The organism is Halobacillus sp. Cin3 (assembly GCF_947311855.1).
In the GTDB taxonomy this organism is placed as follows: domain Bacteria; phylum Bacillota; class Bacilli; order Bacillales; family Halobacillaceae; genus Halobacillus; species Halobacillus kuroshimensis.
The window spans coordinates 346029-461371 of sequence record NZ_CAMZMV010000003.1; the positions used below are offsets into that span (position 1 = coordinate 346029).

Annotated in this window: 120 protein-coding genes and 1 riboswitch (2 of these 121 cut by a window edge); of the genes, 100 read left to right on the forward strand and 20 right to left on the reverse strand. The window is 48.0% G+C overall.

Annotation, left to right across the window (positions count from 1 at the left end):
* Positions 1 to 1029, reverse strand: the 5' portion of a protein-coding gene (locus QMA39_RS12375; RefSeq protein WP_281658922.1) for an alpha-glucosidase. Its footprint begins 633 nt before the window's first position; only the first 1029 of its 1662 coding nucleotides appear in the window; its start codon is at positions 1027 to 1029; the stop codon falls past the left edge of the window.
* A gap of 454 nt (positions 1030 to 1483) precedes the next feature.
* Positions 1484 to 1633, forward strand: a riboswitch (FMN riboswitch).
* Positions 1634 to 1764: 131 nt separating this feature from the next.
* Between QMA39_RS12375 and ribD the strand changes: the two genes are divergently transcribed.
* From ribD to QMA39_RS12415, 8 genes are all read left to right on the forward strand, one after another.
* Positions 1765 to 2859 (forward strand): bifunctional diaminohydroxyphosphoribosylaminopyrimidine deaminase/5-amino-6-(5-phosphoribosylamino)uracil reductase RibD, encoded by a 1095-nt coding sequence (gene ribD / locus QMA39_RS12380; RefSeq protein WP_281658987.1) that lies wholly within the window; start codon positions 1765 to 1767, stop codon positions 2857 to 2859.
* Positions 2859 to 3509, forward strand: a complete 651-nt coding sequence (gene ribE, locus QMA39_RS12385) for a riboflavin synthase (protein WP_281658923.1) — start codon at positions 2859 to 2861, stop codon at positions 3507 to 3509. Before ribD ends, ribE (QMA39_RS12385) begins: the two co-directional genes overlap by 1 nt.
* Positions 3510 to 3524: 15 nt before the next feature.
* A complete protein-coding gene (locus tag QMA39_RS12390; protein WP_281658924.1) occupies positions 3525 to 4718 on the forward strand; it encodes a bifunctional 3,4-dihydroxy-2-butanone-4-phosphate synthase/GTP cyclohydrolase II in 1194 nt (397 codons plus the stop codon).
* A gap of 14 nt (positions 4719 to 4732) precedes the next feature.
* Entirely contained in the window at positions 4733 to 5200 is a 468-nt protein-coding gene (gene ribE / locus QMA39_RS12395) for a 6,7-dimethyl-8-ribityllumazine synthase (RefSeq protein ID WP_027953321.1), read from the forward strand.
* 1055 nt (positions 5201 to 6255) lie between these two features.
* Positions 6256 to 7680 (forward strand): deoxyribodipyrimidine photo-lyase, encoded by a 1425-nt coding sequence (locus QMA39_RS12400; protein WP_281658925.1) that lies wholly within the window; start codon positions 6256 to 6258, stop codon positions 7678 to 7680.
* Between the two features lie 14 nt (positions 7681 to 7694).
* Entirely contained in the window at positions 7695 to 8954 is a 1260-nt protein-coding gene (locus tag QMA39_RS12405) for an aminopeptidase (RefSeq protein ID WP_281658926.1), read from the forward strand.
* Between the two features lie 567 nt (positions 8955 to 9521).
* Positions 9522 to 10538, forward strand: coding sequence for an acyltransferase family protein (locus QMA39_RS12410; protein WP_206933085.1), 1017 nt, complete (start codon positions 9522 to 9524; stop codon positions 10536 to 10538).
* Between the two features lie 78 nt (positions 10539 to 10616).
* Positions 10617 to 11279, forward strand: a complete 663-nt coding sequence (locus QMA39_RS12415; RefSeq protein WP_281658927.1) for a type 1 glutamine amidotransferase domain-containing protein — start codon at positions 10617 to 10619, stop codon at positions 11277 to 11279.
* 30 nt (positions 11280 to 11309) lie between these two features.
* Here the strand turns inward: QMA39_RS12415 and QMA39_RS12420 are convergent, their stop codons facing one another.
* Positions 11310 to 12659: a YjiH family protein gene (locus QMA39_RS12420; protein ID WP_027954664.1), complete on the reverse strand. Its 1350-nt coding sequence runs from the start codon at positions 12657 to 12659 to the stop codon at positions 11310 to 11312.
* A gap of 193 nt (positions 12660 to 12852) precedes the next feature.
* Here QMA39_RS12420 and QMA39_RS12425 point away from each other — a divergent pair, with 193 nt between their 5' ends.
* Positions 12853 to 13821, forward strand: coding sequence for a DUF523 and DUF1722 domain-containing protein (locus QMA39_RS12425; RefSeq protein ID WP_281658928.1), 969 nt, complete (start codon positions 12853 to 12855; stop codon positions 13819 to 13821).
* Between the two features lie 3 nt (positions 13822 to 13824).
* Here QMA39_RS12425 and QMA39_RS12430 read toward each other — a convergent pair whose 3' ends face one another.
* A complete protein-coding gene (locus QMA39_RS12430) occupies positions 13825 to 14688 on the reverse strand; it encodes a fructosamine kinase family protein (protein ID WP_281658929.1) in 864 nt (287 codons plus the stop codon).
* A 17-nt stretch (positions 14689 to 14705) separates the two neighbouring features.
* The gene (locus tag QMA39_RS12435; RefSeq protein WP_281658930.1) at positions 14706 to 15605 is read right to left on the reverse strand and encodes an N-acetyltransferase; all 900 of its coding nucleotides are present in this window, start codon (positions 15603 to 15605) and stop codon (positions 14706 to 14708) included.
* Between the two features lie 183 nt (positions 15606 to 15788).
* Between QMA39_RS12435 and QMA39_RS12440 the strand changes: the two genes are divergently transcribed.
* The 5 genes from QMA39_RS12440 (at position 15789) to QMA39_RS12465 (ending at position 20766) form a co-directional block, all read left to right on the forward strand.
* Positions 15789 to 17453: an AarF/UbiB family protein gene (locus QMA39_RS12440; RefSeq protein WP_281658931.1), complete on the forward strand. Its 1665-nt coding sequence runs from the start codon at positions 15789 to 15791 to the stop codon at positions 17451 to 17453.
* Positions 17450 to 17758, forward strand: coding sequence for a hypothetical protein (locus QMA39_RS12445; RefSeq protein WP_027954669.1), 309 nt, complete (start codon positions 17450 to 17452; stop codon positions 17756 to 17758). Before QMA39_RS12440 ends, QMA39_RS12445 begins: the two co-directional genes overlap by 4 nt.
* A gap of 430 nt (positions 17759 to 18188) precedes the next feature.
* The gene (locus QMA39_RS12455; protein ID WP_281658933.1) at positions 18189 to 19526 is read left to right on the forward strand and encodes a sodium-dependent transporter; all 1338 of its coding nucleotides are present in this window, start codon (positions 18189 to 18191) and stop codon (positions 19524 to 19526) included.
* A gap of 559 nt (positions 19527 to 20085) precedes the next feature.
* The gene (locus tag QMA39_RS12460; RefSeq protein ID WP_027954672.1) at positions 20086 to 20382 is read left to right on the forward strand and encodes a DUF5327 family protein; all 297 of its coding nucleotides are present in this window, start codon (positions 20086 to 20088) and stop codon (positions 20380 to 20382) included.
* A 15-nt stretch (positions 20383 to 20397) separates the two neighbouring features.
* A complete protein-coding gene (locus QMA39_RS12465) occupies positions 20398 to 20766 on the forward strand; it encodes a DUF423 domain-containing protein (RefSeq protein WP_281658934.1) in 369 nt (122 codons plus the stop codon).
* Positions 20767 to 20769: 3 nt separating this feature from the next.
* Here QMA39_RS12465 and QMA39_RS12470 read toward each other — a convergent pair whose 3' ends face one another.
* The 4 genes from QMA39_RS12470 to hemQ all read right to left on the reverse strand — a co-directional run bounded on the left by QMA39_RS12470 (position 20770) and on the right by hemQ (position 22972).
* On the reverse strand, positions 20770 to 21039 hold the full coding sequence (locus QMA39_RS12470; protein ID WP_242520288.1) for a hypothetical protein: 270 nt from the start codon (positions 21037 to 21039) through the stop codon (positions 20770 to 20772).
* 36 nt (positions 21040 to 21075) lie between these two features.
* The gene (gene gerQ / locus QMA39_RS12475; RefSeq protein ID WP_027954675.1) at positions 21076 to 21579 is read right to left on the reverse strand and encodes a spore coat protein GerQ; all 504 of its coding nucleotides are present in this window, start codon (positions 21577 to 21579) and stop codon (positions 21076 to 21078) included.
* A gap of 22 nt (positions 21580 to 21601) precedes the next feature.
* Positions 21602 to 22024 carry a cell wall hydrolase gene (locus tag QMA39_RS12480; protein WP_027954676.1) on the reverse strand — a complete coding sequence of 141 codons (423 nt, stop codon included), beginning with the start codon at positions 22022 to 22024 and terminating at the stop codon, positions 21602 to 21604.
* Positions 22025 to 22234: 210 nt separating this feature from the next.
* The gene (hemQ, locus tag QMA39_RS12485; RefSeq protein WP_027954677.1) at positions 22235 to 22972 is read right to left on the reverse strand and encodes a hydrogen peroxide-dependent heme synthase; all 738 of its coding nucleotides are present in this window, start codon (positions 22970 to 22972) and stop codon (positions 22235 to 22237) included.
* 257 nt (positions 22973 to 23229) lie between these two features.
* Here hemQ and pta point away from each other — a divergent pair, with 257 nt between their 5' ends.
* The 4 genes from pta to QMA39_RS12505 all read left to right on the forward strand — a co-directional run bounded on the left by pta (position 23230) and on the right by QMA39_RS12505 (position 28010).
* The gene (gene pta / locus QMA39_RS12490) at positions 23230 to 24201 is read left to right on the forward strand and encodes a phosphate acetyltransferase (RefSeq protein WP_281658935.1); all 972 of its coding nucleotides are present in this window, start codon (positions 23230 to 23232) and stop codon (positions 24199 to 24201) included.
* Between the two features lie 183 nt (positions 24202 to 24384).
* The gene (locus tag QMA39_RS12495; protein ID WP_084163071.1) at positions 24385 to 25497 is read left to right on the forward strand and encodes a Fe(3+) ABC transporter substrate-binding protein; all 1113 of its coding nucleotides are present in this window, start codon (positions 24385 to 24387) and stop codon (positions 25495 to 25497) included.
* Positions 25498 to 25651: 154 nt separating this feature from the next.
* Positions 25652 to 27292, forward strand: coding sequence for an iron ABC transporter permease (locus QMA39_RS12500; RefSeq protein WP_281658936.1), 1641 nt, complete (start codon positions 25652 to 25654; stop codon positions 27290 to 27292).
* Position 27293: 1 nt separating this feature from the next.
* Positions 27294 to 28010: an ABC transporter ATP-binding protein gene (locus QMA39_RS12505; RefSeq protein ID WP_027954681.1), complete on the forward strand. Its 717-nt coding sequence runs from the start codon at positions 27294 to 27296 to the stop codon at positions 28008 to 28010.
* A gap of 20 nt (positions 28011 to 28030) precedes the next feature.
* On the opposite strand, the gene QMA39_RS12510 is transcribed toward QMA39_RS12505, so the two are convergent.
* A complete protein-coding gene (locus QMA39_RS12510; protein ID WP_027954682.1) occupies positions 28031 to 28873 on the reverse strand; it encodes a lipoate--protein ligase family protein in 843 nt (280 codons plus the stop codon).
* A 231-nt stretch (positions 28874 to 29104) separates the two neighbouring features.
* On the opposite strand from QMA39_RS12510, the gene QMA39_RS12515 reads away from it, so the two are divergent.
* From QMA39_RS12515 to QMA39_RS12535, 5 genes are all read left to right on the forward strand, one after another.
* Complete coding sequence (locus QMA39_RS12515) at positions 29105 to 30400, forward strand: HD domain-containing protein (RefSeq protein WP_027954683.1); 1296 nt, start codon at positions 29105 to 29107, stop codon at positions 30398 to 30400.
* A 13-nt stretch (positions 30401 to 30413) separates the two neighbouring features.
* Positions 30414 to 30914: a YwgA family protein gene (locus QMA39_RS12520; RefSeq protein WP_027954684.1), complete on the forward strand. Its 501-nt coding sequence runs from the start codon at positions 30414 to 30416 to the stop codon at positions 30912 to 30914.
* Between the two features lie 279 nt (positions 30915 to 31193).
* Positions 31194 to 31763, forward strand: a complete 570-nt coding sequence (locus QMA39_RS12525) for a GNAT family N-acetyltransferase (protein ID WP_281658937.1) — start codon at positions 31194 to 31196, stop codon at positions 31761 to 31763.
* 87 nt (positions 31764 to 31850) lie between these two features.
* Positions 31851 to 32393 (forward strand): YwhD family protein, encoded by a 543-nt coding sequence (locus QMA39_RS12530; RefSeq protein WP_027954686.1) that lies wholly within the window; start codon positions 31851 to 31853, stop codon positions 32391 to 32393.
* A gap of 162 nt (positions 32394 to 32555) precedes the next feature.
* Positions 32556 to 32897, forward strand: a complete 342-nt coding sequence (locus QMA39_RS12535) for a YolD-like family protein (RefSeq protein WP_027954687.1) — start codon at positions 32556 to 32558, stop codon at positions 32895 to 32897.
* A 574-nt stretch (positions 32898 to 33471) separates the two neighbouring features.
* Here QMA39_RS12535 and QMA39_RS12540 read toward each other — a convergent pair.
* Complete coding sequence (locus QMA39_RS12540) at positions 33472 to 35523, reverse strand: PBP1A family penicillin-binding protein (protein WP_281658938.1); 2052 nt, start codon at positions 35521 to 35523, stop codon at positions 33472 to 33474.
* 173 nt (positions 35524 to 35696) lie between these two features.
* On the opposite strand from QMA39_RS12540, the gene speE reads away from it, so the two are divergent.
* The 6 genes from speE to QMA39_RS12570 all read left to right on the forward strand — a co-directional run bounded on the left by speE (position 35697) and on the right by QMA39_RS12570 (position 40471).
* Entirely contained in the window at positions 35697 to 36527 is an 831-nt protein-coding gene (gene speE / locus QMA39_RS12545; protein ID WP_281658939.1) for a spermidine synthase, read from the forward strand.
* 5 nt (positions 36528 to 36532) lie between these two features.
* A complete protein-coding gene (gene speB, locus QMA39_RS12550; protein WP_281658940.1) occupies positions 36533 to 37405 on the forward strand; it encodes an agmatinase in 873 nt (290 codons plus the stop codon).
* Positions 37406 to 37498: 93 nt separating this feature from the next.
* Positions 37499 to 37948: a hypothetical protein gene (locus QMA39_RS12555; RefSeq protein ID WP_242520290.1), complete on the forward strand. Its 450-nt coding sequence runs from the start codon at positions 37499 to 37501 to the stop codon at positions 37946 to 37948.
* A gap of 88 nt (positions 37949 to 38036) precedes the next feature.
* On the forward strand, positions 38037 to 38477 hold the full coding sequence (locus QMA39_RS12560) for a DUF1934 domain-containing protein (RefSeq protein ID WP_027954692.1): 441 nt from the start codon (positions 38037 to 38039) through the stop codon (positions 38475 to 38477).
* Positions 38474 to 40141, forward strand: coding sequence for an arginine--tRNA ligase (gene argS, locus QMA39_RS12565; protein WP_281658941.1), 1668 nt, complete (start codon positions 38474 to 38476; stop codon positions 40139 to 40141). Before QMA39_RS12560 ends, argS begins: the two co-directional genes overlap by 4 nt.
* Positions 40142 to 40288: 147 nt before the next feature.
* Complete coding sequence (locus QMA39_RS12570) at positions 40289 to 40471, forward strand: XapX domain-containing protein (RefSeq protein WP_027954694.1); 183 nt, start codon at positions 40289 to 40291, stop codon at positions 40469 to 40471.
* A 3-nt stretch (positions 40472 to 40474) separates the two neighbouring features.
* Here QMA39_RS12570 and cls read toward each other — a convergent pair whose 3' ends face one another.
* Positions 40475 to 41665, reverse strand: coding sequence for a cardiolipin synthase (gene cls, locus QMA39_RS12575; protein ID WP_281658942.1), 1191 nt, complete (start codon positions 41663 to 41665; stop codon positions 40475 to 40477).
* 195 nt (positions 41666 to 41860) lie between these two features.
* On the opposite strand from cls, the gene QMA39_RS12580 reads away from it, so the two are divergent.
* The 8 genes from QMA39_RS12580 to icmF all read left to right on the forward strand — a co-directional run bounded on the left by QMA39_RS12580 (position 41861) and on the right by icmF (position 53409).
* Positions 41861 to 43993, forward strand: coding sequence for a (Fe-S)-binding protein (locus QMA39_RS12580; RefSeq protein ID WP_281658943.1), 2133 nt, complete (start codon positions 41861 to 41863; stop codon positions 43991 to 43993).
* A gap of 153 nt (positions 43994 to 44146) precedes the next feature.
* Complete coding sequence (locus QMA39_RS12585) at positions 44147 to 45334, forward strand: acetyl-CoA C-acetyltransferase (RefSeq protein WP_027954697.1); 1188 nt, start codon at positions 44147 to 44149, stop codon at positions 45332 to 45334.
* A gap of 13 nt (positions 45335 to 45347) precedes the next feature.
* On the forward strand, positions 45348 to 46199 hold the full coding sequence (locus QMA39_RS12590; RefSeq protein ID WP_281658944.1) for a 3-hydroxybutyryl-CoA dehydrogenase: 852 nt from the start codon (positions 45348 to 45350) through the stop codon (positions 46197 to 46199).
* A 22-nt stretch (positions 46200 to 46221) separates the two neighbouring features.
* Positions 46222 to 47367, forward strand: coding sequence for an acyl-CoA dehydrogenase (locus QMA39_RS12595; RefSeq protein WP_027954699.1), 1146 nt, complete (start codon positions 46222 to 46224; stop codon positions 47365 to 47367).
* A 12-nt stretch (positions 47368 to 47379) separates the two neighbouring features.
* On the forward strand, positions 47380 to 48519 hold the full coding sequence (locus tag QMA39_RS12600; protein ID WP_027954700.1) for an acyl-CoA dehydrogenase: 1140 nt from the start codon (positions 47380 to 47382) through the stop codon (positions 48517 to 48519).
* Between the two features lie 14 nt (positions 48520 to 48533).
* Positions 48534 to 49472, forward strand: coding sequence for a methylmalonyl Co-A mutase-associated GTPase MeaB (meaB, locus tag QMA39_RS12605; RefSeq protein WP_281658988.1), 939 nt, complete (start codon positions 48534 to 48536; stop codon positions 49470 to 49472).
* Between the two features lies 1 nt (position 49473).
* On the forward strand, positions 49474 to 50130 hold the full coding sequence (locus tag QMA39_RS12610; RefSeq protein WP_281658945.1) for a TetR/AcrR family transcriptional regulator: 657 nt from the start codon (positions 49474 to 49476) through the stop codon (positions 50128 to 50130).
* A 30-nt stretch (positions 50131 to 50160) separates the two neighbouring features.
* A complete protein-coding gene (gene icmF, locus QMA39_RS12615) occupies positions 50161 to 53409 on the forward strand; it encodes a fused isobutyryl-CoA mutase/GTPase IcmF (RefSeq protein WP_281658946.1) in 3249 nt (1082 codons plus the stop codon).
* 81 nt (positions 53410 to 53490) lie between these two features.
* Here icmF and QMA39_RS12620 read toward each other — a convergent pair whose 3' ends face one another.
* Positions 53491 to 53805, reverse strand: coding sequence for a hypothetical protein (locus QMA39_RS12620; RefSeq protein WP_027954703.1), 315 nt, complete (start codon positions 53803 to 53805; stop codon positions 53491 to 53493).
* Positions 53806 to 54062: 257 nt separating this feature from the next.
* On the opposite strand from QMA39_RS12620, the gene rpoE reads away from it, so the two are divergent.
* From rpoE to QMA39_RS12865, 49 genes are all read left to right on the forward strand, one after another.
* Positions 54063 to 54596, forward strand: coding sequence for a DNA-directed RNA polymerase subunit delta (rpoE, locus tag QMA39_RS12625; protein ID WP_027954704.1), 534 nt, complete (start codon positions 54063 to 54065; stop codon positions 54594 to 54596).
* A 179-nt stretch (positions 54597 to 54775) separates the two neighbouring features.
* Complete coding sequence (locus QMA39_RS12630; RefSeq protein WP_027954705.1) at positions 54776 to 56380, forward strand: CTP synthase; 1605 nt, start codon at positions 54776 to 54778, stop codon at positions 56378 to 56380.
* Positions 56381 to 56609: 229 nt separating this feature from the next.
* Positions 56610 to 56981 (forward strand): response regulator, encoded by a 372-nt coding sequence (locus QMA39_RS12635; RefSeq protein WP_027954706.1) that lies wholly within the window; start codon positions 56610 to 56612, stop codon positions 56979 to 56981.
* Between the two features lie 158 nt (positions 56982 to 57139).
* The gene (gene fba, locus QMA39_RS12640; protein WP_027954707.1) at positions 57140 to 58003 is read left to right on the forward strand and encodes a class II fructose-1,6-bisphosphate aldolase; all 864 of its coding nucleotides are present in this window, start codon (positions 57140 to 57142) and stop codon (positions 58001 to 58003) included.
* Between the two features lie 124 nt (positions 58004 to 58127).
* Entirely contained in the window at positions 58128 to 58769 is a 642-nt protein-coding gene (fsa, locus tag QMA39_RS12645; protein WP_027954708.1) for a fructose-6-phosphate aldolase, read from the forward strand.
* Between the two features lie 66 nt (positions 58770 to 58835).
* Complete coding sequence (locus QMA39_RS12650) at positions 58836 to 60122, forward strand: UDP-N-acetylglucosamine 1-carboxyvinyltransferase (protein ID WP_027954709.1); 1287 nt, start codon at positions 58836 to 58838, stop codon at positions 60120 to 60122.
* A 474-nt stretch (positions 60123 to 60596) separates the two neighbouring features.
* Entirely contained in the window at positions 60597 to 61883 is a 1287-nt protein-coding gene (gene rho, locus QMA39_RS12655; protein ID WP_027954710.1) for a transcription termination factor Rho, read from the forward strand.
* A gap of 203 nt (positions 61884 to 62086) precedes the next feature.
* Positions 62087 to 62332, forward strand: a complete 246-nt coding sequence (locus QMA39_RS12660) for a type B 50S ribosomal protein L31 (protein ID WP_027954711.1) — start codon at positions 62087 to 62089, stop codon at positions 62330 to 62332.
* Between the two features lie 165 nt (positions 62333 to 62497).
* On the forward strand, positions 62498 to 62650 hold the full coding sequence (locus QMA39_RS12665) for a hypothetical protein (RefSeq protein ID WP_156896464.1): 153 nt from the start codon (positions 62498 to 62500) through the stop codon (positions 62648 to 62650).
* Positions 62619 to 63233: a thymidine kinase gene (locus tag QMA39_RS12670; protein WP_035531831.1), complete on the forward strand. Its 615-nt coding sequence runs from the start codon at positions 62619 to 62621 to the stop codon at positions 63231 to 63233. Before QMA39_RS12665 ends, QMA39_RS12670 begins: the two co-directional genes overlap by 32 nt.
* Positions 63234 to 63400: 167 nt before the next feature.
* On the forward strand, positions 63401 to 63682 hold the full coding sequence (locus QMA39_RS12675; RefSeq protein ID WP_242520316.1) for a four-helix bundle copper-binding protein: 282 nt from the start codon (positions 63401 to 63403) through the stop codon (positions 63680 to 63682).
* Between the two features lie 122 nt (positions 63683 to 63804).
* Positions 63805 to 64209, forward strand: coding sequence for a hypothetical protein (locus QMA39_RS12680; RefSeq protein WP_206933118.1), 405 nt, complete (start codon positions 63805 to 63807; stop codon positions 64207 to 64209).
* A 117-nt stretch (positions 64210 to 64326) separates the two neighbouring features.
* Positions 64327 to 65397, forward strand: coding sequence for a peptide chain release factor 1 (prfA, locus tag QMA39_RS12685; RefSeq protein ID WP_027954715.1), 1071 nt, complete (start codon positions 64327 to 64329; stop codon positions 65395 to 65397).
* A 1-nt stretch (position 65398) separates the two neighbouring features.
* A complete protein-coding gene (gene prmC, locus QMA39_RS12690; RefSeq protein ID WP_206933119.1) occupies positions 65399 to 66268 on the forward strand; it encodes a peptide chain release factor N(5)-glutamine methyltransferase in 870 nt (289 codons plus the stop codon).
* 96 nt (positions 66269 to 66364) lie between these two features.
* A complete protein-coding gene (gene spoIIR / locus QMA39_RS12695; RefSeq protein WP_281658947.1) occupies positions 66365 to 66973 on the forward strand; it encodes a stage II sporulation protein R in 609 nt (202 codons plus the stop codon).
* Between the two features lie 52 nt (positions 66974 to 67025).
* On the forward strand, positions 67026 to 67340 hold the full coding sequence (locus QMA39_RS12700) for a hypothetical protein (RefSeq protein WP_027954718.1): 315 nt from the start codon (positions 67026 to 67028) through the stop codon (positions 67338 to 67340).
* Positions 67341 to 67563: 223 nt separating this feature from the next.
* Positions 67564 to 68598 carry an L-threonylcarbamoyladenylate synthase gene (locus QMA39_RS12705; protein WP_281658989.1) on the forward strand — a complete coding sequence of 345 codons (1035 nt, stop codon included), beginning with the start codon at positions 67564 to 67566 and terminating at the stop codon, positions 68596 to 68598.
* 59 nt (positions 68599 to 68657) lie between these two features.
* Positions 68658 to 69194, forward strand: coding sequence for a manganese efflux pump (locus tag QMA39_RS12710; protein ID WP_027954720.1), 537 nt, complete (start codon positions 68658 to 68660; stop codon positions 69192 to 69194).
* Positions 69195 to 69266: 72 nt separating this feature from the next.
* Positions 69267 to 69875: a low molecular weight protein arginine phosphatase gene (locus QMA39_RS12715; protein ID WP_281658948.1), complete on the forward strand. Its 609-nt coding sequence runs from the start codon at positions 69267 to 69269 to the stop codon at positions 69873 to 69875.
* 119 nt (positions 69876 to 69994) lie between these two features.
* Positions 69995 to 70435 carry a ribose 5-phosphate isomerase B gene (rpiB, locus tag QMA39_RS12720; RefSeq protein WP_206933122.1) on the forward strand — a complete coding sequence of 147 codons (441 nt, stop codon included), beginning with the start codon at positions 69995 to 69997 and terminating at the stop codon, positions 70433 to 70435.
* A gap of 168 nt (positions 70436 to 70603) precedes the next feature.
* A complete protein-coding gene (locus QMA39_RS12725; RefSeq protein ID WP_281658990.1) occupies positions 70604 to 71143 on the forward strand; it encodes a TIGR01440 family protein in 540 nt (179 codons plus the stop codon).
* 26 nt (positions 71144 to 71169) lie between these two features.
* A complete protein-coding gene (gene glyA, locus QMA39_RS12730; RefSeq protein ID WP_281658949.1) occupies positions 71170 to 72426 on the forward strand; it encodes a serine hydroxymethyltransferase in 1257 nt (418 codons plus the stop codon).
* Positions 72427 to 72626: 200 nt separating this feature from the next.
* Positions 72627 to 73259, forward strand: coding sequence for a uracil phosphoribosyltransferase (gene upp, locus QMA39_RS12735; RefSeq protein WP_027954725.1), 633 nt, complete (start codon positions 72627 to 72629; stop codon positions 73257 to 73259).
* 39 nt (positions 73260 to 73298) lie between these two features.
* Complete coding sequence (wecB, locus tag QMA39_RS12740) at positions 73299 to 74450, forward strand: UDP-N-acetylglucosamine 2-epimerase (non-hydrolyzing) (protein ID WP_281658950.1); 1152 nt, start codon at positions 73299 to 73301, stop codon at positions 74448 to 74450.
* A 495-nt stretch (positions 74451 to 74945) separates the two neighbouring features.
* Positions 74946 to 77102, forward strand: coding sequence for a S8 family serine peptidase (locus QMA39_RS12745; protein WP_281658951.1), 2157 nt, complete (start codon positions 74946 to 74948; stop codon positions 77100 to 77102).
* A 248-nt stretch (positions 77103 to 77350) separates the two neighbouring features.
* Positions 77351 to 77569 carry an AtpZ/AtpI family protein gene (locus tag QMA39_RS12750; protein WP_027954728.1) on the forward strand — a complete coding sequence of 73 codons (219 nt, stop codon included), beginning with the start codon at positions 77351 to 77353 and terminating at the stop codon, positions 77567 to 77569.
* A gap of 1 nt (position 77570) precedes the next feature.
* Positions 77571 to 77939, forward strand: a complete 369-nt coding sequence (locus tag QMA39_RS12755) for an ATP synthase subunit I (RefSeq protein ID WP_027954729.1) — start codon at positions 77571 to 77573, stop codon at positions 77937 to 77939.
* A gap of 24 nt (positions 77940 to 77963) precedes the next feature.
* Positions 77964 to 78686, forward strand: a complete 723-nt coding sequence (gene atpB, locus QMA39_RS12760; RefSeq protein WP_206933127.1) for a F0F1 ATP synthase subunit A — start codon at positions 77964 to 77966, stop codon at positions 78684 to 78686.
* 51 nt (positions 78687 to 78737) lie between these two features.
* On the forward strand, positions 78738 to 78950 hold the full coding sequence (gene atpE, locus QMA39_RS12765) for a F0F1 ATP synthase subunit C (protein ID WP_014644824.1): 213 nt from the start codon (positions 78738 to 78740) through the stop codon (positions 78948 to 78950).
* A 220-nt stretch (positions 78951 to 79170) separates the two neighbouring features.
* Entirely contained in the window at positions 79171 to 79695 is a 525-nt protein-coding gene (atpF, locus tag QMA39_RS12770) for a F0F1 ATP synthase subunit B (protein WP_027954731.1), read from the forward strand.
* Entirely contained in the window at positions 79692 to 80240 is a 549-nt protein-coding gene (locus QMA39_RS12775; RefSeq protein WP_027954732.1) for a F0F1 ATP synthase subunit delta, read from the forward strand. The genes atpF and QMA39_RS12775 overlap by 4 nt, the downstream gene beginning before the upstream one ends.
* A gap of 15 nt (positions 80241 to 80255) precedes the next feature.
* Complete coding sequence (gene atpA, locus QMA39_RS12780) at positions 80256 to 81764, forward strand: F0F1 ATP synthase subunit alpha (RefSeq protein ID WP_027954733.1); 1509 nt, start codon at positions 80256 to 80258, stop codon at positions 81762 to 81764.
* 33 nt (positions 81765 to 81797) lie between these two features.
* Positions 81798 to 82661: a F0F1 ATP synthase subunit gamma gene (locus QMA39_RS12785; RefSeq protein WP_027954734.1), complete on the forward strand. Its 864-nt coding sequence runs from the start codon at positions 81798 to 81800 to the stop codon at positions 82659 to 82661.
* 40 nt (positions 82662 to 82701) lie between these two features.
* Positions 82702 to 84114, forward strand: a complete 1413-nt coding sequence (gene atpD, locus QMA39_RS12790; RefSeq protein ID WP_027954735.1) for a F0F1 ATP synthase subunit beta — start codon at positions 82702 to 82704, stop codon at positions 84112 to 84114.
* Between the two features lie 74 nt (positions 84115 to 84188).
* Positions 84189 to 84593, forward strand: coding sequence for a F0F1 ATP synthase subunit epsilon (locus QMA39_RS12795; protein WP_027954736.1), 405 nt, complete (start codon positions 84189 to 84191; stop codon positions 84591 to 84593).
* Positions 84594 to 84782: 189 nt separating this feature from the next.
* Positions 84783 to 85016, forward strand: coding sequence for a DUF1146 family protein (locus tag QMA39_RS12800; RefSeq protein ID WP_027954737.1), 234 nt, complete (start codon positions 84783 to 84785; stop codon positions 85014 to 85016).
* A gap of 87 nt (positions 85017 to 85103) precedes the next feature.
* Entirely contained in the window at positions 85104 to 85814 is a 711-nt protein-coding gene (locus QMA39_RS12805) for a YwmB family TATA-box binding protein (RefSeq protein WP_027954738.1), read from the forward strand.
* A 34-nt stretch (positions 85815 to 85848) separates the two neighbouring features.
* Positions 85849 to 87159, forward strand: a complete 1311-nt coding sequence (murA, locus tag QMA39_RS12810; protein WP_027954739.1) for a UDP-N-acetylglucosamine 1-carboxyvinyltransferase — start codon at positions 85849 to 85851, stop codon at positions 87157 to 87159.
* A 129-nt stretch (positions 87160 to 87288) separates the two neighbouring features.
* Positions 87289 to 88299: a stage II sporulation protein D gene (spoIID, locus tag QMA39_RS12815; protein WP_281658952.1), complete on the forward strand. Its 1011-nt coding sequence runs from the start codon at positions 87289 to 87291 to the stop codon at positions 88297 to 88299.
* Between the two features lie 436 nt (positions 88300 to 88735).
* The gene (locus tag QMA39_RS12820; protein ID WP_281658953.1) at positions 88736 to 89623 is read left to right on the forward strand and encodes a M23 family metallopeptidase; all 888 of its coding nucleotides are present in this window, start codon (positions 88736 to 88738) and stop codon (positions 89621 to 89623) included.
* A gap of 261 nt (positions 89624 to 89884) precedes the next feature.
* The gene (gene spoIIID, locus QMA39_RS12825; RefSeq protein ID WP_027954742.1) at positions 89885 to 90166 is read left to right on the forward strand and encodes a sporulation transcriptional regulator SpoIIID; all 282 of its coding nucleotides are present in this window, start codon (positions 89885 to 89887) and stop codon (positions 90164 to 90166) included.
* A 258-nt stretch (positions 90167 to 90424) separates the two neighbouring features.
* Positions 90425 to 91423 (forward strand): rod shape-determining protein, encoded by a 999-nt coding sequence (locus tag QMA39_RS12830; protein ID WP_027954743.1) that lies wholly within the window; start codon positions 90425 to 90427, stop codon positions 91421 to 91423.
* Positions 91424 to 91456: 33 nt separating this feature from the next.
* Positions 91457 to 92281 carry a flagellar hook-basal body protein gene (locus QMA39_RS12835; protein ID WP_206933130.1) on the forward strand — a complete coding sequence of 275 codons (825 nt, stop codon included), beginning with the start codon at positions 91457 to 91459 and terminating at the stop codon, positions 92279 to 92281.
* 14 nt (positions 92282 to 92295) lie between these two features.
* Positions 92296 to 93123, forward strand: a complete 828-nt coding sequence (locus tag QMA39_RS12840; protein ID WP_206933131.1) for a flagellar hook-basal body protein — start codon at positions 92296 to 92298, stop codon at positions 93121 to 93123.
* Positions 93124 to 93143: 20 nt separating this feature from the next.
* A complete protein-coding gene (locus tag QMA39_RS12845; RefSeq protein ID WP_027954746.1) occupies positions 93144 to 93446 on the forward strand; it encodes a DNA-directed RNA polymerase subunit beta in 303 nt (100 codons plus the stop codon).
* Between the two features lie 248 nt (positions 93447 to 93694).
* Positions 93695 to 95020 (forward strand): NAD(P)/FAD-dependent oxidoreductase, encoded by a 1326-nt coding sequence (locus tag QMA39_RS12850; RefSeq protein WP_281658954.1) that lies wholly within the window; start codon positions 93695 to 93697, stop codon positions 95018 to 95020.
* 2 nt (positions 95021 to 95022) lie between these two features.
* Positions 95023 to 96111 carry a class I SAM-dependent methyltransferase gene (locus tag QMA39_RS12855; protein WP_035531734.1) on the forward strand — a complete coding sequence of 363 codons (1089 nt, stop codon included), beginning with the start codon at positions 95023 to 95025 and terminating at the stop codon, positions 96109 to 96111.
* 102 nt (positions 96112 to 96213) lie between these two features.
* Complete coding sequence (fabZ, locus tag QMA39_RS12860) at positions 96214 to 96636, forward strand: 3-hydroxyacyl-ACP dehydratase FabZ (RefSeq protein WP_027954748.1); 423 nt, start codon at positions 96214 to 96216, stop codon at positions 96634 to 96636.
* Positions 96637 to 96753: 117 nt separating this feature from the next.
* Complete coding sequence (locus QMA39_RS12865; protein ID WP_156896465.1) at positions 96754 to 96987, forward strand: hypothetical protein; 234 nt, start codon at positions 96754 to 96756, stop codon at positions 96985 to 96987.
* Positions 96988 to 97022: 35 nt separating this feature from the next.
* Here the strand turns inward: QMA39_RS12865 and QMA39_RS12870 are convergent, their stop codons facing one another.
* The gene (locus QMA39_RS12870; protein WP_027954750.1) at positions 97023 to 97202 is read right to left on the reverse strand and encodes a YjfB family protein; all 180 of its coding nucleotides are present in this window, start codon (positions 97200 to 97202) and stop codon (positions 97023 to 97025) included.
* 203 nt (positions 97203 to 97405) lie between these two features.
* Between QMA39_RS12870 and QMA39_RS12875 the strand changes: the two genes are divergently transcribed.
* The 3 genes from QMA39_RS12875 (at position 97406) to QMA39_RS12885 (ending at position 102870) form a co-directional block, all read left to right on the forward strand.
* On the forward strand, positions 97406 to 98026 hold the full coding sequence (locus QMA39_RS12875) for a hypothetical protein (RefSeq protein WP_281658955.1): 621 nt from the start codon (positions 97406 to 97408) through the stop codon (positions 98024 to 98026).
* A 433-nt stretch (positions 98027 to 98459) separates the two neighbouring features.
* The gene (locus QMA39_RS12880; protein WP_281658956.1) at positions 98460 to 99806 is read left to right on the forward strand and encodes an efflux RND transporter periplasmic adaptor subunit; all 1347 of its coding nucleotides are present in this window, start codon (positions 98460 to 98462) and stop codon (positions 99804 to 99806) included.
* On the forward strand, positions 99793 to 102870 hold the full coding sequence (locus QMA39_RS12885; RefSeq protein ID WP_281658957.1) for an efflux RND transporter permease subunit: 3078 nt from the start codon (positions 99793 to 99795) through the stop codon (positions 102868 to 102870). Before QMA39_RS12880 ends, QMA39_RS12885 begins: the two co-directional genes overlap by 14 nt.
* Before the next feature lie 299 nt (positions 102871 to 103169).
* Here the strand turns inward: QMA39_RS12885 and QMA39_RS12890 are convergent, their stop codons facing one another.
* Both QMA39_RS12890 and QMA39_RS12895 read right to left on the reverse strand, forming a co-directional pair.
* Positions 103170 to 103541 (reverse strand): PilZ domain-containing protein, encoded by a 372-nt coding sequence (locus tag QMA39_RS12890; protein ID WP_027954754.1) that lies wholly within the window; start codon positions 103539 to 103541, stop codon positions 103170 to 103172.
* A gap of 91 nt (positions 103542 to 103632) precedes the next feature.
* Positions 103633 to 104355, reverse strand: coding sequence for a CBS domain-containing protein (locus QMA39_RS12895; RefSeq protein WP_281658958.1), 723 nt, complete (start codon positions 104353 to 104355; stop codon positions 103633 to 103635).
* A 241-nt stretch (positions 104356 to 104596) separates the two neighbouring features.
* On the opposite strand from QMA39_RS12895, the gene sinI reads away from it, so the two are divergent.
* Complete coding sequence (gene sinI, locus QMA39_RS12900; protein ID WP_027954757.1) at positions 104597 to 104926, forward strand: DNA-binding anti-repressor SinI; 330 nt, start codon at positions 104597 to 104599, stop codon at positions 104924 to 104926.
* Positions 104927 to 104970: 44 nt separating this feature from the next.
* Here the strand turns inward: sinI and QMA39_RS12905 are convergent, their stop codons facing one another.
* Positions 104971 to 105735, reverse strand: a complete 765-nt coding sequence (locus QMA39_RS12905; protein ID WP_027954758.1) for a sugar phosphate isomerase/epimerase — start codon at positions 105733 to 105735, stop codon at positions 104971 to 104973.
* 585 nt (positions 105736 to 106320) lie between these two features.
* Between QMA39_RS12905 and QMA39_RS12910 the strand changes: the two genes are divergently transcribed.
* On the forward strand, positions 106321 to 106569 hold the full coding sequence (locus tag QMA39_RS12910) for a hypothetical protein (protein WP_281658959.1): 249 nt from the start codon (positions 106321 to 106323) through the stop codon (positions 106567 to 106569).
* A 54-nt stretch (positions 106570 to 106623) separates the two neighbouring features.
* Entirely contained in the window at positions 106624 to 106869 is a 246-nt protein-coding gene (locus QMA39_RS12915; protein ID WP_027954760.1) for a hypothetical protein, read from the forward strand.
* A 253-nt stretch (positions 106870 to 107122) separates the two neighbouring features.
* Here the strand turns inward: QMA39_RS12915 and QMA39_RS12920 are convergent, their stop codons facing one another.
* From QMA39_RS12920 to QMA39_RS12930, 3 genes are read right to left on the reverse strand one after another with little or no spacing between them, the layout of a single operon-like run.
* A complete protein-coding gene (locus QMA39_RS12920) occupies positions 107123 to 107416 on the reverse strand; it encodes a hypothetical protein (RefSeq protein ID WP_206933142.1) in 294 nt (97 codons plus the stop codon).
* Between the two features lies 1 nt (position 107417).
* Positions 107418 to 107741: a hypothetical protein gene (locus QMA39_RS12925; RefSeq protein WP_027954762.1), complete on the reverse strand. Its 324-nt coding sequence runs from the start codon at positions 107739 to 107741 to the stop codon at positions 107418 to 107420.
* A gap of 5 nt (positions 107742 to 107746) precedes the next feature.
* On the reverse strand, positions 107747 to 107947 hold the full coding sequence (locus QMA39_RS12930) for a hypothetical protein (RefSeq protein ID WP_281658960.1): 201 nt from the start codon (positions 107945 to 107947) through the stop codon (positions 107747 to 107749).
* A 43-nt stretch (positions 107948 to 107990) separates the two neighbouring features.
* Here QMA39_RS12930 and QMA39_RS12935 point away from each other — a divergent pair, with 43 nt between their 5' ends.
* Complete coding sequence (locus QMA39_RS12935; RefSeq protein ID WP_281658961.1) at positions 107991 to 108431, forward strand: hypothetical protein; 441 nt, start codon at positions 107991 to 107993, stop codon at positions 108429 to 108431.
* Here QMA39_RS12935 and QMA39_RS12940 read toward each other — a convergent pair.
* Complete coding sequence (locus QMA39_RS12940) at positions 108425 to 108859, reverse strand: Hsp20/alpha crystallin family protein (protein ID WP_206933148.1); 435 nt, start codon at positions 108857 to 108859, stop codon at positions 108425 to 108427. The two genes, QMA39_RS12935 and QMA39_RS12940, sit on opposite strands and share 7 nt — an antisense overlap.
* 358 nt (positions 108860 to 109217) lie before the next feature.
* On the opposite strand from QMA39_RS12940, the gene QMA39_RS12945 reads away from it, so the two are divergent.
* The 7 genes from QMA39_RS12945 to QMA39_RS12975 all read left to right on the forward strand — a co-directional run.
* Positions 109218 to 110531 (forward strand): extracellular solute-binding protein, encoded by a 1314-nt coding sequence (locus tag QMA39_RS12945; RefSeq protein ID WP_027954766.1) that lies wholly within the window; start codon positions 109218 to 109220, stop codon positions 110529 to 110531.
* A 176-nt stretch (positions 110532 to 110707) separates the two neighbouring features.
* Positions 110708 to 111568, forward strand: a complete 861-nt coding sequence (locus QMA39_RS12950) for a sugar ABC transporter permease (RefSeq protein WP_027954767.1) — start codon at positions 110708 to 110710, stop codon at positions 111566 to 111568.
* On the forward strand, positions 111568 to 112392 hold the full coding sequence (locus tag QMA39_RS12955) for a carbohydrate ABC transporter permease (protein ID WP_027954768.1): 825 nt from the start codon (positions 111568 to 111570) through the stop codon (positions 112390 to 112392). The genes QMA39_RS12950 and QMA39_RS12955 overlap by 1 nt, the downstream gene beginning before the upstream one ends.
* Before the next feature lie 16 nt (positions 112393 to 112408).
* Positions 112409 to 113458, forward strand: coding sequence for a LacI family DNA-binding transcriptional regulator (locus QMA39_RS12960; RefSeq protein ID WP_342341473.1), 1050 nt, complete (start codon positions 112409 to 112411; stop codon positions 113456 to 113458).
* A gap of 45 nt (positions 113459 to 113503) precedes the next feature.
* Complete coding sequence (locus QMA39_RS12965) at positions 113504 to 114226, forward strand: ThuA domain-containing protein (RefSeq protein WP_281658962.1); 723 nt, start codon at positions 113504 to 113506, stop codon at positions 114224 to 114226.
* 13 nt (positions 114227 to 114239) lie between these two features.
* Positions 114240 to 115280, forward strand: coding sequence for a Gfo/Idh/MocA family oxidoreductase (locus QMA39_RS12970; protein WP_281658963.1), 1041 nt, complete (start codon positions 114240 to 114242; stop codon positions 115278 to 115280).
* Positions 115277 to 115343, forward strand: partial view of a Gfo/Idh/MocA family oxidoreductase gene (locus tag QMA39_RS12975; RefSeq protein WP_206933154.1) — the start only. Its footprint extends 995 nt past the window's final position; 67 of the gene's 1062 nt are visible here — the first part of the coding sequence; the start codon lies at positions 115277 to 115279; the stop codon falls past the right edge of the window. The genes QMA39_RS12970 and QMA39_RS12975 overlap by 4 nt, the downstream gene beginning before the upstream one ends.

Here is a 115343-nt window from a genome sequence, read left to right on the forward strand (position 1 = left end):
ACTTTCCCGCCAGTAGACTTGATCATCCCCCCACGTCGAAACGACACGGGCCTTGTCATGGTTTTCTACAAAGAGAGCGTTCCATCCATCACCTTCAAGAGCTTTCTGCCATCGGGTCAGTACTTTTTTCAACCCCTTAATGTCAAGCTGCTGTTCAGCATCCTGATCCCAAAGATCCAGGTGCTCGAATTGGAAGATCATATCCATTTTTCCGTTGTCACCGACCCATTGATCCGCTTCATCGGCGCTCACCCCGTTCGCTTCTCCGACCGTCATCACGTCATAATTATCGTATGTGCGGTCTTTGAATTCCTGAAGGTGGGTGTGAATCCCTTTTTGGTTCATATGCATATCAAAGGAGGACACATACGTTTCTTTTTTAGGGTTCGGCATATCAGGAAAGCCCGGCCGCTTTTTGATATGGCTGATGGCATCTATGCGGAAGCCGTCGATTCCTTTATCCAGCCACCAGTTCACCATGCTGTATAAAGCTTCGCGGACGTCTTCGTTCTCCCAGTTCAAGTCCGGCTGCTTTCTGGAGAACACATGAAGGTAATACTGACTTGTTTCCTCGTCATATTCCCATGCCGATCCTTCAAAGATACTCTCCCAGTTGTTCGGCTCGCGGCCGCCTCTGCCATCGCGCCAAATATACCAGTCCCTCTTTGGATTGTCCTTGGATTTCCGGGATTCTAAAAACCACGGATGTTCATCACTTGTATGATTGAGGACGAGGTCGATGATCAACTTCATGTCACGCTTATGCACTTCCTTAAGCAGCTCGTCGAAATCCTCCATCGTTCCGAATTCATCCAGGATGTCCTGATAATCAGAAATATCATAACCATTATCGTCCTTCGGCGATTTATACATTGGGCAGATCCAAATGAAATCAATGCCCATATCCTTCAAATAGTCCAGACGGCTGATCATTCCCTGCAGATCCCCGATCCCATCTCCGTTTGAATCTTGAAAACTTCTGGGATAAACTTGATATCCTACCGCTTCTTTCCACCATACCCGTTCCATATACAGCCCCTCTTTCCTAATAAAATCACTCGTGATATGCAAACGTTTTCTCAGTGTGGATGATTGAATAAACAGCTTGATTATTCAATAGCCATAACCATAAAAATCTAGAAATATATCATATTATGCAAACGTTTTCCTGATAAATCCTATACTAGCTGATTTTCTTCTGCTTTACAATAGGAGGTTCGTGAAAACAGCGGGCTTACACATCATTGGATTGTTAAAATCAGAGGTATCGATTTGGTGAATCTTCTGTGTGGATGTTGAAAGACTGTCATGGATTTTGTTGATTTCACAACAAGGCATTATGAATCGGGTGGACAGTTATCCGTGTACCCCTGATGGGGGTGGTCAGTTTTATGAGTACATAGCCTTAATGGGTGCTGTTTAAACCTTAAGGATTGCGGCAGCTGAGGATTTCATATATATTTAAAGTAATTCAACTGAATATGGAAACCTTCGGGGTCGGGTGAAAGTCCCAGCCGGCGGTAATGAGCTTCTGCTCTCAGCCCGCGACGGAGAATCAGTGTTAAGCACGGTTCTCCCTGATTTGGTGAAATTCCAAAGCCGACAGTTAAAGTCTGGATGGGAGAAGGTAATGGAAACGTATAGGTACCGTTTATGCAACACGTGTACCCTTTGTTTGCTGTACGCAAAAAAATGACGTTTAAGACCCTGGAGAAGTATGTCTTCTTCAGGGTTATTTTTATGGAAAAAGAGCAGGTGATGAAGATGGAGCGTGATGAGCAGTACATGGCAATGGCTGTACAGATGGCCAGGGAAACGGTCGGCCAGACGAGTCCCAATCCTTCAGTAGCCGCTATTGTGGTCAAAGATAATCAAGTCGTCGGTATGGGCGTGCATGTGAAAGCTGGTGAACCTCATGCGGAAGTCCACGCACTACGGATGGCAGGAGAAAAAGCGGAAGGAGCGGACATCTATGTCACCCTAGAACCGTGCAGCCACCATGGACGGACGCCACCGTGTGCCGAAGCTGTCGTGAAGGCAGGCATCCGCCGGGCCGTTACGGCTTCATCGGATCCGAACCCTAAAGTTTCCGGCCGGGGCATTGAAATGATGAAGCGGCAGGGAGTGGAGGTCCGGACGGGTGTTTTGAAAGACGAGGCTGATGAACTGAATTGTGCGTTCTTTCATTACATTCAAACAGGTGAACCTTATGTCCGTTTAAAGACAGCGATGAGCCTTGACGGAAAAATTGCCACCGCCAGTGGAGAGAGTCAATGGATCACAGGAGAAGAGGCGCGGCAGGACGGTCACCGCTATCGTCATCAATCAGACGCGATTCTCGTCGGAATCAATACGGTCATGATGGATGATCCGACATTGACGACAAGAATTCCGGGTGGCGGAAAGCATCCGATCCGTCTTGTCCTCGACACGCACCTTCGTATTCCGGCTGCTTCGAAGCTGATACAAAATAATGAATCTCCAACGTGGATTTTCACATCAGCGGATATACCGGATGAAAAGCGTCTGCTTCTTGAAGAGTATCCCCATGTCCGCATTATTCCGCTTGGCCGCACCATCGATCCTACAGAAGTCCTGCGCTATTTAGGAAAGCACAAGGTTACCTCTCTCCTTGTTGAAGGAGGGGCAACCATTGCCGACGCTTTTGTCAGAGCAGGAAAGGTGAATGAGACGATTACGTATATTGCTCCCAAATTGATCGGTGGAAAAGAAGCACTGACCCCGGTTGCCGGCCGCGGCATCCAACAGTTGAAACAGGTGGCATCTTTTGAGTTTGTATCGACCGAAAAGCTTGGAGAAGATATTAAAATTGTTTCGATCAGAAAAGGGGAATTCTAATGTTTACAGGAATTGTGGAAGAAATAGGAACACTGCAGTCCGTTAAAAGTAATACAGAAGCTTTGGAGATAAAGATTGCGGCATCCAAAATCCTGGAAGATATCAAGCTCGGTGACAGTATTTCCATTAACGGTGTCTGTCTGACCGTTACAGATTATACGAAGGATACCGCATCCTTTGATGTGATGCCGGAAACGTACCGAGCCACCAACATCCATGAATTAAAGCAGGGCAGCGATGTCAATCTTGAACGCGCGATGGCGGCAGATGGACGTTTCGGTGGTCACCTTGTATCGGGTCATATTGACGGTACGGGAGAAATTGTTTCAAAACGGCCGGAGTCCAATGCCGTCTATTATGACATTCAGCTTCCGTCCGACTTGGTTCCTTATTTTGTCTATAAAGGCTCGATAGCTGTCGATGGTACATCCCTGACTGTATTCGGTGTAGAAGAGGATCGTGTCACCATTTCTTTGATTCCGCACACGATGGAACATACCGTTCTCGGCAGGAAAGGTCCGGGAGACAAAGTCAACATCGAATGTGACATGATTGGAAAATATGTCGCTCACTTCCTGAGTGGGCAGAATCAAGAGCACCCGCGATCAGCCATCTCCAAAAAGATGCTGGCTGATAACGGGTTTGCATGAAGAGGGGGAAAGCACATGTTTGATTCGGTTGAAAAAGCGATTGATGTATTGAAGCAGGGAAAGCTTGTCATCGTTTGTGATGACGAGGACAGGGAAAATGAAGGGGACTTTATCGGAATCGCAGAGCATGCTTCCACAGAGATGATCAATTTTATGATCAAGCATGGGCGTGGGCTGGTGTGTGCCCCGATTACGAATGAAACAGCTGAAACGCTCGAGCTGATGCCTATGGTCAATGATAATTCAGACCCTAATCAGACAGCGTTTACGGTCAGTGTGGATCATCAAGAGACAACGACTGGAATTTCAGCGGACGAACGGGCCCTGACCATCAGAGAAATGCTGAACCCGGAAAGTAAAGCTTCCGATTTCCAGCGGCCTGGTCATATTTTCCCGTTGATTGCCAAGGAAGGCGGCGTGCTGCGGAGAGCAGGTCATACGGAAGCTGCTGTCGACCTGGCACGTCTTGCGGGAGCCCGGCCGGCCGGTGTCATCTGTGAAATCATTAAAGATGATGGAACGATGGCCCGTGTGCCTGACCTGAAAGAAATGGCCGAGGCGTTTGACATTCCTATGATCACCATTGCGGATTTGATTGCCTACCGCCACGAGCAGGAAAATCATGTGACCCGGGAAATAGAAGTGCAGATGCCTACAGAATACGGCGAATTCCGAGCGGTAGGCTTCAAGAATGATATCGATTTTAAAGACCACATCGCTCTTGTGAAAGGAGACATCCATCCGGATGAGCCGACCCTTGTACGGGTACACTCCGAATGTCTGACAGGGGATGTCTTCGGTTCCTACCGCTGTGACTGCGGTCCTCAGCTTCACAACGCTCTACGGCAGATATCCGAAAATGGCAGCGGTGTTCTGCTGTACATGAGGCAGGAAGGCCGCGGCATCGGGTTAATGAATAAATTGAAAGCCTATAAGCTTCAGGAAGAAGGCTATGACACGGTGGAAGCGAATGAAAAACTCGGCTTCGGGCCTGATTTAAGAGATTATGGTGTCGGAGCTCAAATTCTGAAGGACCTGGGCATTACAAAACTTCGTCTGCTGACGAATAACCCGAAGAAAATTTCCGGACTTGGAGGCTTTGGTCTTGAGGTTGTCGAGAGGGTGGCTGTTCAGATGCCTTCCCGCAAAGAAAATGAAAGCTACTTGAAAACGAAACAGTCTAAAATGGGGCACTTATTCCACTACTAGAAAGGAAGAGACATATGGTCAAAACATTTGAAGGTAATCTTGTAGGAACAGGACTGAAAATCGGTATTGTAACAGGAAGGTTCAACGACTTTATTACGAGTAAGCTGTATGAAGGAGCTGTGGATGCGCTGAAGCGCCACGGCGTCGATCTGAACGATGTAGAGGCCGCTTATGTGCCTGGAGCTTTTGAAATTCCATTGGCGGCTCAGAAGATGGCGGAAACCGGGAAGTACGATGCGGTCATCACCCTGGGGGCTGTTATCCGCGGCTCCACTCCGCATTTCGACTATGTTTGCGGCGAAGCGGCCAAAGGGGTTTCCCAGGCTTCCCAGAAGACTGGAATCCCGGTCATCTTCGGGGTCATTACAACGGACACCATTGAACAGGCCATCGAGCGTGCAGGTACGAAGGCCGGTAACAAAGGCTGGGAGGCTGCCACAGCAGCGATTGAAATGGCAACACTGATGAACGCCTTCAAATAAAAAAACGGGTCTTCTGGAATTAGAACCTTTTGGAATAAACAGGGCTTTCCAGAGGTGGTATCTGCGGTCATGCTTCGCTTATCGGTGGATGTCTTCCGGGGGGGTCGGGTTTCCGCTGACCTGGGCTCGCTCCCGCAGGCGCCGCCACCGAACACTTCTCGTAACTTCGCCAAAATAGTATAAAAAAAGGGGGGTTCTGCTTAGCAGAACCCCCCTTTTGGCTGTAGAAAAAGCCTGTGTTAACCAGTTAGAATTGTCCACTTGTCGTGTGAAGGGTCACTTTCCGCTTATCGGTGGATGAATGCCGCGGGCATGCCCTCAGCTAACTTGGTCAGGAAGTCCGCCTGCCCAAGTGGATCTTCAGCCCGTGCTGTTCCCGCAGGCACCACCGCACGCTCTTCGTGCCGACGTTAGAATATAGAGGAGAGAGACTGCGCACTAAGCAGGTTCGCAGATTCAAAAGAACGGCATGGGCTGAGCTATGGCCGCTCACGTGGAAAAGAAAAAGGGAAAGAACAGGCGCTGATGACAGCTGCCTGCCGTAATATGAAAAAGAATGTCCTCCATTCAGCAAGGATGAGCGGGGTGAAGGAGAGTCATTTTCGATTTTTAAGAACTCCCAAGGAGCGATGCCCCTTCCACTCCTGCGGAAGAACGAGTGGTCCGATATCTCCGAGCGTGGGTTTTGCGAGGAAGCTCGGGCGCTCGTCCGCGGAAAGGGAAGGGGCTTTCGCTCCTGGCGGTAAGAAAGAAAAAAGCTTGTAAAGAAACAGAGGTTTCTCTACAAGCTGAAGGGGATTTCTGCTAAGCAGAAATCCCTTTTTTTTTACGTCAAATGTATAGGGGAGTCAGGAGCGGAGACGATTCCACTTCCGGCGGAAAAACGTGCGCGCCGGGAACCTTTCAGGCGTTTGCCCGAGAAAAGGGAATGACTTGTGCTTCTGAAAGCACTGGAAAACCCAAGATGGCCTTGGTTTTTCGTGGCTGTCCCACCGGTTGGACAGGGTTTAAGGGGATTAGGAAAAAGGAAGGATAAAGGGAAAGGGGGAACGGTGATGACAACAAGAGCCGTCTGGTTTAGAAGAGATTTACGGTTGAATGATCATACAGCACTTGCAAAAGCTGTTGAACATACAAAAGATGAGGACAGCCTCGTATTGTTTTTTCATATGCATCCGGAATTGAACAATTCCTTTACAATGAGGCATGATTACTATTTTCAAACCCTTCAGGACTTCGTTTCACGTGCCGGGGATATGGGTGCGCCTGTCCATGTTATTGAAGGAGAAATCGAAGAGTCCTTCCAGGCATTTGTAAAGGAACTGGATGTGGACATGGTCTACTTCAATCGGGATGAAACCGGGTTTGGTAAAAAGCGGGATGATCACATGGTGGAGTATCTGGACTCGATTGATGTGGACGTCTATCATTACATGGACCACCACCTGCACGGAGCGGAGGAAATCAAAAAGCAGGATGGCGGCCATTATAAAGTATTCTCTCCATACTTAAAGAAGTGGAAGCAGCAACAGAAACCCGGTATTCAACGGGTGAACCACGATAAGCTGAAAAAAGCGGCTGTGGATAAGCGTTCTTCCTTTAAAGAAGGAGAAAAAGCGTACCAGTCGCTGGTGGAAAAAACAGAAGCTGATTTTCCCGGGACAGGGGAAGAAGCTGCCGGTGAAAGGTTCAGCCTGTTTCTTGATGGAGCCATCTATGATTATGATGAGGAGCGGGATTTCCCGGCCGTTGATGGAACAAGCTTGATGTCCAGGTATCTGCGTACCGGTGCGGTTTCCATCCGTACGCTGTATCATAGAATTCAGGACGAAGTGAACTTCAAAAAAGATACATCCGGAGTGGAAACGTATATTTCCGAGCTTGCGTGGCGCGACTTTTACAATATGATCTATTACTATTATCCGGAATCAGACGATAAAGAGCTTGTTGAAAAATACAGAGGTATTCCGTGGAATAATGATGAGGATCTTCTGGAAAAATGGAAGCAGGGACAGACCGGTTTCCCGTTGATCGATGCAGCGATGAGGCAGCTGAATGAAACCGGCTGGATGCATAACCGGCTCCGGATGGCTGTGGCCTCTTTTTTGACGAAGGATCTGCTGATGGATTGGCGTGAAGGAGAACGGTACTTTGCTGAGAGGCTGGTGGACTATGACTCTGCCTCGAATATCGGCGGCTGGCAGTGGGCGGCTTCTACGGGAACGGACCCGGTTCCTTACTTCCGCGTGTTTAACCCCGTGAGGCAGTCCGAGCGCTTCGATCCTCACGGCCGCTTCATTAAGGAATGGGTTCCGGAGCTTGGCAATGTGGAAAAGAAGTATATCCATGACCCTTCGAAGATGCCGGAGAACGAACAGGAAAAGGCTGGATGCATGATTGGTGAAGATTATCCTGAACCTGTGGTGGACCATAAAAAGATGCGGAAGCGGGCCATTGAAGTATTTAAAGACAAAACATAAAAAGAGGGATACGGATGTCAATAAAACGAAGTGATTTAGAGAAGTATGCAGATCTGGCTTTGAAAAACGGGGTGAACCTGCAGCGCAGGCAGGGTCTGATCATCAACGCCCCCATTGAAGCCGCAGATTTTGTCCGGATTGTTACGGCAAAGGCCTATGGAATGGGCGCGAAGAATGTGCATGTCGAATGGAATGACGAAATGCTCAATTATATGAAAATGAAGCATGCCCCGATGGACGTGCTCAAAGATTTTCCTAAATGGAAAGCGGAAGGTCTCGAAGCAATGGTGGCGGACGGTTATGGTCTCCTGACCATTTACGGACCCGATCCGGATTTAATGAAGAATGTAGATCAGAAGCGGGTGGCTGCTGCTTCGAAAGCCAGTGGAGAGGCCCTTTCCGGTTACAGGGACTATTTAATGAATGATAAGACGACCTGGACCATCGTTGCCTATCCGCAGAAAGCATGGGCGCAGAAAGTGTTTCCTGATGCTTCACCGGAAGAGGCACAGGAACAGCTGTGGAAGGAGATCTTCAGAATTACACGGGTGGACAAGGACGATCCGGTTCAGGCGTGGGAGGAGCATAATGAAGCCCTTCGGCAGGCGAGGGAATATTTGAATCAAAAGCAGTATAAAAAGCTCCATTATTCCGGGCCCGGGACGAAGCTGACCATTGAGCTCGTTTCGAATCACCTCTGGCATGGAGGAGCGGCGGAATCAGAGGAAGGACGGACGTTCAACCCCAACATTCCGACCGAAGAAGTCTTTACTATGCCTCATAAATACGGCGTGAATGGGAAAGTATCCAGCACAAAGCCGTTGAGTTATGCGGGGAACCTGATTGAGAACTTCACCTTAACATTCAAGGATGGAAAAGTGGTGGATTATGCCGCGGAATCCGGGGAGGAGACACTGAAGCATCTGATTGAATCGGATGATGGTTCAGCCAGACTTGGAGAAGTCGCGCTCGTACCGCACGCTTCCCCGGTTTCCCAATCCGGTCACATCTTTTTCAACACGTTATATGATGAAAATGCTTCCTGTCATTTAGCCTTAGGAAAAGCATATCCCACCAACATAAAAGGCGGGTCCTCCTTTAATAAAGAGCAGATGGAATCACACGGCGTCAATGATAGTCTCGTCCATGAAGACTTCATGATGGGGTCGGACGAATTGAACATCGATGGAGAAACGAAGGAAGGCCTGTACGAACCTATCTTCCGGAACGGTATGTGGGCCGTGGATTTTGAGGAGACCGAAGAGACACCCTGATCAAGGGTGGCATTCTGGCTGTAGAAAAAGCCTGTGTTAACCAGTTAGAGTTGTCCATTAGTCGTGTAAAGGGTCACATTCCGCTTATCGGTGGATGAATGCCGCGGGCACGCCCTCAGCTAACTTGGTCAGGAAGGTCGCCTGCCCAAGTGGATCTTCGGCCCGTGCTGTTCCCGCAGGCATCACCACCGAACGCTCCTCGTGCCGACGTTAGAATATAGAAGAGAGAGACTGCCCCTGCGCAGGCGCGCAGATTCAAAAGAACGGCATGGGCTGCGCTAGGTGAAGGAGAGTTTTTTTCGATGTTAAAGAACTCCCAAGGCGCGGTGCCCCTTTCGCTCCTGGCGGTAAGAAAGAAAAAAGCTTGTAAAGAAACAGAGGTTTCTCTACAAGCTGAGAGACACCCTGACCCAGGGTGTCTTTGTTCGTGGAAAGATGACATTGTATCTTCTCAATTACATTATCGTTACAGACGATTTAAATCTTCAAAAACCTGTCTACAATAAGGATAGATTGTGGTACATATGAAGTAGAATAGATTATCTTGAATCGAAGAAGGGTGATCCCATGAAGCGTGATGCTTTTTTTGATAATGCCAAAGTAGTCCTTATCTTTCTCGTCGTTTTCGGTCATATGATCCAGCCGTTTACCGATGGTTCCAAACCGATGTACACCCTTTATACGTGGATATATACCTTTCATATGCCGGCGTTCATTTTCCTTGCCGGGTTCTTTGCTAAAGGATCGGGGGAGAAGGATTATTTGATTCAGCTGGCTAAAAAGTTGATTCTCCCATACTTGATTTTTCAGCTCGTCTATACCGGGTATTACTTTTTCATCGGGAAAGGTGAAGGGTTTGACGGGATCTTTTATCCGCACTGGTCATTATGGTTCCTGTTCAGCCTGTTCTGCTGGCACATTCTGTTATATTGGTTTAAGAAAATCCCGCCGATACTCGGTGTTGCCATCGCTGTGCAGATCGGTGTGCTCGTCGGATATTTCACCGATATCGGGCACCATTTCAGTTTGTCCCGTACCTTCGTTTTCTTCCCGTTTTTCCTTGCCGGGTACTGGCTGACGAAGGAGCATGTGCATAAGTGGAGAACACGCCGTGTCCGGGAAATCAGCATGGTCATCATGGCTGCAGCAGCAGGTGTGATTGCCGTACTCCCTGAAATCAACTCCGGCTGGCTGCTCGGATCGAAATCCTATGAAGTTCTCGGCAGTCCGGAAATGGGAGGGCTGTTCCGGCTGGCTGTCTATGCTCTTGCCGGCATCATGGTCGTCAGTGTCCTTTCCTGGATTCCGAATACGCAGTACAAAATCACATACCTTGGCGGGAAGACCTTGTATGTTTATCTGCTGCACGGCTTTTTCATCCAGTTCTTCCGGCAGGCCGACTTGTTCAAAGTGGATAACCTGTTTGATGTCATCGGGCTTGCGATCATCTCTGCCGCTATTGTCTACTTGTTATCGAGCAGCTTGATCCGCACGCTGACGCAGCCGTTCATTGAGGGGCGTATCCAGCTCATCAAACGTTGGTGGCAGCGGACCTTTGACAAAGATTCGACGCTTCAATCATAAATAAATCCGCCTTTCCTGGTGGATGGAATAGATCCTCCTTGTGAATAATACGTAAGAGATTCGCAAGGAGGTTTTTGTATGTCTGAAAAAATCTTGATGATTGTCACAAATGCTGCCCACATGGATGGACATGAAACAGGGCTCTGGCTGTCTGAGTTTGTCGAACCGTCCGTGGAGTTCGGGGAAGCCGGTTATGAGGTGACCGCCGCAAGCCCGCGGGGAGGGCGCCCGCCGATTGATGAAAACAGCTACAGCAACCAGCTTCCTGATGTGTGGGACGGGGTGATGGAGCCGATCAGCCGGACGGTGGCTCTCGCAGAAGTGGATCCGACATCGTATGACGCTATCTTTTTATGCGGCGGGCACGGGACGATGGTCGATTTTCCTGAAAATGAACAGTTGGCAGAGCTTCTCCGTCACTTTCTTACCGAAGGAAAAGTCATGGCTTCCGTCTGTCACGGTCCTGCCGGATTCATTGGTGTCACGGATCACAATAAACAGCCTCTTGTAAGTGGGAAAAAGCTGACAGGCTTTTCGAATGAAGAGGAAACGAAGTCAGGGCTTGAGGGACGTGTCCCGTTTTCACTGGAAGATCGTCTAATCGAAGAAGGGGCGGAATTCAGCAAAGGAAAGCCGGATGAAAGTCACGTCGTCGTCGATTTTCCTTTTGTGACGGGCCAGAATCCTTCGTCAAGTCTGGAAACCGCGCAAAAAGTGCTGGAACAATTAAAAGACCGCTGAGCCAATGGCCCGGCGGTCTTTTTTATGCATTCAGAACAATAGATGTGCCATCAGTGTAATGACTGGAAGGGTAATGATCGTACGCTCAAGGAAGATGATGAACAGGTCCTTCAGGTTAACCGGAACCTTGGAACCGAGCAGAAGTCCACCGACTTCCGACATGTAAATCAACTGGGTTACAGAAAGAGCGGCAATAATGAACCGTGTCATTTCACTCTCGATAGAAGCTCCAATGATTGCAGGCAGGAACATGTCCGCAAACCCTACAAGAATGGTCTCAGAGGCTTCCGCGGCATAGGGCACCTGCATGAGTTCAAGAAGTGGAATGAACGGCATACCGATCCACGTGAAGAAAGAGGTGAATTCCGCGATGATAAGGGCGATCGTTCCGAGGGCCATGACAATCGGAGCAACCCCCATCCACATATCGAGGATATTCTGGGCTCCCTGCTTCATAAATGCTCCGGGGCCTATCGATTTGCTGCCACGCTCAACGGCTTTGGCATATCCGTAGGTAAACACATTATGTCCTTCGGGAATATCTTCATTCTGTTCTCCTGCTTCATCGGTTACATAGGTATCAGGTTTTCTGGACAGCGGCGGAATCCGTGGCATGATCAATGCCGCAACAAATCCGGCGAGTGCTACAGTTAGATAAAACGGCACGAACATGTGGCCGAGCCCGACTTCCTGAATGACTACAAGGCTGAAGGTAATGGAGACGATTGAGAAGGTGGTTCCGATTACGGCTGCTTCTCTTTTCGTGTAGTACCCTTCTTCATACTGCTTACTCGTCAAAAGGACTCCGATCGTTCCGTCCCCGAGCCAGGAAGCAAGGGAATCGATAGACGAACGCCCCGGCAGTTTGAAAAGCGGACGCATGATTTTCGTAAGGATGACTCCGAACAATTCCAACAGGCCGTAGTTCAACAGCAGGGGAAGGAACAACCCTGCAAATAAAAAGACGGCGAACAGGACGTGCAGCAGCGAATCCAGCAGCAGCCCGCCTGTATTTTCGGAAATGACCGCCTCCGGTCCAATCTGGAAATAGACCATGATGGCGAAAATCATACCGAGCACACGGGTAACGACCCATACCGCGGGTACATTAAATAATGAATGGAAAAACGGAGATTTGGAACCATCCGATCTCAGCAGTTTAGCGGTAACAGTGGCAAGCGCTGTTATCGTAATAATGATGGTCATGATGAGAGACAGGGAGCCGGCCAGTCGTTCCTCGACCTCTCCTGCCAAAACGGCGATTGGAATGGTGACGGCTCCGTCATCACCACTGATAGGGAACATAAATAAGAAAATACCGATGAGGGACGGTATGATAAAACGCAGATGCGAAGAAGGTTTAAAATCTTTCGCTTTCATCCAAAATCTCTCCTGACTAATCTGTTTTATTTATAAACATCTCAGAATAAATATACAACATTATTTATTCTATTACGATTACTGCTAAAAACCAATAGGAAATTTGTAGAGAATCACAGACCCCGTGGTTTATCACAAAAGGACAACGGGGAACCTTTTGTATACATTGGAAACTGGAAATGGGGGGAAAGGAATGCAGTCATATGCGAAGCCAAGAGTCGTCGTAAGCCGGTGCCTTGAATTTGCAGAGGTGCGGTATAACGGAGCGGTCATATCAGATAAAGCCGTCGAACGAATGAAAGCGCATGTAGAATTTATTCCTGTCTGCCCGGAAGTGGAAATCGGACTGGGCGTACCAAGAGATGTCATCCGTCTCGTGGATGATGAGGAAAAGCGTCTCGTTCAACCGAAAACAGGGGAAGATCTTACTGGTAAAATGACTGGTTTTTCCAAAACTTTTCTTGATCATCTTGATGATGTCGATGGATTTCTTTTGAAGAACCGTTCTCCGACATGTGGGATGCATGATGTGAAGGTGTATCAGAGTGCGGAGAATTCCCAGGTGATCGGAAAGACATCCGGGTTGTTTGCCGCAGAGGTACTCAAGCGTCACAGTGGGCTGGCTGTGGAGGAGGAAGGGCGGTTGAGAAACTTCACGCTGCGCCATCATTTTTTGACGAAACTGTTCACCCTGGCCTCCTTCCGGGAGATGAAGAAGGAAAGAAAGATGAAGGCGCTGCAGCAGTTTCATGCCCGGCATAAATATCTGTTCATGGCCTATCACCCTGGCCTGTTGAAGAAAATGGGGCAGACGACAGCCAACCATGACCATCATGGAATCGGTGAGGTGCTTGAAACGTACGAAAATCTGCTTCATGAGCTGATGCAGGAGCCTGCGAAAACAAGCGCCCACATCAACGTCTGTCAGCACATTGCCGGGTATTTTAAGAAACAGCTGACGAGCGGAGAAAAACAAAGTTTTGCTGATCTTCTTCATCAATATAAAGAAGAAAAAATCCCCTTGAGCGCTGTTCTCAGTGTATTGAGTTCCTGGACCGCCCGTTTTCAAAGTGGGTATTTGAAGCAGCAGAGTTATTTCCAGCCCTACCCGGTCGATCTGGTGGAAATATCCGACTCTGGGAAGGGCCGGGCCTACTCCTGATGATCATTCTGTATAATGCTTTAGAATGCGGTCCACAGCCGGACCGTAGCTTTCTCCGAACATGTTGAGATGGGCAAGCAGGTAAAAGAGCTGGTACAGAGGTTTGATTTCCTCGTATTGTTCAGGCAGAGGGAACACCTCTTGATAATGATTGTAAAAATCAGCCGGGAAGCCGCCGAAGACTTCTGTGAAGGCCAGTTCAAAAGCGTGGTCCCCGTAAAGAATGGAAGGGTCAATCAAAACCGGCTGTCCGTGCTCATCCATCATGTAATTGCCGCCCCATAGATCACCGTGGAGCAGGGAGGCTTCGGGATGAGCGGGGAGGTATTGGTCGAGTCTGCTCATCAATGCTTCCATCCGCTTTCTTCGTTTGTTCGTCATCCGTTTTTTGGAGATTCCAATATCAAGCTGTGCTCCCAGCCGGCAGGTGCGGTAATAGTCCACCCAGGAAGGGGCCCACGTATTTGGCTGATCGAGCCGTCCGACAAATGTCGGAGCCCCGTATCCATACGAATTACTTGTGTGCTTGTGCATATGAGCAAGCTGACGGCCGAGGGCTGCATGATCGTTCCGGTTCCCGGATTCAATCCATTCCATCACAAGCGCGGCAGGCTCCCTGTTTTCAGGCATGTCGTAATGATAGACGCTCGGGACGCGGATGGTCTTGGTCTGTTGAATCGTCTGCAGCCCCTCGGCTTCCGCCTGGAAAAAGTGTGAGGGGACACCGGCGTTCGTCTTTATAAAATATGCCTGTCTTTCGGTCTGTACGTAAAACGCCTGGTTGATATCACCACCACTGACGGCGGTCTGCTTCTGTATCCGGCTTTCATCTCCAATTGTGCTCAATGTTTTTTCGATGATATCCATCAAAGGTCTCCTTTCCATTAATGAAGCGGAGCAGGTGGGGTCGGTGTGAATACCTTCTGATACGCATGTATTTCGTTCAGCTCCTGAAAACCGATAGCTTTGTACAACTTTTCAGCCTGGGGATTCAAGGAGCGGACAGATAGGGTGACCGCCTGCAGTTCAAGGGCATAAAACGCATATTGCAGGGCATGTTCCATCAACTCTGTCCCGATGCCGGTGTTTCGATGGGAAGGATGGACATTCACAAAGCAGATTTCGCCTTCTTCCCCTTCTGCGATCGTTTCAAAGTAGAGGTACCCGGCGAGCGCTCCCTCCTTGCCATATCCCCATATATAGTTCCCCTGCTGGCGTGAAAGGTGAAACATTTCTTCTGTCGTATAATACGCCGCATCTGGATGCAGCTTGTCCAGTCTTTCTTTATCCTGTTCCTGAAGCTGGAAGATCGACGGCGTCTTTTTGGACTCCGCGGCCTTGTAATGGGCTTGGAAGAGGACCAATGTTTTTTCAACGTTGTAAAGTTCGAACGCATGGGTTTCAGCGAAAGCTTTCAACTCTTCGTTCGCTCCATAGCAGGCTACTTTAACCGCATCAAAATGAAGCTGGGCAGTCAGAGAAGCTTTGTCCCATAAGCGTTCAATGACGTCGGATTCTTCTTTTAGCGCAAAAGGGCCGAGCAGGCGGCAGAATTTCTGCTCGAAAAAAGGGACCATGCCTAAAAATCCTACGATTTCGGAACCTTCCCAAGCGACATAAGCTAAAGGCTCCGTGAACTGGGTTAACGTCCAGATCTGCTCGAAGATTTCATTTTTCTCTGAAGCCATCCAGGCCACATAATGGCGGTCCTGGCCATTCATCTGATACAGCCACTCGGCTGCCGTATGTAGTTCCCTGACTTCCAGCTCGCGAATCTGAATCATTGCACTCATCCTTTCGTTATACATGAATTTTCACACAATAGCAGAGAAAAGTGCAAGCGCTGCCTTTCTGCAGGGCGGCCGTCATTTGCCGAAGTCTGACTGCGCGATTGTCGAATGGCAGGGTTGACCTGTGGATTTGCGGGGAAAAGTAAGATACAGAAGCATGGAAAGGAGGCGGGACGAATGCATCAGCGATTAAAATACATAGCCATTTACCGTATTACAGTTATTGTCTGGATGTCCGTCCGTTTTCTGCTCCGCATTTTCTGGTTCGAAAAAAGACACCGGATCTGGGATGAGCAGACGAAAAGGAAATGGGAGATGATGCTGGCGGATATGGCGGAAGAGTATCGGAGGAAAGCGGTCGCCCTCGGCGGGCTGCTGATAAAGTTCGGACAGTTCCTCAGCTCTCGTGGTGATCTTCTGCCGCCATCCTTCATTAAAGAATTGGAGGGGCTTGTCGATCGTGTGAAGCCCGTCCCGTTTTCCTATTCCAGAACAACGATTGAAGAAGACTGGAACGCCTCACTCGATGAACACCTGGACTCCATTGATGAAAAAGCGGTGGCCTCTGCATCCATTGGAGAAGTATACAAAGCGTACTTGAAGGATGGGACGCCGGTGGCGGTTAAAGTGCAGCGCTACAGAGTCCGTGATACATTCCGGATGGACTTCAAGGCTTTGAAAATTGTATTCTGGCTCGTCAACCGGTTCACCGTTTATGGAAAAAAAGCGGATCTCCAGGCCCTTTATACGGAAGTCGTCCGTGTCATCAGCAACGAACTTGATTTTACGATGGAACTGGAGAACGGACGGGCTTTTCAAAAGCGGTTCCGTGATTTTCAGGATGTCGAGGTGCCGCATTATTATGAAGACCTATCGACAAGACGCGTACTCGTCATGGAGTGGGTGGAGGGGCACAAGATTACGGATGTCTCCTTTATGGAGAGGCAGGGGATCGACCGGAGCCGTATTGCTTATATTTTGTTTGAACTGTGTATCGAACAATTTTTATATGCCGGGATGTTCCACTCTGATCCACACCCGGGCAACTTGATGATTAAAGAGGACGGCACAGTGGTCATTCTCGACTTCGGGATGGTCGGGGAAATCCGGAAGGAGGATGCCGATTCCATACGTAAAATGATCCAAGGGTTCATTCTGGACGACTATGACAGGGTGATTGAAGCCTTGCAGGAAATGAATTTTCTTCTGCCGGAAGCGGATACGGAAAAAGTGAAGAAACTGCTGAAGCAGACAACAGACATGTACCTGGAAGGGAACTTTGACAAGCTGGATGCACATATGATGAATGACATGCTGGAAGATCTGCAGCAGTTTGTTAAAGAACAGCCGATTCAGCTGCCTGCTGACTATGCGTTTCTTGGACGTGCGGCATCTATTGTCGTAGGTGTCCTGAGTACAATCTATCCGCAAGTGGATTTGATTGCCTGGGGACGGCCGGTCATTAAGGAATGGGTATCCGGAAAGGATTCTACTTCATCGCTTTACACGGATGTGTTGAAGGAGACAGCGAGACCGCTGCTCTCTCTCCCGCGGGCTTTGGTTGAATATTTGGAGGACGGGGACAAGGAAAGAGAGTGGAAAACGACTCAGCAGAAAAATCAGTTGTTCCACCAATATTATTTATTTATGACACTGCTTTCGTTTATCATCATGCTGATCGGAACCGCTGCTTTCTTTTATACAGGCGTTATTGAAGTCCTTCCCAGCTGGTGGATCGGTGGGGGCATCTTCGGGACCGGTGCAGCCGGATTTATTTTCAGCTCCATCAATCACGTGCATATGCTGCGGAAGCTTACTCATAATAGGAGGAATCGAACATGAATGACTTATTGAAAAAAGGGTTTCATTTAGGTCTTGGAGCCGCAGTCAGTGGAAAACAGAAGTTCGAGAAGCTTGTCAATGATATGGTCAGGCGCGGGGAGATCAGTCCTTCGCAGGCGAAGAGCATGGTGAATGAGCGGATGCAGGCGTGGATGGCCAAAGGTCAAACAAAGGATCAGCAGTGGAATGAACAGATGAAGGCGAAGTTCCAGGATCAAATGAACGAACTTGGTTTTGTCTCCCGTGAAGAATATGAAAAACTGGAAGCGCGTATTCAGCGTCTTGAAAAGGAACGCGGGTACTAAAATAACAGCCCTGATTCATAAGAGTGAAGCAGGGCTGTTATTTATGCCCGGGCCCACCGGATATGCTATGCTTTTACCACATCATGGTAGAAAGGAAGGGTTTCTTTGAAGAAAATCAACTGCTTTCGGTGCCGGCATTTCCGGACGACATGGAATCCCGCTTTTCCGAGAGCCTGCAGTGCCTACGATTTCAAATCGAAGGAAATGCCCTCTCAGGTGGTGCTGCATTCCTCTGGTTCGCCCTGTATGAAATATGAGGAAAAACATCGGGAAAACGTTTCTTCTGTCCAAATGAAACAAACTAAAATTGATTTTAAACTGTAAATTTCATGAAATTTCTGATTTTATATCAACTATTCTCAAATCTATGATATTATGATGAATATTTATCAGAACATCATAGAAAGAGTTGGAGAGGAGTTGAGGAAGAATGGTAAGAGAAAAGTGGGGGACGAAGCTTGGGTTTATGCTGGCGGCCATGGGTTCGGCCGTGGGCCTCGGGAACATTTGGAGGTTCTCCTTTGTAGCAGGAAATAATGGTGGAGGAGCCTTTCTGCTGTTGTACCTGGCCTTCGTCATTTTACTGGGGGTCCCGCTGCTGCTTGCTGAGGTGAGTATCGGTAGAAAAGCAGAGAGTGATGTTGTCGGTTCCTTTAAAAAGCTGGCACCAAACACACCGTGGTATTTGACAGGATTTTTCGGCATTGCCAGTTCCTTTTTAATTTTGAGTTTTTACGCCGTCGTAGCCGGCTGGGCGATCTTTTATTTCTGGAATTATTTAAATGGATCTTATTTTACATCTCCGGAGGTCGGTTACGAAGGGGCATTCGGTCAGTTTATCAGTCATTCCTGGCATCCGATTGCCTGGACAGCCTTATTTATGATTCTTACGATTGTTATTGTTTTGAGCGGGGTGAAAAAAGGCATTGAGGCAGCCAACAAGATCTTTATGCCGCTGCTTGCCCTTATTCTTATTGGACTGGCTTTCTTCAGCTTGTCCCTGGATGGGGCATCTGAAGGAGTGAAGTTCTTGTTTCAGCCGGACTGGACCGCTCTAAGTGATCCGTCCATTTACATCGCCGCCCTCGGGCAGGCGTTCTTCTCTCTCAGTCTTGGTATGGGAGCGATGCTCACGTACGGAAGCTATTTGAGAAAAGAAAACAAACTGCCGAGTGCAGCCCTCGGCATCGGGATCATGGATACTTTCTTTGCGGTGATTTCAGGCCTCGTCATACTCCCGGCGGTTTTTGCCTTCGGGATCGATCCAAGCTCAGGTCCGCCGCTCGTATTCATTACACTGCCGAGTATTTTTGAACAGATGCCGATGGGTGGAATAGTAGGGCTTGTCTTCTTCTTTGCCTTGATTCTTGCTTCTCTGTCTTCTTCGGTTTCTATACTGGAAGTGCCGACGGCCTATTTCATGAGGATTCTTGGATGGACACGGTTTGCTACAAGTGTTGTCATGGGAGCGATCATGTTTGTCATGGGAATCGGGGTTTCTCTCGGTTTCGGAATCTGGTCAGGCGTCACGCCGATCGGTGACTTGAACATTCTGGATTCCATGGATTACATTGCATCCAACATTCTTCTGCCGCTTGGCGGTCTTTCCATGGCCCTTCTGATCGGATGGTATTTCTCTAAATCGGAAGCTCTGGAAGCCACAGACTTCACCGGATCCAGCATCGGGCAGATCTGGTACTATCTCGTGAAGTTCGTCGCACCAGTGATGATCCTCCTGATTTTCCTGAACAAATTAGGCGTTATTTAATAAACCTGACTAGAAACTGTTCTTACGTTGTGTTTCCGGTCACGTTCCGCTTATCGGTGGATGCTTGCCGCGGGCACGGCCTCAGCTGACTTGGTCAGGAAGATCACTTGACCAAGTGGATCTTCGGCTCGCGCTGTTCCCGCAGGCGTCACCACCGAACGCTTCTCGTGACCGAACCAAGTCATGTGCAAAAAGAGGACTGTCTTTTGTTAAACAAAAGACAGTCCTCTTTTATATACCGTTATGCTGTGCGGGAGACCTATCTTCATACAGCTATTCGGGCTAGGCGCGGACATCCTTTATCCATGGCTGTTCATCAACGTCTTTTTCTTGAGAAGGACTTAGACTCACAGAAGCAGCATCCCCCCTTAATCGAGTTTGGAGGAGAAAGGTTTTGAGGAAGAGAGTATACACCTTTATGCATTTTAGTTAGAGAGGTTTTTTATGGAAGCGTTTTGGAACTTTGTTTGAACATTGGAAAGGGGATGGGACAGGAGGGGAAGAGACGTGTTAAACTACGACAGAGTCCCATTTTTATGTAAGTAAAGGAGTTTATAAAATGGCAGTAACCAACCACAGTGTTCTAAAAAGAATGGCCAATGAAATACAGGAAGCGATGCTTCAGCATGGAAATGAGCCGAAGGTGAGGGAGCATGTCCGTTCTGTGAAGCTTCTGGCGGAACTCCTGTTGGAGGAAGAGTCACAGGGAGGTCGTCCGGAACCTTCGGTGAATGAACCGACCGCAGAAGAAATAAGGAAAATGATGGGGGCGGACAAGGCACCTGTGAAACAGTCCCAGCCTGATACGGCCGTCGATCATGAAGAGGCCAACGGGCCGTCTATCTTTGATTTCTAGGGAGGAAGGATCAATATGAAGTTTTTACTGATCGCCGCAGTTATGAATGGATTTTTGTCTGTAGCTCTGGGAGCATTCGGAGCTCATGGTCTGGAAGGGAAAGTATCTGAAAAAGGATTGGATCAGTGGGGCAAAGCCGTGGATTATCAAATGTTCCATACGATGGCTTTGTTTTGTACAGCATTATTGATGGGCAGAATCCAAGCCGGAATGATGACTGGCGCCGGCTGGTTCTTTTTGATTGGCATCCTCTTGTTCTCCGGCAGTCTCTATATCTATGCCGTTACAGAAATCAAGACGTTTGCCATGATCACGCCGCTCGGTGGTTTATCATTCCTAATTGGCTGGATTCTGCTTGGATATGCCATCATCAAGCATCTGTAATCGTCAGAAATAAAGAATGGTTGCAAACACAAAAATGATAAAGGCACGCAGCAGCTGGATGATCATTTCGATCTGCAGCTGCTTTTTCATGGCAACAAGTCCTTCTAATACAAAACCGGCTGTCAGCACGTAGAATAAAAGAAGAACGAGCCATTGATGTTCCAGCTGAAACAAGGCCAGGACCGCCAGGACGACCGCAAGAAGGAGGGTTCCCAGCAAGGCCCGCTGGTAGTTCTCATAAGGAGGTCTCATCCGCTCACCTTTTCCTTTCATAGTGAAAAACCCGCTATCGAAATAGCGAGTTCAGGCTTAAGGGCGGGACTGGTAGTTGGCCATCCCCTGATTGGATCCGGAGCCGAATGGATAGTTGTAGTTGATTTCCTCATCAAAGGTAATGTAATCAAGGTAGACCATCAGCAGAAGGTAGCGTTTCCCAGTCTGTGGATCACTTAGAATGATGTGATCCCTTCCGGCAGCTTCAATGACTCCTTTGAAGATTTTTGCATTCCACTGGTCGTTGTTTTCAAAGGTCATGTACACCGTTGCCGGTTTGCCGGCATTGAGCCTGAGAATATTTTCAATGTAGGATTCTTCAGAAGGAAGCATGTTCGGTGGATTCACTCCACCTTTGAACGTTCCCTGCTGCATAGGCGGAACCTGGAGACCGCCTCCTTGCTGTCCTTGAGGCATCCCCTGGTTGGAATAGGGGGCGCTGGGATAATGGTACATATAAGGGCTCTGACCATAATAAGGGGAGGACATCTGCCCGTACATCGGCTGTCCCTGGCCTCCGGATTGTGGTTTTTGTGCCAATTGAATCACTCCTTACAGGAATTTAATACACACTTGGACAGTCGGACCGGGTCGGAGAGTAGAAACAGTGCGATTTATAGCGGCCTGTATTCCACTGTCCGAACCATTGTTCAGGGCAGTCGCCGGAAGGCTTGAAAAACCAGAGGGAGTTGGAGGCAGGGTGGTAGCGCGTCCCTTTGATCGTTTTTCTGGCCAGGCGGATATCCTTTTCCCGCGCCCTCTGGTAAAAATAACCTTTCTGGGTGGCTTCGAATCCTCCTGGACTTTGATAGACCATATCGCGGATGGTGTTGATATCCGTGAAATCAATACAATCTCCGCGCACGCGGTTCACTCCTGTGTTCCCAACCATCAGCATCCCCAGCTCTCCATCACCCTCGGCTTCTGCCCGCATCAGCCGTGCCAGTAACTTCACGTCAGCCTCAGTGGAAGGAATAACAGCCACGCTGTCACCTCGCTTTACGAAAGGCATGCTTGCATGCTCTTTATCACTATATGTACGGACCCTCCCTGGATATGAAAGAAATAAACCCGGGTGCATCCATCGAACCTTAACATATCGTAAAAACTCGCTTCATAAAACAGAGCTACAATAAAAAAGAATAGCCTGTGAAATAAAAAACTGCCCGGGTTTCCCCGGACAGTTTCATGGATCTTATATTTTCAGGAATTGATCAACAGCTTCCGGCTTCAGAAGGTTTCCGACATAGAAAGAGCCGAAGTCGCCGTAGCGGGACGTGACTTCATCGAATCTCATTTCATACACGAGCTTTTTGAATTGAAGGACATCGTGAGCAAACAAGGTGACGCCCCATTCCCAGTCATCAAAACCGATGGAACCGGTGATGATCTGGCGGATTTTCCCGGCATACTGCCGGCCGGTCATGCCGTGGGCATACATCAGCTTCGCGCGCTCGTCTTTTTCAAGCACGTACCAGTTGTCATTGCCTTGTCTGCGCTTGTCCATTGGATAAAAGCAGATGTGATTCCATTTTGGAAGCTTCGGACGAAGACGGGCCTGGATTTCAGGATCTTCCTCGTTGGCGCTTCCCATATAATTGGAGAGCTCGACAACGGAGACATAAGAATAAGCTGGAGTGGTAAACTCAGCCAGTTTCGTTTTATTGAAGGCTGTTTCAATCTCATTCAATTCTTCCATCGTCGGACGGAGAATCATCATCATGAAGTCAGCTTTTTGACCGACAATCGTGTAGAGGGCATGGCTGCCTTCCTTGTTTTCTTCCGTGTGCTCCCATTGTCCGATCAGCTCACGGAATTCGGAAACGGCCTCTCCACGCTCCTCCTCGGAGGCGTACTTCCAGGCTGTCCAGTCCAATGTGCGGAAATCATGAAGGCAATACCATCCATCCATCGTTACTACTGCTTCTGGCATAGGATCATTCGCTCCTTTGTATAGCAAGTCGTTAGTTAAAAATTTCACATTCCCAATATAACATATTTTGATCTTCAGGCATTACAGAGGGGGCCGATATCCTGTGACAATTAAATGAAGGAATGACGGATGGCGTTTCCGGGTACAGATAAACTGGACAGAACCGTATGGAAGGAGAAAATTTGAAGGGAATTCCTTTCATTTATACACAAAAGACTTTATCATATATAACAGAAATGAAAATTGGAGGGTTAAGCATGAGTAACCTATTTGATACAATGAAAGCTAAAATTGACGGAAAAGGTACAAAAATCGTACTTCCGGAAGCGATGGACGAGCGTATTCTTACAGCTGCAGGCCAGCTGACTGCTGATGGTATGATCACACCTGTACTAGTCGGAGATAAAGCGAAAGTAGAACAGAAAGCGGATGAACTGGGTCTGGACATTTCAGGCGCTGAAGTGTTGAACCCTGAGGACTACCCTGAATATGACGAGATGGTAGCAAGCTTCGTCGAACGTCGTAAAGGCAAGGCGACGGAAGAAAAAGCCCGTGAAATTCTTCAGGATGAAAACTACTTCGGTACGATGCTCGTATATATGGGCAAAGCGGATGGTCTTGTCAGCGGCGCGGCTCATTCAACAGCGGATACAGTACGCCCTGCTCTTCAGATCATTAAAACGAAACCCGGCATTAAGAAAACTTCCGGTGTCTTCGTCATGGTCCGTGAAGACGAGAAATACGTCTTTGCTGATTGTGCCATCAACATCAGCCCGGACAGCCAGGATCTTGCTGAAATTGCGCTGGCGAGTGCGGAAACAGCTGCCTTGTTCGATGTGGATCCTAAAGTAGCGATGCTCAGCTTCTCCACGAAAGGTTCTGCGAAATCACCAGAAACAGAAAAAGTAGCAGAAGCATTGAATATCGCCAAAGAACAGAATCCAGACCTCGTCATTGACGGTGAATTCCAGTTCGATGCTGCTTTCGTTCCGTCCGTTGCCGAGAAAAAAGCTCCGGATTCCCCTCTGAAAGGCGAAGCGAATACGTTTGTCTTCCCTAGTCTTGAAGCAGGTAACATTGGATACAAGATCGCTCAGCGTCTCGGCGGTTTTGATGCGGTAGGTCCTGTCCTGCAAGGTCTGAACCAGCCGGTCAACGACCTTTCCCGCGGCTGTAGTGCAGATGACGTATACAAGCTGGCCATCATTACAGCAGCTCAATCTCTATAATAGAACGCAGAAAAAAAGACTGCCGGCCTGGAGGCCGGCAGTCTTTTTTTCTGGTACTTGCTTAAAACGTTTGCAGTGGGAAGCGGGAATGTGCTGAAAACGCTTGACTTTGGAGAGGATTCCATTAAAATAATACCTGGAATGAAAATCATTATCATTTAAAATTTATATACAGGGGTGGACATGATGAGGAACAAATGGTTGATGTTAGGGTTAACGCTTCTACTTTCCGTATTCGTACTGGCTGCATGCGGAGGGGGAGAACAGGAGGAAGATACATCTTCTGATCAGGAAACAGCAGACACAGAAGAAACAAGTGAAGAGAACGCTTCTGAAGAAACGGGTGGAGAAGTAAATCTGTACACCGGTCGTCATTACGATACAGATCAGGAGCTCTATGATACATTTACAGAAGAAACGGGAATCGAGGTCAATGTCATTGAAGGGGATGATGACGAATTGATCGCCCGTCTAGATCGTGAGGGAGAGGCTTCTGAAGCCGACCTGCTGATCACCGCTGATGCCGGTCGTCTGCACCGTGCGAAATCGCAGGATCTGCTTCAGTCTTTGGAAAGCGACACACTGAATGAAAATATTCCGGAGAAATTCCGTGATCCGGATAACAACTGGTTTGGTCTGACCAAGCGTGCGCGTGTCATTGCTTACCACAAAGAGCGTGTTGATGAAGAAAACCTTCAAACGTACATGGATTTAACAAACGAGGAGTACCAGGATAAAGTCTTGATTCGTTCGTCCTCAAACATCTATAACCAGTCTCTTGTTGCTTCTATGATTGCAACGGAGGGCGAAGACGCTGCCAAGGAATGGGCACAGGGAATCGTAGATAACATGGCTCGTGATCCTCAAGGAGGAGATCGTGACCAGGCGAAAGCTGTCGCTGCCGGTGAGGGTGATGTGGCGGTTATGAACACGTATTACCTTGGGAAAATGCTGAACTCAGAAGATGAGGAAGAAGTGAAAGTAGCTGAACAGCTGGGAATCATCTTCCCGAACCAGGATTCTACAGGAACACATGTCAACATCAGCGGCATTGGTGTGACAGCAAGCAGCAAGAATACTGAAAACGCTCAGAAATTCATTGAGTTCCTGTCTGGTGAGGAAGCGCAGAAGCAATTTGCTGAAGCCAACTACGAATATCCAGTAAATCCAGACGTCGAAGCTTCTGAACTGCTTCAAAGCTGGGGTGAGTTCAAAGAGCAGGATATTTCCCTGAATGAACTTGGAGAAAACAACGACCGCGCCATTCAGATTATGAATGAAGTCGGCTGGAAATAAGAACGAACCGCATCATGCCCGTCATGATGCGGTTTTTTCTATACAAAACAGTTGAGAACTGTTATCATTATTACGGACTCAACCTTGAATGAAGCAAGCCTCCAGGCTTTTTTCATTCAAGGCTGAGGGACTGGTGGAAAAGGACGTGTCCTCTTTGAATGTACGGCGAAGACTTCCTGCTTATAGAAATGGCTGGTCAATACTCAGTTTCATTATTGTCATCTTGATTCTCATCCCCAATGTGACGATCTTATTCAATTTCTTCACAGAAAAAGCCGAAAATTGGGGCCATATTACAGAATATATACTTCCGGATTTATTGAAAAACACTGGTCTGCTCATTGCTTTCACAGGGCTGTTGACCATTATCATAGGCACAAGCCTCGCCTGGTTGATTTCTGCTTATGATTTCCCGTTGAAAAAGTTTTTTAAGTGGGCGCTTATTTTACCGCTTGCCATCCCGCCTTATATTGCCGGATACACGTATAACGGGATATTGAATTACACAGGGGTGATTCAGACGACACTCCGGAATACGTGGGGCATCGAAGTGGAACAGAAATACTTTGATATTCTCAATCTTCCTGGTGCTGTTTTTATTTTCACTCTTTTTCTATATCCATACGTGTATACGATTACAAGAGCTTTTCTGGCCAATCAGTCAGCATCGTTAATAGAAAACGCACGTCTGCTTGGAGGTTCGCCGCTGGAAGTGTTTTTCAGGGTGGTCCTGCCGGTTTCCCGGGGAGCCGTTGTCGGGGGCGTCAGTCTCGTTCTTCTGGAAGTTCTGAATGATTATGGTGTCGTCCAGTACTTTGGCGTTCCTACATTCAGTACGGCCATCTTCCAGACATGGTTCGGCATGAATGACTTGAATTCAGCGATTAAATTATCAGCGACATTGATGTTTATCGTTTTTTCTATCCTGATTTTGGAGAAATTGCTGAGAGGCCGAAAGAAATACGCAGCTACGACGGCAAAAGCCCGGCCGCTCCGTGCCATTCCATTAAGCGGGGGGCGAGGCTGGGCGGCTTTCAGTTATTGTCTGGCCATCTTTCTGCTCGGTTTTCTCATCCCTTTGATTCAGCTTGTAGACTGGATGTTCTTAACCTTCGAAAAAGTGGCTTCGTCTGAATTTTTAACGTTGATCTGGAATTCCCTGTTCGTATCCTTGACGGGGGCCCTGCTTATTGTCTTCTTTGCAGTGATCATCGGCAACTTTGCCCGGACGCATCAAAGCCGGCTTTCGAAATCTGCAGCCAAAGTGACGATTCTCGGCTATTCGATCCCGGGAGCGGTCATTGCGGTCGGCATCAGTACCGTGTTTATTGATCTCGACAGTGTACTTTCCCGTTTCTATGAAATGACAGGGGTGGAAAGCCGGTTGTTTTTAAGCACCAGTTTAGTGATCCTGATATCTTCCTATATCATCCGGTTTCTGGCTATTGGCTACAATTCCGTTGAATCCGGCTTTGATAAAATCGGAAACAAATATACAGAAGCCTCACGGATGCTGGGGATGAATATGACGAAGACCTTTTTTAAAGTGGACGTAAGAATGCTGCGGGCACCGCTGATCAGCGGGTTTCTGCTTGCCTTTATTGAGATCATTAAAGAACTTCCGCTCACGTTGATCCTGCGTCCGTTTAACTTTGGAACGCTGTCGACCAATGCTTTTAAATATGCCAGTGATGAGCAGATTCATGAAGCGGCGTTGTCTTCTCTTATCATAGTCCTCATCAGTGCAGCCGCTGTCTTTATTTTTCATCAGGTCTTAGAAAAGGAGTCGAATTGATATGTATGTTGAAATCAAAGATCTCTGTTTTGGGTATACCAACTCGAAAGAACGAACCGTCCACGATTTTAACCTGGATATTGAACAGGGCGAAATCATTTCCATCCTGGGAGAGAGCGGCAGTGGGAAAAGTACCGTCCTCCGCCTCCTATGTGGTTTGGAAATCCCTGAAAAAGGGACGATCCACATCGCAGGCCGCACGATGACAGATGACCGGACGTTTGTAGCTCCTGAAAAAAGAGGGATCGGCATTGTCTTTCAGGATTATGCACTGTTTCCGCATATGACGGTTTATGAGAATGTGAAATTCGGATTGAAAGCGTGGAAGAGGAAGGATCGCAGCCGCAGAGTGCAGGAAGTGCTGGAGCTTGTGAACATGGGAGACTACTCAAAACGGTATCCCCATGAACTGAGCGGAGGACAGCAGCAGCGGATCGCTTTGGCTCGGTCGCTTGCGCCGGCACCGGAGCTGCTGTTGTTAGATGAACCATTCAGTAACCTTGATGCGGATCTGCAGGTGAAAATAAGAAACGAGCTGAAAGCCATTCTTAAGCAAACAGGAACGACCTGCATTTTTGTGACGCACGACCGGGAGGACTCCCGCGCCCTGGCAGACCGTATGGTTACGATGAGGGATGGGGCATCTTATGATTGGGACTCCTTATGTACGACACGTGAAGAAGAGAGTCAGAAGCCTGAGCTGGTTCGGCTGAAATAGGTAAAAAGCGCTCGACATCCTCAGCGGAGGTGGTCGAGCGCTTTTTCATTGCGTTTGACGATTTGATCGAACCGTTTTTGGAACCATTCAATTTCCGTGTCGTTCAGTGGATCGGTCACAATGTGGCCGGAAAGTTCGTACAGCTTCGTCAAGATTCTGTCCCGGACATCCGCTACAGTAAGGGGGGTGTCGAGCAGCTCATTGAGAGAAGCCATGACAGACGGCTCGATATCCGGATAGGTGAATCGTGTTTCTTCATTCCTTTTTCCAATTTCATAAAAGTGCTTCAGCAGGGAGGCTCTTTCAGCTCCGCTCCCCGTGACATCCAGATAGATCTGCACAGCGGACCCGTTTTTCACCCGGCGTTGGGAAATGCCGGCAAATTTCTTCCCGTTGATGCTGAGATCATAGGTGCCCGGACAGTAGGACCGGGTGATTTCATACGCTTCAATCTCATCAGTCACATCCTGGAACAGGTAGTGGATAAATGAGACCATCGCATCGTAGCCTTCATGGATGTTTACTTCCTTTGAGTCTGGGAAAATGAAGGAGAGGTTCATGACACCTTCATCCAACACGACGGCAAGGCCGCCGGAGTTACGGACGACGACCTGGTAGCCGCCGGCTTTCAAATATTCGATGGCTTCATCGATGTAAGGCAGACGGGCATCAGGAATTCCGAGGACGACGGTATTATGATGCACCCATAAGCGGGCCGTCGTCGGACTGATGCGCTCTCCGACGGAGATGGACAGGGTGTCGTCCATGGCGAACGACTGAAGAGCTGAAAACGAAGGTCCAAGACTGCTTTGATCGATGAAGCGGTAGGTATTGGTTTTTAATAAGGTATGGATTGTACTCATGCACATTCGAACTCCTTTACATACAGCACCATCTATTATAGCAAATATCGGTTGTTGCATGAATAAGTGAACCAATGTAAAATCTCCGATGGGTTAAAAAAGTCTTCAGGCAAAAAGGGATAGGGACAGGGAAGAGACCTCTCCCCTGTCATTTTTTGTCTGTCAAGACGTTTTTTTGTCGGATATAAAGGTATATAATAGTTAAAAATGTCGTCAGGAAAGGACAAGCGGATGGCTTATCGTGATGAGAAACTAAGTGAAGAAAAAGTATTTAAAGACCCGGTTCACCGGTATGTCCATGTACGGGAGCGGGTCATATGGGATTTGATCGGAACGTCTGAATTCCAGCGGCTGCGACGTGTGAAGCAGCTGGGAACCTCCTATTTGACGTTTCATGGAGCAGAGCACAGCCGCTTCAACCACTCGCTCGGTGTGTATGAAATTGTGAGGCGGATCATTGAGAACTTCAAGGACCGCCCGCATTGGAACCAGGAGGAGAGACTGCTCTGTCTTTGTGCGGCTCTTCTGCATGACCTCGGCCACGGCCCGTTCTCCCATTCCTTTGAGAAAGTGTACAAACTGGATCATGAGGAATTCACCCAGGCGATCCTGCTTGGGGATACGGAGGTCAATCAAGTTCTCCGCCGTGTGGAAAAAGGATTTCCGAAAAAGGTCGCCGATGTCATTAACAAAACGTATGAAAATAAGCTGGTGGTCAGTTTGATTTCCAGCCAGATTGACGCCGACCGGATGGATTACCTGCAGCGTGATGCTTACTTCACGGGGGTCAGCTATGGTCATTTCGATATGGAGCGGATTCTCAGAGTCATGCGTCCGATGGAAGATCAGGTCGTAGTGAAGGAAAGCGGCATGCATGCGGTGGAAGATTACATTATGAGCCGGTACCAGATGTACTGGCAGGTTTATTTCCACCCGGTCACCCGCAGTGCAGAAGTCATTTTGACGAAGATTCTGCACCGGGCAAAAGAGCTGTATGACGATGGCTATACATTCAAGCTGGAACCGGTCCATTTCCTTTCCTTTTTTGAAGGGAAACCGAGCTTGAAGGAGTATTTAGCTTTAGATGAAGCCGTTGTGCTTTACTATTTCCAGATGTGGATGGAAGAAGAGGACGATGTGCTGAGTGACCTCTGCCAGCGGTTTGTGAACCGGCGGCTGTTCAAATACATCGAATTCAATCCGAATGCCCAGATGAATGAATGGATGGAGCTGTATAAGCTGTTCACCAAAGCGGGATTGAACCCGGATTATTATCTTGTCGTGGATTCCAGTTCCGACCTGCCTTATGATTTCTACCGCCCCGGCGAAGAGGGGGAGCGCCTGCCGATTCATCTGCTGCAGCCAAGCGGTGAACTGAAGGAGCTGTCCAGACTTTCAGATATCGTCGAGTCGATTTCCGGGAAGAAACGGACGGATCATAAGCTGTATATTCCTCTCGACCGCCTTGAGGAAATGTCCAATCGAAGTAAAACGAAGAAGCGGATTATGGAAATATTGTTTGGATAAGGAGTGAACCTCCATGTTGGAGAATCATGCGAAGTTGATGCAGTTTTTTTCAAGCACGGAAGAAATCGTCGGAAGGAAGAAACTGCAGAAGATGATCTATATCTTGAAAAAGTGTGAAATCCCATTTGAGGAACGGTACCAATTCCACTTTTACGGCCCCTATTCAGAGGAACTGACGCTCCGGGTAGAGGAAATGTGCAACCTGGGATTTGTAACGGAAACGAGAGAAGAAAAAAAGAATTATTACCAGTACCGCTATCAGCTGACGGACAGCGGCCGCGATTTTCTCAAGCATTATGAAATGGACCTGCCGCCTTTGAATCAGCACATTGATCTGATGAATGAACGGAGCTCAAGGTTTTTAGAGCTCGTTTCAACGATGCTTTTCTTTGAGGACCTGCCGAAAGAAGAGGTCGCCGAAAAAGTGTTTACAGTCAAGAGTGCCCAGAATTATTCAGACGAGGACATTGAAGAAGGCTGGACCTTCATCGAAACGATCCGCGGTATGCATTAGATAGGAATGAAAAGTACGTGTCCATTGGAGTTGTCTGTATGTCGTGTGGGTGGTCACGCTCCGCGCAGACGACGTGCGAAAGGGAAATGGATGTATGAATCGAGAAAAGAAAAAATTGAGCGCAGTTTCTTAGATTGGAAAGAACGATGGGGACTGCGTTACTGCCGTTAGATTGCCCTTCACCTGGCCCGAGCGTATGTGTGGAGGGCAGTCTTTTTTATGCTCCTGGAGGAAAAAGCTTGCAGGGAAGATCAGGACTGCCTGGGAAAGGATGAGAAAATGGCCATACCTTCATTACATAGCGAGCATTACCGTCTTCGGGGCCTGCGGGAAGAAGACGCCGTGTCTTTGTTCCCGTTCATGGGGGACGGCGGAACGATGAAGTATATCACGCCCCATCCGGTTCAGAATATTGAGGAGATGAGAAAACAGGTTGGAGCGTACTTGACGGCTTATGAAGAGAAGCGCGAAATCCCCTGGGTGATCGAAGACCGGAGTGGAGACGTTATTGGATTTTTCCGGTTTCATAAGCTTCATCACTGGCATCGGAAAGCGGAGATGGGAGTAGTCATCTCTGCCGGGTATCAGCGTTCAGGTGTCATGTCTGAATTGATGGCCGTCATTCTCCGGTATGGATTTGAGGAGCTGCAGCTGAACAGAATCGTCGGAGATATATTTGCAGAAAATCAAGGGTCGAGGAAACTTCTTGAACGATATGGGTTCCAGGAGGAAGGGACACTCCGTCAGACGGATTTTGATGGAAAGAGGTTTCAGGATACGGTTGTCTTCTCTATGCTGAGGGAAGAATACCAGGTCTTGAACAAACGTTTGACCAATAAGGAGGAGTGACCGCTGCCCTTTCACTCCACCATCCCGGTGGTTCTATGTTAAAATAGGAGCAAAACGTACGGGCTTGTAAAGGAGGTTCGCTGAATCATGAAAGAATTCGATCAGTTTAAGAAAAATAGTGACAGCAGTGATAAGAAGAAAAATCAATTTACGATCATTAAAGATGACGCGACAGACGGGCACGGCGGCTACGGGGTCGGCTCCATCAGTCTTGAAAACATGACCCCGGTCATCGTCGATCCCAATGAAGAAGAAGCTTATGTGGATATGGGGGCGCTTCATGCCCGCAGTAAAGTGGAGAAGCGGATCAAATTCATCACAGATAAAGACGTAGTGGCCAATGGCCTTCATTACTGGATTGCCTGGGTGACGGTGGATTACCGCGGAGGGAATCCCTGCTACTACGGAGTGGCTGCCAGTGAAATCATCGTCGATCGTTCCATCAAGCGAGGGTATAAGCTGATGCCGGAGCACGTGAATCATATGGACAAATCGTTAAAAGGGCGCTTTGTCGTCGAGCACGTGGATGAAAAGAGCAGAAAAATTCTCGGAGAATACCTTCGTGAATTCAAACCGGAGCTCTGGGAAAATACGGCTCAGGAATTGAAGGCTGCGTTAGGCGTTTCATAAGAAAAAAGCCTGTCGGGACAACCGGCGGCTTTTTTTATGCCTCGTTTTTTCCGGCATTCTGGTGAATGGGATCTTTTTTTCACTTCTCCTGTAACTTCCAGTTTACGCTGTCCTTTTTTATGATAGAATAAGAACAAATGTTCGTGATTGAGGAGGGGCATGATGGATAATCGTAATCGGGATCGAGGAACCATTAAGTGGACGTCTTTGATGCTGCCGGAACATGTGGAGATGGTGAAAAAGCTGTGGAAAGAGGATCAGCGCGTGGAGAAGGGCATCATTGATGAACAGAAGGCGGTGGAAATCGACTTTTTGCTGCAGAGGGCGGTGAAGGATGATTTAACCGTCCGTCTGAGGGTCCATAATGGATTTGATTATGAAGAATGTCTGCTGAAGGTCCAGGAGGTAAGCCGGTGGGAAAGAGTTGTCAAAGGGATCCACTGGGAAACGAAGGAACAGGTCCGCTTTCCCCTGGAGGATATCATTGATTTAACGATCGCCTGAGCCTGATTTACCGGAATGTTCATAAAATACGGACAGATCTCTGTGATTCGTATTGACGAACCTTTGACGGGGTAATATATTAAGTAATACATGGATTGTACATGTTTGACTAGGACAGAGAAAACGACCGGCTTGTGACCGGTCGTTTTCTCTGTCCTTTTTTATTATCGTTCCAGCTCCGACCATTCCTTTTTATGGATGAACGTGGTTATGGGTCAGGCTACGTTATTCTTTGAAGTAAGGAGTGTGTGGTGTTAACGGTCACGTTCCGCTTATCGGTGGATGCTTGCCGCGGGCACGGCCTCAGCTAACTTGGGCAGGAAAACCACCTGCCCAAGTGGATCTTCGGCTCGCGCTGGTCCCGCAGGCGTCACCACCGAACGCTTCTCGTGACCTTCCCATAATGGTGAGTTGAAAACAGGGCTGACCTTCTGTTTAACAGAAGATCAGCCCTGTTGATACTGCAAAAACATAGGGATAGAACACGTTTCCTTGTGTATAAGCATCACTGGACCACAAGAACTTTCTCCGTGCATTATTTCTATTGGCGGCTGAAGGTCAGCCGTTTTTTTGGTTAGAAGAACCAGTCCACGACATCTTTGAACCATGGGTCGTCCTCGAATTCATCATTGATATCCTTTTCTTCACTGCCTCCGCACACTTTCTTCGGTATGTCTGCCTTTTCCATAAAGACGAGCCGTTCCTGAGGGCAGTCAGGGCCGGCAAGGTATCCGGTATCAGGGTCAATGTATACCCCCTTCACACCTGGTGGAGGCACGAAAGCCGCTGAAGGGAGAGTTTCGTGAATGTCCTCCATTGTATCCGCCCAGATGGACTTGGCATATCGGTGATCATTGAACGTTTCCAAAGGGCGTCCCCCTTCATCGTAGCCGATCCATACACCCGTAACGAATTGCGGACTGAAACCGATCATCCAGCTGTCCGTATCTGTGGTTCCCGATTTGCCTCCGTACATCCGGGTCAGCTTTCCGTTAACAGGTGTGCCTGTAACAGAAGCGTAGGAGGCATCAAGGGCTGGATCGAACATGCCTGTCATCATATGGGTGACGGTAAAGGCCGTTTCCTGATCGACAGGGTCGTCTTTTAAAATGACCGGTTCATATTCATATAAGACATGTTCATGCCGGTCGGTAATTTTTTTAATTGTATGCCCTTCGAGAGAGTCAGAGCCTTTGACCATCTTCCCGTACGCCGTGATCATATCGTACAAGGATATGGATGAATAGCCCAGTGCAAGAGAGGGGTGGGGTTCAAAAGCCCCCTCTAGACCAAACGTTTTCATCGTTTCGACAAGCTTTTCCGGTCCGATGTCCATATGGGTGGATACGGCATAAATGTTATCGGATACAGCAAGAGCTTGAGCCATCGTTATCGGCTTATCCGCATACTGATCATTGAAATTGGTGGGAACATACGGATCGCTTTTTCCTTCGACAGGGAATTCAACCGGCTTGCTTTCGCGCATCGTGACCGGCGATTCTCCGGACTCCAGGGCACTGTAATAAAGCAGCGGCTTAATGGTGGATCCGATCGGTCGTTTTGCCTGCACCGCTCTGTTGAACGGACTTTCCTCATAATTCCTGCCTCCGATCAGTGCGGTGACAGCGCCGGTGCGGCTGTCCATAACGACTGCGGCGGTTTGGACGTCATGGCCGTCAGGAAGATGCCGGGCGGCCATTTCTTCCAATGTGTCCTGATGTTCTTCATTAAGAGTCGTATGGATGTGGTATCCACCGGTCTGGATGCTTTCTCTGTCGACGCCCAGCAGCCGGGCTGCTTCGGAAATGACCTCATCCTGAAAATAGGGAGCGGTTTCCTGTATCTTTTCATTCTGACCATCCGCATAATTCAAGCTCGCTTCCACAGCTTCCTCTTTTTCTATCGAAGTAATGTATCCGTGGCGCTCCATCTCCGCTAAAATTTGTCCCTGCCTGGATACGGCTTTCTCTTCATTGTTCAGAGGAGAATAGTAGCTGGGCCCTTTCGGTATGCCGGCAAGCATGGAGGCTTCTGTGAGGGAAAGTTCCCCGGCATTCTTACTGAAATAGTGGCGGCTTGCGGCTTCAATGCCGTAGGCCCCGTGGCCGTAATAAATGGTGTTCAGGTAACCCTCTAAAATTTCGTCTTTGTTATAGAAGATTTCCAGTCGCAGGGCATACATCGCTTCATAGAGTTTGCGTTTCCATGTTTTATCATGCGAAAGATATAGGTTGCGGGCATACTGCTGGGTAATCGTGCTTGCTCCCTGAGCCATACGCATTTGTTTTAAATCGGTTAAGGCAGCGGCCGCAATCCGTTTGAAATCGAAACCGAAATGGTTGTAAAACCGCCGGTCTTCAATGGCAAGCGTGGCGTCCTTAATCGACTGGGGCATGTCCTCGATAGCGATCCAGTACCTTTCCTCAGCCCCTTTGTCCTCCCCAATCACCTCTCCACTGCTTCCGTAGATGAGTGTATTCTGTTCAGTCGTCAAGGATGGGGGGCCCTGGATAATCGCCGTCATAACTACAGCAATGAGAGCGATAAGACCGAGGATGGCGGCGGCTCCCGTCAGTTTCAGGCTGATGATCAGCCATTTGTAAGAAGTTTTGATAAATGACCACATCTTGTTTATACTCCCAACTATAAAGAGAAAATTTTGTGTTCACCGAAACGAAAGACTGCTATTATTATGGGAGAATTCGTAGTAAAATAAACTTCTTGTTTGCTTTTTAAATACCGGTATGGAGGGGGCGCCCTGCCACCGGCCGATGTATAGATGAAAAGGAGAAATGCTTCATGGGTACATGGTTTACAGAAAAACAGACCGATCATTTCGGGATTACAGCGAAAGTGAATCGATCGCTTCATAAAGAGAAAACAGATTTTCAAGAATTGGAAATGCTGGAGACAGAAGAATGGGGAAATATGCTCGTGCTTGATGATATGGTCATGACGACGGAGAAGGATGAATTCGTTTATCACGAAATGGTCGCCCATGTTCCTTTATTCACCCACCCCCACCCTGAAAATGTGCTGGTTGTCGGCGGCGGAGACGGTGGTGTGATAAGGGAAGTCCTGAAGCATGAAAGTGTGAAGAAAGCCACTCTTGTGGAAATTGATGGGAAGGTCATCGAGTATTCGAAAAAGTACCTGCCGTCCATCGCAGGAATGCTTGAAGACGAACGTGTCGAGGTCAAAGTAGATGATGGATTCATGCACATCGCACAAAGCCGTGACGAATACGATGTCATCATGGTTGATTCCACAGAACCGGTCGGACCTGCTGTGAACCTCTTTTCCAAGGGCTTTTACGAGGGTATTGCTAAAGCATTGAAAGAGGATGGCATCTTTGTCGCGCAAACAGACAACCCGTGGTTCAAGGCAGACCTGATCCGTCAGGTGTACGGGGATGTGAAAGAAACATTTCCGATTACCCACGTGTATACGGCTAACATTCCAACGTATCCAAGCGGACTGTGGACATTCACGATGGGGAGCAAGACGCATCATCCCCTTCAGGTTCCTGAAGACCGTTTCACGGAACTGGATACGAAATACTACACCGAAGAAATCCATCAAGCCTGCTTTGCGCTGCCGAAATTTGTGAAAGACTTGACGAAGGAGTGACATTCATGAGGTTTGATGAAGCCTACTCTGGAAAAGTATTCATTATGAGCCGAGCTTCAGAGGAAGAAGCGGACGCTGTGATTTACGGCATGCCGATGGACTGGACGGTCAGCTTCCGTCCGGGCTCCCGATTTGGCCCGAACCGGATCAGGGAAGCTTCCATCGGCCTTGAGGAATACAGTCCTTATCTGGACCGTCATTTGGAAGAGGTAAGCTATCATGATGCAGGCGATCTGCTGCTGCCATTCGGAAATGCAGCCCGAAGCCTTGATATCATTGAGGATTATATGGATGAACTGATGGAAAAAGGCAAGTTCCCGCTCGGGATGGGCGGGGAGCACCTTGTCTCCTGGCCGGTCATTCAATCCGTTTACAAAAAATACCCGGACCTTGCCGTCATTCATATTGATGCCCATGCGGATCTTCGGGAGGAATACGAGGGAGAGGTGCTTTCCCATTCCACGCCGGTCCGGAAGACGTGTGAGCTCATCGGAGCGGAAAACGTCTACTCCTTCGGTATCCGTTCCGGTATGAGGGAAGAGTTCCAATATGCTGCTGAATCCGGTATGCATTTGTACAAGTTCGATGTACTGGAGCCTTTGCAGAAGGTTCTTCCTGAACTGGCCGGGCGTCCGGTTTACGTCACGATTGATATTGATGTGCTGGACCCCGCCGCTGCACCGGGAACAGGAACGGCTGAAGCGGGCGGCATTACTTCTAAGGAACTGCTTGCGGCCATTCATGCCATGGCAGGAAGTGAGATGAATATCGTAGGGGCTGACTTGGTGGAAGTAGCACCGGCCTATGATCATTCGGAAAAAACACAGATTGCTGCCAGCAAACTGATGCGTGAAATGCTTTTAGGGTTTGTTCAATAAATGATAGAATAGGAAAAGCCGCTGTGATGATCACGGTGGCTTTTCTATTTTCAGGCCCGGGGCCTGAAATCATGAATAAAGGAGCGTTTCATTTTGACAAAGAAAGGGATTGGTCTCATTTCGGCCTATGCATTGGTGATGGTGGCTCTCTTCACCGCCACTTTTGCAGGGGAATGGAACCCATCAAATTACAGCTATACATTGAATGAAAACACCCTGACGATTGAACAAGGATTATGGAATAAGGAAGAAATGGAAGTGGAGAGGGAAGGGAATATCAACAATATCCTGCTCTTCCAGCTGGCGGTTTCTGAAGAAAGGCAGCAATGGAGCGTGGACCTTGGTGTGACCGCTGTTCTTCTGCCTCTCTTGTTGTTTATCGCTGCTCCTGCACAGCGTCCGTTTAAGAAATATCTAGCCTTTAAGTGGTACGCGGCGGTTGTTTTGGCCATCCTTGTGGTATACACCGCATGGTCCGTTCCGGCACACGTTTCCTATGTGGATGATATAGAGAGGTATGTTCGTCTGCTGACAAGTTCCTGATACCAGCGCTTGCGTTTTTAAACTGAAATTTTTATAATGGATTAGTTATAACTCGTTCGTAAAACTGTTAAAGAAAAGGTGGAGAAACATGCCTGCAAATGCAAAAGACATCCAGGTCCAGCTTGTTACCGAAATCCAGGATCAAGATCGCAGAGAGACCATGGAAATCGAAGAGACCGGCCGTTTTTTAGTCCGCGGCAGTACGCAGGTGCTGACCTTTACGGAGCACCCGGAAGACGGTGAGCCTGTCCATACAATGGTGACGATCAAACCGGAGCATGTAAGCATCAAGCGTACCGGCGGTGTGGAAATGCGCCAGGTTTTTAAACCTTTGATGGAAACAGAGAATCTATATCACCACACCTATGGTGATTTTCATATGAAAACCTACACGAAAGAAATGAACTACACCCCGCTGGAAGAATCCGTGCAGGGACGACTGTTTTTAAACTATACGATGACGTTAAATCACGAGGTGACGCAGGCGCACAGCTTGACGTTGACGTTTGAGGAGGAGAGCGATTCATGAATATCGTTGAACAAATGGAACAGAACCTGAAAGCAGAAATTGTGCGTTCTGTGCTGGCAGCGGGGCTTGCCGGAGAAGAAGAAATGCCGGAAGTGGTGCTTGAACAGCCGAAGGATAAAGCTCATGGGGACTATGCCACCAATATGGCCATGCAGCTGGCGCGTGTAGCGAAAAAGAACCCGCGTGCGATTGCTACTGAACTGGTGGAGCAGTTCGACCATTCGAAAGCATCCATTGAAAAAATTGAAATCGCAGGCCCGGGCTTCATTAACTTTTACATGAACAATCAGTATTTGACGGAACTTGTGCCTTCTGTACTGTCTGCCGGCGATGCATATGGACGCACCAACAGCGGAGACGGTCATAAAATCCAGATTGAGTTCGTTTCGGCCAATCCGACGGGAACCCTTCACCTGGGACACGCCCGTGGAGCAGCTGTCGGTGATTCCTTGTGCAACGTATTGGATGCAGCCGGCTACGACGTCTCCCGTGAATACTACATCAATGATGCAGGAAACCAGATGATGAATCTGGCGAAGTCTCTTGAAGCCCGCTACATGCAGGCGCTCGGCCGTGACTGGGACATGCCGGAAGATGGCTATCACGGTAAAGATATTATCCAGCTCGGAGAAAAGCTCGCGGAAGAAACCGGTGAAAAATGGGCGGAAGCCGAGCAGGAAGAGCGTCTTCAGTTCTGCCGTGAATATGGTTTGAAGTTCCTTTTGAACCTAATCAAGACCGATCTGGAAGAATTCCGTGTGCCATTTGATGAATGGTTCTCTGAAACCTCCCTGTATCAGGGTGACCAGATTACAGACGCCTTGAAAGTCCTTAAAGATCAAGGATACGTGTATGATAAAGATGATGCCACATGGTTTGAAACGACACAGTTCGGCGATGATAAGGATCGAGTCCTTATTAAAAATGACGGCACATACACGTACTTGACGCCTGACATTGCCTATCACAAAAACAAGCTGGACCGCGGTTTTGATACGCTCATCAACATCTGGGGAGCGGATCACCACGGCTACATCCCACGTATGAAAGCAGCCATCCAGGCACTGGGTTATGAAAAAGATACGATGGAAGTAGAAATCATCCAGATGGTCAATTTGTTCCAGGACGGCGAAAAGGTGAAAATGAGTAAGCGTACCGGAAAAGCGGTCACACTTAGAGAGCTGATGGAGGAAGTCGGTGTCGACGCGATGCGCTATTTCTTCTCCATGCGTTCCAGTGACTCCCATCTGGACTTTGATATGGACCTTGCCCGTTCCGAGTCCAATGAAAACCCTGTGTACTACGTGCAGTATGCTCACGCAAGAATCTGCACGATGTTGAAGCAGGCGGAAGAGAAAGGGCTCATGAAAGAGAACTACGATAACAGCTGGTTAACGGCTGAGAAGGAAGAAGACCTGCTGAAGAAGCTTGGGGAATTCCCGCAGGTTGTAGCGGATGCGGCCGACAAACGTACCCCGCACAGGGTTACCCAATATGCCTTTGATCTGGCTTCTGCCCTCCACAGCTTCTACAATGCCGTGAAAGTATTGGATGGCGACAATCCGGAGCGCACAGCGGCAAGAATTGCCTTAATGAAGGCTGTACGGATCACATTGAACAACGCGCTGAAACTTGTTGGTGTTTCTGCACCAAATCAAATGTAATCTCATAGAATAGGAAAAGGGCGTCTCTGCATCATCAGGCAGAGGCGTTCTTTTTTATGTGCGCAGTCATAAGGAAAAGGGAATGATGAATGGAGTGGAGAAAGAAGTACATGATATACGAAAAGGACGGAAGAAGGAGGAATCCATGTGGGAAAAGAAGTGCTGCTGGCATTACTGACCGGTTTCGTTGTCGGGTTATTATTTGCTGCTGTAAAACTGCCGATACCGGCACCGCCCGCCTTTGCGGGAGTGGCCGGTATCATTGGCATTTATCTTGGGTTTAAAGTGTATGGGTGGATCGGACCGGTGTTCACAGAGTTGTTTAAATGACGTCTATAAAAACGGGCGGAGCAGAACAGCAATCTTTTGATTGATTCTCGTTCCAAGCGAGCGTTTTTTCAGCCAACGGTCATCGAAAGGAACAGCATCCGCGACATCCTCAAAATAGACATCTCTCAAGTCCTGGATGAAAGCTTCGTCATACACGTAGGTATTCACTTCTTTATTCAGGAAAAAGCTGCGCCGGTCAAAGTTCGCCGTTCCAATATCGGCGAACTGCCCGTCAATCATGATGACCTTTGAGTGATAAAAGCCTGCATCAAAGAAGCGTATGTCAGCACCGGTCTGCTTCAGCTCTTTTAAATACGGCACTGCTGCTTCCTTTACAAACGCATGGTCCGCTTTCATCGGAATCATAATATGCAGCGAGACGTTCCGTTTCAATGCTTTCTTTAAAGCATCCTGAAGCGTAGGCGTGGGAATGAAATAGGGCGTACCGATTAAAATTTCCTGCTCGGCAGAATCAATCATTTTCTTAAATTCTGTTTCAAGCTCTACGCCGTCTGTCGCTACAATCCTCATCCGGTACGGATGCTCGGTATCCGAAGGGGGGAAGGGGGTATCTTGTTCTCCTGTCGCCAAGTACCAGTCATCAAGAAAAATTGTATGGAGCTGATGAACGACCGGACCGAATGCACGGATGTGGTAATCCCGCCAATCCCCGAATTTTGACGATTCTCCGATATATGCCTTTCCGACATTAAAACCACCGACATAGCCGATATTTCCATCAATGACGGTGATTTTTCTGTGGTTTCTTCGTTGAAGGCGGTAGAAGAAGTAAGGGAAACCAGGTACTTCCGCAAAAGCGAAGCGCACCCCTGCCTCTTCAAGTTCGCTGCGACGCTTTTTTGTAATTTTAAAGCTGGCCACACGGTCGCCCATCAGGCGGACGGGGACACCTTCGGCCGCTTTGTTTTTGAGCACCTGAAGGAAATTATCCGCAATATAATCATTTTCTATAAGAAAGAAATAAACATCCACCTGTTTTTCTGCCTCGGAAATATCCCGGAAAAGCTGCTCATACAGCCGGGATCCGTTCTTATATAAATGATAGCTGCCTGTCGTTTCCTCCAGGGGAATGGTACGGGCCTGTTTATGATGCCGGGACCTTCCCAATTTAAAATCCAGGAAAAGCAGGAAAATAAGAGTGGCTGCTAGTAATAGTAGAATAATGTAGAACATAAGATGCCTCCTAAAAAACTCTTCCTCCTAGTTTCCCCTTTTTCGACCTTTTCAAAAGGAAAATTACAGAAAATATATTGACTGAATGCTCATTCATAATTTATAGTTAAGCTATAAGATTCAGAAAATTTAAAGTTTCTGATCGGAGAAAAGGGAAATCGCTTCGTGCGATGACAACAAAGAGGGGGAAAACCTATGAATCCACTGCTGGTCGCAAACTGGATTTTGTTCCTTGGTGTACTGATCTATGGACTTTATTTATTTGTCCGTGTGGTTCAGACTCGTATCGCTTATATCAAACTGGGAAAAAAATTCGAGTATGACAAACAGCTGAAGTCACGATTACGCAAAATCTGGATTTATGTATTCGGGCAGAAGAAACTGCTCAAGGATAAGAAATCCGGAATCATTCACGTTATGATGTTTTATGGATTTATTCTCGTCCAATTCGGAGCGATTGATTTTATCTATAAAGGACTTGTGCCGGATGCCCATCTTCCGCTCGGCCCTTTTTACGCCGGCTTTACGTTTTTCCAGGAGCTGGTGACGTTAACCATTCTGACCGCCGTTATCTGGGCATTTCACCGCCGGTACATTGAAAAGCTTGTCCGTCTGAAGCGCGGATTTAAAGCCGGACTTGTCCTGATTTTCATTGGAACACTGATGGTAACCGTCCTCGTTGGAAACGGCATGAGTATGATCTGGCATGCCCATGAAGGAGCATGGACAGAACCTGTTGCGAGCGTTATTGCAAGCGCTTTCGGTTGGGTGCCGGAACCTGTAGCCATTACGGTATTCTTTGTCATGTGGTGGATTCACCTATTGACCCTGCTCACCTTCCTTGTCTACGTGCCGCAGTCCAAGCACGCCCACCTTCTTGCTGCACCTGTGAATGTCTTTTTGAGTCGTGAGGAGCCGCCGGGGAAATTGAAGTCCATTGATTTTGAAATGGATGAAGATGCCGATGAAGAAGATGTATCCTTCGGGGTTGGAAAGATTGAGGATTTCAACCAGCTTCAAATGATTGATTTTTATGCATGTGTCGAATGCGGCCGCTGTACAAACGTGTGTCCTGCGTCCGGTTCCGGGAAAATGCTGTCACCGATGGATCTGATTGTGAAGCTCCGGGGCCACCTTACCGAAAAAGGAGCCGCTGTTACAGGTCAGTCCCCGTGGGTGCCAGCCTACGCATTTTCCGGGACAGAAGGGAATACACTCGCTCAAATGGCCCGAAGCCACGGGACAGATGAGGCCGCAGCCACGCTGGAAGCGGTCCAGAACAAGAGCCTGATCGGTGATGTCATTACAGAAGAAGAACTGTGGGCTTGTACGACCTGCCGGAACTGCGAGGATGCCTGCCCGGTTATGAACGAGCATGTTGATAAAATCATCGATCTGCGCCGTTACCTCGTTCTTACCGAAGGAAAAATGGATGCCGATGGCCAGCGTGCCATGATGAACATTGAGCGCCAGGGGAACCCATGGGGACTTTCCAAGAAGGAAAGAGAAGACTGGAGAGAGCTGGATGAAGATGTTCATATTCCTACAGTGAAAGAGTTGAAAAAATCAGGGGAAGAGTTCGAATACTTATTCTGGGTCAGCTCCATGGGCTCATACGATAACCGGAGCCAGAAAATCGCCATGGCGTTTGCGAAACTGATGAATGAAGCAGGCATCAAGTTCGCCATCCTTGGAAACAAAGAACAGAACTCCGGAGACACAGCCCGCCGCATGGGGAATGAGTTCCTATTCCAGGAGCTGGCGGAGAAGAACATGAAGGAATTCGAGAAAAATGATGTGAAGAAGATCATTACGATCGATCCACATGCGTATAACATCTTTAAAAATGAGTATCCGGATTTTGGATTGGAAGCAGAAGTGTACCATCATACCGAGCTGCTTGCGGAATGGTTGAAAGAAGGGCGCTTGAATCCCCAGGGAGTGGTGAAAGAAAAAATCACCTATCACGACAGCTGCTATCTTGGCCGCTACAACGAAGTCTATCAGCCGCCGCGTGAAGTTCTGGAGATGATTCCGGGGGTCGAAGTCGTGGAAATGAAGCGGAACCGTTCAAACGGGATGTGCTGTGGAGCCGGAGGCGGTATGATGTGGATGGAGGAGAAATCAGGGAATCGTGTGAACGTAGCCAGGACTGAGCAGGCGCTTGAGGTGGAGCCTACGATGATTTCCAGCGGATGTCCATTCTGTCTGACGATGCTGTCAGATGGAACAAAAGCGAAGGAAGTGGAAGAAGAGGTCAGCACGATGGATATAGCAGAAATTCTGGCGAAGTCCATTTTTGAGAGCACAGAGGAAAAAACGGCTTAATTAAACGTTTGTTTAAAAACGAAAAAATGACAGAATGATTGAAAAATTGTGGAAAGTGTACAGTATTTTATGTACACTTTCCTTATGGGACGATGTTGAGCGAGCGTTCAATCGTCATTTTTGTAAGCGTTATCAATAAGAGGAGGAATGACAATGCGTAAAACAGTCATCGTGGATGGAGCACGGACACCATTTGGGAAATTCGGAGGGGCTCTTGCACCTCTGACAGCGGCACAGCTTGGCGGTATCGCGATCAAAGCAGCGTTGAAGAAGGCGAAGGTTCATGCGGAGGATGTGAACGAAGTGATTATGGGGAGCGTTCTTCAGGGAGGACAGGGACAGCTCCCTTCCAGACAGGCGGCCCGTGAAGCTGGAATCCCCTGGGATGTGAAAACAGAAACCGTCAATAAAGTGTGTGCCTCCGGCATGCGGAGTGTCACGATGGGTGATCAGTTCATCCGCCTTGGAGAAGAAGAAATCATCGTCGCCGGCGGAATGGAAAGCATGAGCAATGCCCCATACTTCATGCCGAAAGCGCGCTGGGGTCTTCGGATGGGGGATGCGTCTGTGAAAGACATGATGGTGCATGACGGATTGACCTGTTCATTCGAGAACGTCCATATGGGCAATTACGGCAACCGGACAGCCGAACAGTATGAACTGACACGTCAGGCTCAGGATGAGTGGGCGTACCGCAGTCATCAGCGTGCTGTTCAGGCCACGGAAGATGGAAAGCTGGGAGAAGAAATAACGTCAGTGGAAATCCCCCAGCGCAAAGGGGATCCTGTCGTTGTGGATCAGGATGAAGCTCCTCGAAAGAGCACAACAATCGAAGCGTTATCTAAGCTGCGGCCGGTGTTCGACCAGACAGGAACGATTACAGCCGGAAATGCACCGGGTGTCAATGATGGGGCCTGTGCCATGGTTTTAATGTCGGAGGAAAAAGCTGAAGAAACCGGAGCATCTGTGCTGGCAGCAATTCTGGCCCATGATGAGATTGCTGTGGAGGCGCAGGATTTCCCGCAGACACCGGGACTTGTTATCAATAAGCTGTTGAAAAAATCCGGAAAAACCATCGATGAGATCGATCTGTTTGAAGTGAACGAGGCATTTGCTGCTGTATCCCTGGCTAGTGGGAAAATCGCCGGTCTGGATCCGGAAAAAGTGAATGTCAACGGTGGAGCCGTTGCTCTTGGCCATCCGATCGGGGCCAGCGGAGCCCGTATCCTTTTGACATTGGCTTATGAACTGAAACGCCGGGGCGGCGGCACAGGGATCGCAGCTATCTGTTCAGGTGGCGGCCAGGGCGATGCCGTTCTCATCGAAGTACCGAAACAATAAGGGGGACATACGGATGTCAATAAATAAAGTCATGGTCATCGGCGCAGGGCAGATGGGCGCAGGTATTGCTCAAGTTTTTGCCCAGGCTGGTCTTCATGTGAAATTGAATGATCGAGAGCAGGAAGCATTGGATAAAGGGCAGGCCGGGATCGAAAAGCGCCTGGAAAGAGCTGTTGAGAAGGGCCGGATGACCGATGGCAAACGTGAGGAGATGCTGGAGCATCTGACATATACGACCGACCTGCAGGAGGCCGCTGACTGCGATCTCGTCATTGAGGCCGTCGTGGAAAGTATGAAGGTGAAGATCGATGTGTTCCAGCAGCTGGATGAAATCACACAACCTCATGCTATTTTGGCGACCAATACCTCTTCTCTTCCGATAACGGAAATCGCTGCAGCTACGAAGCGTCCGGACCAAGTAATCGGCATGCATTTTATGAATCCGGTCCCGGTCATGAAGCTGGTGGAAATCATCAGGGCGATTCAGACGAGCGATGACACGTATGCGTCTGTGAGGGAAATGGCTGAAAAACTTCAGAAGACACCGGTAGAGGTAGAGGATTTTCCGGGTTTCGTTTCCAATAGAATTTTGATGCCGATGATCAATGAAGCGATTTACACCGTCCATGAAGGCGTCGCCTCGCCGGAAGATGTTGATGCTGTGATGAAACTTGGGATGAACCATCCAATGGGACCACTGACACTCGCTGATTTTATCGGACTGGATACATGCCTTTATATCATGGAGGTCCTTCGTGAAGGATTCGGCGACAGCAAATACCGGCCTTGCCCGCTTCTTCGCAAATACGTCAAAGCCGGATGGCTCGGGAAGAAATCCGGCCGCGGTTTCTACATCTATGAATAACTGATGAAAAGGGGAGATGACCGTGGAGCTTCAATGGACAGATGAACAGAAAATGATGCGCCGGATGGTACAGGATTTCGCTCAGAATGAGGTGGCACCGGCCGTCGAACGTATGGAGAAGGAAGACCGCTTCCCGGAAGAATTGATTCCTAAAATGGGGGAGCTTGGTTTAATGGGGATACCGATCCCTGAAGCATACGGAGGAGCTGAGATGGATTATACCTCCTATATCATTGCGATTCATGAACTATCTAAAGTAAGTGCGACCCTTGGTGTCATATTATCTGTACACACATCAGTGGGGACCCACCCGATTTTATATTTCGGATCGGAAGAACAGAAATCCAAATATATCCCGAAACTCGCATCGGGCGAATACTTAGGTGCCTTCGCCTTGACGGAACCGAGCGCCGGCAGTGATGCCAGCAGCCTGAAGACGCGTGCTGAGAAAAAGGGAGATCAATACATCCTCAACGGCTCCAAGGTGTTCATTACGAATGGAGGCAGTGCAGATACCTTCATTGTTTTCGCGCGGACGAACCCCGAAGTGTCTCCGAGTAAAGGCTTGAGCGCTTTTATTGTGGAGCGCGGCACGCCTGGGTTTTCGATTGGAAAAGCGGAAAGGAAAATGGGCATGCATGGGTCCAGTACGGTTTCTTTGAACTTTGATGCCTGTGAGCTTCCAGCTTCCCAGCTCCTTGGGAAAGAAGGGGAAGGCTATAAAATCGCCCTCTCCAATTTGAATATCGGGAGAATCGGAATCGCCGCCCAGTCACTCGGGATTGCGGAGGCCGCTTTGGAGCATAGCGCCGCCTACGCAAAAGAACGGGAGCAGTTCGGACGCCCGATCGCTCATCTGCAGGGGATTTCTTTCAAATTGGCAGACATGGCCACGGAAGTCGAAGCTTCCAAACTGCTGGTCTACAATGCCGCTTCGATGCAGGCATTAGGAAAGCCGTGTAGTAAAGAGGCGTCGATCGCTAAGCTGATCGCTTCCCGGACGGCAGTCAAAGCAGCCATTGAAGCGGTTCAGGTCCATGGAGGTTACGGATACACAGAAGACTATGCGGTGGAACGGTTTTTCAGAGATGCAAAAGTGTGTGAGATATACGAAGGAACGAGCGAAGTCCAGCGTGTCGTCATCGGCAATCATCTGGTGAGAGATTAGGAGGATGGAGAAATGAATTTCACATTAACTGAAGAGCAGGAAATGCTTAGAAAAATGGTTCGGGATTTTTCCAAGAATGAGGTGGAACCAACAGCGGCAGAGCGGGATGAAGAGGAGCGTTTTGATCGTGAAATTTTTGACAAAATGGCTGAACTCGGGCTGACGGGAATTCCATGGCCGGAAGAGTATGGCGGCATCGGTTCGGATTTCATCAGCTACGTGATAGCTGTGGAGGAGCTTTCCAGAGTGTGTGCTTCCACAGGAGTCACCCTTTCTGCACATATTTCCCTGGCCAGCTGGCCGATTTATACATTTGGAACGGAAGAGCAGAAGAAGAAGTTTCTGGCTCCACTGGCTGCGGGTGAAAAGCTTGGCGCCTACGCTTTATCCGAACCGGGGGCAGGGAGTGATGTGTCTTCCATGCGCACACAGGCAAAGCTTGACGGTGACAGCTATGTATTGAACGGAAACAAAGTGTGGATCACCAATGGTGGTGTGGCTGATACGTATGTCGTATTTGCTAAGACGAATCCGGATGAAGGGAACCGCGGCATCAGCGCCTTCATCGTAGAAAAGGACACTCCAGGCTTCTCCACAGGGAAAAAAGAAAAGAAACTCGGGATCCGTTCTTCTCCAACAACGGAGTTGATCTTTGAAGACTGCCGGATTCCTAAGGAAAATCTGCTGGGTGGAGAAGGCCAGGGCTTTAAAATTGCCATGATGACGCTGGACGGTGGTAGGAACGGCATCGCTGCCCAGGCTGTAGGAATTGCGCAGGGGGCGCTTGATGAGTCTGTCGCCTACGCCAAGGAGCGGGAGCAGTTCGGAAAGCCGATCGCTGCTTTACAGGGGATATCCTTCAAACTTGCGGATATGGCAGCTGAAATCGAGGCTTCCCGTCTGCTTACGTATCAAGCGGCCTATTTGGAATCTGAAGGTCTTCCGTATTCCAAGGCGTCGGCAATGGCGAAGTTGTTTGCCGGTGATACAGCGATGAAGGTAACCACAGAAGCTGTTCAAGTTCACGGCGGATATGGATATACGAAGGACTACCCGGTAGAACGGTACATGCGGGATGCGAAGATCACTCAGATCTATGAAGGGACCCAGGAGATTCAACGTCTCGTTATCGGCCGGATGGTAACGAAGTAGGAAGGTGATGGATGATGCACCCGCTGGCGGAACGAATACAAAATCAGGATATGAGGGCGCTTGCCCGTGCCATCACGCTCATTGAAAATGAGGATCCGGAAAAGCTTCCACTGATGAGTGATATTTTTTCGATACAGAAAAAGGCACACTATATCGGCATCACAGGATCCCCGGGGGCAGGGAAGAGCTCCTTGATCAACCACCTGCTGACTTTTTTAAGGAAGCAGGAGCTTACGGTCGCTGTCATTGCTGTCGATCCTACAAGTCCATTCAGTGGAGGCGCTCTGCTTGGGGACCGCACAAGAATGAACCAGCACTTTCTTGATCCTGGAATTTTCATCCGCAGTATGGCGACGAGAGGCAGTCTGGGAGGTTTGGCAAGAGCGACGAAGGACAGCATCCGGGTCTGTGATGCTTACGGTTTTGATGTCGTACTTGTGGAAACGGTGGGTGTGGGTCAGTCGGAGCTGGATGTGATGAAGGTGGTGGATACCACCGGTCTTGTCTTGACACCGAACAGTGGCGATGTCCTTCAGATTTTCAAAGCCGGGATCATGGAAATTGCCGATCTCTTTCTTATTAATAAAGCAGACCTCCCCGGCGTGCGGAAGCTGAAATCGACCCTCGAGGAATATTTGATGATCATTCAGCCGGAAGGGTGGCAGCCGCCTATTGTCGAGACGGTGGCCACGGAATCGAAAGGAATGGCAGACGCCTGGGAAAAGATGCAGGATCATCGTACGTATTTATACGAAACCGAGGCAGGGATGAAGCGGAGAAAAGACCAGCTGCAGCTGGAAGTCTATGATCTGATCCGCGAAGAAATATGGCGGAACGTAAAATCTTCGGTAGAGACAGATCCGGAGAAAATACAGGCCTTCCAAAATCCCGATGCCGACCCCTATCAGCTGGCCCGATCATGGTTTCAGGAATGGGCTGGGAAGGATGAGTGATGTGACAGATCAGCAGGTACCATCCACCATCAAAGACGAAGCATTGATTGTGAAGCGGCGGAATCAGATGATCAAAGGTGCCGTCACGCTGTTTATGGAAAAGGGATTTCATAAAACCACGACACGTGAGATCGCCAAAGCTTCCGGTTTCAGCATTGGAACCTTATACGAGTACATCCGCAAGAAGGAGGATGTGCTGTTTCTTGTCTGTGATTCTATTTATCAGCGTGTAAAGGAGAGAATGGAAGCTTCGATCGACCCGGAACAGACAACCGTCAAAAGCCTGATTCAGGCCGTCCGTTCGTATTTTCAATTGATGGACGATATGCAGGATGAGGTTCTGGTGATGTATCAAGAAGTGAAATCGCTGTCACGGGAAGCTCAGGAATATGTCCTGCAGAAAGAGCGGGACATGGTCGCCATGCTGGAACAGGTTATCATCAACAGTCTCCCGGGCGAGTACGCTGAGGCGGAAGTACGCTTAATGGCCAACAATATTTTTGTTCAGGGACAGATGTGGGGATTTAGACGATGGATTCTGCAGCGTAATTTTACGATTCAAACGTATACCGATACCCAGATCCATCTGCTTCTAAGAGGACTGGGGAAAGAGACAGAAGGAATTATACAGCCGGCTGACAACGCGGGGCATGCGTAATATCGGCTGAAAAAGAAAGGAAGAGCGGAAATGGAACAACCGATAATCTATAAGCCGAAAAATCCTGTTCGATTCGTAACGGCTTCCAGTCTTTTTGATGGTCATGATGCTTCCATTAATATCATGAGGAGAATTCTTCAATCCACCGGTGCGGAAGTGATCCATCTCGGTCATAACCGTTCTGTCGAAGATGTAGTCAACGCCGCCATCCAGGAAGACGCCCAGGGCATCGCCATCTCATCCTATCAGGGCGGACATGTAGAGTATTTCAAATATATGGTCGACCTTTTGAATGAAAAAGGGGCGGGACATATCCGTGTCTATGGCGGGGGAGGCGGTGTGATTATTCCAAGAGAGATCAAGGAGCTTCACGAGTACGGTGTTGCCCGGGTATTTTCTCCAGAAGACGGCCGTTCACTCGGCCTGCAGGGGATGATCAATAAGATGATGGAGGAATGCGATTTTCTCCCTCCGTTGGATGTGGAAAAAGGGGTGGCCGATTTATCTGAAGGGAGCCATCAGGCGATTGCCCGCTTCATTACCTACGTAGAAAACACGTCCAAGGAAGAGCGCGAGGCCGTGGCTGCCTTTGAAACAGCAGTTGAGAAAACGCAGGATAAAACGATCCCGGTTCTTGGGATCACCGGTACAGGGGGAGCAGGAAAAAGTTCGTTAACAGATGAACTGATCCGCCGCTTTATTCATGAAGTCCCGGAGAAGAAGATCGCTGTTCTGTCGGTCGATCCGACGAAGAAGAAAACAGGCGGCGCTCTGCTTGGGGACCGGATCCGAATGAATGCGATTTTCCACCCTCGTGTCTATATGAGGTCGATGGCGACAAGGGATGCCCGCTCAGAATTGTCTACGGCAGTGGAAGAAGCCATCCAGGTCGTTAAAGCCGCCGGGGTGGATTTTATTATTGTCGAAACGAGTGGGATCGGACAGGGTGATGCCGCTGTAACAGATATTACGGACTTGTCGATGTATGTAATGACCGCGGAGTTCGGGGCGCCTTCCCAGCTCGAAAAAATCGACATGATTGATTTTGCCGACTTTATCGTCATTAATAAGTTCGAGCAGAAGGGTTCTGAAGATGCCTTTAATCAGGTGAAAAAGCAGTATCAGCGCAGCCATATGCTGTTCCATGAAGATGACAGCCGCTTTCCTGTCTTTGGGACCATTGCCAGCCAGTTCAATGACCCAGGCACCAATACATTGTTCGCCGCTCTCCTGGAGACGTTGAACGAAACCTATGCCTGGGAGGATGAGACTTCTTTTTCTTCGCTGAACCAAAAAGCGGAAAAGCAGAATGTGATCATACCGAATGAAAAAAAGCAGTATTTGCGGGATATTTCCATGGCTGTCCGCCATTATCACAAGCACACCCATACACAGGCGGAAGCGGCGAGTAAGCTTTATCAGCTTCAAGGAACCATCGATATGGTGGAGGATGAAGGAGTTAGGGAGAACCTCCGCCGCTTAATGGATGATTATGAACGGGCCATCGACCGTCATGCCCTCGGCAAACTGGAGGACTGGGATGGGCTTCATGAGCGATACAGCGGGGATACCTATACATTTAAAGTGAGAAACAAAGACATTACGATGGACCTCACAACCGAAAGTCTGAGCGGAACGAAAATACCGAAAGTCGCCCTGCCCCACTACAAAGACTGGGGAGACCGGTTAACGTGGCTTCTCCAGGAAAATGTTCCAGGTGCTTTTCCCTTTACAGCCGGCGTTTTCCCATTCAAGCGGAAGGGGGAGGATCCGAAGCGCCAGTTTGCCGGAGAAGGGACGCCGGAGCGGACGAACCGCCGCTTTCATTATTTATCGGAAGGTGATGATGCGAAACGGCTGAGTACGGCCTTTGATTCTGTCACCCTTTACGGGGAGGACCCCGATGAACGGCCGGATATATACGGGAAAGTCGGCGAGAGCGGAGTGAATATCTGCACGCTTGAAGATATGAAAAAGCTGTATGACGGATTTGACCTTGTTGATCCAACGACGTCGGTATCGATGACGATTAACGGACCGGCTCCGATTATTCTGGCGATGTTCTTCAACACAGCTGTTGATCAGCAGCTTGCCAAGTTTAAGAAGGAAGAAGGACGGGAGCCGACAGCTGAAGAAGCACAAAAGATAAAAGAGGAAACGATCCATGTCGTCCGCGGCACCGTGCAGGCAGATATTCTGAAAGAGGATCAGGGACAGAATACATGCATTTTCTCTACAGAATTTGCGCTGCGGATGATGGGGGATATTCAGCAGTATTTCATTGACCATCAGGTCCGCAACTATTATTCCGTTTCCATATCCGGCTATCATATTGCCGAAGCAGGGGCCAACCCGATTACACAGCTCGCCTTCACACTTGCGAACGGCTTTACTTATGTGGAGTATTATTTGAGCCGGGGAATGGACATCAACAAGTTCGCACCCAATTTATCCTTTTTCTTCTCCAATGGACTGGATCCGGAATACACTGTACTCGGCCGCGTAGCGAGACGGATCTGGGCAGTGGTGATGCGGGATAAATACGGCGCTGATGAGCGGAGTCAGAAGCTGAAGTATCACATTCAGACATCCGGACGCTCGCTCCACGCCCAGGAAATAGACTTTAATGACATCCGTACGACGCTGCAGGCGTTGATTGCGATTCAGGATAATTGTAATTCCCTGCACACCAACTCCTATGATGAAGCCATTACAACACCGACCGAAGAGTCGGTGAGAAGGGCAATGGCGATTCAAATGATTATCAGCAAGGAGTTCGGCCTCACGAAAAATGAAAACTCCCTGCAGGGGGCGTACATTATAAGGGAATTGACCGATCTTGTGGAAGAAGCGGTTCTCCAGGAATTCGAACGGATCAACGACCGCGGTGGTGTGCTGGGTGCGATGGAGCGCCAGTATCAACGGGGGAAAATTCAGGAAGAGTCGTTGTATTATGAAGGGAAGAAGCATTCAGGTGAACTGCCGATCATCGGTGTGAATACGTATTTGAATCCGAACCCTCCTTCTGAAGAAGAAATCGACTCGATGGAGCTTGCTCGTGCTTCGAAAGAAGAGAAGAACCATCAGATTACAGAACTGCGCCGTTTCCAGCAGTCGAATGAGCAGACGGCCTCTGAGGCTCTGCACCGGTTGAAGCAGACGGCCGCCGGCGGGGGAAATATTTTTGCTGAGCTGATGGAAACCGTCAAAGTGGCCAGCCTCGGCCAGATTACCAATGCGCTCTATGAAGTAGGGGGGCAGTATAGAAGGAATATGTAGGCTGTTTTGAAAGAGAAAACCCGTCCTGTGATTTGGAAATCAGCTCACAGGACGGGTTTTACATAGGTTCAGGTACATCTTTTAGTGGCCGCCCACCTGATCGTCATCGTGGGCCTGGTTCACTTCTGTCACATACGGTTTTTTCATGCCGTACCATTCATACGTAATGTTGTAGGTTCCTCCTTCTTCAAGGAGCATCCACGTGCTCGTATCCTTGACAGATACTTTCTTGTCATCAATCGTGACATAGTAGCCTTCATCATTATGGACTTTCTTCGTCACTTCTGCTTCCTCGAGGTGTTCGGAGTGGATAATTCCGAAGCTTGAGTAGAGCCAGACTCCAACAGCGGCAGCAGTCAGAATGATGGCTGTCCAGTTAAAAGGGCGGTTTTCCATTGATCGTCTCTCCTTACATAGAGCATTCTCCTTTTTATTTTAAAGGATATCTCCAGGAACACAAAGGCTTATGTTTGTTTTCTATTTTTCAGCACAAGGTTTACTTTCATGCAGCTTTGGCTAGAAAAGTAAAGAAGAGGCAGACTCTATTTGATTTTTGTACAGGCACCTCATATAATGGATGGTATGATTAAATGTGATTCGTATGCCCATGAAGTCATTAATTCTATTTTGTCTAGATAAAGGAGTGCTGAATCGTGAGCGTAAAAGAACTCAGCCCACAGAAGATTGAAGAAATTTCCATGATCGAACTGGCGACCATGATATTGGAAGAGGAGCGCGAAGCCATTGATTTTAATGAAATCTTTAACCGGATTTCAAAAATGAAAGGTTTCACAGAAGCTCAGAATGAAGAGTACATCGCCCAGTTCTACACAGATATGAACATTGACGGCCGTTTCATGACGATCGGTACGAACCGATGGGGCTTGAAAAAGTGGTACCCAGTGGAGCAGATGGAAGAAGAAATCGCCAACCTGCCTCAGAAACGCAAAAAGAAGAAGAAAAAGAAAAAACCTTCCAAGGTGCTTGACGATGAGCTTGGCGCAGATGAATACAACGATGAAGATGAGAATCTCGAGGATGATCTTGAGCTTACTGATGAAGACCTTGACCTTGATGATGACGATGATTACGATGGTGATTATGAAGAAGATGACCTGGATGAGGAAGAGGAAGAGATCGTGGAAGATGACCTCAGCTTCGTTGGAGATGACGACGAAGATAAATAAGGAGGTTGACTTTCAAAAGTCATATCAGTAAAATCTTATTTGGGCTCTTTAATTTCCTTGAACGGAATCCAAACGCTCCCCGGCAATGACGGGGAGCGTTTTTTGTTTTTACATCCCCTTATCAAATTGAAGCTTTAGTAAATAACTAATTAATACAAATAGAGAAAGAGGGATTTGACGTGGCAACAAAATACATTTTTGTAACAGGCGGAGTGGTTTCATCTCTAGGAAAAGGGATAACAGCTGCTTCATTAGGACGATTATTGAAAAACAGAGGCTTGAAAGTAACCATCCAGAAATTTGATCCATACATCAACGTGGACCCGGGTACGATGAGCCCGTACCAGCACGGGGAAGTTTTCGTTACAGATGACGGCGCAGAAACCGATTTGGACCTTGGTCACTACGAGCGCTTCATTGATATCAATTTGAACAAATTCAGTAACGTGACAACAGGAAAAGTCTACTCCACCGTTATTAAAAAAGAACGCCGCGGCGATTACCTCGGCGGAACCGTTCAGGTTATTCCGCACATCACGAATGAAATCAAAGACCGTGTATTCCGTGCCGGTCATGAGACGAATGCAGATGTCGTCATCACAGAAATCGGCGGAACCGTCGGGGATATCGAATCCCTGCCATTCCTTGAGGCAATCCGACAGATCAAGAGCGATATCGGACGCGAGCATGTCATGTACCTGCATTGTACATTGGTACCTTACTTGAAAGCGGCCGGGGAAATGAAGACAAAACCGACTCAGCACAGTGTAAAAGAACTGCGCTCCCTCGGGATTCAGCCGGACGCGATTGTCCTTCGTACAGAAATGGAGATTTCTGAAGATATGAAGGAGAAAATCGCCCTGTTTTGTGACATCAACAAGGAAGCGGTTATTGAAATGGCGGATGCTGATACGCTGTACAATGTTCCGATCAACCTTCAGGAGCAGAAGCTGGACCAGCTGACTTGCGATCATTTCGGTCTGGACTGTGCACCGGCCGATATGACGGAATGGAATAAGCTGATCGATCGTGTGAAAAACCTGCAGCATAAAACGACGATTGCTCTTGTTGGTAAGTATGTAGAGCTTCCGGATGCCTATATTTCCGTTGTAGAGGCTCTGAAACACGCAGGATACAGCTACGATTCCGATATCGAAGTGAAATGGGTCAATTCAGAAGGGCTGAATGCAGCCAGCGTAGAAGCTGAGCTGAATGGAGTAGACGGCATCCTTGTTCCAGGCGGATTCGGTGACCGTGGCATCGAAGGCAAAATCGACGCCATCCGGTATGCACGCGAAAACCGCATCCCATTCCTCGGCATTTGTCTTGGTATGCAGCTGGCAACGGTAGAATTTGCCCGGAACGTACTCGGCCTTGAAGGAGCGCACTCCGCAGAGATCGATCCATCTACACCGCATCCGATCATTGACCTTCTTCCTGAGCAGAAAGAGGTATCTGATCTTGGAGGGACGTTGAGACTGGGCATTTACCCGTCCCGCCTCAAAGAAGGCTCCAAAGCATTGGAAGCATACGGGGAAGAAGTCGTCTACGAGCGTCACCGCCACCGTTTTGAGTTTAACAACCATTACCGTGAACAGATGGAAGCAGCCGGATTCAAGTTCTCAGGAACAAGCCCGGACGGCCGTCTTGTTGAAATCATCGAAGTGGAAGATCACCCTTGGTTCGTTGCGAGCCAGTTCCACCCGGAATTCAAGTCACGCCCGACTCGTCCGCAGGAGTTGTTCTACGGCTTTATCGGAGCAGCTATGAAGACATACCAATAAAAAGCTTGAAAAAAGGCTGTCGCGGGAGACCGCGCCGGCTTTTTTTGTTCAAAAAACAATCTGACTGAAGGTCCCTTTTCATATCTGGGAGGAGAACGGTGTCGAATTCCAGTATGATTCCAGAAAATATGACAACGCATCCATTTGTATGCAGGAAATGACAGGGGACGCCTCGAAACTAAAGGAATGAGAGAAAATGTACACGATCATGGAAAGGGAGGGAGAAAGAATGACGAATAAGATCCTGATTGTCGATGATCAGCCGGGCATCCGGTTACTGCTTGAAGAAATTCTGAAAGCAGAAGGCCATGAGACTCTTTCGGCTAAAACAGGAAAAGAAGCATGCCAGGTGGTAAAGGAAGAGAACCTTGACCTTATCATCATGGATTATAATCTTCCAGTCATGCATGGAAGAGACGTTCTCCAATTTCTTGAGGAAATGAACTATTCTTCTCCAGTTATGATTATCACAGGGGATTCGGAGGAATCAGTGAGAAAGGACATCGATTTCCATTTTGTAACGCATATCATAACAAAACCTTTTGACATCCATAACTTGAAGGAAATGGTAAATGGGACGCTTGTTCACAGCCGCTCATGACTTTTTTCTTAATGTAAGCGTTATATAATCCTCCTATTGTTGCACCATAAGAAGGGTATTGGTATTCTATTACTGTAACCAAACTTGCATGGTGTGTTTTCGTATGGAAACAGACTTGTAAATAGGGAAAGCACGTTATTCAAAGGAGGATATCTTTCATGCCACTAGTATCAATGAAAGAAATGCTGGAAAAAGCGAAGGAAGAACGCTACGGTGTAGGTCAGTTCAACCTTAATAACCTAGAATATGCCCAGGCCATCCTGCAGGCTGCAGAAGAAGAGCAGTCTCCGGTCATCCTTGGCGTTTCTGAAGGTGCTGGACGTTACATGGGCGGCTTCAACGTAGTCGTTGACATGGTGAAGGCCCTTATGAAAGCCTACGGTACAACTGTACCGGTTGCGATTCACCTTGACCACGGTTCCAGCTTCGAAAAATGTGCAGAAGCGATCCACGCCGGATTCACTTCTGTCATGATCGATGCTTCTCACGATCCATTGGAAGAGAACATCGCTGTAACGAAAAAAGTTGTTGAGCTTGCTCACATCCACGGCGTATCTGTTGAAGCAGAACTTGGCCGTGTAGGTGGTCAGGAAGATGACTTGATCGTAGACGATGCAGAAGCTGCCTACGCTATTCCTTCTGAGTGTAAGCAATTGGTTGACGAAACAAACGTTGACGTATTTGCGCCGGCACTTGGTTCTGTCCACGGCCCTTACAAAGGTGAACCGAACCTTGGCTTTGACCGCATGGAAGAAATCATGGGACTTGTAGACAAGCCGCTTGTTCTTCACGGTGGTACAGGAATCCCGACTGCTGACATTAAGAAAGCTATTTCTTTCGGTACAGCTAAAATTAACGTGAACACTGAAAACCAGATCGCACAAGGGAAAGCCGTACGTCAAGTTCTTGCTGACCAGCCAGAACAGTACGACCCTCGTAAATATCTTGGACCAGGCCGTGACGCAATCAAAGAAACGGTTATCGGCAAGATGCGCGAATTCGGTTCTTCCAACAAAGCGTAAGAACCTCTGTATTAAGGAAGCCGCTACCCCTGTAGCGGTTTCCTTTTAAGCATGAATGAAAACGCAATCATTCGACATTTTTCATGGTTGAGCATCCAACACAAAGGGAAGAGGAGTGGAGATTATGAAATTTTTCATTGATACAGCCAATATTGAGGATATCCGCGAAGCCAATGCCCTGGGCATTCTTGCAGGTGTAACGACAAACCCGAGCCTCGTCGCCAAGGAAGGCGTTTCTTTTCACGACCGTTTGAGAGAAATTACGGCAGAAGTGGCCGGATCTGTCAGCGCGGAGGTCATTTCTGAAGACGCAGAAGGAATGATTGGGGAAGGGAAGGAACTTGCAGCCATTGCGCCGAATATTACCGTAAAGGTTCCCATGACAATGGAAGGGTTAAAAGCTGTAAAAGCATTCAGTGACTTGAATATCAAGACAAACGTCACGCTTGTGTTTTCAGCCAATCAGGCGCTGATGGCAGCCAGAGCAGGCGCTTCCTACGTTTCACCATTCCTCGGCCGTCTTGATGATATTGGCCAGAACGGCATGGAATTAGTAGCTCAAATTTCAGAAATCTTCGATCGTCATGCAATTGATACAGAAATCATCGCTGCTTCGGTCCGCCATCCGGTTCATATCACGGAAGCGGCACTGCATGGTGCGCACATTGCAACGGTTCCTTTTAAGGTTCTGAATCAAATCGTGAAGCATCCTTTGACGGATCAGGGAATCGAAAAATTCCTGAATGACTGGAACAACCAAAAATAATGTGTGATTTGGTAAAAATTGCACATAATAAGTGAAAATCTTGACCTTTAAAGCGAGGAGTTTTCCATGCGTAAACTATTAGTAAAAGGCGGGGCCCCGCTGCGGGGACAGGTAAGGGTGAGCGGCGCCAAAAACAGTGCGGTTGCTCTTCTTCCAGCTGCGATTTTAGCTGAATCCCCTGTAACGATTGAAGGCCTGCCGGATATATCGGATGTTGGTATTTTGGCTGATCTTCTGGAAGAGATCGGTGGCACGGTGGCAAAGGAAGGCAGAACCGTACATATCGATCCGTCCAATATGGTGGACATGCCGCTCCCGAACGGGAAGGTGAAAAAACTTCGAGCTTCCTATTATTTCATGGGAGCTATGCTCGGCCGTTTCAATAAAGCGGTCATCGGGCTTCCCGGCGGCTGTCACCTGGGCCCGCGTCCGATCGACCAGCACATCAAGGGTTTCGAGGCTCTTGGGGCGGAAGTGACGAACGAACAGGGCGCCATTTATCTAAGAGCGAAAGAACTTCGCGGCGCACGTATTTATCTCGATGTAGTCAGTGTTGGAGCGACTATCAATATTATGCTTGCTGCCGTCAGGGCAAAAGGGAAAACCGTCATTGAAAATGCCGCAAAAGAGCCGGAAATCATTGATGTGGCCACCCTGTTGACGAGCATGGGCGCCAAAATCAAAGGTGCGGGTACAGACGTCATACGCATTGAAGGGGTGCAGGAGCTGCAGGGATGTCTGCATACGATTATCCCCGACAGGATTGAAGCCGGTACCTACACCATTATGGCAGCAGCTCAGGGAGACGGAATGGTCATTGATAACGTCATTCCCCAGCATCTCGAGTCCCTGCTTGCCAAGCTCAGGGAAATGGGCGTGACCATTGAAGAAAATGATGAGCAGCTGTACGTACGTCCCGGGAAACAACTAAGGAGTGTTGATATCAAGACACTCGTTTATCCAGGGTTTGCGACAGACCTTCAACAGCCGTTCACTTCCCTGCTTACACAGACACAAGGGACGGGGGTTGTCACAGATACGATCTATCAGGCCCGCTTCAAGCATGTGGATGAGCTCAGACGAATGAATGCCTCCATAAAAGTGGAGGGGGGATCAGCGATTGTGACCGGTCCTTCCAAGCTTCAGGGCGCGAAGGTGAAAGCCACCGATCTAAGAGCTGGTGCCGCTCTTGTGATTGCCGGACTAATGGCAGATGGAATTACAGAAATCACTGGAGTAGATCATATCGAACGAGGGTATGAAAATATAACCAATAAGCTGATTGATTTAGGCGCCGACGTCTGGTACGAGGAAATGTCGGAAGAGGAAATCGAACAGTTCCAAAACTCTTAAGTTCTCATCTGGGGCGTTATTCTTCAGAGGGGACTGCAGGAGAACCGCATCCCGTGTATAGTACGCGCTGTGGGTGGAAAGGAGAGGAAGAGGGAGCCGGAAATGGCGGCTTCCTTTTCTTTTCCTGTCATCACAGCATCTTCTGAAAAAAATAACATTGAAACTCTTGAGTGACAGGAGTACAATGAATGTTGTTTATAAGTTAGAAGGATCATGTCACTTGCTTCTTTAGGCTTCTTTTTTTTACTTCACTTAACTTCTCCTTTTTCTTCTTTGCAAGTATTCACTTTGAGAAGTCGTTGACTCCGTTCACATTTAATTCCAAGAACCTATACAACGGGTCCATCCATGCCTTGATCTGGTTCAGGGGCGGAAAGGGCCTATTGATGCAGATGGTGACCCATGAACGCCCGGTCCTTTAGTGGGACAGGTACGCGGATCCAAGCGATAAGATATGAAAAGAGTGGTGATTACGTGGCAGATTTAACAATCTCCAATTTAGAAACATTGACCTTAAAGGACCTTTATACAAAAGCCAGGCAGTATAAAGTTTCTTATTATGCAAAACTGACGAAGCGTGAATTGATTTTTGCCATTCTGAAAGCTCAGGCAGAAAAAGACGGCTTTTTGTTTATGGATGGCATTCTGGAAATCATTCCTTCTGAAGGCTTCGGTTTCCTGCGTCCGATTAATTATTCTCCAAGTGCAGAGGACATTTACATTTCTGCCTCCCAGATCCGCCGTTTCGACCTGCGTAACGGGGATAAGGTGTCCGGAAAAGTCCGTCCGCCGAAAGAAAACGAAAGATATTATGGGCTGCTTCACGTAGACGCGGTCAACGGAGAGGACCCGGATTCCGCCAAAGAGCGTGTCCACTTCCCGGCGTTGACGCCGCTTTATCCTGACAGACACATGAAGCTGGAGACGGAAACGAAAAAGCTTTCCACAAGAATTATGGATTTGATGGCTCCCGTGGGTTATGGACAGCGTGGCTTAATTGTCGCCCCTCCTAAAGCAGGGAAAACGATGCTGCTGAAGCAGATGGCGAACAGTATTTCCACCAATCACCCGGATGCAAAGCTGATTATTCTGTTAGTTGATGAGCGTCCGGAAGAGGTTACGGATATCGAACGGTCTGTTGCCCCGGATGTGGATGTCGTCAGTTCCACCTTTGATGAAGTCCCGGAAAACCATATCAAAGTGTCGGAGCTGGTACTGGAAAGGGCGATGCGCCTTGTGGAACACAAGCGTGATGTGATTGTGCTGATGGACAGCATCACTCGTCTTGCCCGGGCGTACAACCTGGTCATCCCGCCAAGTGGACGGACATTATCCGGTGGTATTGATCCCGCTGCTTTCCATCGTCCGAAACGTTTCTTCGGCGCTGCCCGAAATATTGAAGAAGGTGGAAGTCTGACAATTCTCGCCACGGCGCTTGTCGATACAGGCTCCCGGATGGATGATGTCATTTACGAAGAGTTCAAGGGAACAGGGAACATGGAACTCCACCTTGACCGCAGCTTGGCAGAACGCCGGATTTTCCCTGCCATTGATATTGTACGGTCCGGTACGAGGAAAGAAGAGCTTCTTCTTCCGCAGACACAGCTGGATAAAATCTGGGCCATCCGGAAAACGATGTCCGATTCCCATGATTTTGCCGACCGGTTCCTCCGTCGACTCCGTGCATCGAAAAACAACGACGAATTTTTCGACCTCATGGATAAGGATATGAAAGGCAAAGCTTCACCGGCACGCCGCTGATCCCTCCGCCAGACTTTTGGCGGGGCTGCCGGTGGATGCATCATCTTCTCTGACCATTCATAAAAACTGGTTGTTGCATTGGGGCCTCCCCCCTGTTATAATCATTCTATGTGAGTTTCAGTACAAGGTGTATGTTGAACCTTCGACGGCTCTTACAATAACTCTGTCTCTCAAGGATTCAGGGCAAAAAGGAGTGGAAGAACATGAAATCAGGAATTCATCCAGAATACCGTAAAGTCGTATTCCTAGACACAAGTTCTAATTTCAAGTTTCTAACAGGATCTACTAAGACTTCTGAAGAAACGATCGAGTGGGAAGATGGAAACACTTACCCATTGATCCGTGTAGAGATTAGTTCTGCGTCTCACCCGTTCTACACAGGTAAGCAGAAAGCTGACAAAGCTGGCGGCCGTGTGGATCGCTTCAAGAAGAAATATAACCTTTCATAATTATGATCCGTCTTCCACGGAAGGGGACATCATCATTTTGAACAAAAACAGGCAAATTGTCTCAAAGGTTTGCCTGTTTTTTTGTCAAAAAAATGCGGAAAAAGAGGTTCAAAAGACTGAACATCTGATTCCCGGGGAAGTATGAATATTAGGGAGCTGTCCTTGGTGTTTGAGCCGCGGTGGGATCCGGGGCTGCCGAGGAAGCTCTTTTTTGATGAGATACAGGATAAACGAAACAATTTTGCTGGATTGAGCTTGATTGATGGAGAAGGGAGCGACAGTGGACGTGTATGTGATGAAACAGAGCGGATGGGTTGAACTGATCTGCGGAAGCATGTTCAGTGGAAAATCAGAAGAGCTGATCCGCAGGGTAAGACGGGCAACCTTTGGAAACTTGAATGTGCGCGTGTACAAACCTGCGATCGATGACCGTTATAAGGAAGATGCTGTAGTTTCCCATAACGGGACTTCAGTGACGGCGCGGCCGGTAAAAAACTCTTTGGATATTCTGCAGCATGTCACGGATGAAATGGATGTTGTAGGAATTGACGAAGTGCAGTTTTTTGACGAACATATCGTAGAAGTAGTCGAATGCCTCGCAGATAAAGGCATACGCGTCATCGTCGCTGGTTTGGATACGGACTTCAGGGGAGAACCTTTCGGTAAGATGCCTGAGCTGATGGCTCTTAGTGAAAGTGTGACAAAATTGAACGCGATCTGCCCTGTCTGTGGATCGCCGGCAAGCCGTACGCAGCGTTTAATTGATGGGGAGCCGGCCTCTTATGATGATCCGGTTATTCTAGTGGGAGCATCAGAATCCTACGAGCCACGCTGCCGTCATCATCATGAAGTGCCGAACAAACCCAGGCAGAAGGAAATAAAAGCCGCTTATGCGGAGTAACCTGTTTGAAAACAGCCGGTCTCGATACCGGCTGTTTTTTTATGCTTCAAATGGGATGGGTGTGGTTCGATGTGCTGACGGTGGTTTTTCATTGGCGTGGATGTGGTATTCTATGGAAAAGTAGAGGATTTCTATCGTCTTTACCCCTTGGAAAAGGAGTGGAAAAAATGAAAACAGGCCCTTATCTTATGGAGAAATCCAATTTGCTGGAAGAATGCATGAATGCCTATAAGTATGCGGTGGAAGTGGTTCAAAAAAACAGTCCTTTGAGCCGCGATTTGGCTCAATCGTGTGCAGAAGTGTGCCGTTCCTGCGCCGACGAATGTCTAAAGCTCGGGGACAGCCGATCCAGCAGGACATACAAGATGTGCCTTGACTATGCGGAATTGTGTGAAGAACTGGAATATCACATGAAGGAGGATCCCCGCCGGTTAAGGAAACTTGTGTAACAGCAGGCGGCCCCATCAAGGTGAACCGCTTGTTTCAGCATGTTGCAAACCGGCTTGGCACCTTTTTACATACCCTCACCTCTTCTGGTCATACTAGGCCTAAAAGGATAAGAGGTGATACCTTGAAACAGCACGTATTGATACCAGCCGCTGTGCTGTGCCTGCTTGCTGCCGGCTGTGGGACACAGGTGGAAAAATATCAGGGGCAGACGAGCCGTGACGATGTAGAGAACATGGGATTGAACAATGAAGTGACTATGGAAGATGAGAACCCGCGATCTGTAAATAAAGTCGGTCATACATGGGGGCTGAAACAGGATCGTGAATTGATCAAGACAGCCGCCCAGCAGTTGGAAGGGGTGGCGGTTAAACGCGTCATTATGGAGGCGGACCAGGTTTGGGTTACCGTTGATATAGCTGGTGAAGAGGACATGTCAGAGGCAGAACGGCAGGAGTGGAAGGACCAGGTTGGGGAAGCGGTTTACAAAGCTGTCCCCCGTTATGATATCCATGTCAAAATAAAGTGACGTTCGTGGACCGGCCCCGTATTGGTGCCGGTTTTGTTTGGTGCTTCTCCGGGGTTGTTGTATCTCCAGGCGCTCTATAATATAATTAGACTGTTATGGAGAAAGAGGTGCATACCATTGATCGAACGTTTACAAACATTAGAAGATCGTTATGAAAAATTGAATGAATTACTTAGTGATCCTGAAATAATTTCTGATACGAATAAACTGCGCGAGTATTCCAAAGAGCAATCCGGATTGCAGGATACCGTGACTGCCTATCGTGAATATAAAGAAGTGACCGAGCAGCTGGATGATGCAAAAGCGATGCTTGACGACAAAATGGATGCGGATATGGTGGAAATGGTCAAAGAAGAAATTCATGAACTTTCCACACGCAAACAAGATCTTGAAGAGCGCTTGAAGGTCCTTATGCTTCCGAAAGACCCGAACGATGACAAGAACGTCATCATGGAAGTGCGCGGCGCAGCCGGTGGGGATGAAGCGGCTCTGTTTGCTGGTGACCTTTACCGCATGTATGCACGCTATGCAGAGGCTCAGGGGTGGAAGACAGAAGTCATTGAAGCAAATGCAAGTGATGTCGGCGGTTATAAAGAAATTATCTTTATGGTGTCTGGAAACATGGCCTTTTCCAAGCTGAAGTTTGAGAACGGCGCTCACCGCGTGCAGCGTGTACCTGAAACGGAATCAGGCGGACGTATTCATACTTCTACCGCGACTGTCGTAGTTATGCCTGAAGCGGAAGAAGTCGAAGTAGAGCTGCACGATAAAGATATCCGAGTCGATACGTTTGCTTCAAGTGGTCCAGGAGGACAAAGTGTCAACACGACCATGTCCGCCGTACGTCTGACTCACGAACCAACAGGAACTGTTGTATCTTGTCAGGATGAAAAATCACAAATCAAGAACAAAGAGAAGGCGATGAAAGTTCTTCGTGCTCGTGTTTATGATAAATTCCAACAGGAAGCACAAGCAGAATACGATGAAAACCGTAAATCTGCCGTAGGTACAGGGGACCGCTCCGAGCGTATCCGTACGTATAACTTCCCGCAAACACGTGTGACCGATCACCGCATCGGTTTGACGTTACAGAAGCTTGACCAGATTCTTCAGGGAAACATGGATGAAATCATTGATGCCCTGTTGATCGAAGAGCAGACGAAAAAAATGGAACAGCTTGGTGAATAGTATGCAGCCTACTTTTACGACGATTCGGGAAGCCCGCCGCTGGGCTTCTCTTTTTTTGCAGGAGCATGACAGGGAGACACAGGCCGCCCAGCTTTTACTCGAAGGATATCTGGGGTGGAACTTTTCGAAAATGCTTGCCTATGAAGATGAGCCATTGAATGAGGAAGTGAAAAAGAACTTCATCAAAGCTGTCCGGGCGCATGCGGAGACAGGAGAGCCCGTTCAGCACCTGCTTGGTTCTGCTTCCTTTTTTGGCCGGGAGTTCAAAGTGACGCCGGATGTTCTCATACCACGTCCGGAAACGGAAGAACTTGTCCTTGGTGTCATGGAATGGGCACGTGCCGAAAAAATAGCATCGCCAAAGATTGTGGATCTTGGAACAGGAAGCGGGATCATTGCCATTACAGCTTCATTGGAAATACCGGGAAGTGAAGTGACCGCTGTGGATATATCCGACGCAGCCCTGAAAGTGGCGGCAGCCAATGCGCGGCGCCACGAGGTGGATATTCAGTTTTACCAGGGTGATTTCCTATCCCCTGTACAGCATGAACCTTTTGATATTCTCGTTTCAAATCCTCCTTATATTTCTGAAGAAGAAAAAGCGTTGATGGATGATACCGTTCTTGATTTTGATCCTTCCCTTGCGTTATTTGCGGAAGAAGAAGGGCTGGCCGCCTACAAACGTATTCTCACTCAGGTCGCGCATGCGGAACAGAAGCCTCTTCTCCTTGCCTTTGAAATTGGCTGGCTTCAGGGAGAACAGGTCTCCTCTATGATTGAACAACTGCTGCCCGGCTTCCAGGCCGAGGTCAGAACGGATATCAACGGACGGGACCGGATGGTTTTTGCCAGCCGGAGGAAAACAGAATAAGGTTCTGGTTTTTTAATAGATTCATAGGTCAATGGTTTAAGATATTTCCTCCCTGTCCATACTAGCAACTAGTAAGGGACGGGGAGGAAGAGGACAATGAAAAACAGTGTACTGCTATTATTCAGTTTAATTATTCTTATTACCGTTCTGCCGTGGGGGCAGCGCTCAGAAGCCGATGTAGATTATCAGGTGATCCCTGATGAAGCGATTCGTCTCCGGATTCTTGCAGACAGCAATGACGGGGAGGATCAGCGTATCAAACGGAAGGTGCGCGACCAAGTGAATGCTGAAATTACAGAATGGGTGAAAGATCTCACATCTGTAGAATCCGCCAGACAGTTAATCGAAGCCCGGCTCCCTGAATTGGAAGTCATTGTTGAGGAGACGTTGAAAGCCGAGGGGAAACGTTCCTCTTTTACGGTGGATTACGGGGAAAACGTCCAGTTTCCAACAAAGCTCTACGGTTCATATATTTATCCAGCCGGAGAGTATGAAGCGGTGTTGATTACGCTCGGAAAAGGGAATGGCGACAACTGGTGGTGTGTTCTGTTTCCTCCTTTATGCTTCCTTGATTTTTCAAACGGTACAAGTGTAGCTGAAGCTGAAGAAACACCTTCGGACAATGAGGAAGATGTGAAAGAAGAGAAGGAAGAAAAAGAAGTGAAATTTTTCGTTGTAGAGATATGGGAAAGTCTATTTTCCTAGCATAGAATCCACCCCTCTTTTCATAGAGTGAACCAAAGGGGTGGATTCTATCATGTTTATTAAACAAATAGACGATCAAAACTTCCGGTTGGTTAAGGAGAAAACGGCTGTAGGCTCTTTTTGTCTGACGCCTGTGTCTGTCGGTCGGAAAATGGAGAAACTGCATGTGCAGGATACGGTGACGCCTGGAACAATCCTGCAGATTTTTGAGCTGATCCAGGTTTATGTACAGGATAAGAACATGGGGCCGCTCCATGTGGAGAGTCATTCCCAAACGCTGGACCTTCTTTTACAGCATCAGGGGTTCCGTCTGGAAGATGTCGAAAAAAGATTGTGGATATATGAAGGGTCCCATGCTGAATTGTGAATAACTAAGCGGTTTATTCACAATCGGCCTTTTTGTTGTTGATAACCTGTGTACAATGGTGGATTCATCTTCCAAGTTACTAACGGATTCTTTGGATATGTGGGTATTTTTGTGGATAACTTGAGGACATCTTGTGAATAATGTCTAAATTTGCGATATATTGTAGAATTCATCATAATATATGTAGATATTTACCTAGAACAAAGGAGTACGGAACATGAGTATGCAAACGAAGATGTGGAAAAGGTTGAATCATCCACAGAAAAACGACGAAGCTGTCCGGGAAGCGGCGCAGCTGCTGCTGGATCAGCAGGTGGTAGCTTTTCCAACGGAAACGGTATATGGACTGGGTGCTGATGCAACCAACAAAAAAGCCGTCCAGGAAATTTTTGAAGCCAAAGGGCGTCCTTCAGATAACCCTTTGATTGTCCATGTATCGGACCGTGCCCAGGTGGAAAGTCTGGCAGTGGAAATTCCTCCGGTAGCAGCTGAACTTATGGATGCTTTCTGGCCAGGCCCGCTTACCTTGATTTTTCAAAGCAATGGGTCTGCAGCGGAAAATGTGACGGCTGGATTGTCGACGGTCGCTGTCCGTATGCCGGATCATCCGTTGGCTCTGGCTCTTTTGGAAGCGGCCGATACACCGCTGGCTGCTCCGAGTGCCAACCGCTCCGGCCGTCCGAGTCCGACGACCGCTGCCCACGTCTATCAGGATCTGGATGGGCGGATTGCCGGTATCCTTGATGGGGGACCGACAGGAGTCGGTCTGGAATCAACAGTGCTGGATATTACTGCGGAGGTTCCGGTCATTTTAAGGCCCGGGGGAGTGACGAAGGAAGATTTAGAGACTGTAATCCCCCGCGTTGAAGTGGATCCGGCTTTGGCCGGCAGTGCCGAAGCCCCTAAGTCTCCCGGTATGAAATATAAGCATTATGCACCGGAAGCTCCGCTCTGGCTTGTGGAAGGGGACGATTCCTTTTTTGCTGAAACGCTGACTGCGTGTAAATCCCGTGGAGAACGGGTCGGGATCATTGCAAGTCGGGAACTGGCGGATTTCCTTGATCACGACCGGATCATCCGCTGTGGATCCCGCCGCCATCTTTCAGAAGTGGCGGAAGGCTTGTACGGTGCTCTCCGTGAGTTCAAGGAAGCGGATGTTGATGTTATTTTGTGCGAGTCCTTCCCGGAAACCGGGGTAGGTGCTGCTGTGATGAACCGTCTGAATAAAGCTGCTGAGAAAAAGGTCAAAGACCAATGACATAGCTCCCCCTCCTCGCGCATACGATGATACAGCATGTCCGGGGAGGGGGTTTTTCGTTGGAACAATTATCTTCACTGCTGCTGCTTTCCATCGCTTTGGGGTTGGATGCTTTCTCTGTGTCGTTAGGGATAGGAATGCAGGCGGTGCGTATGAGATATGTCCTGCTGACAGGGATGGCCATCGGGCTTTTTCATATTTTCATGCCTGGATTGGGAATGCTTCTCGGACAGTGGTTGTCTGCCGGTGCGAGCGAGTGGGCGGAAATGGCTGGAGGCTTCATGCTGTTCGGTCTCGGTGCCTATACCGTATTTGCTTCATTTACGGAAAAACACGTAGTGTCCTATCGTCTCAGCGGAGTCGGGTTCTGGTTGTTTGCATTAAGTGTCAGTATCGACAGCTTTCCTGTCGGCTTCAGTCTGGGGCTGCGGGAGGCGGATGTGATGATAACAATTGCCTCATTCGGCCTGTTCAGCATGCTGTTGACGTGGACGGGCTTTCTTATAGGAAGAAGGGCCGGAGCTTTCATGGGGATTTACAGCGAGCTCCTGGGAGGCAGTATCCTGTGTGCCCTCGGCCTCTATGCCATCTTTTGAGCATTCTTTCAGGAAGAGAATCCTCTGTGATATGATGGAATAAAACGGATTCTATATGAGGAGAAATTGGAAATGAATATCTTATTTGTATGTACAGGTAATACATGCCGCAGTCCGATAGCAGAAGCGATTCTCAAATCAAAATACGATCAGGACAAGGTGCGTTCTGCAGGGATTTTTGCCGGAAAAGGAGAACCGTTAGCGGAAAACTCCAGCCTCGTTCTACGTGAAATCGACCTGTCACTGAACCACCAGACGAGTCCGGTTTCAGCTGAAACCCTTGAATGGGCAGACCTAGTCCTTACAATGACAGACCGCCATAAGCAGACGCTTGCGATTCAGTATCCTGACCATCAGGACAGGTTCTTCACCCTGAAGGAATACGTACTCATTGATGAAAATCAGTGGGGGGAATTGAAAGAACTGTACAGCCATTTTGAAGAAAAGCGAGCAAGCCTGCTCGCCAAATACCATCATCTTAATGATGAAGAACTCGAATCCAGACTCCGTGAAGAGCTGGACGATGAGATCAGACGGATTGAACGTTTGGAAAGACAACTCCCGGATGTGAATATTACGGATCCGTTCGGGGGAAGCCTGAATGTATATCGGAGGACCAGGGATGAACTCAGCCGCCACATCGACGTTCTCGTAGACAAGCTGAAGGATGAGCAGTCATAAAAAAACGGGCCCCTTCGGGGGACGTGTATACATAAGGATTTCCCTTCTTTCTATTCATTGACAGTCCTATAGGAAACTGGCACGATATAGTGGAATGTAGAAGAGGGGAGTGTCCGTAAATGAAAGTCATTCTTGCCTCCGATCACGGCGGTGTGAATTTACGTAGAGAAGTAGCAGAGGTCCTGACAGAACTGGACGTGACGTTTGAGGATGCCGGCTGTGATTGTGAAGGATCGGTGGATTATCCGGATTACGCGATACCGGCAGCGGAGCGCGTAGCGGCCGGTGAATTTGATAAAGCCATTTTAATCTGTGGGACGGGCATCGGGATGTCCATTTCCGCAAATAAAGTGAAAGGTATCCGAGCTGCCTTGGTGCATGATTTATTTACGGCAAAGGTCACACGCGAACATAATGACTCCAATGTCCTGTGCATGGGAGAGCGCGTCATCGGGCCAGGCCTGGCGAGGGAAATTGCCAGAACGTGGGTATCTACAGATTTCGAGGCTGGTCGTCACGAAAGACGTGTAAGTAAGATTGCCGAATATGAAAATAAGTAATACAATGGGATATAGAAATGCGGAGGTCTTACAGCTTTCGCTGCGATAAAAAAGGAGGAGCAGAATCAGCTTCTCCTTTTTTATCATAAAGCCTGTGTTACCGGTGTTCCGGGTACTTACCAAAGGAGGTGCGGGGAAATGGCGCAATGGAATCATGTGGAGAATGATATGAAGCAGCTGACAGATGAGCTGCTTGAATCTGATATTCTTCAGAAGGGTGTGTTTGTAGTCGGTTGTTCGACCAGTGAAATTGCCGGGGAGCGTATCGGCACATCCGGCAGCGAGGCGATCGCCGAATCTGTTTTTCATGCTTTGCTGGACATTCAGTCTGTCGACGGTGTCGACCTGGCTTTTCAATGTTGTGAACATTTGAACAGGGCTCTGGTGGTGGAACGCTCCGTACTTGAGCGTGAGCGGCTGCGGGAAGTTGCGGCGGTTCCTGTTCCGAAGGCGGGAGGATCGATGGCTGCCTATGCCTTTAAGCATTTGAAGGACCCAGTCCTTGTTGAAGCCGTAGAGGCAGCGGGAGGTCTGGATATCGGAGACACGCTGATCGGCATGCATTTGAAGCGGGTGGCTGTTCCTGTCCGATTAAAGCAGAAAACAGTGGGACAAGCCCACATGACAGCAGCTAAAACCCGGCCTCCACTCATCGGTGGAGCACGGGCGGTGTATGAAAGGGATACAGAAGGATCGTTTTGTGACTAAGAGCCATGAAAGGGGAACGAAATACGATGAATCATGTAAAAACAGCAGATGCAGAAATCTTTGCCGCGATGGAGAATGAAAGACAACGCCAACAGGATAATATTGAACTGATTGCCTCTGAAAACTTTGTTTCTGAAGCCGTCATGGAAGCCATGGGTTCTGTACTCACGAACAAATATGCAGAAGGGTACCCAGGGCGCCGCTACTACGGCGGCTGTGAGCACGTGGACGTCGTGGAAAACCTTGCACGCGATCGTGCCAAAGAATTGTTTGGAGCGGAACACGTAAACGTTCAGCCCCACTCCGGAGCTCAGGCAAATATGGCTGTTTACTTTACAGTATTGGAGCACGGCGATACTGTACTCGGCATGAACCTCAGCCATGGTGGTCACTTAACACACGGCAGTCCAGTGAACTTCAGTGGGAAGCTGTACAACTTTGAAGAGTACGGCGTTGATGAAAACGATCAGAAAATCGATTATGACGCTGTGCTTGCAAAAGCCAAAGAAGTCCAGCCGAAGCTGATTGTTGCTGGTGCCAGTGCCTATCCGAGAGAAATCGATTTTGCAAAATTCCGGGAGATTGCTGATGAAGTGGGTGCCTACCTGATGGTGGATATGGCTCACATTGCAGGACTTGTAGCATCCGGCCTTCATCCAAACCCTGTTCCTCACGCCCAGTTTGTAACAACTACGACCCACAAGACTCTTCGTGGTCCTCGTGGTGGAATGATCCTCTGTGAAAAAGAGTTTGCGAAGAAAATTGACAAGAACGTTTTCCCTGGTATGCAGGGCGGCCCGCTTATGCATATCATCGCAGCGAAGGCGGTCTCCTTTAAAGAAGCGCTGCAGCCTGAATTCAAACAGTATTCCCGCCAGGTGATTGCTAATGCCAAGCACCTTGGAGAGGCTCTAGTAAATAAAGGTGTGGATATTGTTTCCGGCGGAACGGACAACCATTTGCTGTTACTGGACTTAAGAGGCAAGGAGTTGACCGGGAAAGTCGTTGAGAAATCCTTGGATGCCATTGGACTGACAACGAACAAAAACGCCATTCCGTTTGACCCTGAGAGTCCCTTCGTTACGAGCGGCATCCGGATCGGAACAGCTGCCGTCACAAGCCGTGGCTTCAAGGAAGCGGAAATGGAAGAAATCGCAGATCTGATTGCCTTCACCCTTGACCACCATGAAGATGAAGAGAAAATGAAAGAAGCAGAGAAGCGCGTTCGTGCACTCACTTCCCGCTTTCCTCTATACCAGACGTTAAATTATTCGTCCATCTGACACGAAGAGCTGCCTGTATACAGGCAGCTCTTTCTTTATGGATTCTTTTCCTTTTCCATCCATCTGTGAATGATTATCCTATGCTGTTCATAAAGGAAATTAACATTTTGTAAGGAAATCGAAATGAAATCCGGGTTGCAGGAGAGAGGCTTTTTCAGTACAATTTAAAGGATGTAAATTTTGAGAAGGAGTGAATGGCAATGGCAAACGTTTATGTACTGGATCACCCTTTGATTCAACATAAGTTGACCTACATACGTAAAAAAGAGACGGGGACGAAAGACTTTCGTGAGCTCGTGGATGAAGTAGCTGCTCTTATGGCTTTTGAAATCACACGCGATCTTCCATTGGAAGAAGTTGAAATTGATACGCCTGTTGTGGAACAGGCGAGAGCGAAAGTGCTGACAGGGAAGAAAATCGGCCTTGTTCCTATTTTACGTGCAGGCTTGGGTATGGTGGATGGAATTATACAATTGATTCCAGCTGCGAAAATCGGTCACGTTGGACTATATCGTGATCCTGAGACGCTGAAGCCGGTGGAGTATTATGTCAAACTTCCAAGTGATATCGAAGAACGTGAACTGATTGTCATCGATCCGATGCTGGCCACAGGCGGATCTGCCAATGAAGCAATCCACTCCTTGAAGAAACGTGGAGCACGCCAAATCCGCCTGATGTGCCTTGTAGCGGCGCCTGAAGGTGTAGAAGCTGTTCAGGCAGAGCACCCGGATGTTGATATCTACCTGGCAGCCCTTGATGAAAAACTGAATGAAAAAGGCTATATTGTCCCTGGTCTCGGCGACGCCGGCGACCGTCTATATGGCACAAAGTAAACGTACGGCTACTATTCCTCAAAAGAAGGAGGGAGCACCATGGCAGAGCGAATTAAAGTAATGACCATTTTTGGCACAAGACCGGAAGCTATCAAAATGGCTCCGCTTGTATTGGAATTGAAAAAACGCAGTGACGAGTTTGAGCCGATTGTAACAGTAACCGCTCAGCACCGCGAAATGCTGGATCAGGTGCTGACGATCTTTGACATCACTCCTGATTATGATCTGGATATTATGAAAGACCGGCAGACACTCGCCCAGGTAACGACGAGGGCGCTGGAAGGTCTGGATAACGTCATGAAGGAAACAAAGCCGGATGTTGTTCTGGTGCACGGAGATACGACCACAACATTCGCTGCTTCCCTTGCAGCCTATTACAATCAGATTCCTGTCGGGCACGTGGAGGCTGGACTTCGCACGTGGAATAAGTACTCGCCGTTCCCGGAAGAAATGAACAGACAGCTGACAGGTGTCATGGCAGATCTTCATTTTGCTCCGACGAACAAGTCCAGGGATAACCTGATCGCTGAGAATAAATCAGAGGACCATATTTTCGTAACCGGAAATACGGCCATCGATGCACTGCAGACGACCGTCCGGGAAGATTATCAATCGGCTGTACTGGATGAAGTCGGCTCCAAGCGTCTTGTGCTAATGACGGCGCACCGCAGGGAAAACCTCGGTAACAATATGGAGCAGATGTTCAGAGCGATTAAGCGCCTTGTTCAGGAACACGAAGATATTGAAGTCGTCTATCCAGTTCATCTGAATCCAGTTGTCAAAGAAACGGCGGACAGCATTCTTGGTGATGATGACCGGATTAAATTGATTGATCCTCTTGATGTCATCGACTTTCATAACTTTGCTTCCCGTGCACATTTGATTCTGACCGATTCCGGCGGTGTGCAGGAAGAAGCACCGTCTCTCGGTGTACCTGTCCTTGTCCTTCGTGATACGACTGAACGTCCGGAGGGGATTGAAGCAGGTACGTTAAAACTTGCCGGAACAGATGAAGACCATATTTTCCACCTTGCTCATGAACTTCTATCTGAGGATGAGAAGCATGAACAGATGGCGAAGGCGTCCAACCCTTATGGAGATGGACAAGCATCTGCGCGCATTGCAGAAGCCATCCAATATTATTTCGGCCGCAGGCAGGAAAAGCCGGCAGCTTTTGAAATTGACGAATAAAAAAGGAAGCTGAGCTCATTCGGGCTCAGCTTTCAGTCTGTAGAAAAAGTTCGTCCTATCCAGTTAGAGTTGTCCGTATGTCATGTTGAGAGGGCACGTTCCGCTTATCGGTGGATGCTTGCCGCGGGCACGGCCTCAGCTAACTTGGTCAAGAAAACCATTAGACCAAGTGGATCTTCGGCTCGCACTGTTCCCACAGGCGTCACCACCGAACGCTCCTCGTGCCGATGCCTGTGGGGAGACAGCTTTATCCTATGATAAAAGAGAACGTTGAGCGTAGCTCCTTCGCCATTTCAAAAGAACAGTACAAGCTGCGTTACTGCCGCTTTGAGGAAATCCTATCCATGACCAAGTATTGGTGATCGCTCCTTTGGAGTCACTAGAAGAAAGGTTTCTCTACAAGCTGGAAGCTGAGCTCATTCGAGCTCAGCTTTTTTTATGGAAGTATAATCGTTCTTTACTGGCAGAAGCTATCATAAAAAGGAGCGCACCGTTATGAAACTTTTGGTTCCGATAATGTCTGTCTTCCTGATGGTTTCAGGCTTTCGTGCTCCGGAGCCCGATGAAGAGGTCACCATCATCATAGAGGTGGAACAGCCCGTGGCAGAGTTTGTTGATGAACTGGAGCGGACGTTTCCGAGGCTTGAAGTTGTCGCCCGATATGACACTTTGTTGAATGCCGCAGCCGTTAAGGGCCCGGTGAATGAACTTGAAAAGGCAGCGAGGATGGAAACGGTCAGGAACCAGCACGCTGTTACCCAGTATCAGACCCTCGCCACAGACGAAATCCCCTACTCCACCCACACTCTTCGTAACGAGATGCAGACTTCCTATACAGGGAAGGGCGTGAAAGTGGGGGTGATTGATACCGGTGTGGATTACACCCACCCTGATTTAACGAAGAATTATCAGGGAGGCTACGACACCGTGGACTTTGATGATGATCCAATGGAAACAGAAGGAGAGGGTGCGACGATCCACGGCACACATGTAGCCGGAGTCATTGCTGCTGATGGAGAGATGAAGGGGATGGCTCCTGATGCTGATCTGTATGCTTATCGAGCACTCGGTCCAGGAGGGATGGGAACGTCTGTCCAGGTCATCGCCGCACTAGAAGAAGCTGTGGAAGATGGTATGGACGTCATCAACCTTTCACTCGGGAATGATGTGAACGGTCCGGATTGGCCGACGACGCATGCTGTCAACAAAGCCGTTGAAATGGGGGCTGTCGTTGTAGCTGCCGCAGGGAATTCAGGTCCGGATGCGTGGACAGTCGGTTCACCGGCCACTTCCAGCCTTGCCGTAACCGTCGGAGCCTCCTCTATGAAAACAGAAGTCCCAGCCCTGAAGATCCCTGGTGAAAAACAGAGTATAAACATCCAGACACTTTCCGGCTCTGTTCCCTGGTCGCTGAAAAAAAAGTATCCGGTCGTTTATGCAGGGACAGGGGAGAAAGAGATGACTGATGCCCGTGGGCACATCGTCTTGTTTGAGCGTGGAGGGCTGCCTTTTTTCGAAAAAGCCTTAAAGGCGTATCAAGCGGGAGCGGAGGCTGTGCTCATCTACAATCATGAAGAGGGTTCATTCAGTGGCGGGCTGAATGGAAGCAGGATCCCGATTCCGGCAGCGTCGTTGACAAAGAAGGAAGGGCTGTGGCTGAAGGAAAAGGCCGTCGAGCAGAACCAATGGGTCGAAACCGTCATGCTTCCGGAGGATGAGCAAGTGGCTCCATTCAGTTCACGCGGGCCTGTTACAACAAACTGGGAGGTCAAACCTGATCTCCTTGCACCTGGTGTAGCTGTATGGAGTACAATCCCGGGCGGTTATACATCTCTGCAGGGTACGAGTATGGCCGCCCCGCACATTGCCGGTGCGGCAGCCTTGTTGAAGGAAGCGCATCCGGACTGGACGCCGAAAGAAATCAAGAGTGCGTTGGTAAGTACAGCGGATGTGATGGAGGGAAAAGGAGAGTCATTTCTTCCGACGGAACAGGGCGCAGGTGTATTTAATATGAAGGAAGCTCTTCAACCGCCGCTTCTTTTTCATCAGGAGGACATGGTCATTGGAAAAGTTGAAGGGCGACTGGAGCGAAAAAACCTTGCATTAACCTTGGAAAACCGAACCGACGAAGCTGTAGAGGTCCGGTTTCAACAACCGGAGAGAAAACAGGGGGAGACATGGGAGCTGCCGCTGCCATTCCGTCTTGAAGGAAATGAAACAAAGGAAGTCAGCATAGGACTTGGGTTGAATGGATCGTTCCTGGACGACGGCGTGCAGGAAGGGTACGTGTCCTTTCAAGCAGGTGGGGTGCCTTATCATGTTCCTTATATGTACGTGAATCAGAAATCGACCTATGAATGGGTTTCAGGATTTGAGTTCACCCAAAGGTGGCCGGCTGGGGAAAAGGCCGAATACCGTTTTCACCTTTCGGATCCCGTGGATGGTATTGTTATTGACCTGTATCGTGCGGGGACGATGATGTGGGCAGCCACTCTTGTGGAGCTGGGGGAACAGGAAGCCGGCATGGTGGAAGGGGAAGTCTCTGTCAAGAATCAGGATCTGGCAGGGATGTATACAGCAGTGGTGGAAATTGTGCATGGCGGGGAGAAGGCAAGCTATGCTTTCCCTGTATATATAGAAGGGAATCGATAAAAAAAGCACCGCAGAACGAGGTTCTGTGGTGCTTATCTGTGGCTTTGGAATCGTGGTTATTTTTATGCAGGAAGATTGTGTCACAATTGTGACGGAAATGTGATCGAACGGTGTCAATCCTTTGTATTTTTAATCACAAACACATTGACATGAAACCACCCCTATTGTATTCTTACATAGTGTGGAATGATAAGGTTTTCATAGGTGACTTGCAGATGCCATCCTGAAAGTGGAAGGGAAGGAAATGATTGAAAAAATACGATCCTCCTTTTAAAGCGATGGCGCTGACCAGCAGTATCCTTTCCCAGCTTGCAGGCGGTCCGCTCGCAGGTGTTTTTTTAGGGAAATGGGTGGACAGTCACTATTCCACTGAACCCACATTCTTAATCATTGGATTATTCCTTGGGTTAGGTGCAGGTACATATGGAACCATTCATTTAGTACGGACGTATACGGGAGACGATTAACATGCAAGGATATCATCAGATGATTACCCGTCAGCGAAAATGGATGTTCTACCTTCTGGCATTATTTGTACTTGGTTGGGGGATTACCCCTTGGCAGCCAATTTTCCTTGGACTTCTGCTTGGAAGTGCATTGAGCTACTACAACCTCTGGCTCATGCAGAGAAAGATCCGCAAATTAGGAGAAGCTTCCTCAGACAACCGCTCCGTAAGAGGGATTGGCACATTTACGCGACTGGCTTCCGGCGCTTTAGCTGCAGTCATCGCCCTTCAATATGAAGAATATTTCCATTTAATTTCTGTAGTTCTGGGCTTAATGACAGCCTACATTGTCATTTTGATAGATTATCTGTTCAATAAATCAACAGTATAGCATGATGGAAGGCAGGTGAACAGTTTGAATCATGAAGCACCGATTTTAGAGGATGCGTTTGGTATTGGTTGGCTGGATTTTAACTTATCAAACGTTCTGATGATGTTTGTCGCATCATTGATTGTCTTTATCCTCGGCGTAGCGGCAACACGTAACATGAAGCGTTATCCTAAAGGTTACCAAAACTTCATGGAATGGCTCATCGATTTCATTAAAGGGATCATAGGGTCCAACATGGACTGGAGGACAGGTAGGTTATTCCTGCCGCTTGGGTTGACATTATTCGCCTACATATTTGTGGCCAACATGCTTGGGGTCGTCACGAATGGTGTAGTAGGACACACTCTCTGGTGGAAATCTCCGACAGCAGATCCGGGTATCACATTAACCCTGGCTACCCTCGTCGTCGTATTGTCCCACTATTATGGCGTTAAGTTGAGAGGCGGGAAGGAATATGCCAAAGGCTTTGTCCGTCCGCTGCCATTCTTATTGCCATTTAAGATTATTGAGGAGTTCTCCAACACGCTGACACTTGGTCTGCGTCTTTACGGGAACATCTATGCTGGTGAAATTCTGTTGAGCTTATTGGTTGGATTGGCAACAACAGGCGTCGGCGGTTTCCTTGGTGCTACGGTACCGATGGTTGCGTGGATGGGCTTTAGTACGTTTATTGGTTTCATCCAGGCGTTTATTTTCGTTATGTTAACGATGGTCTACATGTCTCACAAGGTGAGCGAAGATCATTAATATAAAGCATCATAAACAAATTTTTTTAAAATATTGAGGAGGATTTTCATTATGGGTCTTTTAGCAGCTGCAATTGCAGTAGGTTTAGCAGCACTGGGTGCTGGTATTGGTAACGGTCTAATCGTAAGTCGTACAGTCGAAGGTATCGCGCGTCAGCCGGAACTCCGCAGTGCTCTTCAAACAACGATGTTCATCGGTGTTGCACTAGTCGAGGCGATTCCTATCATCGGCGTAGTTATTGCATTCATCGTAATGGGACAATAATCAGGACGAGTATATACGCTTTTGGCGAAGTTCAACTCAATCGATCTTCGCCTTTCCTTTATACTTTATGAAAACTTTATACCCGCAAGTCACAGGAGGAAAACTTCGACGGAAGCTGTACAGCCAGCGGAAGCCGGGTTTTTCGCTTGTCTAGCCTCAGCCATACTGGATGGGGACAGGCAGCTTTCGTGATGATTTGGTGTGGAGAGGAGTGAAAACTGTGCAAGGATTCGCAGCTAATCTGGTCCTCGGTGCTGAGGGAGGACTGTTAATCGGTGATATGATCGTTCAGCTTGTTTTCTTCCTTGGTCTTCTTGCCCTGTTAGGGAAGTTTGCTTGGGGACCATTGATGAAAATGATGAAAGATCGTGAAGATTATGTAGCCAATGAAATAAATACGGCTGAGAAAAGCCGTGAAGAAGCTCACCGTATGCAGCGTGAAGCTTCAGATGAACTGAAGGCCACTCGTCAGGATGCACAGAAGATTATCGAAGATGCTCGCAAGACGGCGGGAGAGCAGGAACGTGATATTCTCGATTCTGCCCGTGCGGAAGCTGAGCGCCTGAAGGAATCAGCGCGTCAGGAAATCGAGCAGGAGAAAGAAAAAGCCGTTCAGGCTCTTAAAGATCAGGTGGCAGGCATGTCTGTCATGATCGCTTCCAAAGTGATTGAAAAAGAACTTTCTGAAAAAGATCAGGAAGCTTTGATCAACCAGTATATCGATGAGGCAGGCGAGAAGCGATGAGTCAGTCGATCATTGCCCACCGTTATGCCGATGCTCTTTTTCAGCTGGGACAGGAAAGATCCAAGCTGGAGAAGTTTGAAACAGAACTGCAGACGCTGAAAGAAGTATTCCGAAGCAGTGAAGAGATCATCTCTTTTCTTAAGCACCCTCGTTTCTCCATCGATCAAAAGAAGACAATGATCGCCGAGTCTTTTCAGTCCTTCTCTGAAGAGATCGTGAACTTATTGAAACTTTTGGTGGAGAGACACCGTGAGGATATTATTCTGGATATGATCCAGGATTACATTCGGATGATGAATGATGCCAAAGGAATTGCAGATGCGGATGTCTACTCTGTTCGTCAGCTTTCCGAAGCTGAAAAACAGCGTATATCCGAATCTTTTGCACCGAAAGTCGGGAAGCAATCCTTGAACCTGACAAATATCGTAGACCCCTCCATTATCGGCGGCATCCGCCTGCGTGTAGGGAATCGCATTTTTGATGGTTCTGTCAGTGGAAAACTGCGCCGTATAGAACGGAAGCTTCTTTCCACGAACAATAGATGATAGGGGTGAAATCGCATGAGCATCAAAGCTGAAGAAATCAGTGCGCTGATTAAACAGCAGATTGAAAACTATGAATCAGATATAGAAGTCAATGATGTGGGGACTGTTATCGAAGTGGGTGACGGTATTGCCCGTGCTCATGGCCTTGATAATGTCATGGCTGGTGAGCTCGTTGAATTCTCAAACGGTGTCATGGGACTGGCACAGAACTTGGAAGAAAGTAACGTTGGTCTTGTCATTCTTGGACCATATACAGATATTAAAGAGGGCGATGAAGTACGCCGTACCGGTCGTATCATGCAGGTTCCCGTAGGTGAGGAACTGCTTGGCCGTGTCGTCAACCCGCTTGGCCAGCCGGTCGATGGTCTTGGCCCGATTGAAACTGGCAAAACCCGCCCAATTGAATCTCCTGCACCAGGAGTTATGGATCGTAAATCCGTAGATGAGCCGCTTCAAACGGGAATCAAGGCGATTGACGCCCTTGTACCTATTGGGCGTGGCCAGCGTGAGCTGATCATCGGAGACCGTCAGACAGGTAAAACATCTGTAGCGATCGACGCGATCATTAACCAGCACGACCAGGATATGGTTTGTATTTATGTAGCCATCGGACAAAAAGAATCCACTGTCCGCGGAACAGTAGAAACGCTGCGCCGCCATGGTGCTCTTGATTACACGATTGTCGTTACAGCAAGTGCTTCCCAGCCTGCTCCACTCTTGTACCTTGCTCCATATGCTGGTGTATCCATGGGTGAGGAATTCATGTACAACGGCAAGCACGTTCTTGTTGTTTATGATGACCTATCCAAGCAGGCAGCTGCTTATCGTGAACTTTCCCTGCTTCTTCGCCGCCCGCCGGGTCGTGAAGCATTCCCGGGAGACGTTTTCTATCTGCACTCCCGTCTGCTTGAGCGTGCAGCTAAGCTTAGTGATGCCAAAGGCGGCGGCTCTTTGACAGCCCTTCCTTTCGTTGAAACCCAAGCCGGTGATATTTCGGCGTATATCCCGACGAACGTTATCTCCATCACGGATGGCCAGATCTTCCTTCAGTCGGACTTGTTCTTCTCAGGTGTACGTCCAGCCATCAACGCTGGTTTGTCCGTATCCCGTGTAGGTGGTTCAGCCCAGATCAAAGCGATGAAGAAAGTAGCCGGTACGCTAAGGCTTGACCTTGCTTCCTTCCGTGAACTTGAGGCTTTCGCCCAGTTCGGATCTGATCTGGATAAATCCACACAGGCGAAGCTGAACCGCGGTGCCCGTACGGTAGAAGTTCTGAAACAGGGTCTTCACCAGCCACTGGCAGTTGAAAAGCAGGTTATGATCATTTATGCCCTGACAAAAGGTTTCTTGGATGAAATTCCAACCGAAGACATCACACGCTTTGAAGCGGAATTCCACAACTGGCTGGATAACAACCGCAAAGAACTGCTTAGTCAGATCCGTGAAACAGGTAAGCTTGCGGAAGACGATGATATGAGCGGTGCTGTGAATGAATTCAAGAAAACATTCGTCGTTTCTGAATAAATGAATCATAGCAGGAAAGGGTGGTGAAACAGCGTGGCGTCCCTTAGAGATATTAAAGGCCGGATTACGTCTACCAAAAAGACGAAACAAATCACAAAGGCGATGGAAATGGTCTCAGCCTCTAAAATGAACCGTGCGGAACAGAATGCTAGAAATTATGTTCCGTACAGTGAAAAAATTGAGGAAGTTGTATCAAGCATCGCCCAGGGTGGTGGAGACGCAAGTCATCCAATGCTTGAAGCGCGTGATGTGAAGAAGACCGGTTACCTTGTCATCACATCGGACAGGGGACTCGCAGGTGCTTTCAACAGCAGCATTCTGCGCCGTGTCTACCAGCAGATCCGCAGTAAGCATACATCCGCTGATGAATATACGTTGATTACAATCGGACGTATTGGCCGTGATTTCTTCCGTAAACGTAATATGCCTGTCGATATGGATATTACAGGCGTGTCCGATCAGCCGGACTTTGCCGACATTAAGGACATTGCATCCAATACCGTTCAATTGTATACCGACGAACGGATTGATCAGCTCTATATCTTCTATAATCACTACGTCAGTGCGATCACTCAGGAAGTGACGGAGAAGAAAATTCTGCCATTGACGGATTTGAATACAGAAGGAAAAGCAGGACGGAGCTCTTATGAGTATGAGCCGAATCAGGAAGAAATTCTTGAAGTACTGCTTCCTCAGTATGCTGAGAGTTTAATTTACGGGGCTCTTCTTGATAGTAAAGCAAGTGAGCACGCAGCCCGTATGACAGCCATGAAGAGTGCGACAGACAATGCCGATGAGCTTATCGGGGATCTGACGCTCTCCTATAACCGTGCCCGTCAGGCTGCAATAACCCAGGAAATTACCGAGATTGTCGGCGGAGCCGCAGCCCTCGAATAGAAACTCTCGGATTTTTAAAAGTAAGTTAGGAGGGAAAACGATGAGTAATGGACGCGTAACCCAGATTATGGGACCCGTTGTTGACGTTACATTCGATGATGGACATCTCCCAGATATTAATAACGCGCTTCATGTTCGCTACGAAGCGAAAAATGAAAACGAAAAAAGCGTCGACCTTACTTTAGAGGTTGCCTTGCACCTAGGTGACAATACGGTTCGTACCGTTGCCATGTCATCAACGGATGGTGTCATGCGTGGAACGTCAGTAACAGATGCCGGTAAACCGATTTCTGTACCTGTCGGAGAAGTAACCCTTGGACGTGTATTCAACGTAGAGGGCGGAACCATCGATTTAGATGAGCCGCTTCCTGCTGATGTGCGTCGTGACCCAATCCACCGTGAAGCTCCTAAGTTTGAAAACCTTGCCACAGAGACTGAAATTCTGGAAACAGGAATTAAAGTCGTTGACCTTCTTGCCCCTTATGTTAAAGGTGGTAAGATCGGCTTGTTTGGTGGAGCCGGTGTAGGTAAAACCGTATTGATTCAGGAACTGATCAATAACATCGCTCAGGAACATGGCGGTATCTCTGTATTCGCTGGTGTTGGTGAGCGTACCCGTGAAGGAAACGATCTTTACTGGGAAATGACAGATTCTGGAGTTATTAAGAAAACAGCCATGGTATTCGGACAGATGAACGAACCGCCTGGTGCACGTATGCGTGTAGCCCTTTCCGGACTGACAATGGCTGAGTACTTCCGTGACGAGCAGGGACAGGACGTACTGTTCTTCATTGATAACATCTTCCGTTTCACGCAGGGTGGTCTTGAAGTGTCTGCCCTTCTGGGACGTATGCCGTCAGCCGTAGGTTACCAGCCGACGCTGGCAACGGAAATGGGACAGCTCCAGGAGCGTATCACATCAACGGATAAAGGTTCTGTAACGTCAATCCAGGCTATTTATGTTCCTGCCGATGACTATACAGACCCGGCCCCTGCGACAACATTCGCACACCTTGATGCGACGACGAACCTTGAGCGTAAGCTTTCCGAGCAGGGAATCTACCCGGCGGTGGATCCGCTGGCTTCTACTTCCCGCGCACTTGATGCGGATATCGTGGGAGAAGAGCACTACAATGTAGCCCGTGAAGTTCAGCGTACGCTTCAGCGTTACAAAGAGCTTCAGGATATCATTGCCATCCTCGGTATGGATGAGCTTTCTGATGAAGATAAACAGACCGTGTCCCGTGCACGTCGTGTCCAGTTCTTCCTTTCTCAGAACTTCCACGTAGCCGAGCAGTTCACCGGACAGCCGGGATCTTATGTCCCTGTTGCTGAAACGGTGAAAGGCTTCCAGGAAATCCTCGACGGTAAGTACGATGATATTCCTGAAGATGCCTTCCGACTAGTTGGACGCATCGAAGAAGTCGTTGAGAAATCAAAACAAATGCAATAAACAACTCTGAAGGTTAAGGTGCTCCCCATGGAGCATCTTACACCTTTTCATGAGATCGCCAAGGAGGAATACGTATGAGCACACTAACGGTGAGTGTAGTCACTCCTGACGGCCCGGTGTTGGAAGATGCATTTGAAATGGTAAGCTGTAAGGCAGAGAGCGGTGAACTTGGAGTCCTTCCGGGACATATTCCAATGGTGGCGCCTTTGACCATCAGTGCTGTCCGTCTAAAAGGCGAAGGTAGATCTGAACGAATTGCTGTCAGCGGCGGTTTTTTAGAAGTGCGTCCGGATAAAGTAACCATCCTTGCGCAGTCTGCTGAAAAACCAACGGATATAGATGCCGATCGTGCCCGTATGGCTAAAGAACGTGCAGAACGACGCCTTCAGGATAAGCAGGCCGACATTGATTTCCAACGGGCTGAAATGGCCCTTAAGCGAGCCATTAATCGTTTAGATGTTATTGAAAACAATTTTTAACTGCTTTCATTATGAGAGCAGTTTTTTTGTGAAAAGCTTAAGACAGTCAGATGGGTTGTCATTTCCCTGTAACTATGATGGAATATAGGGGATATTTTCGATATTCCCCGGGAAATACGATGGCTGCGGCTTTTTTGTCGTTATGTCCGTATGATTTAAGGACTGGTAGATGAAGGAGGGTGAATAGACATGGAACAATATTTTGCCGAAGAAGCACTGATGAGCATGACCTCCCATTTGATATTCATCATTATTACATGGCGAGCCCTGCAGTCAGTTAACTTTGATGCGTTCTTCCGAAAAAACCGCGTCTTTGAAGCAAGAGCTCTCCTTATTATAATCACGATTGCCCTTGGAACGACTGTCAGTAATTTTTTCCTCGACTTTCTGTCGTGGTCAAACAGTCTTGTGTACTTGTTTTAATGTCTAATGCTGTTAGGAATTGTATCGTATGATTGTGCCTGTCCCTGGTCAAACTGAAAGTAAGACGATGCTTGGGGAGGCATAAACATGTGGAAGAATATTTTGGCCGGTGTGCTGGCAGCTGCCATTGTAGGAACAGGTGCTTATCCACAGGAAATGACACAGGAGCAGGAACCGCTGATAATGTTTGCGTCATTTGCTGAGGATAAGCAGCTCAACGTAGAAGAATGGACCATGATGATGAAACGGAAGGTTCCCGCAGAACAATCCGGAGAAATCATGGAAAGGATTTTAGAGCAGGGGCAGCATCAGGAGGTTTCCCATGAGGAAACGGCACAGGCGGAAAAATGGATTGTCACAAACCGTCACAAAAATAAAAAGATCGTCGAAACATATAGTATGATTTCTCCCAGAAATATGAAGAACAAGGCAGAATTGGTTTATTCTATTCAGGGAGAGGGAACATCCTCTCTGACACAGGACTTGTTCCTTAGTGTGGAAGATGTAAAAAGTCGATATTTCTCTAAATCTGCTACAATTTTCTCTTGTCTAAAGGCCGTAAGCAATGGTATTATAGACGATGTTTTAGTGTATAAAAAATTCAAAGAAACTTTAGACGTAGCAACAATAGATGAAATCGACGAGAATGGCTGGACGAGCAGATCCGGCTGGACAGACAAATGGGCTCAGTCAATACCCTCAGGTAAACAATCAATGAATGTTCAATTCGCTACAAGAACTTTGGGCGGGGAGACAAACATCACTATTGGCACACCCATTATTACTGCTGAATATTAATAATAGTGAATATGGACGCGGAGGAGAATGAACCTTGGAAAAAATCATCGTCCGTGGTGGGAGGCAGCTGAATGGTACCGTCAAAGCTGAAGGTGCTAAGAATGCCGTACTGCCTGTCATCGCAGCAAGTATTATCGCAAGTGAAGGAAAGAGCGTACTACACGAAGTACCTACTCTAGCTGATGTATATACGATCAACGAAGTGATTCGACATATGAACGCAGATGTCAATATGGTGGGCAACACTGTCACGGTAGACGCCTCAGGTGAGCTGCTGACAGAAGCTCCAATCGAATATGTAAGGAAAATGCGTGCTTCTGTTCTTGTACTGGGACCACTTTTGGCCCGCTATGGCCATGCTAAGGTAGCCATGCCTGGCGGCTGTGCTATCGGATCACGCCCTATCGACCAGCACCTTAAAGGCTTTGAAGCCATGGGAGCTGATGTTACTGTAGGAAACGGGTATGTCGAAGCGGAAGTAAAAGGCCGTCTCAAAGGTGCAAAAATCTATTTTGATGTTCCAAGTGTAGGGGCGACAGAAAACGTCATGATGGCGGCAGCTCTTGCAGAAGGAACGACTACTCTGGAAAACTGTGCCAAAGAACCTGAAATCGTTGACCTTGCCAACTACTTGAACAAAATGGGCGCCCACATTGTAGGCGCAGGTACGGAAACCATCCGTATCGAAGGTGTGGAAAAGCTTTACGGAGCCGAACACACCATTATTCCGGACCGTATCGAAGCAGGAACCTTTATGGTAGCTGCAGCTATTACCGGCGGAAACGTTCTTGTACAAGGTGCTATGCATGAACACCTGCGATCCCTTGTCGCTAAGATGGAGGAAATGGGTGTTATCATCGAAGAAGAGGATGAAGGTCTGCGTGTTATCGGCCCTGATATTTTGAAAGCGACGGATATCAAGACGATGCCGCACCCTGGATTCCCGACAGATATGCAGTCTCAAATGATGGCTTTAATGCTGAATGCTACTGGCACAAGTGTCATTACAGAAACTGTTTTTGAGAACCGTTTTATGCACGTGGAGGAATTCCGCCGCATGAACGCAAGTATCAAAATAGAAGGACGCAGTGTAATCATTGAAGGACCATCCTCACTGCAGGGCGCAGAAGTAGCTGCGACAGACCTGCGTGCAGGTGCAGCCTTGATTCTTGCGGGTCTTGTTTCTGAAGGATACACAAGAGTGACAGAGCTTAAGCACCTGGACCGTGGATATGTAGACTTCGCAGAAAAATTAGCTCAACTCGGCGCTGACATCGAACGCGTGAAAGAAGAAGATGCCTACAGCGAAGAGCACGAACCAAGTGAATCTGTATCGACCTTATAATATACATTTTTACAGCCTGCCTGTTTCAATATATTTGAAATAGGCAGGCATTTTTTGTTCTATCATCTTCCATTTCTGGATACATTTTTAGTAGAGGATTTTACTATGTATACAGCCAGGAGGGTGCGGATGAAAAAAAACAATCGAACAGGTCTGATGGTTGTTCTCGCCTTAATGATCACCATACTTGTCCTACCGACTTTAATTGTTATCCCCTTCACGAGTCCTGCCGATACATCAGAGGTGGAAGAAGCAGAACCGCAGGAGAAACAGGGAGAGGAGGAGTCCCCATTCCTTGTGAAGGTTCTGCGTTCTCAGACAGACCAGGTGGAAGAAGTCCCTTTGGAGACATATGTAGCGAGGGTGGTGGCTTCAGAAATGCCGGTCAACTTTGAATTGGAAGCCTTAAAGGCTCAAGCACTCGCAGCTAGGACGTACATCACCCGCCATATGATTGAAGGAGCTCAGGTGTCAGAAGCAGCTGATGTGTCAGACACGGTTACCCATCAGGTGTATAAAAATGAGGATGAGCTCAGAGGCCAGTGGCAGGATGAGTTTAACAGCAACATGGAAAAGATTGAACAGGCGGTAAAAGCCACTCAGGGAGAAATCATCACCTATGATCACAAACCGATTACGGCTTCTTTTTTTTCCACGAGTAATGGCTACACGGAAAACGCAGGGGATTACTGGGAGCACGACATCCCATACCTGCAGAGCGTAGAAAGTCCGTGGGATCAAGATTCTCCGAAATTCGCTGATCAGAAAATTGTTTCCACAGCGGAATTAGAGCAGACGCTCGGCATAGCCATGAATGGATCGATTCAGACGTCTACGATGACCAAAACAGAAGGCAATCGGGTGGATGAAGTTCATTTCGGCAGCCAGACTTTCTCAGGAAGGGAAATCCGGGAGAAATTCGGTTTGTCCTCGAGTGATTTCACAATTGAACAAAAAGGTGATCATGTCATTTTTACAACCAAAGGGTACGGTCACGGCGTGGGGATGAGTCAGTACGGAGCCAACGGGATGGCGAAAACAGGGAAGAATTATAAAGACATCATCCACCATTATTATCAGGACACTGAAATCAGCCCCTTAAGCACCCAGACCGCCCTCCTCAGCTCAGCAGCTGAATAAGCACGAAGAAAAAGCCGGTTCCCCGGCTTTTTTTCTTTTTAAACTAAGGAATTATCTCCTTTTACCCCCTGGTTGAAGAAAAATGAAGTATAGGACTCTTATTCATTTTGTAATGATGATAGAAGTGGGTTTCGAAGTGATTTTGAGAACTTTATATGGCAAGGGGCGTAGGGGGAGGGGGAGACTCCTGTGGGAGCAGCGTTCAAGGTGAGATCCCACAGGACGACACGTCCGAGGAAGCTCACCGAACGCCCACGGAAAGCGACTCCTCCCCAAACGCCCCTCATATACATCCCATTCTCGAAATCAGATATTCATGGACCGTCCTATACAGTAAATCATCACCATGGTGGTTTTGCCTTCATCTGTAAAATTTTTCATCACCGATGTATAGATTGGACAAGATCTGTTCAGAATGGTTTTTGAGGTGATGAACATGAAAGATGAAGGTAAAAAAAGCGTGACTAAATTAAAGTTCAAACGCTTGATGCGCAAGAAGTGGTTGTATCCAGCTTTGTATTTGTCCGTAGCTGCTTTAGTCCTTGTAGGCGTATTCTGGTATCAGCAGAGTGCCAATGATGTAGAAAACCAGACTGCTGACCAGCAGAAATCGCAGAGTCAGGATGAATTCCTTGTCAATGAAGATGGAGAGTCTGTACCCGTTATGGACCACCAGGAAAATCTGCAGATGCCTGTGGCTGACGAAAAGACAGCTTCCATCGTAACAAAATTCTACGACTACGAAGCTTCTGAGCAAGATCAAGAAAGTGCACTGGTCCTATACAACAATAAATACTACCAAAGTGAAGGCGTAGATATTACAAGAGAAGATGGAGAAGCCTTTGAAGTAACGGCTGCTCTATCAGGAACAGTGACCGAAGTGAAAGAAGATCCGCTGTACGGCAATGTTATTGAAGTTCAGCACGACGAGAATCTCTCTACCGTGTATGCTAGTTTAGAAAGTGTCGATGTACTCGCTGGATCTGATATCGCTCAAGGAGATGTCATTGGATCAGCAGGACGTAATTCCTTCGGACAGGCAAGCGGTGTGCATGTGCATTTCGAAGTCCGTAATGACGGTCAGCCAGTGAACCCGGAGGCATTCTTCGGTCAGCCGGTCAGCCAGATTGTGGAAAGTGCAGAAAAAGAGCCCGCTGAAGCTGAGCAGACAGAAGAAGGAACTCCTTCCGACACCCCTGAAGAAGAAAACGGGGAGCCATCGGATGAACAAATGAATAATGAGGAAGACCCGGCAGAAACAGAAGGCGGAGAACAGGCGCCTGATGAAGAAAGCGCATCTTCCATCTCTACAACACAGGCATAGCAGATAAGGCTGACAAGAACATTCTTGTCAGCCTTATTTTTTTATTTTTTCGGGCATAAAATTAAGAAATCCGAACATCATGCGCATGCGAAGGCATATCGAGGCGGTTTTATTAATACAATGAGTTAACCGAGCACTCGGTAACATCCAGGGTGAAACACCATGAATAGACATCCAGAAGCAAGTGCCCCCTCATGTTATAACGGACGCTTTCCTAAACGCCCCATCTCCTTGGATAGTCAATCACAGGAGGCGAGTGGAGTGCATGATTACATCAAAGAGAGGACCATCAAGATTGGAGAGCACATTATTGAAACGAAAAAAACGGTGAGAGTGATCGCCAAAGAGTTTGGCGTTTCAAAAAGTACGGTTCATAAGGATTTAACGGAGCGGCTCCCTGAGGTCAATCCGGAGCTGGCCAAGGAAGTCAAAAAAATCCTGGATCATCATAAGGAAATCAGACATCTCCGTGGCGGGGAAGCAACAAGGCGTAAGTATAAAACGCAGATCATTGAAGAGCAGCCGGTTCAGCCTCAATTGTGAACAGTCCCTCCCATTGTCAAAATCCCTCGACACTTGGTAACTTTTTTCAACTCCCATGAGACGAATGTCGTAATTTTGTGATAGAATATAGAATTAGATGTGTGATCATTTCAACAAAATAGACTGACTCAAATAGGGAAAACATAAGTTATCGAGTATTTGTATGGCATTGCCTGACAGCATAACGGATAACGGCCATCCGTTATGTGTTTTGTGGTGAGGTAATGATGTTTTTACAATAGGGAGGATCTACAGGACATGTTTGCGAGAGATATAGGTATAGACCTGGGTACAGCCAATGTACTTATCCACGTAAAAGGTAAAGGTATCGTTTTGAATGAGCCATCGGTCGTTGCAATGGACCGGAATACAGGCAAGGTATTGGAAGTTGGAGAAGAAGCACGGCGGATGGTCGGACGGACACCGGGGAACATTGAAGCGATCCGTCCTCTTAAAGATGGCGTGATTGCTGATTTCGATGTGACAGAAGCGATGCTGAAGCATTTTATACAAAAAACGAATGTGAAAGGTTTCCTTTCGAAGCCAAGGATGTTGATCTGCTGCCCGACGAACATTACGAAAGTGGAGCAGAAAGCCATCAAGGAAGCAGCGGAAAAATCCGGCGGAAAGAAAGTATATCTTGAGGAAGAGCCAAAAGTAGCGGCGATTGGTGCCGGCATGGATATCTTCCAGCCGAGCGGTAATATGGTCGTTGATATCGGTGGCGGTACAACGGATGTTGCGGTGCTTTCCATGGGGGATATTGTAACGGCTTCCTCCATCAAGATGGCCGGTGATAAATTCGACCATGAAATCCTTCAGTATATTAAGAAGGAATACAAACTGTTGATTGGTGAACGGACGGCTGAAGATATTAAAATCAGTGTAGCCACTGTGTTCCCGGGTTCCAGAAGCGAGGAAATCGAAATCCGCGGACGCGATATGGTTTCCGGACTTCCAAGAACCATTACGGTCAATTCCGAAGAAATCGAAAAATCACTTCGTGAATCTGTCCAGATGATTGTTCAGGCTGCGAAGCAGGTGCTTGAACGCACACCACCTGAATTATCCGCAGACATTATTGACCGAGGGATCATCATGACCGGCGGCGGTGCCCTCCTTCATGGTATTGATCAGCTCCTTGCAGAAGAATTGAAGGTTCCTGTTCTTGTAGCCGAGTCCCCGATGGACTGTGTGGCTACAGGAACGGGAATTATGCTTGAAAATATAGACAAGCGTATCTCTACAAAGTTATAAAAGGCTGAGATATCCGGGAGGAGTGAACGGACGTTGTTAAGAGGTTTTTATACCGCTGCATCAGGAATGATGGCCAACCAGCGGATGCAGGAAATGTTATCGAATAACATATCTAACGTAGAAACGCCGGGTTATAAACAGACCCAGGGAAGTTTACGGGCTTTTCCCGAGCTGCTTTTGCAGCAGATGGGATCGAAAACACTGCCGACGTCAACGGCTCCTGTCGTTCCGGATCAAGGTGAGGTGGGATCCCTTCATACAGGTGTATACCTTCAGGAGACAACGCCTGACTTTTCCCAGGGAGCTCTAAAAGAAACCGGAGTCTCTACAGATATGGCACTTGTCGCAGGTGAGCTGCCTGATGAAAACGGTGCTGTTCTTTTTCAAGTGGAGAACAGCGATGGTGAAGCCCGTTACACGAAGAATGGAAGCTTTACGGTGGATGGGGAAGGATTTCTGACCACGAATACAGGGTACAGACTTCTTGATGAAAGCGGAAATCCAATCAATACGGGAGGACAAGCGTTTCTTGTGTCTAAAACCGGTATGCTCACGACAGACAATGGCAGCACTCAGCTGGCCGTTTCTTATACACCAGATGCCAATGGGCTTGTACCTGAAGGCAGCGACCTTTACGTTCCTGGAGAAAATGCCCAGCCTTTAGGGAACGCTCTGGAAAACGAAGGTGTGAATTTTTCCGTTCACCAGAACTACATTGAACGGTCGAACGTTGATATGAATCAGACGATGACAGAAATGATGAACACCTATCGTTCGTTTGAAATGAACCAGCGTGTCCTGAAAGCTTATGATCAAAGTATGCAGCAGGCCGTATCTGAAATCGGCCGCATCCGCTGAGGGAGAGAATCAACATGATTAATCGGTCCATGATTCAGTCAGCTGCAACGATGGGGCAGCTGCAGCAGAAACTGGATATCATCGGAAACAATATGGCGAACAGCCAGACGACAGGATACAAAAGTACCGGAGCGGATTTTTCCTCCCTCCTCGTTCAGCAGTTGAACAATCAATCCAATGGACAAGCCGAAGCAGGGCGTTTGACTCCTGATGGCATCCGGGTCGGGACAGGTGCTAAACTGGGAAGTAAGCGCGTGGATATCAGCCGGGGAAGCCTGAAGGAGACAGACAGAGCCCTGGATGCTGCCCTGCTGGAGGAAAATCAGCTGTTTGTCCTCGATGTCTCTGATCAGAGTGGCGGCTCAGAAACCCAGTTTACAAGAGCTGGTCACTTTTATTTGAACCCTTTGGGTAACAATCAAGCGATGCTTACAAACGCTGATGGGCATGCGGTCCTCGGTGAAGATGGTAATCCGATCATGATCGAAGATACTTTTGACGGAATATCCATCGCTGATGATGGATCACTGCTTGTACAGCGAAACGGCACCCAGGAAGTGGAAGGGAAGCTCCAGGTTGTGGAAGCGTCCCGCCCTCACTTACTGGAGGCCGCAGGTGGAAGCCGGTTCCGAATCCCGGAAGGAAGCGGGGAAGCCGGACTGATCGAGGAGCTTGAAGCAGGAAATATCAAGCTTCAAGGAGGAGCATTGGAGCAATCCAACGTGGATATCGGTGCTCAAATGACGGAAATGATGACAGCTCAAAGAGCCTATCAATTGAATGCTCAGTCTATTTCAACAGGAGACCAGATGATGGGACTGGTAAACCAGCTGAGATCATAAACGTAAGGGGTAGAACGACCATGGCGACAGATCCGAAATCAAAAGGTAAAAAACTGAATAAGAAACAAGAGAAAGAAAACAAGCGCAGAGAAACGGATAAAAAAGCAGGAGCTCAAGCAGATAAGAAAGAAAAAAATCTCCAGGGGCGCCGGCGTATTCTACCGATCTGGCTGCGTATTATTCTTGTTGTGCTGTTCAGTGCGGCCGCTTTGATCATTGGATTAATGGTCGGTTACGGCGTTCTTGGAGATGGAAACCCTATGGATGCTCTTAAGCTGGATACATGGAAGCACATCCTGGATATTGTAATGAAAACCGAATAAAAGAAAGCTTGTACTCTAATTTCTATGCTTTCTTTCAGTAAAAAAGAACGGGCCCGCAGCTCGTTCTTTTTTTATTTTCCTTCCAGCGTTATGGACGATTAAAGATGTCCCGACCGGTTAAGAAACGGATTCAATGCTCGGCTTTTTTTACCATGTTCTGGTATATCGTTGTCGTTTGAAAGGTTTTCAAGTTCCGAATTAGGGAAAGAAAACCATACGGACATGAATCACAACGGGGAGGGTGACAGGTGAAAGCAGAAGTGTTTATCGCAGGTGGCGGTGTCGGCGGACTTGCACTTGCTGCCAAGCTTGCTTCAAGAGGGGTACACGTCATTATCGCAGAACAATTGAAAAAAGAATCTCCTGCCTATAAAGGAGAGCTTCTGCAGCCAAAGACGCTGGCGATACTGGAACGCCTCGGGGTGCTCGATGAAATAGAGGCGAACGGCCATGCTTTGGATGAACTTCGGTTTCAGGAAGTTCATCGACGGGAAGGACAGCCCCCGGAGGAAATCAATCTGACTGAGCTGAGTTACAGCCGTGTGGCGACGACCTATGACCATTCCTTGATGGTCCCTCACGAAAAGACGAAGGAAATTCTCCGCAATAAGGGAATGGAATATGAAGAGTATTTTCATTACCTTCCGGGCGCCCGCTTCTTAGGGTTTGAGAATGGGATGGCGAAAGTCAAACAGAAGAAGGAAATCCTCTACATCCAAGCCGGCGTGTACATAGGAGCTGAAGGCAGGAGCTCTCCTACACGGGATGCCATGAACGTGGAAGTGAAGCGGAAAGACTACAACCATCACTTTCTCACAGTCACCATCCCCCGGCCGGAAAGTTTCACAAAAGGGAAGATCATCACGACCTCCAGCTGTTTCCTCGGCTTATTTCCACTTCCTGACCGCGAAGTCAGAACGGTGTTCCTGATCAAGGCCGGAGACTACAAAAAAATAAAAGAGCTGGGACTTGAACATCTGTACAAAGCTTACAGTGAACTGGAGCCTGAGCTCGCTGAAGGTGTCAGGGCCATTCAAGACTGGAAGACGGTCCAATTGATGATTCCCTTTACGTATCACGTGGACAAATACTACTCAGGCAATCTGGCGATCTTAGGAGATGCCGCTCACACGGTTCATCCGATGGCAGGAGAAGGAATGAACCTGGCTGTTCAGGATGCTGATGTGCTTGGTGAGCTTCTGGCGTGGTGCTGGGAGGAAGGGAAATCCTACGCGGATCATCTGCATTATTACGAAGAGGTTCGAAAGCCGAGAGTCGAATTCCTGTTGAATCTCAGTCATATGTCCGCCCTCGTCTATTCATTTAGATACGAGTGGTGGAGACGTTTTCGGATGAAGGCCGTTCAGCGGATTTTCGATGATGACTACCTTCATGTCAAACAAATGCTGAACATATCAGGATTGGGGAAATGGGATTTCACTTTCATTGACAGGGGCATTCAGGGAAATGTCCTGCCCGTGAGAAAGAAGAAAGTATCGGATCAGGAACAGCAGCACTTCTTGTTTTCTGAAGCTGAGGATTATCCTTGGAAAAGATCAAAGAAAGGAAGATGACAATGAATGAGTGGGTCACAGCCATGCAGGCGAGAAAATGGATGAAGAATAATGAATCCTTTTTACCGAGCTGGCATGCATATGTTGGAGCGGAGCTCGGGTTGTTCGATGAGTTCAGGACGGCGAGGACGGTGGAAGCGATCAGCGAGAAAACCGGCTATCCTTATGACCTGCTCTCATCCTGGGTGAAAGTCGGTGTCGCCGTCAAACATTTGAAAAAACGGCCGAACAACCGATTCAGAACTTCCAAACGGCGGTGTGCTGCTCTTATGGGGGATGATGCGTCTCCAGGTGTCAAAGCCCTGCTGAAAGAAATGATGGAACTGCATATCCCGACGATGCTCAGGTATCCCGATATCATCACATCCCAGGAGCGGGCGGAATTCGATCATGAACGTCATGGAGGAGTAGTGGCTGAGACTTCAGCCCTTCTTGAACATTTTGCGATTAAGAAAATTAAGAAGATGATCCGTGAAAAACAGGTCCGTTCCATTGTCGACTTAGGCTGTGGCCATGGAGGATATTTGAGGAAGCTGGCTGCTGAGTTTCCAGATGTACAGATGATTGGTGTCGATATTAACCAGAAGGTCATTGATAAGGCACGGGAAATGTCGGGGGATTATTCGAATGTCACCTTTCAAGTGGGCGACATCAATAGCTGGACTCCAGAGGATGAAACCGTGGATGTGATTCTCCTTCACAATATTTTTCATTACATTCATCCGGATGACCGGCCGCCGCTGTTGGACCACCTCTACTCGTATGTGCGCACCGATGGTCTGATATCGGTCATTACGCCGATCAATGAAACCGAGCATGGTGAAGCCTTTTCCTCCGCATTCAACAGCTTTTTCGTGGCTCACTCCAACCTTTTTGCCCTTCCAACGAAAAAAGAACTGCAGGAAGTATCGCAGAACTGTAAATTTGATCTTTTCGATCTGAGTCCAATCGTTAAAGAAGGCTCGTGGTATACGTTCTGGCTGAGCCCGGCAAGCCCGGTAGAGGAAATCCACCAGACCGGATATTCAGGAGAATCTTCACAATCCCTGAAATCAAACGCCCGTACCGCCGAATTGACCAGAAGTTCATAAGCACCCTGCCGACTGCAGAATCGTACAATTTCCGAAAAAATTTTGTTCCAGAGAGCTCCTGCCCTTATAATTAGAAAAGAACGCAGGAAAGGAGCTTTGAACATGTTGGACATTAATCAAATTAAAGAAATCATTCCCCACCGCTATCCCTTTCTTCTTATCGATCAGGTGGAAGAGCTTGTGGAGGGGGAGCGTGCGGTAGGCTATAAAAACGTAACGATGAACGAGCCCTTCTTTCAAGGGCACTTTCCGGATTACCCGGTCATGCCGGGTGTTCTGATCACTGAAGCCCTGGCCCAGATGGGGGCAGTGGCGATGTTGAAGAAAGAAGAAAACCAGGGAAAACTGGCCTTTTTCACAGGTATTGATAAATGCCGTTTCAAACGCCAGGTCAAACCGGGGGACCGCTTGAAGCTGGAAGTGGAAATTGTTCGTCTGAAAGGCCCTGTAGGTAAAGGGAAAGCGAAAGCCACCGTGGATGGTGAGCTTGCCTGCGAAGCGGAAATTATGTTCGCTTTGAAATAACTGCTGAAAGACCCGTCTGTATGCGGGTCTTTTTTTTATGAAAAAAAGCAGGAAGGATGGATGGATATTCATCCGCTGGACATACTAACACTCAAGATGAGAAAAGGAGGAAATGAAATGAAATCCTTATTACTTAAACTTATGACAGCTCTATTTGCCATCACATTACTCGGCGCCTGCGCTTCTGAAGAGGAGCCGGCGGAAGAGGAAAACGACACAGAAGAAAACATGCAGGAAGAAGAAAACATGGAAGAAGAAGAAAATATGGACGAAGAAATGAAAGAGGAAGAGAAGGAGCAGGAAGACATGACAGACGAAAATGCTCCTGAAGACGAAGAAAATAACGAATAACCAAAAGCAGGGAGAGTTCTCTCCCTGCTTGAACTTTACCCTCTTAAATCTACACGATTACCAAGATCGGGGTGGGAAACCGACTGGTTCAGCATCTCCACCATCTGACTCCCTTTCGCCTCGGCATCATCCTTCACTTTGTCCATTAATGCAAGATTAGTCTGCTGTTTGAGCTGAGTCTGACCAAGGACCATCGATAAAGCGGCAGCATCCATAATATCCCTCCTTTCGTATTACCATCGGCGGCTCCGGAGCAAAATGAAGAGAAAACATAAGGAACCCATCTATCAATCGTTGAAAACCTTTGGAAAAAGCATGCGTGTTATGTAAAATGGAAGTATAAACGTTCATGCAGACTTTACAAATACGTGTTTCCACGTTTGGGTTGTGTGGAATAAGCGAATTGAGGTGATTAATGATGAAGTATAGAACGGCGAACGACTTAAAAGACCTGCTGTTGGAAGACTATGAAAAAGTAGTGAACCACATCCCGCTCGAAAAACTGGATGTTTATGTCTACCTTCAAACCGTCTTCCATGATACTTATGTGCCGGACGACACCTTGTACCAATTCATCTTCCGCCATTTCTTCCGGCTCGATAATCCAAGCTTAACGAAGGAATTCGAGATTTTCTATTTTAAACTGATGGAAGAACAAAGGGGATATGAACGGCCGAATATCGTCCAGATCACCAGGGATTTATATGAAGTGAAGAATCATAAGGGAAACCCTACGATGCAGTTTCCTCTGGCGGCTTCCATGCTTCATACCATCAATCCGAGCTTTCCTTCCTATGACAGTGATATCGTGAAATCCTTTGATTTCTCCTCTACTTATCACCTGTCCGGATTTGAGAAGAAAATGAAACGTTATATCGGACAGTATCAGCATACATTCAAAACGTATGAAGAGCTGATCCAGGATGAAGCCCTTGAACCGATGTTCAACCATTTCGATGAACGGTTCCCTGAATACGACCTGCCTAAGATTAAAAAATTGGATCTTATGGTTGCCCAGCTCGGCAACCTGCTTCAATGAAAAAAAGCCTCCTGAAAAGGAAGGTGTCCGGCTGTCGAGAACACTCTCGGCAGTCTTTTTTTTATGATTTCTTAGAAGGAGGGGACTGAGCCGTTCCGGCCGCGGATGTCACGAGGAGCGTTCGATGGTGACACCTGCAGCAACCATACACCGATAAGCGGAACGTGACCAACCGCATCACATATGGATAACTACGGTGTAAGGCAAGTCCCCCTCTAATAATCTTGATGCCTTTCACAATATTGTCATTTTCGCTAAAACACTACAAGTTGCAATACATTTCACACTTTAGTAACATAATTCATAATTGTGACTATTTGGTCACTCCCACAAAAACAGTGGGATTTTGTCGTATGTTGCGGAAGGTATTAGGGAAAATATAGATAGGAAAATGATGGGACCGCGGAGTCTTACTACGGAAGGGAAGTCTTTAATGAAACGGTTGTTGCTACTACTTATACTGCTTTTCTTTGTAACCGCTTGTATGCAGGAGGAAAGCTCGGAAGAGACAGAAGAACGGGTGACTCCGGTGAAGGTGGATCGTGTTCAAAACGAGGATTTCGTTATTGAACGGAAAATTACAGGACGCGCGGCCTCGCCTGATTCCTCCCCGGTGATGCCCGAGACACCAGGGGAAGTGGCCACCTTGAATATCGCTAAAGGGGACCGTGTGGAAAAAGGGGAGACGATAGCCGTCGTTCGACCCGGTGGAAATGTGGGGGATCAGGTAGAACTTCAGGAGATTGCTGTCCGCCAGGCAGAAAAACAGCTTGAGAATGCCAGGATTTCTGAAGAACAGGCCCATCTTGGCGTTGAGAACGCAGAAGACCAGGTGGAATTGGCAGAACAGGCCTCTCAGTCAGAAGCCAGCCAGTCCGCTCAAGCGGCAGAGGCTGCAGAGCAGCAATATGAGCAGGCGCAGCAGATTGCCGATGAAACGAAAAAACTGGTGGATGAAGGGACTATCCCAGAAGCTCTCTACAACCAGGCGCAGAGTCGAGCTGATCAAGCTCAGGCTCAGTACCAGCAGCTACAAGGACAGAAGTCACAGTCTTCCTCAGCCGTTGCTCAGGCGGAAGCTCAAGTGAATCAGGCGCAGCAGCAGCTCGACCAGGCTAAGGTGGCTGTCGACCAGGCGGAACTTCAAGTAGAACAGGCGAATGTGCAGTTGAACCAGGCTGAAGAACAGGCAGCGAATGAGGCGATCACAGCCCCTGTGACAGGTGAAGTCGCAAGTCTGAGTGCAGAAGAAGGGGACGCGGTGACCAACCAGCAGCCCTTTGCAACAATTGTTCGTTTGAACCCGATGACTATTTCTGCTTCCATTACTCCTGAACAGCTGGATCTTTTTGAAAAGGGACAGGAGCTGCAAGTCGATCTTCCTGCTTTGGAAAAAGAAGCAGCGACAGTCATCGATTATATCTCTTCTGTTCCCGACGATACCGGCCTTTATCCAGTTGAAGCGACGGTCGACAATGCCGAGGAGAAAATCAAGCCGGGGATGATGGCTTCCTTCCTGCTCCCCGAAAATGTCGTAGAGGACACGTTGATTATTCCTACAGACGGTCTTGTTGAACAAAATGACGAGACATTCGTATATAAAGTAGAAGAAGAGAAGGCCGTCCGTGTGGATGTGGAAGTGATCGAATCACAGAGTGACTTCTCTGCCGTTTCTGGTGACCTTTCCGCAGAGGATGAGGTTATTACTACAGGACAGCTGACCCTCTCAGATGGTGCACAGGTGACCATCATGAAGGAGGATTCTGATGAAGCTCGTTAATCTATCCGTCAAAAGACCTGTGGGTGTCATTATGATTGTGGCCGCCATCTTAGGCCTTGGATTCGTTTCATTAAGAAGTTTAACCATCGACTTATATCCTGAAATTGAGCTTCCGATTGCGGTCGTATCTACTTCATACGAGGGGGCGGCCCCGCAGGAGGTGGAGAAGCTGGTCAGCCGGCCGGTGGAATCGTCTGTTAGCAGTATTGAAGGATTGGAGGTGCTTCAGTCTCAATCACAGGCTGGAGCGTCTCTTGTCCTTCTTCAGTTTAATACAGGAGTCAATCTGGACAGCACGCTTCTACAGGTAAGAGAAAATGTGGATCAAATCACCGGGGTCCTTCCTGAAGGAGCCTCGGATCCAAGTGTGCTGCGATTTGATCCACAGCAGCTTCCGATTATGACCATTGGTCTATCGGGAGATACTCCGGATGAATTACAGCAGGTAGCGGAAAACCGGATTGTTCCGTTTCTGGAAAGGCAGGAAGGGGTCGCTTCCGTAAGTATTGAAGGCGGTCAGGTGAGTGAAATCCAGGTGCTTGTCGACCGTGCGCAGATGACCCAGTATGGACTCGATTCACAAACGGTCATCCAGGCGCTCAATGCCTCCAACCAATCCGCCTCTGCCGGAACAATCGAAAAAGGGCAGAAAGACCTTCAGATCAGGGTGGACGGTGAGTTCAGCTCGATTGACGACGTGAAGAATACGAGAATTCAATCACAGACAGGTGCCCAGGTTACCCTTGATCAAATCGCAGATGTCAGTGAAACACTGACGAACTCTGATACGGTGAGTAAAGTAAACGGTGATTCATCGGTCGTTCTTTCCATTTTGAAAAAATCGGAAGCCAACACAGTGGAAACGGCGGACAACGTCAGGGAAGCCCTTGATGAAGTGCAGGGCGACCTTCCAGAGGAAGTCGGCACGAATATCGTTCTGGATACATCGGAGTTTATTAAAATATCCATTAACAGTGTCGTATTGAACATCATCCTCGGAGGAATCTTCTCCGTGCTCGTCCTGCTGCTATTTTTGAAAAGTATCCGGGCGACGCTTGTCATTGGTCTGTCCATTCCGATCGCCATCATTTCGACCTTCACATTAATGTACTTCACAGGAGAGACGCTGAACGTGCTGACGATGGGAGGACTGGCTCTTGGGATCGGTATGATGGTGGACAGTTCCATTGTTATTTTGGAGAATATCGTAAGCTACCGTCAGCGGGGGTACTCGATGGTGGAAGCAGCTAAACAGGGAGCTTCAGAGCTTGCTCCCGCTGTTGTTGCTTCAGCTACGACAACGCTCGTTGTCTTTCTACCGATCATTTTTGTTGAAGGGATTGCCTCGGAACTCTTTACTCCGCTTGCGCTGACAATCATGTTTGCTCTGATTGCATCGCTGGCTGTGTCGGTCACGTTAATTCCGATGCTGTCCTCGAAGCTGTTAACAAAGTCCTTGAAAGAAAGCGGGCGACGGTATTGGTTCGATCGATTCCTCGATAAAGTGAACGATGGGTACCGGTCGATGCTGCGCTGGGTATTGAAGTTCCGGAAAACGACGATCGCAATTACAGGAGCTCTGATCGTCGGAAGTGCTGCTCTGGTTCCTCTGATCGGCACGGAATTTATCCCTCCTTCCGACCAGGGTCAGATCGAAATAAGGGTCAACATGCCGGCGGGGACGTCGCTGGAGGAAACAGAGTCTGTGACCGCTCAGGTGGACGAGCAGCTGGATACTTTCGAAGATCTCGTGGATGTCCGTTACCTGTCTATCGGAGGAGGTAATATGGGCGGCTTCGGCGCAAGTACCTCCGACTTTGCTTCCTACACCATTCAACTGGTCGAACCTGATCAACGGGAGAAAACGACCCAGACGGTGATGAAGGAAATGGACGATGCTGTGTCTGATATTCCGGGAGCTGAAATTGAAGTCAGTGAACTGGATGCAGGACTGGGGACAGGAGCCCCTCTTCAAGTGCAGTTGAACGGTCCGGAATATGAAGTGCTTGATGAACTTGGCGGGCAGGTCGCCTACTTGATGAATGAAGTGGACGGTGTTCAGAACGCCGCTTCTTCGACGGATGAAGGCCGCCCGCAGATGAATATTACCGTCGATGAGGCGAAGGCGTCTCAATATGGGCTGACCGAGCAGCAGGTGATCAGCCAGGTCCAGCTTGGATTCAATGGACAGATTGCTACCCGGTACCGGGATGGTACGGATGAAAAAGACGTACGCTTCCTGCTTCCGGAGGAGGAGCGGCAGACGATTGCGGACTTGGAGGGGATGTCGGTCCAAACACCGAACGGAGCCTTGGTTCCGCTTGCGACAATTGCCGAGTTGGACCAGGTTCAGGGGCCGGTCTCGCTGTTGAGAGAAAATCAGCAGCCCCAGGTAAACGTGGAAGCGGAAATCTCAGATGTTGATCTGGGAACAGCGACCGAGGAAGTCCGGGCAGAATTGGATTCCTTGAATTTCCCGGATGGATACTCCTACACGATTGGCGGCCAGGCGCAGGATATGCAGGAAGCTTTCGGTGATTTATCCCTGGCGCTGCTATTCTCTGTGTTTCTCGTTTATGCGGTCATGGCTGTGCAGTTTGAGAACTTCTTGTTCCCATTCATCATTATGTTCTCACTCCCTGCTACCATTATCGGGATCAGTGGTGGATTGTTCATTACAGGACTTCCATTCAGTCTGCCGGCCTTTGTCGGGATAATCATGCTGGCGGGGATTGTCGTGAACAACGCCATTGTTCTAGTGGATTATATAAATATACTTCGCAGAAAATCCTACGACAGGTATGAAGCCATTCTGGAGGCTGGACCAAGCCGTCTGCGTCCAATTTTAATGACGACGCTGACAACGGTTCTAGGCATGGTCCCTCTGGCCATCGGTATCGGACGTGGAGCTGAAGCCCAGCAACCACTGGCCGTCACCATTATATTCGGACTTACCGTCTCCAGTTTCTTCACATTAGTCTTGATTCCGGTTGTCTATACGTATTTTGATGACCTGTCAGCAAAAATTACAGGATTCTTCCGAAAACGATCGGCGAAAGAATAAACGAAAAGGGTCTTCCCCACGCAGGGAAGACCCTTTTTCATTGTATGACAACAGCCTCAATTCAAGTGAAAAGAATAGTACGAGCACTTTACGTAAAGGGTGGTGGAAACGTTGAACTTCCACAGTAGAAGATACGAGGCGGGATTATGAAGGTCCTGACCGAGGAAAGGTCCTGGTTCCACCACGGGAAAGCGGGACGTTTTCATCCACCCCTGCTGCTACATGTGCGTAGCCCCCAGGATCTTCCGGAATTCTTGAAAGGGACGATGGAAAAAGGAGAATTTAAATAAACCTTCATGTTAAGGAGACTTCGATTCTATTTGAGTCTTTTGATGTTCTGAGAGGGAATCTCCAAGCTCTTGAATTTTATTCTTCAAACGGCCCGGGTAATCAAAGACATGTAAACCACACGTTGTTTTCTCTTCATTGGTTTTCAGCCAGATGATCCGGCCTTCAAAGGTGAAGGTTTCCCCGTCCATCATAAACGAGATCATCACTTCATCTCTCATCGACAAATGAGGCTCCGGGGAGGAGGTAAAGCGCATCCCGTTCAGACTGATATCATTGACCTCAAGCGGCCCCGATACCTGTGGGCTGAATTTCTTGTTATAAAAACCAGGGAGAGGTGATTGGAATGGATATCTGAAAGGTTCTTGTCTTCTTTCGTGCAACGTCGGCCACCTCTTTCTTATATGGTCAGTTAAGTCCATCATATACTCCTGAATACATGGATTCAATCTTTAATAAGTTAAAAATTCCGAATTACGAAATATCCTGTTCCCTCCTATCGACTTTAATCAAATCCCATGTCGTAACGATTCCCATAGGAAGGTCATCCGATTGTCCTGTTTTCGTAAGAATGACCGCTTTCAGTTTCTTATCTTCATTCAGGCTCTTCTCAAACCTTTCCTCCAAGTCGAATACTGAGGCGGTCGCGGAGAGAAATTGAACATTGGCATGTTTCTCATAGCCAAGAATATCGGAGGCCTGTACGTGAAGGGCGGGATTACCTCCGTTTTCAGCCGTCTGTGCAAGGAAACGGACAATGCCGTCATTAGTCAGGAGTCCGGCAAAGTGATGGCTGTCATCATAGATGGGAAACTGGGATATGCCGTGCTTGCTGAATGCCTCCATAATATGAAGCAGATTCGTGCTCGTCTTAAAGAACAGGACAGGACGCGTAGCGAAGGTCAGAGCTTCAGGCGGCTGCTCAAGAATCTTTTGGATGCTCTTCAAATGATGGACGACATCTTCATGCGGCGTGGCAATATAATAATCCCCGCTGATCCGTTCATGGACAATGGCGTTTCTTAATTTGGCATATTGTTTAAGCTGGTCAAAATGAACACGGACGACACTGTGCTTCAGTTTGGAATGCTGAAGCAGCTCTACGAAATTGTCGTTTTTAGGATATCCGTTCAGTTCCTTCAGGTGCTGGTGGATTTGATTGAAGGTTATTTCAAACTCTTCTACAATATCATGCATGCAAATCACCTTTTTTTTGATTTGTTTATAGTATTTCTGTTTTCGGTGGTATCAATTCCTGATATGATGAAGAACAAAAAATTAAAGAATTTTTTGTCGAAGCCGATAATAATAGGTAGAATGAAAAAGTGGGGGAATGCGGCTTACTACTTTCGACACGTTTCAAAGCAAAAACGTGCTTTAAATAGAACGAAGAACGTAAGTATGCTATACTCGTAGTACATAGAAAGAAGGTGAAAATATGATCGGTGAACGCATACAGAAAATACGTAAAGACCGACATATGTCGCTGTCAGAACTGGCGGATAGAGCAGGGGTCGCAAAGTCTTATTTGAGCTCGATCGAGCGGAACATCCAGACGAATCCATCGATACAATTCCTGACAAAAATTTCACAGGAGCTTGATGTTTCTATTAATTTTCTCCTTCACGGCGAATCAGAGCCGATGGATGAAACACTGGATCAGGACTGGATGACACTTGTCCAGGAAGCCATGAATTCAGGGATATCCAAAGAGCAGTTCCGTGAATTTTTAGAATTTAACAAATGGAGAATTCATCAGAATAAATAAAAACCTGACTGGATGCGCTCAGTCAGGTTTTTTTCTGGTAACACTCAGTTTGTTAGTAAAGATGGGAATTTATTTTTGACGTAGGACATGCTGATCTCAAGACTTTCCATCGGGGTCCGGCGGCTTTCATCCTGCTCCACCACCCACCATTTCACACCGTTTTTCTCTCCAAGGGTGAAAATGGTATCCAGATCGACGCCTCCTGTTCCCAGTTCCGCAAAAAACTGCTCCTCATCCAGTGTCATATCTTTTAAGTGGATGAGCGGTGTGCGCCCCTGGTAACGGTCGATCCAGGCTGCGGGATCCCCACCGGCCTTTTGAATCCAGTAGATATCAAATTCCGCCTGTACGTCCTCTTGACCGGTTTCCTGAAAGATTTTTTCCAAAGGAACGGCTCCATCGGGAAGCGGAGTCAATTCAAAATCGTGATTATGGTAGCACAATGTAAGGCCATGATCACGGCAGACAGCCCCGATGTTTTTCAAATCCTCAATCAGTGCCTCGTAATCCCCGGGCTCCCTGTCCTCGATGTAAGGACACACGATGTAAGGACTTCCAATGATCTTATGGTTTTCAATCACTTGGGTCAAATTGCCCCTCAGTTCCTCAAGGGGAACGTGACTGGAAGCTGCTTTCAGTCCCAGCTCGTCGAGAAGCGCTCTTACTTTCTCAGGGGAGAGTCCACCGAAACCGGCAAACTCAACGCCTTGGAAGCCTAAATCTGCTACTTTCCTTAACGTCCCTTCAAAATCCTTCTCTGTTTCGTTCCTTAATGTATAAAGCTGGACAGCGAATGGTATGGTGGTCATGATTTCATTCCCCTTTCTTTTTATATGGCTCTGTTATTGCTTGGTGTTGTTAATTAACATGTGAGCTCAGATCACCCCTTTCTGTCATGGGATTCGTATGAGGCGGCCTTGGGAATGACTCCCTTTCCGTGGTGTACCGTGAGCCTCCTCAGGCAGCGCCTTCCGGGGTCTAACGATGTACCTTCATCCCACAGGAGTCCCGCCATTCCCGAGGTCGCCTCTTCAAAGAAGGGTAGTTAGAAAGGACATAACCGAAGTCCGTTCCACCACTACGAAAGGGATGGCAGGGAAAACAGGTAGACTCCTGCGGGAAAAAGGAACAAGGTGAGACCCCGGAGAACGAAGTTCGAGGAGGCTCATCGTTCCCGGCGGAAAGCGGACGGTTTTCCCTGCCATCCCATGCTCTGAGTAAACAACGGACCGGACCCCTAATTCCAGACGGAAACGATTTAGTAATCGTTTAAAATATCAACAACAGACTTTAACAGAGCTTTTTATATAAACACTTTTGCGTTTTACACTCCAAAATCCTTCCAAAAATGAAAAAACGATAACCCAAACGAAAAAAAGTAAGCGGGAGCTTCTTTGAATGATGATGAATGGGCATTCGTCACCGTTGGAAAAATCCCCTATACTACAACCGAACAGAAAGGAGTGACCCAGGTGACAACGGTTGAACATACTTTGAAAACCTTGAATGGATTTCGTTCCCTTTGCTGGAGCTGCAAGCAGGAACTGTTGGAAGAGGATGTGGTCTTCAAGCAGGACGCTCACGTTTCTATACCCTTATGTTTCGATTGTTATAACATGGAGACCGATGACTCCAGGGAGTGACACATTCCGGTGACTGGGGAATAGGATAGTTTAGAAAAGGTGAGGTGAATAGAAATGCCTGTATCCGTCGTCTTTAATCAGATTGCTGTCAATTCACTAAGCGAGAATGGCCTGATATCCACTGGTCAGAATAACCAGCCGGACTGGTCGTGGCAGGGCAAGAACAATAACGCAGCTGGTATTCCTGTCGGATTTTTCATTGCTACCAATAATGTGAATACGATTTTTGATAATGACTTCACAGATACTCCGATTAATAACCCTACAGTGAATAACCCTCAACCGAACGTTCAAGTGTAGGAGGGACGCATATCGACATTCGTTTCGATTCTATTTACGTCAATCAGATTGTTGAGAACTCGGGCATCTTCGTCGGACCCAATACCCAGTCAAACTGGAGTAGTCATGAAAAACTAAATGCAGCGCTCGGCAGCGTGATCGGAGACGGCAACATTCTTTCGTGCAACATCAATGTGGTGTATGACAATGATCTGATCGATATGCCTGTCACCAGTTACAGTTCAGATCATAAGAAAAAAGAGAAGCCCGGGAACTATTCAGCTTCCTGAGCCTCTCTCATTTTTTCTTCCATCATTTTTTGAATCCATTCCGGCAGTTCCGTGTCTTCTTGTTTGGACATGAAATCAAGCAGTGCCGAGTCGCTAAGGATGGATCTTAGTTCTTCCAGTGTATTTCCGTCCCCGTGAATGGTTCCGAACCCTTGGTTGAGTTTCTGATGCCCTTCAAAACCTGTAGGTACGTTATTCCCCATGTTTAAGCAGGAAGCATTTTCTATAGTTCCGATCCGGATACTTCCGATGAAAAAATTCGGTGATAAATAAGCCATCCTACTCCTCCTTGGAAGGGAAGGTGAATTTCAATCCGTCATTGGTTTGTCTGAGCTTTGGGGCGGGAGAGGCCTTGGGTTTTACATGGACCCCGAAGTTATTCCCCATGTTCAATGCACCGCTCAGTTCTTCAATATCGAGTTGATCAAGCTGAAAGGTCAGTTGTTCCAGAGAAGGTTCTTTGATTGTTACATGGTCAATATGGATGTGGTATTCAATCGGACGTCCTTTGACCTGCTGCAGAGCTGCTTTTAATTCTTCAATCTGTTTTTCCAAGTCGTCTGTTTTTTTAGTGGAATCCCGCCGCTTTCGTGAAAAAAACATAGCGGTTAATCCCCATCGGCAGAAGGGCGTTTCATTATTAAGTGTTTATTATGGAGGAGGGAGTTGCGATGCCCGACGACTTTTCCATTCCCTTCATACACACGGGCGTGTGCCTTGAAGCCGGACTGGAAATTCGTACCTGAAAAAACTCCTGAGGATTTGGAAACCTGGTGGATCGACAGCTGACCAAAATGGATGCGGCTCATGAAATCACCTCCTATGACTAATGTATGAAAGGGAAAGATAAGCATGATGGACTTTATGAAATGGTTCAATCCGGTTGGTGGTGAAGATGGCAGCTGGAACGGTCCCGTTCCCAACTGGATGAATGGCGATAAAATGAATGACTTTCTCCAGCAGTCGATGAAGGAAGCCTTGTCTTCCACTCCTTTTCATCATGAACCACACCTGAAGAAAGAACAGGAGCTGGATCAGGTTAAAGTTGTGGAACTGATGAATGAAGTTGTGGTTACAGTAGCCCTCAGTCACCCGGTGGATCCGGATATGATCAGACTGAGCGTCGGCAGCGGATATTTGTATGTGGAGGGCGTGGAAGCCGGCCGGATGACCATTAAACTTCCGGCGGCAACCAGCAGAAGAAACGTCTACGCCCAATATCGGGAAGGCAGGATTGAGATCCGTCTGCAGAAAAAACAAACCGATGAAAAAGAAATTTTTCTCCACTATTGATCTTCAAAAATGACCTTCATCTCCTGACGGTGCGGACGTTTGAAAATAGTAATAATCAACAGGCCCTCTTTATAGGAAGTGACAACATCCTCAAATGCAAAATGGAAAGGGATTGGAATGACTCTTTTGAATTTTCCTTTCATTCGTTCATTGTGATGGAGCTCTTCTACAGGTACTGGATAATGAGGGGTGATTTCGCCTTGAATTATGAGGTGTGTCCCTTGCTGGGAAAGATGGAGTGGATCATTTTTACTGAACCCGGGGAGTTCAACGACAATGACGCCCTGATCCTTTGTTTCAAATAAATCATACGATGGTCCGCGTTTGGGAATGACATGGTGCATATCATTCCAGAAGTCTTCTCCCAGAACTTTTTCAACATTTTCAGAGAAAGCTTCCCAGTTGATGGAATTGTTCTTTTTCTTCATATCGATCACCTCATTTCATTAGTTTATGTGGAGGACGGGCTTCCCATAACCGTGAAGGAAACCGTCTGTTGAAAGCGCTGCCCGTTTCAGGAATTATTTGAAAAATTGTGTTGTGTTTAAGACAGGCACATGTTATGATTTAATCAACTCAAGTGGTCATTGAATTTTATGCAAACGTATTCACATGAATATCAAGCACTCTTCTTTATATTCAATGGACAAGCCGGCGAGCTTTTTTTAATACCATTTGTGCAAACGTATGCACGATTCGTTGCACAAAAATCGCCGGAATGGTTCTCTTTTTTTCATGTGATATGAAAGCGGATTCAATGATTAATAGAAAATAGGGGTGGATGTAATGAAAAAGAACAAACTTTATTCGGGTTTTGCTACCGCTGTACTCGCTTCAACTGTTGCTCTTGCAGGCTGTTCCTTCGGTTCTGACAGCAGCGGAGATTCAGGATCCTCTGATAGTGCATCCGGCGATCAGACAACTGTAGATGTTTTCCAGTTCAAAGTAGAATTCAAGGATCAGTTTGAAGAGCTTGTTTCCATGTATGAAGAAGAAAATCCTGATGTAAATATCAACGTAAAAACGGTTGGTGGAGGAAATGATTACGGGGCTTCCCTGAAAACATCCTTCTCCTCAGGGGAAGAGCCTGACATCTTCAACGTAGGTGGGCCGACGGATGTAGACGAATACGAGCAGTACCTTGCTGACCTATCTGATACAGAAGCCGCTGGAGCTGCATTGGAAGGAACCCTGACAGGCGTATCCCGCGATGATCAGGTACTGGGACTTCCATTCAACCAGGAAGGCTACGGCATGCTTTATAACAAGGAAGTTTTTGAAGAGGCCGGAATCAACGCAGAAGAAATCACAACCTTTGATGCCTTCGAAGAAGCCTTGAAAACCCTGGATTCCAAAAAGGATGAGCTTGGAATCGAAGCACCGATCGCCTTCGCAGCAAAAGAAAAGTGGGTACTTGGTAACCACCTTTCCAACGCATACTTAGCTGATGAGTTCAATCACAGTGTGACGGAAGCCTATGAAGCCGATACAGTTGAATTCAAAATGGGTGACCAGATGAAACGTTTCACGGATCTCCAGAAAGAATATTCCGTCCAACCTGTTTTGAGCCTGGATTATTCCCAACAGGTGGAAGAAAACTTCTCCCTTGGAAAAGTAGCCATGATCCAGCAGGGGAACTGGGTATACAACACGGTTGAATCCATGGATGAAGAATTTGCTCAAAACAACGTAGGCATCCTGCCAATTCCAGTGGAAGGTTATGAAGGCAGTATCCCTGTCGGCGTACCAAACTACTGGGTTGTAAACAAAGAGTCTGAAGATGAAGTGGTTCAAGCAAGTAAAGACTTCCTTGATTGGATGTACACATCTGAAGAAGGTAAGAAATTCGTAACAGAAGAATTCAAATTCATTCCTGCTTACGAAGGCTACGAGGATCTTGAGATTGCCGATCCGATTTCCCAGCAGATCTACGAGTATGCAAGTGAAGGTAACACACTTGGATGGGTCTTCCTCGGCGCTCCTACAGGCTGGACAGAAGACGCGATGGGTGTAGCGATGCAGGAATACATTGCCGGCGATATCACTTGGGAAGAAGTGGAGCAGAGAGCAACAGAAGCCTGGGAAAAAGCCCGACAGTAAATGGATGTTGGTGACCGGCGGCGGCCATGCCGCTGCCGGAACTATAAAACTCTCCTCTATTAGGATATTTGCCGAAGTAAGTATGTTAATAGATGGGATGTTTTGATCCTATTCTTTTATGAAATCGATACCATAACCAGCGGCATCTACCGCATCATGTATTGGAGGAGTTGTACATGCAGAACCGCAGCTTATCATTCTGGCTGTTTTTGACACCGGTTATTCTTGGTTTGGGGATTGTCGTCGTCATCCCATTCTTCTACGGTCTTTTCTATTCATTTACAGACTGGAATGGAATTACGGCTACAGCTTTTATCGGGTTTGAGAACTACATCAACCTGTTTCAGGAAAGTGAATTCGTGGATTCCATATGGTTCACTGTAAAATTCGCCCTTATTACGGTCATCCTGCTTAATGTTATGGGTCTGGGTCTGGCCCTGCTTGTGACACGGAATATTAAATCAAGCAGTCTTCTGCGGACCGTCTTCTTTATGCCGAACTTGATCGGTGGATTGATCCTCGGTTTTATCTGGCAGTTCATTTTCATCAGTGTGTTCGGGGATATTGCCGGAATTACAGGGATTGAAGGTTTTGACGGCTGGTTGTCCACCACAAATACCGGCTTCTGGGGTCTTGTCATTCTGACAGCCTGGCAGATGGCTGGTTACATTATGATCATCTACATCGCTTACCTTGAAAACATTCCGAAAGAACTGATTGAAGCGGCGAAAATTGATGGAGCAAGCAGTTTCCAGCGCTTCAAAAATATTACGTTCCCACTTGTCGCACCAGCCTTTACGGTTAGTATGTTCCTTACATTGTCCATGGCTTTTAAGATCTACGACCAGAACTTGTCTCTGACCAACGGTGGACCATTCAACTCCACGCAGATGGTAGCGATGGAAATCGTTCGTACAGCGTTCTCCGACAATGATATGGCCTATGCCCAGGCAAAAGCGGTTATTTTCTTCCTGATCGTTGCTGTGATTGCATTGACTCAGGTGTATTACAACAAGAAGCGGGAGGTTGAGATGTAATGAAGAAGAACAAAGAGAGAAGAAATTTACTATCGATAGAAATTCTCGGCCTTCTGCTTGGATTGATCTGGATATCGCCATTTTACCTGATGATTGTCAACGCGTTCAAAACGAAGCGGGACATTTTCAGCGGGGTCCTCGGATTCCCGAGTGAACCGGTTTTTGAAAACTTCGTCGAAGCGTTTATTGATCTTGAATTCCTGAAGTCACTCTTCAACTCGCTCTTGATCACAGGGTTCAGTATTGCAATCATCATCCTGTTTTCGTCCATGGCCGGTTATGCGCTGGCGAGAAATAAAAGTAAGTTGAGCGGTGTGATCTTCTTCATCTTTGTGGCCGCCATGCTTATTCCGTTCCAGTCTGTCATGATTCCGCTTGTATCGATCTTTGGACAGGCGGACATGCTGAACGCCGGCGGATTGATTTTCATGTATCTCGGATTCGGCTGCAGCCTTTCCATCTTCCTCTATCACGGAGCGATGACAGGGGTGTCGAAATCCCTGGATGAAGCGGCCATCATCGACGGAGCGAACCGCTTCCAGACATTCTGGTACATCATTTTCCCGCTGCTCAAACCGATTTCCGTTACGGTAGCTATTTTGAATGTCATCTGGATCTGGAACGACTACCTGCTTCCATCCCTTGTTCTTAACGAATCCAACGCAACGATACCGTTGAAGATGTTCTATTTCTTCGGTCAATATACGAAACAGTGGCACCTGGCGCTGGCTGGACTTACCATTGCCATCCTGCCGGTCATCATCGGATACTTCTTCGCACAGAAGCAGATCATCAATGGTGTATCAGAGGGTGCTGTTAAATAAAAGAGAAGGGAGGTAGATGAACGTGTCCGTAACGATCAAGGATGTGGCCAAAAAGGCCGGCGTCGCGCCATCTACCGTATCCCGTGTCATCTCGGATAGTCCGAGGATCAGTGAAAAAACGAAGCGCAAAGTTCGAAAAGTCATGGATGAGCTTGGCTATCATCTGAACTACAACGGCCGTGTCCTTGTCAGCCAGTCCACGCAGACCATCGGCATCGTAACCAAAGTTTCTTCTGATCACTTTTTCGAAAACCCGTTTTTCTCCGAATTGTTACGGGGAATCAGTGATGCCTGTCATGAACAGGACTACAGCATGTACCTGACAACAGGGAATACAGAGGAAGCGATTTTTCAGGAAGTCGTCAAAATGGTCCAGGGAAAACGCGTGGACGGCGTGCTTGTGCTTTATTCCAGAGAAGACGATCAAGTCGTTCCGTTTTTAAGAGAATCCAGCTTTCCTTTTGTTGTTCTTGGGAAGCCTGTCGATCGACCGGGAGAGACGATGTATGTAGACAACGATAACGTGCAGGCCAGTAAGGAAATGACCCGGTACTTGATTGGACTTGGCCACGAAAGAATCGGATATGTCGGAGGCAACTCCCAATTCGAAGTCGCCCGCGACCGGTTGGAAGGATATCGTGCAGCTATGAAGGATCAGGGGCTGCCTATTGATGAAAAATGGCTGAAGAATGATCCATCAGACAAACAGGATCCTGATCAGATCGTTGAACAGCTCCTGGTCCTCGAAAAGATACCGACAGCTTTAATCTTCACCGATGAATACAATGCGCTCACAGTTATGCGTTCTTTGTCCCGCAGGGGAGTGTCCATTCCGGAACAGGTGAGTATCGCAGCCTTTAACAATACAGTCGTTTCGAGACTCGCTGATCCCCCGCTCACGACGGTGGATACTCAGGCGATCCAGCTTGGACATGAGTCAGCCTCCAGCTTGATCGACCTGCTCAAACGTCCGGATATGGTCAAGAAAAGCATGATCATCCCTACGAGAATCGTGGAACGGGAGTCGTCCTGCAGGCTGGAGCGTAACACACAGAAAAAAGCATGATCCATAGAAAATCAAACAGAGATAAAGGAAAAGGAGATGGAAAGAATGAATGTACTAGTATGGAACGAATATCGACATGAAAAAGAAAACCAGGTCGTTGCTGATGTTTATTCCGACGGAATTCACGGCGCAATTGCAGAATTTCTGGGCGAAGATCATGCCCAGGTGAAAACGGCCACCCTTGATGAAGAGGAGCATGGGTTGACAGATGAAGTCCTTGCCGAAACAGATGTCCTCGTCTGGTGGGGCCATAAAGCCCACGACGAAGTCCAGGATGAGATTGCTGAGAAGGTGAAGCAGCGTGTCCTTGACGGGATGGGCCTTGTCGTTCTCCATTCCGGCCATTTTTCCAAACCGTTTAAAAAATTGATGGGGACTTCCTGTGATTTGAAATGGCGGGAAGCCGATGAGAAAGAACGTCTATGGGTCGTCGATCCCACCCACCCGATCGCTGAAGGGATCGGGGAATACATCGAACTGGAAAAAGAGGAGATGTACGGAGAGCATTTTGATATTCCTGCGCCGGATGAGCTGGTCTTCCTCAGCTGGTTTGAAGGCGGCGAAGTGTTCCGCAGCGGTGCGACGTTCAAACGCGGACGCGGAAAGATTTTTTATTTCCGTCCAGGTCATGAAACATATCCAACCTATTACAACAAAGAAATACAGAAAGTCATCCGCAACGGTGTGAACTATGTCCGTAACGCAGACACGCCGAAGCCGGTTTATGGAAACGCCCAGCCTTTAGAAAATATTACGAGTAAATCATAAAGGAGCTGTAACGATGACAATGCTGAAAGTTGCTGTAATCGGATGTGGAAGTATCGCACAGAACCGTCACCTGCTGGAATATGAAGCCAATGAAAACGTAGAGATTAAAGCCGTCTGTGATATTGCCGAGGAACGCGCCCGGAAAGTAGGGCAGCTGTATGGGGCTACGATTTATACCGATTATGAAGAACTGCTGGAAAAAGAAGATATTGATGCGGTGAGCGTCTGCCTGCCGAACTATCTGCATGCGCCTGTGTCGATTGCTGCCTTGAACAAAGGGGCCCACGTGCTTTGTGAAAAGCCGATGGCTACTTCAAGAGAGGAAGCGGAGGACATGATCGCTGCGGCAGAAAAGAACGGTAAGAAATTGATGATTGCCCATAACCAGCGCTTTGTGCCGTCTCATCAGAAAGCCAGAGAGCTGATTGAGTCCGGCAGTATCGGTAAAGTGTACAGCTTCCGTACGACCTTCGGGCACGGCGGTCCGGAAGGCTGGAGTGCCGAAGGGGAGGACAGCTGGTTCTTTAAGAAAGATCAGGCTTTCATCGGTGCCATGGGGGATTTAGGTGTACATAAAGCCGATCTGCTCCGTTACATCCTCGGTCAGGAATTTGTTGAAGCGGCCGGCTTTGTCGAGAACAATGCGAAAAAAGATATCTCGGTGGACGACAATGCGGTCTGTATCCTCCGCTCAGAAAACGGCATCGTCGGAACAATGACAGCAAGCTGGGCTTACAATACCCACGAGGATAACAGCACAGTCATTTATGGAGAGAAGGGAACGCTTCGTCTGGAGGACGATCCTACGTACTCCCTGATTGCCCAGTATACGAATGGGGACATTGTGAATTATCAGCTTGGGAAAATCCAGTCGAATGATGAAGGCGGTCAGACGAATACGCAGGTCATCGATCATTTTGTCGACAGCATCCTTAATGACACAGAACCATTAATTACAGGGGAAGAAGGTCTGAAATCACTCGAACTGATCCTTGCTGCGGTCCGTTCAGGGGAAACAAAGGAAATCAGTCGTATCGAGCGTGCTCTTCAATGACTCGGTTGAAAATGGGAATCATTGGAGCGGGGGGAATTGCCCAGGGGAGGCATATTCCCTCTT

Coding starts and splice junctions, on each gene's coding strand:
- ribD (WP_281658987.1), top strand. CDS start 1,765: ATGGAGCGTGATGAGCAGTACATGGCAATGGCTGTACAGATGGCCAGG.
- ribE (WP_281658923.1), top strand. CDS start 2,859: ATGTTTACAGGAATTGTGGAAGAAATAGGAACACTGCAGTCCGTTAAA.
- QMA39_RS12390 (WP_281658924.1), top strand. CDS start 3,525: ATGTTTGATTCGGTTGAAAAAGCGATTGATGTATTGAAGCAGGGAAAG.
- ribE (WP_027953321.1), top strand. CDS start 4,733: ATGGTCAAAACATTTGAAGGTAATCTTGTAGGAACAGGACTGAAAATC.
- QMA39_RS12400 (WP_281658925.1), top strand. CDS start 6,256: ATGACAACAAGAGCCGTCTGGTTTAGAAGAGATTTACGGTTGAATGAT.
- QMA39_RS12405 (WP_281658926.1), top strand. CDS start 7,695: ATGTCAATAAAACGAAGTGATTTAGAGAAGTATGCAGATCTGGCTTTG.
- QMA39_RS12410 (WP_206933085.1), top strand. CDS start 9,522: ATGAAGCGTGATGCTTTTTTTGATAATGCCAAAGTAGTCCTTATCTTT.
- QMA39_RS12415 (WP_281658927.1), top strand. CDS start 10,617: ATGTCTGAAAAAATCTTGATGATTGTCACAAATGCTGCCCACATGGAT.
- QMA39_RS12420 (WP_027954664.1), bottom strand. CDS start 12,659: ATGAAAGCGAAAGATTTTAAACCTTCTTCGCATCTGCGTTTTATCATA.
- QMA39_RS12425 (WP_281658928.1), top strand. CDS start 12,853: ATGCAGTCATATGCGAAGCCAAGAGTCGTCGTAAGCCGGTGCCTTGAA.
- QMA39_RS12430 (WP_281658929.1), bottom strand. CDS start 14,688: ATGGATATCATCGAAAAAACATTGAGCACAATTGGAGATGAAAGCCGG.
- QMA39_RS12435 (WP_281658930.1), bottom strand. CDS start 15,605: ATGATTCAGATTCGCGAGCTGGAAGTCAGGGAACTACATACGGCAGCC.
- QMA39_RS12440 (WP_281658931.1), top strand. CDS start 15,789: ATGCATCAGCGATTAAAATACATAGCCATTTACCGTATTACAGTTATT.
- QMA39_RS12445 (WP_027954669.1), top strand. CDS start 17,450: ATGAATGACTTATTGAAAAAAGGGTTTCATTTAGGTCTTGGAGCCGCA.
- QMA39_RS12455 (WP_281658933.1), top strand. CDS start 18,189: ATGGTAAGAGAAAAGTGGGGGACGAAGCTTGGGTTTATGCTGGCGGCC.
- QMA39_RS12460 (WP_027954672.1), top strand. CDS start 20,086: ATGGCAGTAACCAACCACAGTGTTCTAAAAAGAATGGCCAATGAAATA.
- QMA39_RS12465 (WP_281658934.1), top strand. CDS start 20,398: ATGAAGTTTTTACTGATCGCCGCAGTTATGAATGGATTTTTGTCTGTA.
- QMA39_RS12470 (WP_242520288.1), bottom strand. CDS start 21,039: ATGAAAGGAAAAGGTGAGCGGATGAGACCTCCTTATGAGAACTACCAG.
- hemQ (WP_027954677.1), bottom strand. CDS start 22,972: ATGCCAGAAGCAGTAGTAACGATGGATGGATGGTATTGCCTTCATGAT.
- pta (WP_281658935.1), top strand. CDS start 23,230: ATGAGTAACCTATTTGATACAATGAAAGCTAAAATTGACGGAAAAGGT.
- QMA39_RS12495 (WP_084163071.1), top strand. CDS start 24,385: ATGATGAGGAACAAATGGTTGATGTTAGGGTTAACGCTTCTACTTTCC.
- QMA39_RS12505 (WP_027954681.1), top strand. CDS start 27,294: ATGTATGTTGAAATCAAAGATCTCTGTTTTGGGTATACCAACTCGAAA.
- QMA39_RS12510 (WP_027954682.1), bottom strand. CDS start 28,873: ATGAGTACAATCCATACCTTATTAAAAACCAATACCTACCGCTTCATC.
- QMA39_RS12515 (WP_027954683.1), top strand. CDS start 29,105: ATGGCTTATCGTGATGAGAAACTAAGTGAAGAAAAAGTATTTAAAGAC.
- QMA39_RS12520 (WP_027954684.1), top strand. CDS start 30,414: ATGTTGGAGAATCATGCGAAGTTGATGCAGTTTTTTTCAAGCACGGAA.
- QMA39_RS12525 (WP_281658937.1), top strand. CDS start 31,194: ATGGCCATACCTTCATTACATAGCGAGCATTACCGTCTTCGGGGCCTG.
- QMA39_RS12530 (WP_027954686.1), top strand. CDS start 31,851: ATGAAAGAATTCGATCAGTTTAAGAAAAATAGTGACAGCAGTGATAAG.
- QMA39_RS12535 (WP_027954687.1), top strand. CDS start 32,556: ATGGATAATCGTAATCGGGATCGAGGAACCATTAAGTGGACGTCTTTG.
- QMA39_RS12540 (WP_281658938.1), bottom strand. CDS start 35,523: ATGTGGTCATTTATCAAAACTTCTTACAAATGGCTGATCATCAGCCTG.
- speE (WP_281658939.1), top strand. CDS start 35,697: ATGGGTACATGGTTTACAGAAAAACAGACCGATCATTTCGGGATTACA.
- speB (WP_281658940.1), top strand. CDS start 36,533: ATGAGGTTTGATGAAGCCTACTCTGGAAAAGTATTCATTATGAGCCGA.
- QMA39_RS12560 (WP_027954692.1), top strand. CDS start 38,037: ATGCCTGCAAATGCAAAAGACATCCAGGTCCAGCTTGTTACCGAAATC.
- argS (WP_281658941.1), top strand. CDS start 38,474: ATGAATATCGTTGAACAAATGGAACAGAACCTGAAAGCAGAAATTGTG.
- cls (WP_281658942.1), bottom strand. CDS start 41,665: ATGTTCTACATTATTCTACTATTACTAGCAGCCACTCTTATTTTCCTG.
- QMA39_RS12580 (WP_281658943.1), top strand. CDS start 41,861: ATGAATCCACTGCTGGTCGCAAACTGGATTTTGTTCCTTGGTGTACTG.
- QMA39_RS12585 (WP_027954697.1), top strand. CDS start 44,147: ATGCGTAAAACAGTCATCGTGGATGGAGCACGGACACCATTTGGGAAA.
- QMA39_RS12590 (WP_281658944.1), top strand. CDS start 45,348: ATGTCAATAAATAAAGTCATGGTCATCGGCGCAGGGCAGATGGGCGCA.
- QMA39_RS12600 (WP_027954700.1), top strand. CDS start 47,380: ATGAATTTCACATTAACTGAAGAGCAGGAAATGCTTAGAAAAATGGTT.
- meaB (WP_281658988.1), top strand. CDS start 48,534: ATGCACCCGCTGGCGGAACGAATACAAAATCAGGATATGAGGGCGCTT.
- icmF (WP_281658946.1), top strand. CDS start 50,161: ATGGAACAACCGATAATCTATAAGCCGAAAAATCCTGTTCGATTCGTA.
- QMA39_RS12620 (WP_027954703.1), bottom strand. CDS start 53,805: ATGGAAAACCGCCCTTTTAACTGGACAGCCATCATTCTGACTGCTGCC.
- QMA39_RS12635 (WP_027954706.1), top strand. CDS start 56,610: ATGACGAATAAGATCCTGATTGTCGATGATCAGCCGGGCATCCGGTTA.
- fba (WP_027954707.1), top strand. CDS start 57,140: ATGCCACTAGTATCAATGAAAGAAATGCTGGAAAAAGCGAAGGAAGAA.
- fsa (WP_027954708.1), top strand. CDS start 58,128: ATGAAATTTTTCATTGATACAGCCAATATTGAGGATATCCGCGAAGCC.
- QMA39_RS12650 (WP_027954709.1), top strand. CDS start 58,836: ATGCGTAAACTATTAGTAAAAGGCGGGGCCCCGCTGCGGGGACAGGTA.
- QMA39_RS12660 (WP_027954711.1), top strand. CDS start 62,087: ATGAAATCAGGAATTCATCCAGAATACCGTAAAGTCGTATTCCTAGAC.
- QMA39_RS12675 (WP_242520316.1), top strand. CDS start 63,401: ATGAAAACAGGCCCTTATCTTATGGAGAAATCCAATTTGCTGGAAGAA.
- prmC (WP_206933119.1), top strand. CDS start 65,399: ATGCAGCCTACTTTTACGACGATTCGGGAAGCCCGCCGCTGGGCTTCT.
- spoIIR (WP_281658947.1), top strand. CDS start 66,365: ATGAAAAACAGTGTACTGCTATTATTCAGTTTAATTATTCTTATTACC.
- QMA39_RS12700 (WP_027954718.1), top strand. CDS start 67,026: ATGTTTATTAAACAAATAGACGATCAAAACTTCCGGTTGGTTAAGGAG.
- QMA39_RS12705 (WP_281658989.1), top strand. CDS start 67,564: ATGCAAACGAAGATGTGGAAAAGGTTGAATCATCCACAGAAAAACGAC.
- QMA39_RS12715 (WP_281658948.1), top strand. CDS start 69,267: ATGAATATCTTATTTGTATGTACAGGTAATACATGCCGCAGTCCGATA.
- rpiB (WP_206933122.1), top strand. CDS start 69,995: ATGAAAGTCATTCTTGCCTCCGATCACGGCGGTGTGAATTTACGTAGA.
- QMA39_RS12725 (WP_281658990.1), top strand. CDS start 70,604: ATGAAGCAGCTGACAGATGAGCTGCTTGAATCTGATATTCTTCAGAAG.
- glyA (WP_281658949.1), top strand. CDS start 71,170: ATGAATCATGTAAAAACAGCAGATGCAGAAATCTTTGCCGCGATGGAG.
- upp (WP_027954725.1), top strand. CDS start 72,627: ATGGCAAACGTTTATGTACTGGATCACCCTTTGATTCAACATAAGTTG.
- wecB (WP_281658950.1), top strand. CDS start 73,299: ATGGCAGAGCGAATTAAAGTAATGACCATTTTTGGCACAAGACCGGAA.
- QMA39_RS12745 (WP_281658951.1), top strand. CDS start 74,946: ATGAAACTTTTGGTTCCGATAATGTCTGTCTTCCTGATGGTTTCAGGC.
- QMA39_RS12755 (WP_027954729.1), top strand. CDS start 77,571: ATGCAAGGATATCATCAGATGATTACCCGTCAGCGAAAATGGATGTTC.
- atpE (WP_014644824.1), top strand. CDS start 78,738: ATGGGTCTTTTAGCAGCTGCAATTGCAGTAGGTTTAGCAGCACTGGGT.
- QMA39_RS12775 (WP_027954732.1), top strand. CDS start 79,692: ATGAGTCAGTCGATCATTGCCCACCGTTATGCCGATGCTCTTTTTCAG.
- atpA (WP_027954733.1), top strand. CDS start 80,256: ATGAGCATCAAAGCTGAAGAAATCAGTGCGCTGATTAAACAGCAGATT.
- atpD (WP_027954735.1), top strand. CDS start 82,702: ATGAGTAATGGACGCGTAACCCAGATTATGGGACCCGTTGTTGACGTT.
- QMA39_RS12795 (WP_027954736.1), top strand. CDS start 84,189: ATGAGCACACTAACGGTGAGTGTAGTCACTCCTGACGGCCCGGTGTTG.
- QMA39_RS12800 (WP_027954737.1), top strand. CDS start 84,783: ATGGAACAATATTTTGCCGAAGAAGCACTGATGAGCATGACCTCCCAT.
- QMA39_RS12805 (WP_027954738.1), top strand. CDS start 85,104: ATGTGGAAGAATATTTTGGCCGGTGTGCTGGCAGCTGCCATTGTAGGA.
- spoIID (WP_281658952.1), top strand. CDS start 87,289: ATGAAAAAAAACAATCGAACAGGTCTGATGGTTGTTCTCGCCTTAATG.
- QMA39_RS12820 (WP_281658953.1), top strand. CDS start 88,736: ATGAAAGATGAAGGTAAAAAAAGCGTGACTAAATTAAAGTTCAAACGC.
- QMA39_RS12830 (WP_027954743.1), top strand. CDS start 90,425: ATGTTTGCGAGAGATATAGGTATAGACCTGGGTACAGCCAATGTACTT.
- QMA39_RS12840 (WP_206933131.1), top strand. CDS start 92,296: ATGATTAATCGGTCCATGATTCAGTCAGCTGCAACGATGGGGCAGCTG.
- QMA39_RS12845 (WP_027954746.1), top strand. CDS start 93,144: ATGGCGACAGATCCGAAATCAAAAGGTAAAAAACTGAATAAGAAACAA.
- QMA39_RS12855 (WP_035531734.1), top strand. CDS start 95,023: ATGAATGAGTGGGTCACAGCCATGCAGGCGAGAAAATGGATGAAGAAT.
- fabZ (WP_027954748.1), top strand. CDS start 96,214: ATGTTGGACATTAATCAAATTAAAGAAATCATTCCCCACCGCTATCCC.
- QMA39_RS12865 (WP_156896465.1), top strand. CDS start 96,754: ATGAAATCCTTATTACTTAAACTTATGACAGCTCTATTTGCCATCACA.
- QMA39_RS12870 (WP_027954750.1), bottom strand. CDS start 97,202: ATGGATGCTGCCGCTTTATCGATGGTCCTTGGTCAGACTCAGCTCAAA.
- QMA39_RS12875 (WP_281658955.1), top strand. CDS start 97,406: ATGAAGTATAGAACGGCGAACGACTTAAAAGACCTGCTGTTGGAAGAC.
- QMA39_RS12880 (WP_281658956.1), top strand. CDS start 98,460: ATGAAACGGTTGTTGCTACTACTTATACTGCTTTTCTTTGTAACCGCT.
- QMA39_RS12885 (WP_281658957.1), top strand. CDS start 99,793: ATGAAGCTCGTTAATCTATCCGTCAAAAGACCTGTGGGTGTCATTATG.
- QMA39_RS12895 (WP_281658958.1), bottom strand. CDS start 104,355: ATGCATGATATTGTAGAAGAGTTTGAAATAACCTTCAATCAAATCCAC.
- sinI (WP_027954757.1), top strand. CDS start 104,597: ATGATCGGTGAACGCATACAGAAAATACGTAAAGACCGACATATGTCG.
- QMA39_RS12905 (WP_027954758.1), bottom strand. CDS start 105,735: ATGACCACCATACCATTCGCTGTCCAGCTTTATACATTAAGGAACGAA.
- QMA39_RS12915 (WP_027954760.1), top strand. CDS start 106,624: ATGCCTGTATCCGTCGTCTTTAATCAGATTGCTGTCAATTCACTAAGC.
- QMA39_RS12920 (WP_206933142.1), bottom strand. CDS start 107,416: ATGGCTTATTTATCACCGAATTTTTTCATCGGAAGTATCCGGATCGGA.
- QMA39_RS12925 (WP_027954762.1), bottom strand. CDS start 107,741: ATGTTTTTTTCACGAAAGCGGCGGGATTCCACTAAAAAAACAGACGAC.
- QMA39_RS12930 (WP_281658960.1), bottom strand. CDS start 107,947: ATGAGCCGCATCCATTTTGGTCAGCTGTCGATCCACCAGGTTTCCAAA.
- QMA39_RS12935 (WP_281658961.1), top strand. CDS start 107,991: ATGATGGACTTTATGAAATGGTTCAATCCGGTTGGTGGTGAAGATGGC.
- QMA39_RS12940 (WP_206933148.1), bottom strand. CDS start 108,859: ATGAAGAAAAAGAACAATTCCATCAACTGGGAAGCTTTCTCTGAAAAT.
- QMA39_RS12945 (WP_027954766.1), top strand. CDS start 109,218: ATGAAAAAGAACAAACTTTATTCGGGTTTTGCTACCGCTGTACTCGCT.
- QMA39_RS12950 (WP_027954767.1), top strand. CDS start 110,708: ATGCAGAACCGCAGCTTATCATTCTGGCTGTTTTTGACACCGGTTATT.
- QMA39_RS12955 (WP_027954768.1), top strand. CDS start 111,568: ATGAAGAAGAACAAAGAGAGAAGAAATTTACTATCGATAGAAATTCTC.
- QMA39_RS12960 (WP_342341473.1), top strand. CDS start 112,409: ATGAACGTGTCCGTAACGATCAAGGATGTGGCCAAAAAGGCCGGCGTC.
- QMA39_RS12965 (WP_281658962.1), top strand. CDS start 113,504: ATGAATGTACTAGTATGGAACGAATATCGACATGAAAAAGAAAACCAG.
- QMA39_RS12970 (WP_281658963.1), top strand. CDS start 114,240: ATGACAATGCTGAAAGTTGCTGTAATCGGATGTGGAAGTATCGCACAG.